Origin of the sequence: Leisingera sp. McT4-56, from assembly GCF_020514995.1 — a bacterium.
Taxonomy (GTDB): Bacteria; Pseudomonadota; Alphaproteobacteria; order Rhodobacterales; family Rhodobacteraceae; genus Leisingera; species Leisingera aquaemixtae_A.
The window spans coordinates 107,028-218,349 of sequence record NZ_JAJALF010000002.1 but is presented as its reverse complement, the minus strand read 5'-3'; the positions used below and the strand labels follow the sequence as shown (position 1 = coordinate 218,349).

General features: G+C 63.0%; 107 protein-coding genes and 1 pseudogene (1 of these 108 running past the window's edge). 47 read left to right on the top strand and 61 right to left on the bottom strand.

Going from position 1 to position 111,322, the window contains the following annotated elements:
- Nucleotides 1–100, bottom strand: partial view of an EamA family transporter gene (locus LHL23_RS04505; RefSeq protein WP_226428958.1) — the beginning only. 770 nt of this gene lie to the left of the window's left edge; the window shows 100 of its 870 coding nt (coding positions 1–100); the start codon lies at nt 98–100; its stop codon lies off the left edge, out of view.
- Nucleotides 101–175: 75 nt separating this feature from the next.
- Between LHL23_RS04505 and LHL23_RS04500 the strand changes: the two genes are divergently transcribed.
- Complete coding sequence (locus tag LHL23_RS04500; RefSeq protein ID WP_226428957.1) at nt 176–661, top strand: MarR family winged helix-turn-helix transcriptional regulator; 486 nt, start codon at nt 176–178, stop codon at nt 659–661.
- Between the two features lie 132 nt (nt 662–793).
- Here LHL23_RS04500 and LHL23_RS04495 read toward each other — a convergent pair whose 3' ends face one another.
- Complete coding sequence (locus LHL23_RS04495) at nt 794–1,786, bottom strand: adenosine kinase (RefSeq protein ID WP_222479121.1); 993 nt, start codon at nt 1,784–1,786, stop codon at nt 794–796.
- 101 nt (nt 1,787–1,887) lie between these two features.
- Nucleotides 1,888–2,532 carry an endonuclease III gene (nth, locus tag LHL23_RS04490; RefSeq protein WP_222479123.1) on the bottom strand — a complete coding sequence of 215 codons (645 nt, stop codon included), beginning with the start codon at nt 2,530–2,532 and terminating at the stop codon, nt 1,888–1,890.
- Between the two features lie 164 nt (nt 2,533–2,696).
- Here nth and LHL23_RS04485 point away from each other — a divergent pair, with 164 nt between their 5' ends.
- The 5 genes from LHL23_RS04485 (at nt 2,697) to LHL23_RS04465 (ending at nt 6,898) form a co-directional block, all read left to right on the top strand.
- Nucleotides 2,697–3,566, top strand: coding sequence for a methylated-DNA--[protein]-cysteine S-methyltransferase (locus LHL23_RS04485; protein WP_226428956.1), 870 nt, complete (start codon nt 2,697–2,699; stop codon nt 3,564–3,566).
- A gap of 270 nt (nt 3,567–3,836) precedes the next feature.
- Complete coding sequence (locus tag LHL23_RS04480; protein ID WP_222479127.1) at nt 3,837–4,526, top strand: helix-turn-helix transcriptional regulator; 690 nt, start codon at nt 3,837–3,839, stop codon at nt 4,524–4,526.
- A gap of 140 nt (nt 4,527–4,666) precedes the next feature.
- The gene (locus LHL23_RS04475; RefSeq protein ID WP_222479129.1) at nt 4,667–5,323 is read left to right on the top strand and encodes an OmpA family protein; all 657 of its coding nucleotides are present in this window, start codon (nt 4,667–4,669) and stop codon (nt 5,321–5,323) included.
- A gap of 174 nt (nt 5,324–5,497) precedes the next feature.
- Entirely contained in the window at nt 5,498–6,040 is a 543-nt protein-coding gene (locus tag LHL23_RS04470; protein WP_222479131.1) for an NADPH-dependent FMN reductase, read from the top strand.
- 36 nt (nt 6,041–6,076) lie between these two features.
- The gene (locus tag LHL23_RS04465) at nt 6,077–6,898 is read left to right on the top strand and encodes an acyl dehydratase (protein ID WP_226428955.1); all 822 of its coding nucleotides are present in this window, start codon (nt 6,077–6,079) and stop codon (nt 6,896–6,898) included.
- A 119-nt stretch (nt 6,899–7,017) separates the two neighbouring features.
- On the opposite strand, the gene LHL23_RS04460 is transcribed toward LHL23_RS04465, so the two are convergent.
- The gene (locus LHL23_RS04460) at nt 7,018–8,058 is read right to left on the bottom strand and encodes an NAD(P)/FAD-dependent oxidoreductase (protein WP_226428954.1); all 1,041 of its coding nucleotides are present in this window, start codon (nt 8,056–8,058) and stop codon (nt 7,018–7,020) included.
- Nucleotides 8,059–8,116: 58 nt separating this feature from the next.
- Between LHL23_RS04460 and mnmD the strand changes: the two genes are divergently transcribed.
- Nucleotides 8,117–8,785 carry a tRNA (5-methylaminomethyl-2-thiouridine)(34)-methyltransferase MnmD gene (gene mnmD, locus LHL23_RS04455; protein WP_226428953.1) on the top strand — a complete coding sequence of 223 codons (669 nt, stop codon included), beginning with the start codon at nt 8,117–8,119 and terminating at the stop codon, nt 8,783–8,785.
- Nucleotides 8,782–9,690: a DMT family transporter gene (locus LHL23_RS04450; RefSeq protein WP_226428952.1), complete on the top strand. Its 909-nt coding sequence runs from the start codon at nt 8,782–8,784 to the stop codon at nt 9,688–9,690. Before mnmD ends, LHL23_RS04450 begins: the two co-directional genes overlap by 4 nt.
- On the opposite strand, the gene LHL23_RS04445 is transcribed toward LHL23_RS04450, so the two are convergent.
- Nucleotides 9,664–11,622, bottom strand: a complete 1,959-nt coding sequence (locus tag LHL23_RS04445; RefSeq protein ID WP_226428951.1) for a lytic transglycosylase domain-containing protein — start codon at nt 11,620–11,622, stop codon at nt 9,664–9,666. The genes LHL23_RS04450 and LHL23_RS04445 overlap by 27 nt on opposite strands.
- 139 nt (nt 11,623–11,761) lie before the next feature.
- Between LHL23_RS04445 and dapA the strand changes: the two genes are divergently transcribed.
- Entirely contained in the window at nt 11,762–12,634 is an 873-nt protein-coding gene (dapA, locus tag LHL23_RS04440) for a 4-hydroxy-tetrahydrodipicolinate synthase (RefSeq protein WP_226428950.1), read from the top strand.
- 121 nt (nt 12,635–12,755) lie between these two features.
- On the opposite strand, the gene LHL23_RS04435 is transcribed toward dapA, so the two are convergent.
- The 9 genes from LHL23_RS04435 to pdxR all read right to left on the bottom strand — a co-directional run bounded on the left by LHL23_RS04435 (nt 12,756) and on the right by pdxR (nt 24,076).
- The gene (locus tag LHL23_RS04435; RefSeq protein WP_226428949.1) at nt 12,756–13,637 is read right to left on the bottom strand and encodes a sigma-70 family RNA polymerase sigma factor; all 882 of its coding nucleotides are present in this window, start codon (nt 13,635–13,637) and stop codon (nt 12,756–12,758) included.
- Nucleotides 13,634–14,095: a carboxymuconolactone decarboxylase family protein gene (locus tag LHL23_RS04430; protein ID WP_226428948.1), complete on the bottom strand. Its 462-nt coding sequence runs from the start codon at nt 14,093–14,095 to the stop codon at nt 13,634–13,636. The genes LHL23_RS04435 and LHL23_RS04430 overlap by 4 nt, the downstream gene beginning before the upstream one ends.
- A gap of 117 nt (nt 14,096–14,212) precedes the next feature.
- Nucleotides 14,213–15,100, bottom strand: a complete 888-nt coding sequence (locus LHL23_RS04425) for a dimethyl sulfoxide reductase anchor subunit family protein (protein WP_226428947.1) — start codon at nt 15,098–15,100, stop codon at nt 14,213–14,215.
- Complete coding sequence (locus LHL23_RS04420; RefSeq protein ID WP_226428946.1) at nt 15,100–15,864, bottom strand: 4Fe-4S dicluster domain-containing protein; 765 nt, start codon at nt 15,862–15,864, stop codon at nt 15,100–15,102. The genes LHL23_RS04425 and LHL23_RS04420 overlap by 1 nt, the downstream gene beginning before the upstream one ends.
- A complete protein-coding gene (locus tag LHL23_RS04415; RefSeq protein ID WP_226428945.1) occupies nt 15,861–18,683 on the bottom strand; it encodes a molybdopterin oxidoreductase family protein in 2,823 nt (940 codons plus the stop codon). The genes LHL23_RS04420 and LHL23_RS04415 overlap by 4 nt, the downstream gene beginning before the upstream one ends.
- Before the next feature lie 75 nt (nt 18,684–18,758).
- Complete coding sequence (gene pta / locus LHL23_RS04410; RefSeq protein WP_226428944.1) at nt 18,759–19,787, bottom strand: phosphate acetyltransferase; 1,029 nt, start codon at nt 19,785–19,787, stop codon at nt 18,759–18,761.
- A gap of 43 nt (nt 19,788–19,830) precedes the next feature.
- Entirely contained in the window at nt 19,831–20,577 is a 747-nt protein-coding gene (locus LHL23_RS04405; protein ID WP_226428943.1) for a sulfite exporter TauE/SafE family protein, read from the bottom strand.
- Nucleotides 20,578–20,582: 5 nt separating this feature from the next.
- The gene (xsc, locus tag LHL23_RS04400) at nt 20,583–22,355 is read right to left on the bottom strand and encodes a sulfoacetaldehyde acetyltransferase (protein WP_226428942.1); all 1,773 of its coding nucleotides are present in this window, start codon (nt 22,353–22,355) and stop codon (nt 20,583–20,585) included.
- A 260-nt stretch (nt 22,356–22,615) separates the two neighbouring features.
- Nucleotides 22,616–24,076 (bottom strand): MocR-like pyridoxine biosynthesis transcription factor PdxR, encoded by a 1,461-nt coding sequence (gene pdxR, locus LHL23_RS04395; RefSeq protein WP_222479160.1) that lies wholly within the window; start codon nt 24,074–24,076, stop codon nt 22,616–22,618.
- A gap of 218 nt (nt 24,077–24,294) precedes the next feature.
- Here pdxR and LHL23_RS04390 point away from each other — a divergent pair, with 218 nt between their 5' ends.
- Nucleotides 24,295–25,050 (top strand): SDR family oxidoreductase, encoded by a 756-nt coding sequence (locus tag LHL23_RS04390; RefSeq protein ID WP_222479162.1) that lies wholly within the window; start codon nt 24,295–24,297, stop codon nt 25,048–25,050.
- Between the two features lie 76 nt (nt 25,051–25,126).
- Here the strand turns inward: LHL23_RS04390 and LHL23_RS04385 are convergent, their stop codons facing one another.
- A complete protein-coding gene (locus LHL23_RS04385; protein ID WP_226428941.1) occupies nt 25,127–26,524 on the bottom strand; it encodes an aminotransferase family protein in 1,398 nt (465 codons plus the stop codon).
- Between the two features lie 294 nt (nt 26,525–26,818).
- Between LHL23_RS04385 and LHL23_RS04380 the strand changes: the two genes are divergently transcribed.
- Both LHL23_RS04380 and LHL23_RS04375 read left to right on the top strand, forming a co-directional pair.
- The gene (locus LHL23_RS04380) at nt 26,819–27,595 is read left to right on the top strand and encodes a 3-keto-5-aminohexanoate cleavage protein (protein WP_226428940.1); all 777 of its coding nucleotides are present in this window, start codon (nt 26,819–26,821) and stop codon (nt 27,593–27,595) included.
- Nucleotides 27,596–27,597: 2 nt separating this feature from the next.
- On the top strand, nt 27,598–28,923 hold the full coding sequence (locus LHL23_RS04375) for an aspartate aminotransferase family protein (protein ID WP_226428939.1): 1,326 nt from the start codon (nt 27,598–27,600) through the stop codon (nt 28,921–28,923).
- Between the two features lie 48 nt (nt 28,924–28,971).
- On the opposite strand, the pseudogene LHL23_RS04370 reads toward LHL23_RS04375, so the two are convergent.
- Nucleotides 28,972–29,640, bottom strand: a pseudogene (locus LHL23_RS04370) (DsbA family oxidoreductase).
- A gap of 197 nt (nt 29,641–29,837) precedes the next feature.
- Between LHL23_RS04370 and LHL23_RS04365 the strand changes: the two are divergent.
- Nucleotides 29,838–30,869: a D-cysteine desulfhydrase family protein gene (locus tag LHL23_RS04365; protein ID WP_226428938.1), complete on the top strand. Its 1,032-nt coding sequence runs from the start codon at nt 29,838–29,840 to the stop codon at nt 30,867–30,869.
- Between the two features lie 43 nt (nt 30,870–30,912).
- Here LHL23_RS04365 and eda read toward each other — a convergent pair whose 3' ends face one another.
- From eda to zwf, 3 genes are read right to left on the bottom strand one after another with little or no spacing between them, the layout of a single operon-like run.
- Nucleotides 30,913–31,563, bottom strand: coding sequence for a bifunctional 4-hydroxy-2-oxoglutarate aldolase/2-dehydro-3-deoxy-phosphogluconate aldolase (gene eda / locus LHL23_RS04360; RefSeq protein ID WP_226428937.1), 651 nt, complete (start codon nt 31,561–31,563; stop codon nt 30,913–30,915).
- A gap of 3 nt (nt 31,564–31,566) precedes the next feature.
- Nucleotides 31,567–33,375 (bottom strand): phosphogluconate dehydratase, encoded by a 1,809-nt coding sequence (gene edd / locus LHL23_RS04355; RefSeq protein WP_222479175.1) that lies wholly within the window; start codon nt 33,373–33,375, stop codon nt 31,567–31,569.
- A 48-nt stretch (nt 33,376–33,423) separates the two neighbouring features.
- Nucleotides 33,424–34,872, bottom strand: coding sequence for a glucose-6-phosphate dehydrogenase (zwf, locus tag LHL23_RS04350; RefSeq protein WP_222479177.1), 1,449 nt, complete (start codon nt 34,870–34,872; stop codon nt 33,424–33,426).
- 449 nt (nt 34,873–35,321) lie between these two features.
- Here zwf and LHL23_RS04345 point away from each other — a divergent pair, with 449 nt between their 5' ends.
- The 5 genes from LHL23_RS04345 (at nt 35,322) to LHL23_RS04325 (ending at nt 41,127) form a co-directional block, all read left to right on the top strand.
- Nucleotides 35,322–37,307 (top strand): CocE/NonD family hydrolase, encoded by a 1,986-nt coding sequence (locus LHL23_RS04345; RefSeq protein WP_226428936.1) that lies wholly within the window; start codon nt 35,322–35,324, stop codon nt 37,305–37,307.
- A 210-nt stretch (nt 37,308–37,517) separates the two neighbouring features.
- Nucleotides 37,518–38,498 carry a glycosyltransferase family 2 protein gene (locus LHL23_RS04340; protein WP_226428935.1) on the top strand — a complete coding sequence of 327 codons (981 nt, stop codon included), beginning with the start codon at nt 37,518–37,520 and terminating at the stop codon, nt 38,496–38,498.
- A 2-nt stretch (nt 38,499–38,500) separates the two neighbouring features.
- Nucleotides 38,501–38,881, top strand: coding sequence for a GtrA family protein (locus LHL23_RS04335; RefSeq protein ID WP_226429042.1), 381 nt, complete (start codon nt 38,501–38,503; stop codon nt 38,879–38,881).
- Between the two features lie 18 nt (nt 38,882–38,899).
- Nucleotides 38,900–39,661: a class I SAM-dependent methyltransferase gene (locus tag LHL23_RS04330; RefSeq protein WP_226428934.1), complete on the top strand. Its 762-nt coding sequence runs from the start codon at nt 38,900–38,902 to the stop codon at nt 39,659–39,661.
- A complete protein-coding gene (locus LHL23_RS04325; protein ID WP_226428933.1) occupies nt 39,658–41,127 on the top strand; it encodes a hypothetical protein in 1,470 nt (489 codons plus the stop codon). The genes LHL23_RS04330 and LHL23_RS04325 overlap by 4 nt, the downstream gene beginning before the upstream one ends.
- 15 nt (nt 41,128–41,142) lie before the next feature.
- Here the strand turns inward: LHL23_RS04325 and nadC are convergent, their stop codons facing one another.
- From nadC to nadA, 3 genes are read right to left on the bottom strand one after another with little or no spacing between them, the layout of a single operon-like run.
- Nucleotides 41,143–41,997, bottom strand: a complete 855-nt coding sequence (gene nadC / locus LHL23_RS04320) for a carboxylating nicotinate-nucleotide diphosphorylase (protein ID WP_226428932.1) — start codon at nt 41,995–41,997, stop codon at nt 41,143–41,145.
- Nucleotides 41,994–43,550, bottom strand: a complete 1,557-nt coding sequence (locus LHL23_RS04315; RefSeq protein WP_226428931.1) for an L-aspartate oxidase — start codon at nt 43,548–43,550, stop codon at nt 41,994–41,996. Before LHL23_RS04315 ends, nadC begins: the two co-directional genes overlap by 4 nt.
- Before the next feature lie 3 nt (nt 43,551–43,553).
- Nucleotides 43,554–44,606 (bottom strand): quinolinate synthase NadA, encoded by a 1,053-nt coding sequence (gene nadA / locus LHL23_RS04310; protein WP_226428930.1) that lies wholly within the window; start codon nt 44,604–44,606, stop codon nt 43,554–43,556.
- A 289-nt stretch (nt 44,607–44,895) separates the two neighbouring features.
- On the opposite strand from nadA, the gene LHL23_RS04305 reads away from it, so the two are divergent.
- From LHL23_RS04305 to LHL23_RS04295, 3 genes are read left to right on the top strand one after another with little or no spacing between them, the layout of a single operon-like run.
- Nucleotides 44,896–45,600: an ABC transporter permease gene (locus LHL23_RS04305; RefSeq protein WP_222479193.1), complete on the top strand. Its 705-nt coding sequence runs from the start codon at nt 44,896–44,898 to the stop codon at nt 45,598–45,600.
- Entirely contained in the window at nt 45,600–46,310 is a 711-nt protein-coding gene (locus LHL23_RS04300; protein WP_226428929.1) for an ATP-binding cassette domain-containing protein, read from the top strand. Before LHL23_RS04305 ends, LHL23_RS04300 begins: the two co-directional genes overlap by 1 nt.
- Nucleotides 46,307–47,110, top strand: coding sequence for a substrate-binding domain-containing protein (locus tag LHL23_RS04295; RefSeq protein ID WP_226428928.1), 804 nt, complete (start codon nt 46,307–46,309; stop codon nt 47,108–47,110). Before LHL23_RS04300 ends, LHL23_RS04295 begins: the two co-directional genes overlap by 4 nt.
- A 72-nt stretch (nt 47,111–47,182) precedes the next feature.
- Here the strand turns inward: LHL23_RS04295 and phnF are convergent, their stop codons facing one another.
- Nucleotides 47,183–47,896, bottom strand: coding sequence for a phosphonate metabolism transcriptional regulator PhnF (gene phnF, locus LHL23_RS04290; protein WP_226428927.1), 714 nt, complete (start codon nt 47,894–47,896; stop codon nt 47,183–47,185).
- A 107-nt stretch (nt 47,897–48,003) separates the two neighbouring features.
- Between phnF and phnG the strand changes: the two genes are divergently transcribed.
- The 9 genes from phnG to phnN are packed head-to-tail and all read left to right on the top strand — an operon-like array spanning nt 48,004 to nt 54,276.
- The gene (gene phnG, locus LHL23_RS04285) at nt 48,004–48,456 is read left to right on the top strand and encodes a phosphonate C-P lyase system protein PhnG (RefSeq protein ID WP_226428926.1); all 453 of its coding nucleotides are present in this window, start codon (nt 48,004–48,006) and stop codon (nt 48,454–48,456) included.
- The gene (gene phnH / locus LHL23_RS04280) at nt 48,456–49,040 is read left to right on the top strand and encodes a phosphonate C-P lyase system protein PhnH (RefSeq protein ID WP_226428925.1); all 585 of its coding nucleotides are present in this window, start codon (nt 48,456–48,458) and stop codon (nt 49,038–49,040) included. Before phnG ends, phnH begins: the two co-directional genes overlap by 1 nt.
- 4 nt (nt 49,041–49,044) lie before the next feature.
- Nucleotides 49,045–50,145: a carbon-phosphorus lyase complex subunit PhnI gene (locus LHL23_RS04275; protein WP_226428924.1), complete on the top strand. Its 1,101-nt coding sequence runs from the start codon at nt 49,045–49,047 to the stop codon at nt 50,143–50,145.
- The gene (locus tag LHL23_RS04270) at nt 50,142–50,987 is read left to right on the top strand and encodes a DMT family transporter (RefSeq protein ID WP_226428923.1); all 846 of its coding nucleotides are present in this window, start codon (nt 50,142–50,144) and stop codon (nt 50,985–50,987) included. The genes LHL23_RS04275 and LHL23_RS04270 overlap by 4 nt, the downstream gene beginning before the upstream one ends.
- 4 nt (nt 50,988–50,991) lie before the next feature.
- Nucleotides 50,992–51,849, top strand: coding sequence for an alpha-D-ribose 1-methylphosphonate 5-phosphate C-P-lyase PhnJ (locus LHL23_RS04265; protein WP_226428922.1), 858 nt, complete (start codon nt 50,992–50,994; stop codon nt 51,847–51,849).
- The gene (locus LHL23_RS04260) at nt 51,846–52,244 is read left to right on the top strand and encodes a VOC family protein (protein ID WP_226428921.1); all 399 of its coding nucleotides are present in this window, start codon (nt 51,846–51,848) and stop codon (nt 52,242–52,244) included. Before LHL23_RS04265 ends, LHL23_RS04260 begins: the two co-directional genes overlap by 4 nt.
- On the top strand, nt 52,231–53,025 hold the full coding sequence (phnK, locus tag LHL23_RS04255; RefSeq protein WP_226428920.1) for a phosphonate C-P lyase system protein PhnK: 795 nt from the start codon (nt 52,231–52,233) through the stop codon (nt 53,023–53,025). Before LHL23_RS04260 ends, phnK begins: the two co-directional genes overlap by 14 nt.
- Nucleotides 53,026–53,035: 10 nt before the next feature.
- On the top strand, nt 53,036–53,719 hold the full coding sequence (gene phnL, locus LHL23_RS04250; RefSeq protein ID WP_226428919.1) for a phosphonate C-P lyase system protein PhnL: 684 nt from the start codon (nt 53,036–53,038) through the stop codon (nt 53,717–53,719).
- Nucleotides 53,716–54,276 carry a phosphonate metabolism protein/1,5-bisphosphokinase (PRPP-forming) PhnN gene (gene phnN / locus LHL23_RS04245; RefSeq protein WP_226428918.1) on the top strand — a complete coding sequence of 187 codons (561 nt, stop codon included), beginning with the start codon at nt 53,716–53,718 and terminating at the stop codon, nt 54,274–54,276. The genes phnL and phnN overlap by 4 nt, the downstream gene beginning before the upstream one ends.
- Here phnN and LHL23_RS04240 read toward each other — a convergent pair.
- Nucleotides 54,258–54,941, bottom strand: a complete 684-nt coding sequence (locus tag LHL23_RS04240; protein WP_226428917.1) for a DUF1045 domain-containing protein — start codon at nt 54,939–54,941, stop codon at nt 54,258–54,260. The two genes, phnN and LHL23_RS04240, sit on opposite strands and share 19 nt — an antisense overlap.
- A 50-nt stretch (nt 54,942–54,991) precedes the next feature.
- On the opposite strand from LHL23_RS04240, the gene LHL23_RS04235 reads away from it, so the two are divergent.
- Complete coding sequence (locus LHL23_RS04235) at nt 54,992–56,134, top strand: alpha-D-ribose 1-methylphosphonate 5-triphosphate diphosphatase (RefSeq protein ID WP_226428916.1); 1,143 nt, start codon at nt 54,992–54,994, stop codon at nt 56,132–56,134.
- Between the two features lie 83 nt (nt 56,135–56,217).
- Here LHL23_RS04235 and LHL23_RS04230 read toward each other — a convergent pair whose 3' ends face one another.
- From LHL23_RS04230 to LHL23_RS04200, 7 genes are read right to left on the bottom strand one after another with little or no spacing between them, the layout of a single operon-like run.
- A complete protein-coding gene (locus LHL23_RS04230; protein WP_226428915.1) occupies nt 56,218–56,697 on the bottom strand; it encodes a class I SAM-dependent methyltransferase in 480 nt (159 codons plus the stop codon).
- Entirely contained in the window at nt 56,698–57,456 is a 759-nt protein-coding gene (locus tag LHL23_RS04225) for a polysaccharide deacetylase family protein (protein ID WP_226428914.1), read from the bottom strand.
- Nucleotides 57,453–58,589 carry a glycosyltransferase family protein gene (locus tag LHL23_RS04220; RefSeq protein ID WP_226428913.1) on the bottom strand — a complete coding sequence of 379 codons (1,137 nt, stop codon included), beginning with the start codon at nt 58,587–58,589 and terminating at the stop codon, nt 57,453–57,455. Before LHL23_RS04220 ends, LHL23_RS04225 begins: the two co-directional genes overlap by 4 nt.
- Complete coding sequence (locus tag LHL23_RS04215) at nt 58,586–59,173, bottom strand: histidine phosphatase family protein (RefSeq protein ID WP_222479233.1); 588 nt, start codon at nt 59,171–59,173, stop codon at nt 58,586–58,588. Before LHL23_RS04215 ends, LHL23_RS04220 begins: the two co-directional genes overlap by 4 nt.
- On the bottom strand, nt 59,170–60,258 hold the full coding sequence (locus tag LHL23_RS04210; protein WP_222479235.1) for a glycosyltransferase family 4 protein: 1,089 nt from the start codon (nt 60,256–60,258) through the stop codon (nt 59,170–59,172). The genes LHL23_RS04215 and LHL23_RS04210 overlap by 4 nt, the downstream gene beginning before the upstream one ends.
- Before the next feature lie 5 nt (nt 60,259–60,263).
- Nucleotides 60,264–61,508, bottom strand: a complete 1,245-nt coding sequence (locus LHL23_RS04205) for a glycosyltransferase family 4 protein (RefSeq protein WP_226428912.1) — start codon at nt 61,506–61,508, stop codon at nt 60,264–60,266.
- Nucleotides 61,505–62,731 carry a glycosyltransferase family protein gene (locus LHL23_RS04200; protein ID WP_226428911.1) on the bottom strand — a complete coding sequence of 409 codons (1,227 nt, stop codon included), beginning with the start codon at nt 62,729–62,731 and terminating at the stop codon, nt 61,505–61,507. The genes LHL23_RS04205 and LHL23_RS04200 overlap by 4 nt, the downstream gene beginning before the upstream one ends.
- A gap of 394 nt (nt 62,732–63,125) precedes the next feature.
- On the opposite strand from LHL23_RS04200, the gene LHL23_RS04195 reads away from it, so the two are divergent.
- Nucleotides 63,126–65,513, top strand: coding sequence for a mechanosensitive ion channel family protein (locus tag LHL23_RS04195; protein WP_226428910.1), 2,388 nt, complete (start codon nt 63,126–63,128; stop codon nt 65,511–65,513).
- 205 nt (nt 65,514–65,718) lie between these two features.
- On the opposite strand, the gene LHL23_RS04190 is transcribed toward LHL23_RS04195, so the two are convergent.
- From LHL23_RS04190 to LHL23_RS04170, 5 genes are read right to left on the bottom strand one after another with little or no spacing between them, the layout of a single operon-like run.
- Complete coding sequence (locus LHL23_RS04190; protein ID WP_226428909.1) at nt 65,719–67,065, bottom strand: CoA transferase; 1,347 nt, start codon at nt 67,063–67,065, stop codon at nt 65,719–65,721.
- Nucleotides 67,062–68,216, bottom strand: coding sequence for an ABC transporter permease (locus LHL23_RS04185; RefSeq protein ID WP_226428908.1), 1,155 nt, complete (start codon nt 68,214–68,216; stop codon nt 67,062–67,064). Before LHL23_RS04185 ends, LHL23_RS04190 begins: the two co-directional genes overlap by 4 nt.
- Nucleotides 68,213–69,241, bottom strand: a complete 1,029-nt coding sequence (locus LHL23_RS04180; RefSeq protein WP_222479246.1) for an ABC transporter permease — start codon at nt 69,239–69,241, stop codon at nt 68,213–68,215. The genes LHL23_RS04185 and LHL23_RS04180 overlap by 4 nt, the downstream gene beginning before the upstream one ends.
- A complete protein-coding gene (locus LHL23_RS04175; RefSeq protein WP_226428907.1) occupies nt 69,241–71,154 on the bottom strand; it encodes an ABC transporter substrate-binding protein in 1,914 nt (637 codons plus the stop codon). Before LHL23_RS04175 ends, LHL23_RS04180 begins: the two co-directional genes overlap by 1 nt.
- Nucleotides 71,147–72,928 carry an ABC transporter ATP-binding protein gene (locus LHL23_RS04170; RefSeq protein ID WP_226428906.1) on the bottom strand — a complete coding sequence of 594 codons (1,782 nt, stop codon included), beginning with the start codon at nt 72,926–72,928 and terminating at the stop codon, nt 71,147–71,149. The genes LHL23_RS04175 and LHL23_RS04170 overlap by 8 nt, the downstream gene beginning before the upstream one ends.
- Nucleotides 72,929–73,353: 425 nt before the next feature.
- Between LHL23_RS04170 and LHL23_RS04165 the strand changes: the two genes are divergently transcribed.
- Nucleotides 73,354–74,019 carry a TetR/AcrR family transcriptional regulator gene (locus LHL23_RS04165; RefSeq protein WP_226428905.1) on the top strand — a complete coding sequence of 222 codons (666 nt, stop codon included), beginning with the start codon at nt 73,354–73,356 and terminating at the stop codon, nt 74,017–74,019.
- Nucleotides 74,020–74,049: 30 nt separating this feature from the next.
- Here the strand turns inward: LHL23_RS04165 and LHL23_RS04160 are convergent, their stop codons facing one another.
- On the bottom strand, nt 74,050–77,472 hold the full coding sequence (locus LHL23_RS04160) for an indolepyruvate ferredoxin oxidoreductase family protein (protein ID WP_226428904.1): 3,423 nt from the start codon (nt 77,470–77,472) through the stop codon (nt 74,050–74,052).
- A gap of 146 nt (nt 77,473–77,618) precedes the next feature.
- On the opposite strand from LHL23_RS04160, the gene LHL23_RS04155 reads away from it, so the two are divergent.
- Nucleotides 77,619–78,077, top strand: coding sequence for an Lrp/AsnC family transcriptional regulator (locus LHL23_RS04155; protein WP_226428903.1), 459 nt, complete (start codon nt 77,619–77,621; stop codon nt 78,075–78,077).
- A 19-nt stretch (nt 78,078–78,096) separates the two neighbouring features.
- Here LHL23_RS04155 and LHL23_RS04150 read toward each other — a convergent pair whose 3' ends face one another.
- The gene (locus tag LHL23_RS04150; protein ID WP_222479747.1) at nt 78,097–78,489 is read right to left on the bottom strand and encodes a DUF3307 domain-containing protein; all 393 of its coding nucleotides are present in this window, start codon (nt 78,487–78,489) and stop codon (nt 78,097–78,099) included.
- A gap of 233 nt (nt 78,490–78,722) precedes the next feature.
- On the opposite strand from LHL23_RS04150, the gene LHL23_RS04145 reads away from it, so the two are divergent.
- A complete protein-coding gene (locus LHL23_RS04145; RefSeq protein ID WP_226429041.1) occupies nt 78,723–81,680 on the top strand; it encodes an ABC transporter transmembrane domain-containing protein in 2,958 nt (985 codons plus the stop codon).
- Between the two features lie 27 nt (nt 81,681–81,707).
- Nucleotides 81,708–82,559, top strand: coding sequence for a fumarylacetoacetate hydrolase family protein (locus LHL23_RS04140; RefSeq protein WP_226428902.1), 852 nt, complete (start codon nt 81,708–81,710; stop codon nt 82,557–82,559).
- Nucleotides 82,560–82,645: 86 nt separating this feature from the next.
- On the opposite strand, the gene LHL23_RS04135 is transcribed toward LHL23_RS04140, so the two are convergent.
- The 9 genes from LHL23_RS04135 to LHL23_RS04095 all read right to left on the bottom strand — a co-directional run bounded on the left by LHL23_RS04135 (nt 82,646) and on the right by LHL23_RS04095 (nt 91,166).
- Nucleotides 82,646–82,930: an ArsR/SmtB family transcription factor gene (locus LHL23_RS04135; RefSeq protein ID WP_222479260.1), complete on the bottom strand. Its 285-nt coding sequence runs from the start codon at nt 82,928–82,930 to the stop codon at nt 82,646–82,648.
- Nucleotides 82,931–83,292: 362 nt separating this feature from the next.
- Nucleotides 83,293–84,399, bottom strand: a complete 1,107-nt coding sequence (locus LHL23_RS04130; protein WP_222479262.1) for a Zn-dependent alcohol dehydrogenase — start codon at nt 84,397–84,399, stop codon at nt 83,293–83,295.
- Between the two features lie 124 nt (nt 84,400–84,523).
- Complete coding sequence (locus LHL23_RS04125) at nt 84,524–85,861, bottom strand: lyase family protein (RefSeq protein ID WP_226428901.1); 1,338 nt, start codon at nt 85,859–85,861, stop codon at nt 84,524–84,526.
- The gene (locus LHL23_RS04120; RefSeq protein ID WP_226428900.1) at nt 85,861–86,571 is read right to left on the bottom strand and encodes an alpha/beta fold hydrolase; all 711 of its coding nucleotides are present in this window, start codon (nt 86,569–86,571) and stop codon (nt 85,861–85,863) included. The genes LHL23_RS04125 and LHL23_RS04120 overlap by 1 nt, the downstream gene beginning before the upstream one ends.
- Nucleotides 86,564–87,355: a 3-oxoadipate enol-lactonase gene (gene pcaD, locus LHL23_RS04115; RefSeq protein ID WP_222479268.1), complete on the bottom strand. Its 792-nt coding sequence runs from the start codon at nt 87,353–87,355 to the stop codon at nt 86,564–86,566. The genes LHL23_RS04120 and pcaD overlap by 8 nt, the downstream gene beginning before the upstream one ends.
- Before the next feature lie 70 nt (nt 87,356–87,425).
- Complete coding sequence (locus tag LHL23_RS04110; protein WP_226428899.1) at nt 87,426–88,622, bottom strand: endonuclease/exonuclease/phosphatase family protein; 1,197 nt, start codon at nt 88,620–88,622, stop codon at nt 87,426–87,428.
- Nucleotides 88,623–88,667: 45 nt separating this feature from the next.
- Complete coding sequence (locus tag LHL23_RS04105) at nt 88,668–89,645, bottom strand: threonine ammonia-lyase (RefSeq protein ID WP_226428898.1); 978 nt, start codon at nt 89,643–89,645, stop codon at nt 88,668–88,670.
- On the bottom strand, nt 89,642–90,472 hold the full coding sequence (locus LHL23_RS04100; protein ID WP_226428897.1) for an alpha/beta fold hydrolase: 831 nt from the start codon (nt 90,470–90,472) through the stop codon (nt 89,642–89,644). The genes LHL23_RS04105 and LHL23_RS04100 overlap by 4 nt, the downstream gene beginning before the upstream one ends.
- Before the next feature lie 7 nt (nt 90,473–90,479).
- Nucleotides 90,480–91,166: a haloacid dehalogenase type II gene (locus LHL23_RS04095; RefSeq protein WP_226428896.1), complete on the bottom strand. Its 687-nt coding sequence runs from the start codon at nt 91,164–91,166 to the stop codon at nt 90,480–90,482.
- Nucleotides 91,167–91,303: 137 nt separating this feature from the next.
- Between LHL23_RS04095 and LHL23_RS04090 the strand changes: the two genes are divergently transcribed.
- Entirely contained in the window at nt 91,304–91,732 is a 429-nt protein-coding gene (locus tag LHL23_RS04090) for an FKBP-type peptidyl-prolyl cis-trans isomerase (protein ID WP_222479279.1), read from the top strand.
- Between the two features lie 130 nt (nt 91,733–91,862).
- Here LHL23_RS04090 and LHL23_RS04085 read toward each other — a convergent pair whose 3' ends face one another.
- The 5 genes from LHL23_RS04085 to fabA form a co-directional block, all read right to left on the bottom strand.
- Nucleotides 91,863–92,486, bottom strand: coding sequence for a TetR/AcrR family transcriptional regulator (locus tag LHL23_RS04085; protein WP_226428895.1), 624 nt, complete (start codon nt 92,484–92,486; stop codon nt 91,863–91,865).
- Complete coding sequence (locus LHL23_RS04080; RefSeq protein ID WP_226428894.1) at nt 92,483–93,115, bottom strand: HD domain-containing protein; 633 nt, start codon at nt 93,113–93,115, stop codon at nt 92,483–92,485. The genes LHL23_RS04085 and LHL23_RS04080 overlap by 4 nt, the downstream gene beginning before the upstream one ends.
- 130 nt (nt 93,116–93,245) lie before the next feature.
- Nucleotides 93,246–94,037, bottom strand: a complete 792-nt coding sequence (locus LHL23_RS04075) for an enoyl-ACP reductase FabI (RefSeq protein WP_222479285.1) — start codon at nt 94,035–94,037, stop codon at nt 93,246–93,248.
- A gap of 6 nt (nt 94,038–94,043) precedes the next feature.
- Complete coding sequence (gene fabB / locus LHL23_RS04070; RefSeq protein ID WP_226428893.1) at nt 94,044–95,273, bottom strand: beta-ketoacyl-ACP synthase I; 1,230 nt, start codon at nt 95,271–95,273, stop codon at nt 94,044–94,046.
- Between the two features lie 45 nt (nt 95,274–95,318).
- Nucleotides 95,319–95,828 (bottom strand): bifunctional 3-hydroxydecanoyl-ACP dehydratase/trans-2-decenoyl-ACP isomerase, encoded by a 510-nt coding sequence (fabA, locus tag LHL23_RS04065; RefSeq protein ID WP_039158860.1) that lies wholly within the window; start codon nt 95,826–95,828, stop codon nt 95,319–95,321.
- A gap of 217 nt (nt 95,829–96,045) precedes the next feature.
- Here fabA and irrA point away from each other — a divergent pair, with 217 nt between their 5' ends.
- Complete coding sequence (gene irrA / locus LHL23_RS04060; protein ID WP_222479289.1) at nt 96,046–96,462, top strand: iron response transcriptional regulator IrrA; 417 nt, start codon at nt 96,046–96,048, stop codon at nt 96,460–96,462.
- On the opposite strand, the gene LHL23_RS04055 is transcribed toward irrA, so the two are convergent.
- Complete coding sequence (locus LHL23_RS04055) at nt 96,427–97,359, bottom strand: LysR family transcriptional regulator (protein WP_226428892.1); 933 nt, start codon at nt 97,357–97,359, stop codon at nt 96,427–96,429. The genes irrA and LHL23_RS04055 overlap by 36 nt on opposite strands.
- Nucleotides 97,360–97,458: 99 nt before the next feature.
- Between LHL23_RS04055 and LHL23_RS04050 the strand changes: the two genes are divergently transcribed.
- Nucleotides 97,459–98,256 (top strand): phytanoyl-CoA dioxygenase family protein, encoded by a 798-nt coding sequence (locus LHL23_RS04050; protein ID WP_222479292.1) that lies wholly within the window; start codon nt 97,459–97,461, stop codon nt 98,254–98,256.
- A gap of 79 nt (nt 98,257–98,335) precedes the next feature.
- Here the strand turns inward: LHL23_RS04050 and LHL23_RS04045 are convergent, their stop codons facing one another.
- The 3 genes from LHL23_RS04045 to LHL23_RS04035 form a co-directional block, all read right to left on the bottom strand.
- Nucleotides 98,336–99,280, bottom strand: coding sequence for a radical SAM/SPASM domain-containing protein (locus LHL23_RS04045; RefSeq protein ID WP_226428891.1), 945 nt, complete (start codon nt 99,278–99,280; stop codon nt 98,336–98,338).
- A 527-nt stretch (nt 99,281–99,807) separates the two neighbouring features.
- Nucleotides 99,808–99,981: a DUF1328 domain-containing protein gene (locus LHL23_RS04040; protein WP_226428890.1), complete on the bottom strand. Its 174-nt coding sequence runs from the start codon at nt 99,979–99,981 to the stop codon at nt 99,808–99,810.
- 36 nt (nt 99,982–100,017) lie between these two features.
- A complete protein-coding gene (locus LHL23_RS04035) occupies nt 100,018–100,437 on the bottom strand; it encodes a hypothetical protein (protein ID WP_226428889.1) in 420 nt (139 codons plus the stop codon).
- A gap of 88 nt (nt 100,438–100,525) precedes the next feature.
- Between LHL23_RS04035 and LHL23_RS04030 the strand changes: the two genes are divergently transcribed.
- The 3 genes from LHL23_RS04030 (at nt 100,526) to LHL23_RS04020 (ending at nt 102,241) form a co-directional block, all read left to right on the top strand.
- Entirely contained in the window at nt 100,526–101,257 is a 732-nt protein-coding gene (locus LHL23_RS04030) for a Crp/Fnr family transcriptional regulator (RefSeq protein WP_222479300.1), read from the top strand.
- A gap of 189 nt (nt 101,258–101,446) precedes the next feature.
- Entirely contained in the window at nt 101,447–101,617 is a 171-nt protein-coding gene (locus LHL23_RS04025; RefSeq protein ID WP_226429040.1) for a DUF1328 domain-containing protein, read from the top strand.
- A gap of 126 nt (nt 101,618–101,743) precedes the next feature.
- Complete coding sequence (locus LHL23_RS04020; RefSeq protein WP_226428888.1) at nt 101,744–102,241, top strand: Dps family protein; 498 nt, start codon at nt 101,744–101,746, stop codon at nt 102,239–102,241.
- A gap of 192 nt (nt 102,242–102,433) precedes the next feature.
- Here the strand turns inward: LHL23_RS04020 and LHL23_RS04015 are convergent, their stop codons facing one another.
- Nucleotides 102,434–103,249 carry a response regulator gene (locus LHL23_RS04015; protein WP_226428887.1) on the bottom strand — a complete coding sequence of 272 codons (816 nt, stop codon included), beginning with the start codon at nt 103,247–103,249 and terminating at the stop codon, nt 102,434–102,436.
- Nucleotides 103,250–103,278: 29 nt separating this feature from the next.
- Between LHL23_RS04015 and LHL23_RS04010 the strand changes: the two genes are divergently transcribed.
- From LHL23_RS04010 to LHL23_RS03995, 4 genes are read left to right on the top strand one after another with little or no spacing between them, the layout of a single operon-like run.
- Nucleotides 103,279–103,536 (top strand): NepR family anti-sigma factor, encoded by a 258-nt coding sequence (locus tag LHL23_RS04010; RefSeq protein ID WP_226428886.1) that lies wholly within the window; start codon nt 103,279–103,281, stop codon nt 103,534–103,536.
- The gene (locus LHL23_RS04005) at nt 103,529–104,086 is read left to right on the top strand and encodes an RNA polymerase sigma factor (protein ID WP_226428885.1); all 558 of its coding nucleotides are present in this window, start codon (nt 103,529–103,531) and stop codon (nt 104,084–104,086) included. Before LHL23_RS04010 ends, LHL23_RS04005 begins: the two co-directional genes overlap by 8 nt.
- Nucleotides 104,083–105,855 carry a sensor histidine kinase gene (locus tag LHL23_RS04000; RefSeq protein ID WP_226428884.1) on the top strand — a complete coding sequence of 591 codons (1,773 nt, stop codon included), beginning with the start codon at nt 104,083–104,085 and terminating at the stop codon, nt 105,853–105,855. The genes LHL23_RS04005 and LHL23_RS04000 overlap by 4 nt, the downstream gene beginning before the upstream one ends.
- Nucleotides 105,833–107,317, top strand: a complete 1,485-nt coding sequence (locus LHL23_RS03995; protein ID WP_226428883.1) for a phospholipase D family protein — start codon at nt 105,833–105,835, stop codon at nt 107,315–107,317. Before LHL23_RS04000 ends, LHL23_RS03995 begins: the two co-directional genes overlap by 23 nt.
- Nucleotides 107,318–107,448: 131 nt before the next feature.
- Here LHL23_RS03995 and LHL23_RS03990 read toward each other — a convergent pair whose 3' ends face one another.
- Entirely contained in the window at nt 107,449–107,580 is a 132-nt protein-coding gene (locus LHL23_RS03990) for an entericidin (RefSeq protein WP_222479310.1), read from the bottom strand.
- A 10-nt stretch (nt 107,581–107,590) separates the two neighbouring features.
- Nucleotides 107,591–108,079 (bottom strand): hypothetical protein, encoded by a 489-nt coding sequence (locus tag LHL23_RS03985; protein WP_222479312.1) that lies wholly within the window; start codon nt 108,077–108,079, stop codon nt 107,591–107,593.
- A gap of 239 nt (nt 108,080–108,318) precedes the next feature.
- On the opposite strand from LHL23_RS03985, the gene LHL23_RS03980 reads away from it, so the two are divergent.
- A complete protein-coding gene (locus tag LHL23_RS03980) occupies nt 108,319–108,876 on the top strand; it encodes an exopolysaccharide biosynthesis protein (RefSeq protein ID WP_226428882.1) in 558 nt (185 codons plus the stop codon).
- A 187-nt stretch (nt 108,877–109,063) separates the two neighbouring features.
- On the opposite strand, the gene LHL23_RS03975 is transcribed toward LHL23_RS03980, so the two are convergent.
- Both LHL23_RS03975 and LHL23_RS03970 read right to left on the bottom strand, forming a co-directional pair.
- Nucleotides 109,064–109,648, bottom strand: coding sequence for a PRC-barrel domain-containing protein (locus LHL23_RS03975; protein WP_226428881.1), 585 nt, complete (start codon nt 109,646–109,648; stop codon nt 109,064–109,066).
- A 176-nt stretch (nt 109,649–109,824) separates the two neighbouring features.
- Entirely contained in the window at nt 109,825–111,090 is a 1,266-nt protein-coding gene (locus LHL23_RS03970) for a calcium-binding protein (RefSeq protein ID WP_226428880.1), read from the bottom strand.
- Nucleotides 111,091–111,322: the final 232 nt, after the last annotated feature.

Genomic DNA, 111,322 nt, shown 5'->3' with positions numbered 1-111,322 from the left:
CCAGCGGCGAGTGGCCGGGCAGGAAAGTCGTTGTCACGATGTAGCTGGTGCCCCAGATGGCAGGGGCCAGCGCGGTCAGCAGAAGGGTCCGGATCGGCATGTGTTTCTCCTTGTCTTGATGTCGAGATAATGGGTTTTATCTTGACGTCAAGATGTAAATGCCTAAACCGGTGGCATGGACCATGTGGATTTTATCACCCAGCAATGGGGGCAGGAGCGGCCGGACCTGGATGTGACGGCCATGGGAGTGATCGGCAGAGTGGCCAGGCTGTACTTGGCCTATCAGCGCGAGATGCATAAGACATTTGCGGAATTCGGGCTGAACGCGGCCAAATTCGACGTGCTGGCCACGCTGCGCCGGTCCGGGGCGCCTTACACGCTGTCGCCGGGCGATCTGCTGAAGGCGACGATGGTGGCGTCCGGCACCATGACCAACCGCATCGACCGGCTGGAGGCGGACGGGCTGGTCAAGCGCGAGGTGAACCCGGAGGACAGCCGCAGTTTCCTGGTCGGGCTGACAGAAGAAGGCTTTGCCCTGATCGACCGGGCCGTCGCAGCCCATGTTGAAACCCAGACACGGCTGCTGAGCGGGATGAGCGCGCAGGACGTCGAGACCTTCAAAGCGCTTCTGAGCAAGGCGCAGCTTTCGGCTGACAGCTGAGGCCGGAACCGGTAAGCCCGTGTGCCTGCCGCAGGCAGGCTGCGCGGGGCGGCAAGGCCGCGCCGCGCTACGCCCAAGGGCCGGAAATGCACCGCGAGCTGCAGCTCCGGCGGGCGGGAGTGCCCGGCTGGATTAAACCAGCCCGGCTTCTTCCAGCAGGTGCCGGACGTTGGTTTCGGGGCGCGGGCCGATATGGCGGATGACTTCGCCTGCACAGATGCAGCCCATGCGGGCGCAGGTTTCCATGCTGCGGCCAGTCGCCAAGCCGTACAGGAAGCCGGCGGCAAACTGGTCGCCGGCCCCGGTCGCATCCACCGGCACGATGGTTTCGACCGGCACGTCGACGCGCGTGCCGTCATTCAGCACGGTCACGCCGTCGCCGGACCGGGTGCAGACCACCAGCGGACAGATCGCGGCGGTTTTGGCCATTGCCTCTTCCAGGTCGCTGGTTTCGAACAAGGCGCAGATTTCGTCCTGGTTGCCGATCACGAAATCCAGCTCGTTGCCGATCAGGTTCAGGAAATCGGCCCGGTGGCGCTCGACGCAGAACGGGTCGGAGATCGAGATGCCAACCTTGCCGCCGCCTTCGCGGCAGTCGCGGGCCGCTTCCAGAAAGGCGGTCTTGCCCTTGTCCTTGTCGAACAGATAGCCCTCCAGGAACATGATCTGCGCGTTGCCGGCCACGTCCTGGGGCACGTCGGCGGAACTCAGTTCCGACGAAATGCCAAGGTAGGTGTTCATTGAACGCTCACCGTCCGGCGAAACAAAGATCATCGACCGCGAGGTCGGCATCTCGCCGTCCGCAACCGGCGGGTTCACAAAGCCAACGCCCTCGTTGTTCATCGCATCCGCGTAGAAACTTCCCAGCGAGTCGTCGCGGACCCGGCCGATGAAGGCGGCCTGGAGCCCCAGCGCACCGGCGCCGGCGATGGTGTTGGCGACCGAGCCGCCCGGGGTCATGACCCGGTTACCCATGGCCGCATAGAGATCCTCGCAGCGGTCGCGCTCAATGAGCTGCATGATGCCTTTTTCGATGCCTTGCTCGGCCAGAAAACTGTCCTCGCACTGGGCGATCACATCGACGACGGCATTGCCGATTCCGACGAGCTGGTAGGTTTTGGTCATGGGCTGCCCTCCTCGGGGAGTGTTGCGCCGGGTCCGGCGGATTTGTCTAGCGATATGGAGTGACGAGGTTTAGCCAGGCTGCAGGCCGGGCGGGTAAAGCCTCAAAGGTTCTTGTCCTCATACATGCAGAGGTCGCGGATAATGCAGCTGCCGCACATCGGCTTGCGCGCCTTGCAGTGGTAGCGCCCGTGCAGGATAAGCCAGTGATGGGCGTGCTGCTGGAAGTCCGCAGGAATGTTGTCCTCAATCGCGCGCTCCACCGCATCCACATCCTTGCCCGGCGCGATGCCGGACCGGTTGCCGACGCGGAAGATATGAGTGTCCACCGCCTGAGCGGGCTGTTTCCACCACATGTTCAGGACCACATTGGCGGTCTTGCGGCCCACCCCCGGCAGGGACTGCAAGGCTGCCCGGGAGTTCGGAACTTCGCCGCCGTAGTCCTCCACCAGGATCTTCGACAGCTTGATCACATTCTTGGCCTTGTTGCGGTACAGGCCGATCGTCTTGATATGCTCGATCAGGCGCTCCTCGCCCAGGTCCAGCATTTTTTGCGGGGTGTCGGCGACCTTGAAGAGCGCGCGGGTTGCCTTGTTGACACCGGCATCAGTTGCCTGCGCCGACAGCGCGACGGCAACCACAAGCGTGTAGGCGTTGACGTGCTCCAGCTCTCCCTTGGGTTCGGGCTCGGCTGCCTGGAACCGCGTGAAGATTTCGCGGAGCGTATGATAATCGAGTTGCTTTGCCATCGCGCGCCATATGTACAGAGCGGACCTTAAAGCGCAATTGAAATTGGGCGGGAAAGCAGCGCTTCATCAGAGTTAGAGGGAGAATGCTGCAATAGCGCAAGTTCCGGGTCGCGTGCTTGGGGCGGGCGTATTAACTTGGCTGCAAGTAAAATCGGATTGGGCCAATGAATATCGAAGCGCGGGAAAACTCATACCACTACGGCGTCATGCGGCGGGCGATTGAGCTGATCGACGATGGCGGCGAGGATCTGACGCTGGAGCAGCTGGCCGCCCGTATGGACATGAGCCCGGCGCATTTTCAGCGGCTGTTCTCGGCCTGGGTCGGGGTGTCGCCAAAGCGCTACCAGCAGTATCTGCGGCTGGGCCATGCCAAGGCGTTGCTGCGCGAACGGTTCACCACGCTGGAGGCATCGCATGCGGTGGGGCTGTCCGGCTCCGGCCGGCTGCACGACCTGTTTCTTCGATGGGAGGCGATGAGCCCCGGAGAATATGCCCGCAGGGGGGATGGCCTGCGGATTTTCTGGGGCTGGTTCGACAGCCCCTTTGGACTGGCCTTGGTGATGGGGACGGAGAAAGGTATCTGCGGGCTTGGCTTTGCTGCCGAAACCGGGGCCGAGGCCGCCATGGAAGACATGCGCTCACGCTGGCCGCAAGCGGAATATGTTGAGGACGCCGAAGCGCTCCGCCCCCTAGCAGAGGCGGCCTTTGCCCAGAAGGGCGAAACTGCGCTGCACATGATCGGCGCCCCGCTGCAGATCAAGGTTTGGGAAGCGCTGCTGCGCATCCCTTCCGGCCATGTCACAACATATTCCGAACTGGCCCAGGCGATCGGCGTACCCAAGGCGGTGCGGGCGGTGGGCACGGCGGTCGGGCGCAACCCGGTCAGCTGGCTGATCCCCTGCCACCGTGCCCTGCGCAAGTCCGGCGCTCTTGGCGGTTACCACTGGGGGCTGCCGGTCAAACGCGCGATGCTTGCTTTTGAGGCCGCGCGGGAGGAGGAGGCGGCGGCCGGAGATATGCGCGCCGCCGGCTGAACAGGCGATGAAGCAGGCCGGGAAGGGCAGGGCGGGCAACCCTCTGAGCTTCGTATCGCCTGCGCGCTTCCTCGCGCTCGATTTCATGCGGGGCCAAGGGGCGCCGCTGGCTTTCCCAGCGGTCCAGTCCCAGGGTGATCAGAACGAACCAGTCATAACTCAGCATGGGTTTTCTCCTTTTTCTGAGAGGCAGAAAACCAGAGGTCTGCTGACATCCTGTTGTCAGCGGCTTGTGTTAAGGTGGCAGCAGATTGTCACTGGAGCCTGCCCATGCCCCGCACCGGACGCCTGTTCGAAATCATCCAGATCCTGCGCTCTGCCCCGGCACCGGTGCGGGCGGAAGACCTCGCGGAGAAGCTTGAGGTCTCAAAACGCACCATCTACCGCGACATTGCCGCCTTGCAGGCGATGCGCACGCCGGTCGAGGGGGAGGCGGGTATCGGTTACATGCTGCGCAAGGGCTATGATCTGCCGCCGCTTAATTTCGACGAAGAAGAGCTGGAGGCGCTGCACGTCGGACTGGCAATGCTGATGCGCACCGGCGATGGCGCCATGCAGCAGGCCGCCGCCAGGGTCAGCCGCAAGATTCGTGATGTGCATGCCTCGGCGGAATGGCTGCAGGTGGCTCCCTGGGGGGCGCCGCTGGATGACCCCGAGCAGGGCTGCGTGTCCAAGGCGCTGCTGCGCCAGGCGGTGCGCGAATGCCGCAAGCTGCAGCTGACCTACCTCAGCCCCGAACGCGGAGAAAGCCGCAGGACCCTGCGGCCGCTGGCGCTGATCTATCACATTGAATGCACCATGCTCGCCGCCTGGTGCGAATTGCGCGGCGGCTTCCGGCATTTCCGCACCGACCGTATGCTGTCGGCGGAGATCCGGGAGGACAGTTTTGCCGCCGAGGCGAAAACCCTCCGCAGGCTCTGGATGGAACAGGAAGGCTGGAACTTCGCATTTTCGCCCTGAAACCGGGTCCTTCTGCGGGTTTTGCGCGGTATTCCGCCGAACCGGATTTCCCTTCCCTTGAGAACGCCGCGCAGCATCACGATATTCGTGCCGACTGCCGGGCGCCGCCCGGACCTTAGAAAGCAGAAGGCAATTTGAAAATGCAGATGAAACTCACCACGGCTGGTATTGTCGCCGCAGCACTGGGCCTGAGCGCCTGTACCGACCCCGCAACCATCGGCACTCCGGGCAGCAACACCCAGAAGGGCGCGGTTCTGGGCGGTATCATCGGTGCCGGCGTTGGCGCGATTGCCAACGACTCCGACCGTGGGCTGGGGGCTGCGACCGGCGCGCTGGTCGGGGCCGCTGCAGGCAGCGTGATCGGCAACCAACTGGACGCGCAGGAGCGCGAGCTGCGCCAGAACCTGTCGAATGACGATATCACCATCGTCAACACCGGCGACCGGCTGATCCTGTCCTTCCCGAATGACTTGACCTTTGCCACCGACAGCGCGGCAATCTCGCCGGCGGTGCAGGGCGATCTGCGCCGCGTGGCCAACAGCCTGGTGCGCTACCCCAACAGCACCATCCAGGTGATCGGCCATACCGACAGCGATGGCGACGCGGGCTACAACCAGGGCCTGTCAGAGCGCCGCGCCAACGCAGTGGCCAGCGAAATTGCAGCCGGCGGCGTGCCTTACCACCGCATGCGCATCATCGGCCGCGGCGAGGAGCAGCCGGTGGCCTCGAACCTGACGCCGGAGGGCAAGGCCCGCAACCGCCGCGTCGAGGTGGTGGTGATCCCGCAGGCTGCCTGATCTGGCTCTGCCGGCATGAATTGCAGCCCGCCCCGCAAGGGGCGGGCTGTTTTCGTTCTGCTACAGCAGCTTTACGCAACGCTGCACATTGCTTGCGCGGGCATGGCTGTTTCATGCTGGAGGCGGCCTCTTACATGATAGGGGCAACACAGACGCGAACAGAAGGAACTCCCCATGGCTGACCCTGTCCTGCTGACCATTTCCGGCTCGCTGCGCCGTGAGGCCACCAACCGCAAGCTTCTGGCAGAAGCCGCGCGGGTGTTCGGCCCGGCCACTGTCGTGGAGGCCGATCTGAACCTGCCGCTGTATGATGGCGATGTAGAAGCAGCGGAGGGGATCCCGCCTGCCGTGCAGGTGCTAGCAGATCAGATCGCGGCTGCGGATGCGGTGGCGATCTCCACCCCGGAATACAACAAGGGGCCGTCGGGCGTGCTGAAGAATGCGCTCGACTGGGTCAGCCGCACCGAGGGCAGCCCCTGGGCGGACAAGCCGGTGGCGGTGATGTCAGCGGCGGCAGGCCGGGCCGGGGGCGAGCGCGCGCAGATGATCCTGCGCGGCTTCCTGGTGCCCTTCCAGCCGCGGCTGATCACCGGACCTGAGGTGCATCTTGCCGGATCCAGCAAGGAATTTGACGAGCGCGGACGGCTGACGAGCGACCAGTACGAGGCCACGCTGACCAAGCTGATGCAGAAGCTGCGGGAAAACATCAGCCGCTGAACTTGCCACCTGGCGGGGCGCGGCTAATGTGGCGGCATGAGTACCGACACCGCCTCCGCCCCCGCGCTGCTTGTAACGGACATGATGGACCCGGCCCGCGCAGCCGCCTTTCAGGCTGCGCTGGGGCTGACGCCGCAGGTTGCGGCAGGCAGCCGGCTGCCGCCCTTCTTTCATCAGCTTTACTTCTGGACGCCGCTGCCGCCGGGTGAACTGGGCCGCGACGGTCACCCCAAGGTCGGCGGAGCCGGGCTGATCCCGGACATGGGCCTGCCGCGGCGCATGTGGGCTGGCGGGCGGTTGCGGTTTCAGGCGCCTTTGCGGGCCGGCATCGCGGCAGAGAAAACTTCCGTGCTGGAAAAGGCGGAGCGGAAAACCGGCAGAACCGGGCCCTTGGGGATTGTAACGCTGCGCCATGAGATCCGGCAGGAGGGCGCGCTGTGCCTGACCGAATGGCATGATCTGGTCTATCGCGAGGACCCCGATCCGGCAGCGCCGAAACCTGTGCCGCCAGAAGCGCGTACCGACGAGACGGAAGCGCGGGAGGTGTCGTTCAGCTCAACCCTGCTGTTCCGTTACTCGGCGCTGACCTTCAATGGGCACCGGATCCACTATGACCTGGACTACGCCCGCGATGTTGAGGGTTACGAAGGTCTGGTGGTGCACGGACCGCTGCTGGCGCAGCACCTGATGCTGCTGGCAGAGGAACTGATGGGGCCGCTGGCGGAGTTTTCGTTCCGGGCGTCGTCGCCGCTGATGCATTCCGAAAGCGCCGTTTTGTGCCGCAACGGCCCGGACCTGTGGGTGCGCGGACCGGACGGGCGGCAGTGCATGAGCGCAACGGCAGCCCCCAAGCTATGAATCGGAGCGCTCCTGGGCCCAAGGGTGCCCTGAGCCGGGCAGATTAGCGGCTTGGGCGTAGTGCTGCTGCGCGGCGACTGGCGCCGCCCTTGGCCCGTCAAAGGGCGAAGGGGCTGGGATTAGAGGTTGTCCTCTACCCTGAAGCCTTGCGGGATGCTGTCCATGTCTTCCAGCAGCAGGTCCGCCATCACATGTGCTACCTTGGGGGCCATGCCGAAGCCGATCTTGAAGCCACCGTTAGCAATGTAATGGCCATTGCGGCCCGGCCAGGCGCCGAGCATCGGGGCACGGGACTTGGCCCGGGGGCGCACGCCGGCCCAGCGTTCGATGACCTCCGCCCCGTGCAGCACCGGCACCGCGGCGCGGGCGCGCTCAATCACGTCGTCAAGCTGGCCATCAGTGGCTCTTCCGTCGTCGAATTCCCGTTCGCTGGTGGAGCCGATCGCCAGGGTTCCGTCCGCATGCGGGATGATGTGCAGGCCGTCAGCATAGAGCTGCGGCACCTCGCCTTCGTGAAAGCGCAAGAGCGCCGCCTGGCCCTTGACGCCGCCGCCGATCGTCTTGCCGAAGTTTTCGTTCAGCTCCAAGAGGCCCGCGTAGCCCTTGGCATGCACCACCTTGCCCTGATCGGCCGCTTCCTGCTGCACCTCAACACCCATAACCGCCAGGGCGGAGACCAGCGCGGCGCAGGCGCGGCGGGGGTGCATGCGGGCGCTGAGGGTGTCGTGAATGACAAAACCGGTGGCGCTGGGCGGCACCCAGGGGCCGAGGCTGTCTGCCTGGCAGACAGTCCACTCCGCCTCATTTTTCCACAGCTCGCGGGCGGAAACTTCGCGACTGCGGGCAAGCTCTAGGGAGCGTTCATCGTTGATGGGCTGCAGGCGCCCGGTGCGGCCGTAACCGGGGGACACACCGCCGGTGGCCTCGACCTCTTCCCAGAAGCCTTCTGCCATCAGCAGGCTTTCAAGCTGGAACTGCTTCTTGGGGTTCCAGTTTTCCGGCACATGCGGGGCCAAGGCGCCGACCAGGCCGCCGCTGGAGCCTGCACCTGCCCCGAACGGGTCCACCACCTGCACCTTTGCACCGTGCCGGGCGCAGAGCCAGGCAATTGACAGGCCGAAAATGCCCGCCCCGCGCACTGTTACATCTGCCATTGCCATTTGCTGATCCTTTCGCCAGTGTCGCGCCGTTCCAGACACTCACTTAGGGGATTATAGCATGGCAGACCAGCAGGCCCGCCTCAGCTGGCGCGATGGCACTGTTCCGGTGTCGGATCAGTTCGATGATCCCTATTTCTCAATCCAGGACGGGCTGGCAGAGACGGAGCATGTGTTCCTGGCTGGAAACAGCTTGCCGGAGCGGTTTGCTCCGGGCTTTCATATTGCCGAGCTGGGCTTTGGCACCGGTCTCAACATGCTGGCGGCCTGGCGTGCCTGGGAAGCAGCAGGGCAGGAAGGGCCGCTGCGCTTCACCAGTTTCGAGGCCTTCCCGATGGCGCCTGGTGATATGGACAAGGCGCTGGAGGCGTTTCCGGCGGTTGCCCCCTGGGCGGAGCGGTTCCTGGCCAAGTGGCATGGCACAGGGGCTTGCGATCTGGGCAGCCTGCAACTGGAGGTGATCCAGGGCGACGCGCGGGTGTCGCTGCCGGAGTGGACAGGGCGGGCCGATGCTTGGTTTCTGGACGGGTTCTCTCCGGCCAAAAACCCTGAGTTGTGGGAGGAGGCGCTGATGGCGGAGGTTGCGGCGCATACCGCGCCCGGCGGCTCGGCGGCGACCTATACTGCAGCGGGCTTTGTCCGCCGCGGGCTGGAGGCAGCAGGATTTGAAGTGACCCGCATTCCCGGTTACGGGCGCAAGCGGCATATGACAAAGGCGGTATTGCGATGAGCATGGTTCCACAGGGCAAAAGCCTGCCTCAGCCCCGCGTGCAGCAGAACAACGTGCCGCTGGGTATTCTGCTGATGATCGGAGCCACCATCGTCTTTGCCCTGCAGGACGGCATTTCGCGCCATCTGGCGGGCACCTACAACACCTACATGGTGGTGATGGTGCGCTACTGGTTCTTTGCTGCCTTTGTGGTTTTCCTGGCGGCAAGGGCGCCGGGAGGGATCAAGGAGGCTGCCCGTACCGACCAGCTGTGGCTGCAGATGTTCCGCGGCGTTTTGCTGGTCGCTGAAATCTGTGTGGCGGTCTATGGCTTTACCGTGCTGGGCCTTATCGAGAGCCAGGCGGTGTTCATCTGCTATCCGCTGCTGGTCGCGGCGCTGAGCGGCCCGGTCCTGGGCGAAAGCGTTGGCTGGCGGCGCTGGGCGGCGATTGGCGTCGGCCTGATCGGGGTGCTGGTTATCCTGCAGCCTGGCATGGGCGTGTTCAACCCGGCCGCGGTGATACCGTTCATCTCGGCGCTGATGTTTGCCGTTTACGGGCTGGTGACGCGCTACGCCGCGCGCAAGGACAGCACCGCCACCAGTTTCTTCTGGACCGGGGTTGCCGGCATGGTCTTCATGACCGCAATCGGCATCTGGTTCTGGGAGCCGATGAGCCAGGGCGACTGGTTCTGGATGGCGCTGCTGTGCGTTTCGGGCGTGACCGGCCACTGGCTGCTGATCAAGTGCTACGAGATGGCCGAAGCCAGCGCAGTTCAGCCTTTCGCCTATTTCCACCTGATCTGGGCGGCGATGCTGGGCATGGCGGTGTTCGGCGAGGTGATCCGCACCAATGTGGCTGTAGGTGCGGGCATCATCATCGCCGCGGGCCTGTTCACCTTATGGCGCGAACGCGTGAAGGGTTGAGCCCTTCAGCTCCTTGGAGAACGGAACCGGCAGCGGCGCCTTGCCCAGCCGGGCCCGGTAGACCGGCAGGCTTTCGGTGACCCGCATCACGTAGTTGCGGGTCTCGTTGAAGGGGATGTGTTCGATCCAGTCAACGATATCGGGGTCGCCGTCCCGGGGATCGCCATAGCGTTCCATCCAGGCAATGGGGCGGTGCGGGCCGGCGTTGTAGCCGGCCGCCATCATCACAACGTTGCCGCGGAACTTGCCGGCCAGGCCTGCCAGGTAATTGGCCCCCAGCTTGGCGTTGTAATCCCACTCCGCTGTCAGGCGGGACGTCTTGTGGTTTGCCAGGATGCCCAGTTCCGTTGCCACCAGCTTTGCCGTTGCCGGCATCACCTGCATCAGCCCGCGTGCGCCGGCATGGCTGACGACCGCAGGATCAAATTCGCTTTCGCGCCGGGCAATGGCCAGGGTCATTTCCTCGGCCATAGGCAGCTGACGCTTGGCAACCGCGTGCAGGGGGTAGTAGGCGCCCTCCAGCTCCACCCCGCCGCGGGCAGCGCGTTTTGAGATCATCACCGCCAGATGCGGCTGGTCCAATTCCACCGCCATTTGCCCCAGCTGGCGCGCCTGGACCGGTGGCAGGGTCTCCACCAGATGGGTAAGAAAGCGCTCTGCCAGCGCCAGATCGCCGGCTTCCAGCAGCATCAGTCCGGCCTCGGCCACCGAGGATTGCATGAAAGCCGCCTTGCGCCAGTCAGGCATGGGGGCGGGTTTCACCAGCGCCGGATCAAAGGGGCGCCCAAGTTTCTCGGCGGCCAGCAGGCCGTAGAAAGACGTCTGGTATTCCGCGCCTTTGGCATAGGCCTCGTGCGCCTTGTCGGCTGCTCCCATTGCCGCATAGGCCCGGCCCAGCCAGTAGCCGCCGCGGCCGATCGAGATCGGGGTCTCGACCGAGGACAGGAACCGCTGAAAATGCACCACAGCAAGCTCGGGGTCGCGCAAATTCTGCAAGGCGATGTAGCCGGCCAGCCATTCGCAGTCGGAATAGCCATAACCGTCCTCGGGCGTTGAGAAATGATAGGCCGCAAGCTGGTAGGCGCGCTCGTGATCGCCGTCGCGCATCAATTGCCGGGCCAGATCCCGGCGGCGGTTCAGCCATTTCCCCGGCTCGCCCAGTTTCTCTGCGCTGGTGCTGCGGTCCATCATCATGTCGATGGCGCTGTCCTGCAGCCGCTTGCGGTCGCGCCAGGCAAAGCGGTCGTACGCAAGACCGGCAGAGGCTTGCAGGCTGGCGGGAACGGCTTCGATCTTGGCGTCCACGCCTGGGGCACGTTCCTGCAGAGCTATGCGGGCTTCTGCCAGTTTACGCTCAGGCTCGGGAACCAGTGGCAGCATTCGCTTGGAACTAACCAGATGATCCTCCCACAAGAGCCGGTCCAGCCGCGCGGTGTGGTGCGGCTTCAGCAGCTTGCCGAAGTCCCGCAAGTAGAGCTTCTGGATCGCGCTGCCCATCGCCATGGTGCGCCAGGCCAGCACGATCTCCGCCTCGCCGTCGCCGCGGCGCCCGGCAGCAATCAGGGCCTTGCCCAGGCTCAGCGCGCCTTCAGCAGTTTGCGGACGGTCTTCGGCATAAAAGGCCAGGATGGTCTCGCGCCCGGTGGCGGCTAAGGCGTCCTCATTCTGGCGGCGCAAGTAATCGAGCCCGGGCCAGTCCGGGCGCCGTTCCAGAAACGCCATTACATCGCCTGCTGATCCCAGCCCGGCCCGCAGCCGGTGCCATTCGATGACATCGCGCGCCACGCTTTGACGCTTGCCCGCTTCGCGCGCGGCCTGATCCCATTTCTCGGCCCGCATGAGATCAAGCGCCGTGCCCAAATCGCGGGCTTGGGCAGGTGCTCCGGGCAGGGCCGCCGCAATGAGCAGAATAAGGGCCAGGATGCGTGTCATCTCTTGCATTTTCCAACGGTCCGGGGATAGAGGCTTGAACGTTACTTATTGGCGTGCCGGTATCAACTCAAATCACTGGCATTCCGTACCTTGACGGCGGCGGATTGCCGCCTGCACCTGCAGCGAAGGGAGCGTGCCCATGTTCAAAGGCTCTATGCCAGCACTCGTTACCCCGTTTTCGAACGGCGAGCTGGATCTGGATGCGCTAAAACGCCTGGTGGAATGGCAGATTGCCGAAGGGTCGACCGGCCTGGTGCCCGTCGGGACCACCGGTGAAAGCCCGACGCTGACCCACGAGGAGCATGAGCAGGTCATCGCAGAGACGGTCAAGGCAGCGGCTGGCCGGGTGCCGGTGATTGCGGGCGCAGGCTCCAACAACACCGTCGAGATGATTCGCTTTGTCGAGTTTGCCAAGAAAGTCGGTGCCGATGCGGCGCTGGTCGTGACGCCGTATTACAACAAGCCGACACAGCGCGGTATGGTGCAGCACTTCCAGGCCGCCCATGACTGTGCCGAGATCCCGATCATCATCTACAACATCCCGGGCCGCTCGGTCGTCGACATGACGCCTGCGACCATGGGGGAGCTGGCCAAGCTGCCGCGCATCATCGGGGTGAAGGACGCCACCGGCGATCTGGCCCGCGTCAGCCAGCAGCGCGCCGCCTGCGGCAAGGATTTCGTGCAACTGTCCGGCGAGGACGCGACCGCGCTGGGCTTCAATGCCCACGGCGGCGTTGGCTGCATCTCGGTGACCGCGAACGTCGCGCCGAAGCTCTGTGCCGAATTCCAGGCCGCTACCCTGGCAGGCGACTATGCCAAGGCTCTGGAGTATCAGGACAGGCTGATGCCGCTGCACGAGGCGATCTTCATCGAGCCGGGCCTTGCAGGCGCCAAATACGGCCTGTCCAAGCTTGGCATGTGCAGCGAAGAAGTTCGCTCGCCGCTGACCACGCTGGAGGACAGCACCAAGGCTGCCATCGACGCGGCCATGGTGCACGCGGGCCTGCTGTAAACTTTATCCGCATCTGAAAAAAGCTAGGGCGGCCTCCATCCTAGTGCCGCCCTTTTTGCCTCTTGCCGGTTGGAAATACTCCGGGATGTGTTGCCCTGAAGGGGCAAGAGGGGTTGCCCCTTCAGCTCAGAGCATCCGCCAGGTGCCGGGTCTTATCCGGATTGCGGGTCACATAAATCCTTGTGATTCTGCCCACCGCGATCTCCAGCGAGGTTGCTTGCAGGATACCATCCTCGGCTAGGTTCAAAATCGCCGGCAGGCCGTTCAGGCGGCAAAACCGCCAGCGGGTCGGAACCGTATTGCCGAACTTGCGGGCAATGCCTTCCAGCAGCCGCAGCACCTTGTCCCGCCCGTAGATCGGATTGAGCGCTGCTACGGCCTTGCCGCCGCCATCCGAAATGAGCTGCACATCCTGCGCCAGAAGCTGGGTCAGGGCCGCTGTATCGCCTGTTCTGGACGCCCGGAAGAAGGCTTCGGTCAAATCCCGCCCCTGATCCGGGTCGGCCGGGGCCCGCGGCCGCAGCTTCTGGACCTTGCGCCGGGCGCGGGCAGCCAATTGGCGGCAAGCCTCGGGAGAGCGGTTCAGCGCGGAAGAAATGTCGTCATAGGAGCTGTCGAAAATGTCATGCAGCAGGAAAGCGGCGCGTTCCAGCGGCGACAAGGCTTCCAGCGCCAACAGCAGGGCAACCGAGACGTCATGGTCCAGCTGTTCGGTTGCGTCCTCGGTCAGAAGCGGCTCCGGCAGCCATTCGCCGGGATACGTCTCGCGCCGCACACGGGCCGATTTCAGCTGGTCCAGGCACAGCCGGGTAGTGATCCGCATCAGGTAGCCTGTCGGGTCCCGTACCTCAGCCTTGTCCGCTGTCTGCCAGCGCAGGAACGCATCCTGCAGGATGTCCTCGGCGTCGCTAACCGTGCCCAGCATCCGGTAGGCGGCCGCAAACAATCGCGGCCGCGCTGTCAGGAACGCATCGGTTCCGTCATTTTTGTGTTGAGCTGTCACGCGGCATTGGCCTCCTCAGCGGCAGGATGCGAGGTGCGGAAACCGATTGCAATGCGGTTCCAGGCATTGATGGCGCTGATCAGAAGCGTCAGCACCACCTGCTCGCGCGGGGAGAACAGCCGGGTCATTTCCTCATAGTCTGTATCAGGCGCGCCGGTCTTTTCCACCCGCGTCAGCGCTTCGCACCAGGCCAGCGCGGCACGCTCCCGCTTGGTGTAAAGCGAGGATTCACACCAGGCATTCAGCAGCTGCATCCGGTCCTCGCTTTCACCATGAGCGCGCAGGTCGTGGCTGTGCATGTGGATGCAGAAGGCACAGCCGTTGATCTGTGAAGCCCGCAGCTTCACCAGCTCCACCAGACTGTGCTCCAGGGTGCTGTCCTTGAACAGCTTCTCCTGCTCCAGCATCGGCTGAAACAGGTCGGGGGTGATGGCGAAATAGTCGAGGCGTTGGGACATTTGTCTGTTCCTTTTTGGTGGCTTCAGGAACAGGACGAGGCAGCCAGGACGTTTGTGACATGGCTGGTTAAAATACTCAAAATAGATCGGGGCGCCGCATTGGGCGCCCCGGGAATGTCAGCGTTTGCCGTAGTAGAGGCCGATCACATGTTCGGCCTGGGCAAAGAACAGCCAGCGCGAGGTGGCGATGCCTGCGAGATGCGACAGCACCGCGAGGGCAGCAAACACATGCTTGATCACGATGCCCTGAACCGGGGTCAGGATCAGCAGCAGCGGCAGGGCAAAGCCGAGGATAAAGGCAATCATCCGCAGCTTCTGCGCGTGCTTGCGGCCGACCACATGAACGAACTCGCGCAAGAGGTAGTTAGAGCCGGTGTGCGGCGGTTCAAAGGCGCGGACCGCGCCGCGGTCGCCAAGGCCGGTGGCAGTGCCCAGATTGGTGCCGGAGTTCTCCAGCGCCTTGTCGCCCTTGGCCCAATAGGCCAGCTGCACCGCGCCGGCGATGGCCAGCAGCCAGGGCGCCACCGACTCGGCTCCGGCCAGCAGCGCGCCGCCTGCCAGGCTGAAAGACAGGAACATCGCAGGCGTCAGTTCCATGTTCCAGCGCGGGATGGTCTTCAATTGGGTGTAGATCATCGAGGTGGTGAAGACTGTGGCGAGGCTGAGTGCCGCGCCGATCCAGCCCAGCAGTGTCCAATGGCTGTCCATGAAAACCGCGCCAAGCGCGTAGAGGCCCATGACAATCAACGCCCCGACGGCGCAGACGCCCTCGCGGCTGAGCCAGCTCGTTTTCCACTGGGTCAGGGCGCGCCAGGCGCGCTCCGGGCGGCCCAGGTGGAAGGTAGATGCCAACAGGCCGCCGCAGGCCAAGCCGAAGGCTATGGCGTAGAACACAAAGGCCACTTTCCCGGTCACGGCGGGCTGGCTGAGGCCGAGGAAGAACAAGAGGCCAAAGCCGAGGCCGGAGAGCGTGGTGAAGATGATGACGGATGGTGCGGGATGCATCAGTTCGCTCCTCCCGGAAGTTTGTCGAGGGCCTTGTCCAGCCAGCCCATGAAGCCTTGCGGCTCCTCAGCGACCGGTGCCAGCAGCGGGGCGAGAATGTCGATCTGCTCCTCGATCTGGTCCTTGGGACGGGGTGGCAGGTACTTGTTCACCGGCTTGGTGCCCATTTCCGGCATCAGATCCATGCCGCCGCGCTCTGCCACCAGTTTGGAAACGTCGCTGTCCGGATCGCCCAGATCGCCGAAATGGCGGGCGCCTGCGGGGCAGGTCCGCACGCAGGAGGGGATGCGGTCCACTTCCGGCAGGTTCTCGTTGTAAATCCGGTCAACGCAGAGGGTGCATTTTTTCATCACTCCTTCTGCCAGGTCCAATTCCCGCGCCCCGTAGGGGCAGGACCAGGCGCAGAGGCCGCAGCCGATGCAGTAGTCCTCGTTCACCAGCACGATGCCGTCCTCAGCGCGCTTATAGCTGGCGCCGGTGGGGCAGACGGTGACGCAAGGCGCGTCCTCGCAGTGCAGGCAGGACTTGGGGAAATGGATCAGCTGCGCATGGCCGTCCGCAGGCTGCACCTCGTAGGAGTGCACCCGGTTCAGGAAGGTGCCCGACGGGTCGCCGCCGTAGGGGTTCTGGTCTGACAAAGGGGCGCCGTAGTTTTCGGTATTCCAGCCCTTGCAGGAGATCACGCAGGCATGGCAGCCGACACAAGTGTCCAGGTCGATGACCAGGCCCATCTTGCGGTCTGTGGAGTTGGGGAGCTCGGTCATTTGCCTACTTTCCACTTCAGTTCTTTCGGGCCGGTGCCAACCGGGGATTCCTGCGCCGGGAAGGCCGGCTGGCTTTCCTGCAGATCCTCCGGCGCGGCGGCTTTTTCGATTTTGACCTTCAGGTCGAACCAGGCCGCCTGGCCGGTGATCGGGTCCGAGTTGGCCCACCGCATGCCATCGCCCTTCGCGGGCAGAAGCTCGTGGATCAGGTGGTTCAAGAGGAAGCCCTTGGTGGCCTCCGGCGCGTCCTTCTCCAGCGCCCAGGCTCCCTTGCGCTTGCCGATGGCGTTCCAGGTCCAGACGGTGTTGTCATTCAGCGCGGCCATCTCCATCACCGGCACGGTAATTTCACCGTGCGGCGAGGTGACCTTGGCCCAGTCGCCGTCCTGCAGCCCGTGCTCGCGCATCAGCTTGGTTGGGACATACAGCGGATTGCGTCCATGCAGCTGCCGCAGCCAGGCGTTTTGGGTTCCCCAGGAGTGGTACATCGCCATCGGGCGCTGGGTCAGCGCGTTGACTGTAAAACCCTCGTTGCCTTGCTGGTCGGTCTCGTACCAGATCGGCAGCGGGTCCATGACGTCCTTCACCCGCTGGCGCAGATGCTCGGGGGGCTGGCGTTCGCCATGGCCCTCTGCAGCCAGCTGGAACTTGCGCATCGGCTCCACATAAAGCTGGAACAGATAGGGCTGCGGGCTGTCATAGATGCCCATGCCCACCGCCCAGTCCTGATAGGCGGTGTTCCAGGGTTTGTAGTAGTCCGCGCCGTCCGGGATGTGGGCGACGTAGAAACCGCCGTTTTCGATGTATTTGTCCAGCTGCTCAGGGTTCACCTCGCCGCGGCCTTCCTTGTCGCCGTTTTCACCGCGGAAGCCTGCCAGCGGGCCGATACCCGGCTTGCGCTCGTGGTTGACGATGTAGTCGGCGTAGTTCTTCCACTTGGGGGTGCGGTCCTCATTGGTGAAATTCGGTAGCTTCATCCGGTTGGCCAGCTGGATCAGCACCGTCTGGAAGCCGCGCACATTCCGGTCCGGCTCGATCACCGGCCAGCGGATCGCATCTGCCGCTGCATCCGCCTCGCAGATCGGGCGGTCCAGCAGCGAGATGCAGTCGTGGCGCTCCAGATAGGTGGTGTCGGGCAGGATCAGGTCGGCAAAGGCCACCATCTCGGAGGAATAGGCATCCGAGTAGATGATATGCGGGATCTTGTAGTCGCCGTTTTCATCCTTGCCGGTCAGCATCTCCATCACACCCTTGGTGTTCATGGAGGAGTTCCACGACATGTTGGCCATGTACATGAACAGCGTGTCGATCTTGTAGGGATCGCCGGCATAGGCGTTGGAGATCACCATGTGCATAAGACCATGCGCCGACATCGGGTTTTCCCAGGTGAAGGCCTTGTCGATCCGCGCCGGGCTGCCGTCTTCCTTCAGCGCCAGATGCTCCGGGCCACGGACAAAGCCCAGATGCGGGCCGTCCAGCGGGGTGTCAGGCGTGGATTTGCAGTGCGGTGTCGGATGCGCCTCCACCGGCTTGGGGTAGGGCGGTTTGAAGCGGAAGCCGCCGGGAACCTCGACAGTGCCCAGCAGGATCTGCAGCACATGCAGCGCGCGGCAGGTCTGGAAGCCGTTCGCATGCGCCGAAACCCCGCGCATTGAGTGCATCGAGACCGGGCGGCCCACCATCTTGGTGTGCTTCTCGCCGCGGAAGTCGGTCCATTCGACATCCAGCTCGAAGGCCTCGTCAAAGGCGACGCGGGCCAGTTCGCCGGCAATGGCGCGAATGCGTTGGGCCGGGATGCCGCATTTTTCTGCGATTGCCTCCGGCGCGTACTCATCAGCCAGGTAACGCTCTGCCATCAGGTGGAAGACGGGGCGGTGGGTGACGCCGTCTTTCTCATGGACGGCGCTCAGGTCAGGGCGCACGCCTGGCTGGTCAAACGGGGTCAGCTTGCCGGTGTTGCGGTCGATCACCAGCATCTTGCCGTCACCGTCGCGCAGGAACAGGCCCTTTTCTGGCCCTTCCTCGGCGTTGATCAGCACCGGCGCATTGGTGTAGCGGCTGAGGTAGTCGAGGTCGATCTTGCCAGCCTTCATCAGCACATGGATCAGGGACAGGATGAACAGTCCGTCGGTGCCGGGGGTAATGCCGACCCAGTCGTCAGCCACTGCGTTGTAGCCGGAGCGGATCGGATTGACGCCGATCACCCGCGCACCGCGCTTTTTGATCTTGCCGATGCCCATTTTGATCGGGTTGGAGTCGTGGTCCTCGGCCACGCCGAACAGCATGAACAGCTTGGTGTGCTCCCAGTCGGGCTGGCCGAATTCCCAGAACGCACCACCCATGGTGTAGATGCCCGCGGTCGCCATGTTGACCGAGCAAAAACCGCCATGCGCCGCATAGTTGGGGGTGCCGAAGCTTTGCGCCCAAAAGCTGGTGAAGCTTTGCGATTGATCGCGGCCGGTGAAGAAGGCCAACTGCTCGGGTGCCTCGTGCCGGACAGGCTCCAGCCAGCCCACCGCAATCGCAAGCGCCTCGTCCCAGGAGATTTCCTTGAACTGGCCGGAGCCGCGCGGGCCGGTGCGGATCATCGGCGCCTTCAGCCGTGAAGGCGCGTTCACCTGCATGATCCCCGCCGAGCCCTTGGCGCAGAGCACGCCCTTGTTCACCGGGTGGTCGCGGTTGCCCTCGATATAGGCGACCTTGCCGTCCTTCATGTGCACGTTGATGCCGCAGCGGCAGGCGCACATGTAGCAGGTGGTCTTGCGGATTTCGTCCGAGACCTTGGGCGAGGTGTTCAGGATTGGCTGCTGATGGGTCATGGGCGGGTCCTGTTGGGTGTTTCGGGCGACCGTATGACGGAAAGCCTTCTTTTGGGAATAGTGTTCTGTTTCGGCTCAGACGGATGGGCCATTTGTTCCTGATGCCTGAAGGATTGTAACGGCAATGATCTGAGTAACATCTTCGGCGCTGCAGCCGCGGGAAAGGTCGTTGGCCGGTTTCGCCAGTCCCTGCAGCACCGGGCCGATGGCGGAATAGCCGCCCAGCCGCTGCGTAATCTTGTAGCCGATATTGCCGGCGTCCAGGTTGGGGAAGATCATCACGTTGGCCTGGCCCGCGACACTGGATCCTGGCGATTTGCGTTCGCCGACCGAGGGGACAAATGCGGCGTCGAACTGCAGTTCTCCATCCGCTTGCAGGTCAGGATAGGCATCATGAAAAAGGCTCAAGGCCTCTGCCGCTTTGTCTACAGCCGGGTGTTTGGCGCTGCCCTTTGTCGAAAAGCTGAGGAACGCAAGCTTCGGCTCTACCCGCAGCAGCGCGCGGGCCGATTGAGCCGAGGCGGCGGCGATCGAGACCATTTCGGCAGGATTGGGGTCGATCACCAGCCCGCAGTCCGAATAAAGCATCGCACGGGCGCCTTCCGCGGCGTTTTCCGGCGGGTACATCAGGAAGAAAGAAGAGACCATGCCGGCTCCCGGCGCCATGCCGATGACCTGAATGGCGCTGCGCACTACGTCGCCGGTGGTGTGCACTGCACCGCCAACTGTGCCGGTGGCATGCCCCAGGCGCACCAGCATGGCAGCATAGACCAGTGGAGTCTCGGCCGCCTCGCGGGCCTTGGCTTGATCAACACCCTTATGTTTGCGGAGTTCGTAGTATTCGGCGGCAAAAGAAGCTGTCAGCTCTGAGCTGACCGGGTCGTGGACCGCCACGCCGTTCCCGGCGCTGGCGCCTTCGGCTTGCAGGGCTGCTTCGACCTCTGCCTGCGGGCCGATCAGGATCACATCGGCGATGCCTGCCTGGTGCGCCGCCAATGCACCTGCCACCACGCGGGGATCTGTACCTTCGCTCAGCGCGACAACAGGGCGGGCGGCCGGGGCTTCGGCCTTCAGCAGTTCGAGCGGGGACAAGGTCTGGGTCACGGGCGTGCGTCCTGTAACAGCGGTTTCGGGGCGGGGCTGGCAGTCAGAACGCCAGCCGCGCGATATTGATCAGCGAAAGCGCGGTGAGCATCAGCACCACCGCGCGGCGGAACAGCGGCTGTGAAACCGCCTTGAAACTGTGGGAGCCGGCCCATATGCCGAGGCCCAGAATGGGAAAGGCCAGCAGGATGCCGGTCAGGGTTTCCGGTCCGACCAGCCCGTTCGCGGCCATCACCGGCAGCGCCATCACGTCGATGCCCGTCAGGAACACGATCATCGTGGCGCGAAACACCGCAGGCGGCACAGGCTGCGCAGTCAGGAAGGCCGCCACCGGCAGACCGCCTACGCCGGCGCTGTTGGCGATGCCTGCTATGGCACCCACACCCACATTCCCGTTTCGCCCCACCGGACGTTCCAGCTGCCAGCCGCTGAGCAAAACGAGGCTCAGCACCAGGAACAGGCTTGAGATCGCCAGCCGCGCCTCCTGTTCGCCCAGCCGCGCCATGATGGCGATGGCGGGAACGGTTGCGACGGCGGCTCCTGCCAGCAGGGCAATGGCCCGGCGCCAATCAATATGCGGGCGGATGTCCCGCGCCTGAAAGGCGGTCATGGCGATTTCGCAGGAAAACACCACTGGGATCAGCGGCAGCGGATTGGTGGTTAGCGCCGCAAGGATGATGAAAATGGCGGAGAAGCCGAAGCCGGAAAAGCCCCGGATCAAGGCCGCCGCGAATAACGCGGCGGCCAGATAGAGCCCCTGGCCCAAAGAGAGGTCAAAGGGCAGGGGCATCAGGTTCAGACTTTCTGCGGACGCATGTCGTCCTTGCTGATGCCGGCAACCTGTACCGGTTTTTTCATCGCGTCGCGGCGGAAGGGTTCACCAAGTTCCTGGTTGATCATGGCTTCGATCAGGGTGGTGATGCCCTTCTTCTGGTCTTCGCAGGCCTGGCGCAGCGCCTCGGTCAGCTCGTCCTGGGTACGGGCCACGACACCTTTCAGGCCGCAGGCCTGGGCGATACCGGCATAAGACACCTGGGTGTCGAGCTCGGTGCCGACAAAGTTGTCGTCGAACCACAGGGTGGAGTTCCGCTTCTCAGCGCCCCACTGGTAGTTGCGGAAGACAACCTGGGTGATCGCGGGCCATTCCTCGCGGCCGATTGCGGTCAGCTCGGTCACCGCGATGCCGAAGGCACCGTCGCCGGAAAAGCCGACAACCGGAACGTCCGGGCAGCCGATCTTCGCGCCGACAACCGCCGGCAGGCCGTAGCCGCAGGGGCCGAACAGGCCGGGTGCCAGGTATTTGCGGCCTTCCTCGAAAGACGGGTAGGCGTTGCCGATGGCGCAGTTGTTGCCGATGTCGGAGGAGATGATCGCATCCTTCGGCAGGCCAGCCTGGATTGCACGCCATGCGCGGCGCGGGCTGAGCCAGTCAGGCTTGGCGGCACGGGCGCGCTCGTTCCAGGTGGTGCCGGGATCGTCCTGCTCGTGATCCATCGACGACAGTTCCTGCGCCCAGGAGGACTTGGTGTGCGCGATCAGCGCCTTGCGCTCGCCGCGGCCCTCGTCGCCTGCAGTGGCGGAGAGTTTTTCAAGGATGGTGTCGGCAACCTGCTTGGCGTCGCCGACGATGCCGACGGTGACTTTCTTTGTCAGGCCGATGCGGTCCGGATTGATGTCAACCTGGATGATTTTCGCGTCGGTCGGCCAGTAGTCGATGCCGTAGCCCGGCAGGGTCGAGAACGGGTTCAGGCGGGTGCCCAGGGCCAGGACGACGTCCGCCTTGGAGATCAGTTCCATGCCGGCCTTGGAGCCGTTGTAGCCCAGCGGGCCGGCGAACAGCGGGTGCGAGCCCGGGAAAGCGTCGTTGTGCTGGTAGCCAACGCAGACTGGAGCGTCCAGGCGCTCGGCCAGAGCGATGGACGACGGGATTGCGCCGCCGATGACAACGCCGGCGCCGTTCAGGATGACCGGGAATTTTGCGTTCGACAGCAGCTCAGCCGCTTCGTTCACCGCTTCGGTGCCGCCTGCGGGGCGTTCAAAGTCAACAACCGCGGGCAGCTCAATGTCGACGACCTGGGTGAAGTAGTCGCGCGGCACGTTGATCTGGGCTGGAGCGGAGTTGCGCTTGGCCTGCATGATCACGCGGTTCAGAACCTCGGCCATGCGGGACGGATCGCGGACTTCTTCCTGGTAGCAGACGCAATCCGCAAACATGCGCATCTGTTCCATTTCCTGGAAGCCGCCCTGGCCCATGGTCTTGTTCGCGGCCTGCGGGGTCACCAGCAGCAGCGGGGTGTGGTTCCAGTAGGCGGTTTTGACAGCGGTCACAAAGTTGGTGATGCCAGGGCCGTTCTGGGCGATCATCATCGACATCTTGCCGGTGGCGCGGGTGTAGCCATCTGCCATCATGCCGCCGGATCCCTCGTGGGCGCAATCCCAGAAGGTGATGCCCGCCGGCTCGAAGATGTCGGAAATCGGCATCATGGCAGAGCCAATGATGCCAAAGGCATGCTCGATGCCATGCATCTGAAGCACTTTGACAAAGGCTTCTTCGGTGGTCATTTTCATGGGTCTTGCTCCTGAGTGAGACGCATATTCCGCCCGGGCTTGAATGCCGGGAATTGACTCTGGTTTAGGGGGCGGAAGGAGGTCGGGTTAGGGCCAGTTGTTCGGCTGGGATAGGTCCAAAACTGGACCCATTCAAATGGCCAGGCGGTTTTTTCGCATAAGATTCAGCCGGTCATGCCCGGCAGGCAATCGAGATTCTTGGGTATACTTTTGATACTTTTTGTATCAATTTTCACAGCCCGGTGCGCCGGAAGTACTGCTCAGCGCTGTTTCAGCGCCTCGGCCAGCAAGGCCAGGCCTGGTTCGATTCTGGTTGCAGGAATCGAGGAATAACCAAGCCTGTAATAGTTCTGCTTGCGGTGCTCAGCCGCAAAGAAAGGCGCGCCGGGTTCGATGATCACGCTTTTCTCCCGAAGCCGCTCTGCCACTGCAGTTGCATCGACATCCTCGGGTGCTTCCATCCACAGGGCTGAACCGCCAAAACTGCCGACACCTGCAATGTTCAGCCCGTGTTTGCGGATGGCATCCTCGATCACTGCGCGCCGGTCGTGCAGGACCTTGGCAATCCGCCGGATCTGGGCGTCGTAGTGGCCAAGCGACAGGAAATAGGCCACCGTGCGCTGAACATGCCCCGGCGGATGCCGCAGCACGCTGGCGCGCAGCGCCCGGGCCTGGCGGATGAACGGCTCTGAACCGACCAGATAACCCAGCCGCAGCCCGGGAAACAGAGATTTCGAGAAGCTGCCGGCATAGATCACCCGCCCTTCGGAATCCAGCGACTTGAGAGAGGGAGAGGGGGCGCCGAGAAAGGACATCTCGAACTCGTAGTCGTCCTCGACAATGACCGCGTCGATTTCGCTGGCGCGCCGCAGCAGCTCCTTGCGCCGCTCCATCGGCATCGTGAATGTGGTCGGGCTTTGATGGCTGGGGGTGCAGAAGATGACGTTGGTGTCATCGGGAATGTCACCGGGCGGCAGGCCGCGCTCATCAACCGGAATGCAATCGACCTGGCAGCGGGTCTGCATCACCTGGTCGCGCAAGGTGTAATATGCTGGGTCCTCCACCGCCGCCCGCCGCCCGCGGTTCAGCAGCAGCTGGCAGGTGATCCAAAGGGCGTTCTGTGCCCCCAGCGTAATCAGGATCTCCTGCGGCCGCGCGGTGATGCCGCGCCGCGGCAGGGTGTGGCGGGCGATGTATTCGATCAAGAGCGGGTCGTCCTGATCGAAATAGTCGTTGGCCAGCGCAGAGAAGTCCTTTTGCCCCAGTGCCCGCAGCGCGCACAGCCGCCAGTTGGCGTGGTCGAACAGCGAGGCATCCGCCTGCCCGTAAATGAACGGGTAGCGGTAGTCGCGCCAGTCCTGAGGTTTGCGCGGGGTGTCGCCGCCTGTAAAGCTGCGTGCCAGTGTCTTGCCCCAGTCCACGGCATCGCCGGATTTCTGCTGCGGCGTGTAGGAGGGCGGCACCGGCGCGTTGTCCGAGACAAAATACCCCGACCGCCCGCGCGAGGTGAGGTAGTCGTTGGCCAGCAGCTCGGTATAGGCCAGGGTGACAGTGATCCGGCTGATGCCCAGGTGCGCTGCCAGTTTGCGTGAGGACGGCAGCTTTTCCCCGACCCGGAACCGGCCAGACAGAATACCCTCGGCAATCATTTCCTGGATCTGCGCCTGCAGGGTGCCCTGGGCGTCCGGGTTCAGGAAAAAGGTGTCAACTGAGATGGCCATGCGCGCCACCTTAGGGTGGACTTAAGCGCGGTGCAATCTGGCCTTAGGGCCAGTTTGGAGAAAACTTCGGGCCGCTCTGGCCCGCGAGACATATCAGGTTGAACGGTGACCCGATTCTTGCGGTTTCAAGACGGAGCCGGGAATAGCCGCAAGTATCGGGTCGCCGATGGTCCGGCCGGCTCCTTAGTCATGTCTGCACAGCCAACAAGGAGACGGACATGGAGCTGAGAAACAAGACAGTAATCATCACTGGTGCGAGCAGCGGGATCGGCGAAGCGGCAGCTATTCTGTTTGCAGCCGAAGGAGCCAATGTGGTGCTGGGGGCCCGCCGGCAGGGGGAGCTTGAACGGATCGCCACACAAGTGACCAAAGACGGAGGAAATGCAGCCTTTCTCGCAGGTGATGTCACCGACGAAACCTACGCGATTGCCCTGACCGCACTTGCACAAGAGGAATTTGGCGGGCTGGACGGCGCTTTCAACAATGCGGGCGTAATGGGTGAGATGGGACCCGTGGACAAGATGGATGCTAGAAATTGGAACGCTGTTATAGCAGCCAACCTCACCGGTGCCTTCTTCTCGGCCAAGGCGCAGGTCCCGGCGCTGAAGGCGCGCGGAGGCGGCTCGCTTGTCTTTACCGGATCCTTTGTCGGGGTCAGCAATGGCGGCATGCCGGGCATGGGGGCCTATGCCGCGTCAAAGGCAGGACTGGTCGGCCTGGTTCAATCATTGGCCTCTGATCTTGCGGCGGAAGGCATACGGGTGAATGCGCTGCTGCCTGGCGGGACCAGGACTGCGATGGCTGGCGATGATCCTGGGACTCACAGCTTTATCGCGGGGCTGCATCCGATGAAGCGGATGGCAGCACCGGCCGAGATTGCACAAGCGGCGTTGTTTCTCCTGTCAGACCGCGCCAGCTTCATGACCGGAGCGCCAATGGCGGTTGACGGCGGGATTGGCGTGCGGCTGGTTTAGGTTCTGTAACGACCCAAAACGAAAGAGCGCCCCGGCGGTACCGGGGCGCAGTTTGATCGTCCAACAGGGAGAGATGTCAGCCGAAGACCTTGGTCAGTGCCTTGTCGACCGCGTCGCAGATCTGGTCGATGTCGTCCGCGGTGGCGATCAGCGCCGGGCTGAAGCACAGGGTGTTATTGCGGCCCGGCAGTGAGCGGTTGGTGACGCCGATGATCACGCCCTGCGCGCCGCATTCCGCGACAACCTGCTGGGCCAGTTTCTCGTCCACCGGCTCCTTGGTCTCGCGGTCCTGAACCAGTTCGGCGCCCAGGAACAGGCCCTTGCCGCGCACGTCGCCGATCACGGCGTGCTTCTCCTGCAGCGCGCGCAGGTTGTTCAGCATCCGCTCACCCATGGCAGCGCAGTTGTCCAGCAGGCTCTCGTCCTCGATGATCTGCATGTTGACCAGCGCCGCGGCGGGGCCTGCGGTGCAGCCTCCGAAGGTGGAGATGTCGCGGAAGTAGTTCAGCGGATCGCCCGCGTCGTCCTTGAACATGGCAAAGACTTCTTCGGTGGTCACCATGCAGGCAATTGCCGCATAGCCGGAGGCAACGCCCTTGGCCATGGTCACGAAGTCCGGCTTGATGCCGTACTGCTGGTAGCCGAACCACTTGCCGGTGCGCCCGACACCGCAGACCACCTCGTCGATGTGCAGCAGGATGTCGTACTTCTTGCAGATTTCCTGCACGCGCTCCCAGTAGCCCTCGGGGGCTTCGATCACGCCGCCGCCTGCGGTCACCGGTTCCAGGCACAGCGCGCCCACGGTCTCCGGGCCTTCGCGCAAGATCACTTTCTCGATCTTGTCTGCCGCGGCGATGCCGAACTCGCGGCCGGACAAGTGCTCCAGGCCCAGCTCATGCTTGCGGTATTCCATGCAGTGCGGAACGCGGACGAAATCCGGCGCAAAGGGGCCGTACTGCGCGTTGCGCTCGTCCTGGCCGCCGGCCGACATGGTGGCCAGAGTGGAGCCGTGGTAGTCGCGGTCGCGGTACAGGATCTTGGTTTTCTTGCCGCCGTACTTCTTGTGGGCGATCTGGCGGACCATTTTGAAGGCCTTCTCGTTGGCCTCGGATCCGGAGTTGGTATAGTAGACGCGGGTCATGCCCGGCATCTTGGAGATCAGCTTTTCGGCAAACAGCGCACCGGGGATGGAGCCCGCGGAGTTGGCGAAATAGCAGACTTTCATCAGCTGATCATAAACAGCCTTGCAGATGTTCTCGCGGCCATAGCCGACGTTGACGGTCCAGACACCGCCGGAAACAGCATCCAGGAATTCCTTCCCGTTCTGATCCCACACGCGCATGCCCTTGCCCTCGACGATGATGCGCGGGTCGGAGCTTTCCAGCGCCTTGTGCTGGAACAGGTGGTGCCACATGTGGGCCTTGTCGGCCTCGACAACACGGGAGAGATCGTTTTCGTTGAACGTGCCGTCCATGACATGTCCTTTCGGCGTTAGAAGTGAATCAGGCTGCCCGGCACCCTACACGGGCTATGAGGCGCATTATGTACCAGAAACGTCAGATTTGCGGAATTCGTTAGGGCCAAATCGGTTGCTGACCTAAGTCCAGAAGGGGTTGGCCGGTCCAGGCGGCACAAAGCTGCTCAGGCTGGCGGCGGCAGAACAGATGTTTTGAAGTTTCTGGATTGAGATCGCATGTGCCGCGCATGCAGACTGCACCTGCAGCCCGGGTGCGAGCCGGGCCGGAGAAACCTGCGCAGGAGACCGCCGATGGTAGAATACAGGTTAATGGTGGCGCCCAATGGTGCCCGGCGCGGACGCGGGGATCACCCGGCGCTTCCTGTGACGCCGCAGCAGACGGCGGAAGCTGCGGCAGCCTGTTTTGCGGCCGGGGCGCACGCGCTGCATCTGCATGTGCGAGACGACGAGGGGCGCCATTCATTGGATGCCGGACGCTACGGCGAAGCCCAGGCAGCGGTGCAGGAGCGCGTGCCGGGGATGGCTGTGCAGATTACCACCGAAAGCGCCGGGATCTATGACGTAGCGGCCCAGCTTGCCTGTCTGGAGGCGCTGCGTCCGGCGGCGGCCTCTGTCTCAGTGCGGGAAATGGCGCGGGACCCAGGGCTGGCTGCGCGCGCTTATGCGGTGTGCCAGGAAGCAGGCACCCAGGTGCAACATATCCTTTATGGCCTCAGCTGCATCGCGCAGCTGCGCCGCTGGTATCGGGACGGTGTCATTCCGGAAACCATGCGTGACGCGATCTTTGTTCTGGGCAAGTACAGCCCGCCGGTTCTGGCCCGCCCCGAAGGGCTGGCCGTCTTCCGTGACGCAACCGCAGACCTGCGCCTTAACTGGGCTGTCTGCGCCTTTGGCCGGTATGAGCAAGCCTGCCTGCTTGCAGCGGTTGCAGCAGGCGGGGATGCGCGAATCGGATTTGAGAATAACATTGAAACACCCGAAGGCGGGCTGCTGGCCGACAACGCAGCCTCGGTTGCCGCCTTTGTTCAGGCCGCGCGGGACGCGGGCCATAGCCTCAAGGAGTGCTGATCATGAGTCACGTTTTTCCCCGCCACACCAAGGCTGATCTGCCCACTGCGGTATCCGGTGACGGCTGCTATCTGATCGACGCGGACGGCAAGCGCTATTTCGACGGATCCGGCGGTGCCGCGGTGTCCTGCCTTGGCCATTCCGATGCGGATGTCATCAAGGCCGTTCAGGACCAGGTCGGAAAACTGGCCTTTGCCCACACCGGCTTCCTGACTTCAGAACCGGCTGAGGAACTGGCAGACCTGCTGGTGGCCAACGCGCCGGGCGACATCGACCGGGTCTATTTCGTGTCCGGCGGCTCTGAGGCCACCGAGGCGGCGATCAAACTGGCCCGCCAGTACCACCTGGAGTGCGGCGAGCCGCAGCGCCGCCACATCATCGCCCGCAAGCAAAGCTATCACGGCAACACCCTTGGCGCGCTGGCGGCGGGCGGCAATGAATGGCGCCGGACCCAGTTCGCGCCGCTGCTGATCGACATCTCCCACATTTCGCCCTGCTATGAATATGTGGGCCGGGCCGACGGCGAGAGCAGCTATGACTACGGCCAGCGCGTGGCCAACGAGCTGGAGGCGGAGATCCTGCGCCTTGGGCCTGAAACCGTCATGGCCTTCATGGCGGAACCGGTGGTTGGTGCCACCTCCGGCGCGGTGCCCGCGGTAGAGGGTTACTTCAAGCGCATCCGCGAGATCTGCGACACATACGGCGTGCTGCTGATCCTGGACGAGGTTATGTGCGGCATGGGCCGGACCGGGCATCTGTTTGCCTGCCAGGCAGATGGCGTCGCGCCGGATATTCTGTGCATCGCCAAGGGGTTGGGTGCAGGCTACCAGCCGATCGGCGCGATGCTTTGCACCAAGCAGATTTATGAAGCCATCAAAAATGGCTCCGGCTTCTTCCAGCACGGCCACACCTATATCGGCCATCCGGTGGCGACCGCTGCGGGCCTTGCCGTGGTCAAGGCGATGCTGGACCGGGGCCTGGTGCAGCGCTGTGCGGAAATGGGAGAGAAGCTGCAAGCCGCGCTGGAGGACCGTTTCGGCCAGCATCCAAACGTCGGCGACATCCGCGGCCGCGGGCTGTTCCGCGGGATCGAACTGGTCACTGACCGTGAAGCCAAGGCCCCGTTCGACCCCGCGCTCGGACTGGCCGGCAAGATCAAGAAAGCGGCGTTTCAGGCCGGGCTTATCTGCTATCCGATGTCGGGCACCCGCGATGGCCGGAACGGCGACCATATCCTGCTGGCACCGCCGTTCATAATCACCGAGGAACAGATCGCGGAGGTGGTGGAAAAGCTGGAAACAGCCATCACCCAGTGTTTGCCGCAGTAGAAACCCGGAACAACGAGAAGCCGCCCGGCCGCTGGCCGGGCGCCGCGATCAGGCGAAGGTGCTTCCGGTGTATCCGAGCTGTTCAAGAATGCTGGCGTAAGTATCGACGCCTTGTGCACCGGTGACCAGATGGCGGCCGCTGAACACCATGGCTGGAACGCCGCGGATACCCTGGCTTACCCAAAACGTCTCGCGCTGGCGCACGCTGTCAGCATGTGTGCCGTTTTCCAGCGCTGCGCGGGCTTCTCGGCCGTCAAGGCCAAGGCGATCTGCGGCTTCTACCAGCACATCAATATCCGAGACATTCTTGCGGTCAGTGAAATAGGCTTTCAGCAGCGCCTGTTTCATCTCATGGCCCTTGCGGCGCACTTCTGCCCATTCTATCAGCTGATGCGCCTGGAACGTGTTTTAGATCCGCATGCCGTCAAAGAAGCGAAAGGTGAAACCCAGGGGTTCACCCAGTTCGGTAAGCTGTGCCCGCACCTGTGCCGATTGCTCTGCCGTGCTGCCGTATTTCGCCGCCAGATGCTCCCGCAGGTCCTCGCCCTCAGGCGCCATACCGGGGTTCAGTTCAAACGGCTGCCAGTGAATGTCCAGGGTCACCCCGGCGCGGCGGGCGGCAAAGGCGAGCTGGCTGTAGCCCACGGCGCACCACGGGCACACGACGTCTGAGACTATATCGACGCGAAGGGCAGGGCGGGGTTCACTGGCGGGCATGAGACTGGTCCTTGGCGTTTCAGTGCATTCAGGACACATGGGGGCCGCAGCGCTGTAAAGCAACCGCCGGCGCCGCCAACGCGGCCCGTGGCCAAGCCTCAATCCCCATTGCGGGTGGAGGCGTTTATTATTGACGGCGCGCGATACGGCCGCACAGTTGAGGGCATCCGCCCTGGCTGCCACTGGAGAAAACCGTCATGATCCTGAACCCTGATTGCCTGCCGGATTTTCCCCGCGCCAGACTGATGACGCAGCCCACTCCGCTGGAGCGGCTGGAGCGGCTGTCCAAGGAGTTGGAAATAGATCTTTGGATCAAACGGGACGATCTGACGGGGCTCAGTTTTGGCGGCAACAAGACCCGGCAGCTGGAATTCTACCTGGGGGCAGCGATTGCGGAACAGGCGGATACCATTCTGATTACCGGTGCGGTGCAGTCGAATTTTGCCCGCACCGCCGCTGTGGCCGCGTCGAAACTGGGGATGCAGGCCATTCTCCAGCGTGAAGAGCGGGTTCCGGGGATGGACCCTCTCTACTACAGCTCGGGCAATATCTTCCTGTCGGACATTCTGGGCGCAGAAGTCATGGGCTACCCGGAGGGCGAGGATGAAGCCGGGGCTGACGCGGCGCTGGAGGCGCGGGCAGAGGAGCTGCGGGCGGCTGGCCGTACCCCCTATATTATTCCGCTTGGCCTGGGGCATCAGCCTTTGGGCGCTCTGGGCTATGTGCTGGGCGCCGCGGAACTGGCGGCTCAGATCGGCGGCTTTGATGCGGCTGTGGTTCCTTCTGGCAGCGGGGCGACACACGGCGGCTTCCTGACTGGCGTCCGCCGCGCGGGCATCACTGCACCTGTTTATGGGATCTGCGTCCGCCGGGATGCGCGGCAGCAACAAACGCGTCTGGACCGGGTAACAGCGGATCTGGCGGATCTGATGGAGTGCCAACGGCCGTTTGGGAATGCGGACATCCTTACTTGGGATGGGGCGCTGGCGCCGGGATACGGGCGCACCGGTGCAGCGGTCCGGAAGGCTCTCCAGTACATGGCACGGGCGGAGGGAGTCCTGCTGGATCCGGTTTATTCAGCCAAAACCTTTGCCGGCCTTCTGGGCCTGCTGGCCGAGGGCGTCATCAGCAAAGGGCAGAAGGTGCTGTTGTTGCATACCGGAGGGCTGCCAGCACTGTTCGCTTATCAAAACGAACTGGGCTTCGGAGGCAGTGAAGGGGCCTCCTGACGCCGCCCTGCAACGCCTCTTGCAAGGCCGGTAGATTTGAAATTCAGCCTTTGCCCAGTTCACTTGCTTCCCGTGCAAGGTCTTCAATTTCGCTCCAGTTTCCGGCCTGGACCAGATCCTTGGGCGCGACCCAGCTGCCGCCGGCGCAGACCACATTGCCTAAGCTCAGGTAGCTTTCGGCATTGGCGGGTGTGATGCCGCCAGTGGGGCAGAAGGAGATCTGCGGCAAGGGTGCACCGATGGCCTTGAGCGCCGGTGCGCCGCCGGAGGCTTCTGCCGGGAAGAATTTCAGCATGCCGTAGCCGCGGGCCAGCAGCCGCATCGCCTCAGTGGCGGTCGCCGCACCCGGCAAGAGCGCCAGGCCGATGGACTCACAGGCGTCCAGAAGGTAATCCGTGGCGCCCGGCGAGACGCCGAACTGGGCGCCGGCCTCCTTGGCGGCTTCGGCGTCCTTGGGGGTGATCAGCGTGCCGGCCCCGACAACGCCGCCCTTCACCTGCGCCATCTCGCGGATCACGTCCAGCGCGGCGCCGGTGCGGAGGGTGACTTCCAAAGCGGGCAGCCCGCCTGCCACCAGTGCTTCGGCAAGGGGGCGGGCATGGGCCGCGTCCTCCACCACCAGCACCGGCATCACCGGTGCCAGGGCGCAAATTTCGCAGGTGCGCAGGCTGGCGTCCTGAGGGGTAATCCGCATCTTTCAAACTCCAAATACGCTGGCGCCTTCGTCGGCTGAGGCAACCGAGCGGCGGAACAGGGAAAACAGCTCGCGGCCGGTGCCGTGCTGATAGGCGCTGAGGTCGGCGGTGGCGGCTTCGCGCTCGAGCGCGCCTTCCGTCAAGATTTCCAATGTGCCCTTCACCGCATCGAGCCGCAGCAAATCGCCGTCCCGGATCCGGGCAATCGGGCCGCCGTCCAGGGCTTCAGGGACCACATGGATCGCCGCCGGGATTTTGCCGGAGGCGCCGGACATCCGCCCGTCGGTGACCAGCGCCACCTTCTGGCCGCGGCCCTGAAGGATGCCGAGGAACGGCGTCAGACTGTGCAGTTCCGGCATGCCGTTGGCCTTGGGGCCCTGGAAGCGCACCACCACGATCACGTCGCTGGTCAGTTCGCCTGCCTTGAAGGCGGCCTTGGCTTCTTCCTGATCGTGAAAGACCCGGGCGGGGGCTTCGACCACTTGGTGCTCTTTTGCGACCGCCGAGACCTTGATCACCGCGGTGCCCAGATTGCCGGTCAGCCGCTTTAGCCCGCCGGTCTTCTGGAACGGTGCATCCGCAGGGCGTAGCACCGCGTCATTCAGGCTTTGCCCCGGGCCGGGGCGGAAGGTGAGCCCGTCCTCCGACAGAAATGGCTCCTGCGTATAGGTCTCCAGCCCTTCACCCGCGACTGTCCGGGTGTCCGGGTGCAGAAGCCCCGCTTTCAGCAGCTCGCCAATCATGTAGCCCAGCCCGCCTGCGGCGTGGAAATGGTTCACGTCGGCCAAGCCATTGGGATAAACTTTCGCCAGCAGCGGCACAGCCTCCGAGAGTTCCGCAAAATCCTGCCAGTCGAGGAGAATGCCGCCCGCCCGCGCCATGGCAATGAGGTGGATCAGCAGGTTGGTGGAGCCGCCGGTGGCCATCAGCCCAACGATGCCGTTGGCATAGGCTTTCTCGTCCAGCACGTCGCAGACCGGGGTGTAGTTGTTGCCCAGAGCGCTGAGCGACAGCGCTCGCTTGGCACCCTCAACCGTCAACGCCTCGCGCAGGGGCGTGCCGGGATTGACGAAAGAGGACCCGGGCAGATGCAGCCCCATGAACTCCATCAGCATCTGGTTGGTGTTGGCAGTGCCGTAGAAGGTGCAGGTGCCGGGGCCGTGGTAGGCGGCCATTTCTGCCTTCAGCAGCTCCTCGCGGGTGACTTCCCCGGCGGCAAATTTCTGGCGGATATGCGCCTTTTCGTCATTGGCCAAGCCGCTGGTCATCGGTCCTGCGGGCAGGAACACCGCCGGGATATGGCCAAAGGCCTGGGCGCCGATCACCAGTCCGGGCACGATCTTGTCGCAGACACCGAGGAACACCGCGGCATCGAACACATTGTGGCTGAGCGCGACGCCCGTCGCCATGGCGATGGTGTCGCGGGAGAACAGGCTCAGCTCCATGCCGGCCTCGCCCTGGGTGACGCCGTCGCACATCGCAGGCACCCCGCCCGCTACCTGCGCTGTGCCGCCCGCCTTGCGAACGGCATCGCGGATCAATGCGGGGTAGGTCTCAAACGGCTGATGCGCCGACAGCATGTCGTTGTAGGCGGTGACGATCCCCAGATGCCCCTTGCTGCCAGCCGCCAGCGTTTGCTGGTCTGCACCGGTGGCGGCATAGGCGTGGGCCTGGCCGGAGCAGCTGAGATGCGCCCGGGCCGGGCCCTTGCCCTTTGCGGCGCGCATCCGATCCAAGTAGGCGGCGCGGGTCGCCTCGCTGCGGAGGATGATGCGCTCCGTGACTGCGGCCAGTGTGGAATTCAGAGTCATGTCGTGCCTTTGCTGCAAATTGCGAGGGCGTAGGGGAGGGCTGCCATCTTAGGCTCCAATGCTGCGCCAGCGGCGGCCGTCGCGGTGGATCAGCAGCAGGGAATCGTCGGGACCGGAACTGCCGCTGTCATAGGGTTGCGGTGTGTCGCCCGCGTCCTGCCAGCCGGCGATGATCGGATCGGCCCAGGCCCAGGCAGCCTCAACCTCGTCGCCGCGCATGAACAGGGTCTGGTTCCCGCGGATGACATCCATGATCAGACGCTCATAGGCGTCCTGCGGGCGCCCTGATTCCGGCAGCTCGTCGGCGAAGGTCATGTCCAGATTGGCGCCGGTGAGGCGCATGCCGCCGGGGCCAGGGTCCTTGATTGTGGTTTTCAGCGTGATGCCTTCATCGGGCTGCAGCCGGATCACCAGCACATTGCCATGCACAGGCCCCGAGCCTTCGAAGATGTTGTGCGGTGGGTCGCGGAAGTAGACGGCGATCTCGCTCACCCGCTCGCGCAGGCACTTGCCGGTGCGCAGGTAGAACGGAGTGCCGGCCCAGCGCCAGTTCGCCACCTCCACCTTGAGCGCGATGTAGCTTTCGGTGCGGCTGGCGGCATTGCCCGCGTGATCGCGGTAGCCACTGCCGCCCTTGCCGCGGTACTGGCCGCGGGCAATGCTTGCTTGCGCCACCGGGCGCAGTGCCTCGATCACTTTGACCTTCTCGTCCCGCACCGCGTTGGGGGTGAACTGCGCCGGCGGCTCCATCGCGGTCAGGCATAGAAGCTGCATCAGGTGGTTCTGCACCATGTCCCGCATGGCGCCTGATTTATCGTAGTATTCACCGCGGCCCTCGACACCGATGCTTTCGGCCACAGTGATCTGCACATGGTCGATGTGGGAAGAATTCCAGAGCGGCTCGAACAGCGAGTTTGCAAAGCGCAGCGCCATCAGGTTCTGCACCGTCTCCTTGCCCAGATAATGGTCGATCCGGTAGATCTGCTGTTCTTCAAAATGCTCACGCAGCGCTGCGTTCAGCGCCTGGGCAGAGGCGAGGTCGTGGCCGAAGGGTTTTTCCAGCACAATGCGGCTGTCTGGCGTGGTGATGCCGGTTTCACTGAGGCGGCGGGCGATGTCCGTGAACAATGACGGGCCGACCGATAGGTAAAATGCACGCACGGCGTCGTCACGCAGTTTTCCGCGGATCTCATCCCAGCCTGCGTCTCCGCGGGCATCGACCGCGGCGTAGTCCAGAAGCGCGGTGAAGGCAGCGATCTCTTCCGGGGTGGTTTCAACATCCTGGCCGAACTCGCGGACGGCCTCTGCGGTTTGGCTGCGGAACTCTTCTGCTGTCAACTCGCTGCGCGAAGTGCCGATGATCCGGCAGTCACTGCTGAACTGGCCGATTTGAAACCGGTGGAACAAGGCGGGCAGGATCTTGCGGCGGGCAAGGTCGCCAGTCGCGCCGAACAGCACGAGGTCAAAGGGATCGACAGGAATGACGCGGGAAACCATTGATTTTACATCGCTGTTCCTTGGGGGCTGCAGAGCCAGGCTATTGTGCCGCCTGGGGAGGGGGAATTCAATTGCTCCTGCTGGCACGCGGCCGGTGAAAATTCCGTTATCGATAACATGAGGTTTCCTGCAGGGCTACAGGAAGTTTTCCTTTTGCTTCGCCGGGTGAAAAAAAGTCCGACACGCTGCCGGTTGCTTTGCTGCAATTCGAAATCTGCGGAACGCATAAGCGTTTTGGGCGCCCATATTTTTTCACATTGAGTAGGGCGTGCGGCATCGGCTGTTAGCTTGCCCGGATAATCAAACCGGGTCGAGACAGCCTTTCGCGATTTAGCTGCGGGTTCGCGTACATTCGCTTACATCTGCGTAAAGGCGCACACTTCCCGTGGCCGTGGATTTGGGGAATGAATGTGGCAAGGCAGAAACCAAAATCAATTAGGACATCCTCAATGCCCGGCGCTTACAGCATCATCGAAAACACTTGGATCACCTTGCCGGACGGACGCAGGCTGGCCGCGCGGATGTGGCTGCCTGAAAGCGGGGGGCCTTTTCCTGCGATCCTGGAATACCTGCCCTACCGCAAGCGTGACGGCACCGCCCCGCGGGATGAAACCACGCATACAGTTTTCGCCGCTGAGGGGTATGCCTGTATCCGGGTCGACATCGCGGGCACTGGCGACAGTGAAGGCGTATTTGATGACGAGTATTCCGAGCAGGAGCTGAGTGACGGTGAAGCGGTCTTGGAATGGATTGCCTCGCAGGGCTGGTGCGACGGGAATATAGGCATGATCGGCATCAGCTGGGGCGGTTTCAACGGGCTGCAGCTGGCCTTCCGGCGTCCGCCGGCATTGAAGGCAGTGGTTTCTGTGGCCTCCACCGTGGACCGCTATGCCGATGACATCCATTACATGGGCGGCTGCTTGTTGAGCGATAACATCAACTGGGGCAGCCAAATGTTTGCCTACCAGTCGCGTCCTGCCGACCCGGAGCTGCGCCCGGACTGGCGCGAGGATTGGATCAAGCGGATCGAGGGAATGCCTTTCATGGCCGCCGATTGGCTGCGGCGGCAGGTGCGGGGCGCGTTCTGGAAACACGGTTCGGTCTGCGAAGACTGGACAGCGATCCAGGCGCCGGTGCTGGCCATAACCGGCTGGGCCGATGCCTATGTGAACGCGCCGCCTGCGCTGGCCGCCAACCTGACCGTGCCTGCCAAGGCGATGATCGGCCCGTGGGAGCACCGCTATGCCCATATCGCCAAACTGGACCCGGCGGATTTTCACGGCGAGGTTCTGCGCTGGTTTGGCAAATGGCTGAAAGGGGAGGACACCGGCGCGGAGGACCTGCCGGACTACCGCGTTTTCATGCAGGAGCATTTCGATCCCACCATGCAAAACAAGCCGCGCCAGGGCCGCTGGGTTGCGGAGGCGGAATGGCCTTCGCCCAATGTGCGGGATCGGGTGATGTATCTGGGGCAGGGGAGCTTGGCGGATACACCCGGGCAAGGAACGCTTGCAGTCAGCAACCCTTCCACAGTGGGACAGGCGTCCGGCTATTTCTGCCCGGGGATGCGGTTTGATAACGAGCTGGCGGGCGATCAGGCAGTTGATGATGCGCTATCGGTCTGTTTCGACACCACGCCACTGGCAGAGCCGCTGGAGCTGCTGGGGCGGGCGCGGGTGAAGGTGGCCTTCAGCGTTGACAAGCCAGTGGCGCAGCTGGTGGCGCGGCTGTGCGATGTGTCACCCGAGGGCGTGTCGCAGAGAATAACCTTTCGGCCGCTGAACCTCGGCTGCCGCAACGGGTTCGAAACCCCGGAGAAGCTGGCTCCGGGGGAGCGTTATGAAGCTGAGATCGAGCTCAACGAATGTGCGCATCATCTGAGAGCCGGCCATGTGCTGCGGCTTGCCCTGTCAACGTCCTACTGGCCGATTGTCTGGCCCGCGCCCGAGGCCGCAGAGGTTACCCTGCACTTAGAAGGCTGTGCTTTGGTATTGCCGGAGCGCCAGGTTTCGGAAGAGGTTGCGCCTCAGAACCCAGGTGAACCAAGGGGCTATCCGGTGCTTCAGGCAAAGCAGCTGCGGGCAGCCGGCGGTACCTCCAAGACCTGGTCGCGCGAGGACGGCACGCTGGTGCTGGATACCTTCGATGATTACGGCAAGTCAGTGGATCCCTATCACGGCATGTGTGCCGGCAGCCATGTCACGATGCATTACGAGGTGCATCCGGATGATCCGGCCACAGCAGCCTTTGCCAGCGACTGGCGTTTTGAGTTCGAGCGCGATGGCTGGCAGGTGGCGGTCGATACGGAAAACAAGGTGACGTGCGATCGGGAGAATTTCCATCTCTGGCGCAAGGTGACGGCATATGAGGGTGAGAGCAAGGAAGTAGTCCTGACCAAGGAGTGGCAGGAAACGATTCCGAGGGGTGTCTTATAATCCGCTAATCCGCGGCAGTATGCGGGCGGATTTTCGGCAATTCGTCCGCAATTGCCTTGGTTTTGCCATAGTGCGTTACGGAAAGCACACAGGCTCTTAACCATTTGATCGCAAATGTAGGTCCCAGCGGGCTGCCGTTGCCTTGGCCGTGCCAGATCGGCCATTATCATGGTTAACGAGCGGTTAACAAACAGACTTGAGGGCGAGAAAGTGCAGCTTTCCGTTGTTGTGCCCTGCTACAATGAAGAAGAGTCGGTCCCCTTGCTGGTGGAGCGGCTGGTGCAGGCCATTGAAACATGGGCGCAGGACGCCGAGATCATCCTGGCGGATGACGGATCCAGCGATCAAACCTGGGCTGCGATCGAAGCCGCCCATCGAAAATACCCTGTAGTGAGGGGCATACGCCTGTCAGCCAATCGCGGCCATCAGGTGGCGCTGACCGCAGGGCTGGAGGCCGCGCGGGGCGACCGTATCTTCATGCTGGATGCCGATCTTCAGGATCCGCCGGAAATCCTGCCGGACATGATGCTGATGATGGATCGTGGCTATGATGTGGTCTATGGGCGGCGGGCGGTGCGGCAGGGGGAGACCCTGTTCAAGAAGGCAACCGCCTTTCTATTCTATCGTTTCCTGAATGCGCTTTCGGATGTCGACATTCCAAAGGACACCGGCGACTTCCGTCTGGTTAGCCGCCGCGCGCTGGATGCTGTGCTGGCGATGCCTGAGCGGGCGCGTTTCATCCGCGGCATGTTTGCCTGGGCGGGGTTCAAGCAGATCGGGCTGGAGTATGTGCGTGACGCGCGGGTGGCTGGGGTTACCAAATACCCGCTGCGGGCAATGCTGCGTTTTGCGGCGGATGCGCTGACAGGGTTTTCCACCAAGCCGCTCAAAATGGCGACGCGACTGGCCTTCCTGAGCCTTTATGTGACGTTCCTGATGGCGGTTTACGTGTTCCTGTCGCTGATCCTCTACAACACCGCTCCCGGCTGGGCTTCGATGCTGCTGGCGATTTCCTTCTTCTCTGGCATCCAACTGCTCACTCTTGGGATCATGGGGGAATACATCGGGCGTCTCTACATGGAGAGCAAGCAGCGGCCGATGTATTTCCTGTCGGAGGAAACCGGCAGGGCAGAGGATTTGGCTGACCCATTGAAGGCCGCACCAGCGACCCTGCGCCGGGAAGCCTCGTGACGATGGGGCAGGCGTCCCAGATCTTTCGGTTTTCTGTCGTCGGTGCAACAGTGGCCGGGCTGTATGTGCTGGGCTATACCGCGCTGCTGGCAGCTGGGCTGCCGCAGGCGTCGGCAAATGCGCTGGCCTTTGCAGCCGCTGTTGCGGTTCAATACATTCTGCAAACCTGGTGGACTTTCCGCCGCCCGCTGGGGCTGCCCGACCAGATGGCAAGGTTTGCGTGCACCATTGCCGCGGGTTTTGCCGTCTCGGCGCTGATCACAGGTATGATCGGCCCAATGCTGGGCTGGGCGGATTGGCTGTCCGCCGCCGCCGTGACGGTAATCCTGCCGGTTCAAAATTTCATCATCTTCCGCCTCTGGGTGTACGCCGCGGAGAGCTGAGCGTCGATTGGAGCAATCATGTCCCATATCTATTCCAACGAGTTTTACGACTATATCGATCAGGGTGCGCGCTCCTCGGCTCAGGCGATGATCTCTGTTGTGCAGCCGCAGCTGCAGGCAGGCAGCGTACTGGATCTCGGCAGCGGCCGCGGGGTTTGGCTGAGTGAATGGATAAAGGCAGGTGTCACCGATGTGGCCGGAGTTGATGGCGACTATGTCGACCGCGACCGGCTGGCGATTCCGCGTGATCAGTTTCATGCGGCGGACCTTACCAAACCGTTTGACCTGGGCCGCAAGTTCGACCTCGCGCAGAGCCTGGAAGTGGGTGAACATCTGCCTGAAGCCGCCTCGGAGATGCTGGTCGATAGCCTGACACGCCACGCTGACCGGGTGCTGTTTTCGGCCGCCGTGCCGGGGCAAGGCGGTGAGTTCCACATCAATGAAAAGCCGCTGTTCTTCTGGCAGGAACTGTTTGCCGCACGCGGCTTTGCGGCATTCGATTTTGCCCGGCCGCGGCTGAAAGACATGGAACGGGTTGAACCATGGTACCGCTACAACACCATTCTTTACACCAATGACGCAGGCCGCGAAGGCTTGCCGCAGGAGGTGTTGGCGGCCGCAGTGCCGGAAGGTCAAAAGGTGCCGCTGGCAGGCAGTCTGACTTGGCGGATGCGGCGCGGGATCGTTTCGCTGATGCCGCGCCCGGTTGTCACAAAAATCGCCCAGGGCCGCGCAGCCGTTCTGGCCAGGCGGGCGCGCCGGAAGCAGGAGCCAGCATGACAGTTCTTGCGAGTTCCGCTGCAAGTGTCTCTGACAGGCGTTCTGATCCGAAATTGGCGCTGACGGTCACAGCCGTCTTTGCATTGCTGATGCTGACGGCGCTGTTCCAACTGCCGGACCCGATGATCCGGCATGACGATTACCCCGCACTGCTGGCAGATCCGACACTGTTTTACTCCAAGACCCTGACGGAGGGGCGCTGGGTAAATTACCTGTGGCACCTGCGCGGGGTGGTGACGCCTGCCTGGCTCAATTTCGCCGTCTATCAGCTGCTTTGGGCGGTTTACCTTGGGTGCATGGTGCATAATGCCCTGGGCCGCGAAGCTGATGTCTGGCAGCAGGTGATGGTGGCGCTGATTGCCGGCCTGTGCCTGCCTTGGGTGCTGATCTCGCTGTGGTTCAACACCTTGATCCCCGGGCTGGCAATCGTCGCGCTTTATGCCTGGCTGGCTACAAAGCTGAGCGAGCGCGCCAGCCGCTGGCTGATGCTGGTGTTTGTCCCGGTCTCACTGATGGCCTACACGACCTATCCGTTCCTGGTCCTGGCTATGTGCCTGACGCGTTCGAGCGCCCGGCGCTCAGGCCGTGACCTGGCTGGTCTGCTTGCGCTTTTCGCCGCCAGTTTCGCCCTTGGGATGCTGGCAATCTATTCACTGAACTATGCCGCGCACGGCGTCTTCGGGGTGCCGATGGCGGAGTGGCGCAATCCCAGACCCGCGACCGATCTGGCGACGGCTCTGGAGAATGCCAAGCTGGCCGCGGCTTTCCTGGTGAACCTGGGGCTTAAGGGCGGCTACAACGTGCCGGGTTTGGCGGTGCTGCAGGGCGTGCTGCTTGCCTGCGCTGTTTGGTCCGTGCTGCGTCATGATAAATGGCGAGCGCTGTACATGCTGTCCGGCGCGGGGCTGGGGCTGGCGCTGATATGCCTTCAGGTCATCCGCAGCGGCATTGACATGCCGGTACGGTCGGGTGGCTTCCTCTGGATTTTCGGAGCAGTCTTTCTCGGCTTGTTTGTGCTGTCCCTGCGTGACGCCGGACGGGTCCGGCTTAGCCGCAATCTGCTGTTTGTGGTCACGGCTGCGTATGTCGTTTTTGCCGGTATGACTCATTACTACTACACGGACTGGCACCGGCTGAGCCGGGTCATGGCTGCGGAACTGACCGGGGGGCAAGGGCCGGTCTACGTCACCGGAACCTATCTTTCTCTGGAGGCCGCCCGCAACTCGGATCTGCAGAAATGGCATTCCGTGGAGTTCCGGCTGAAGCATCTGACAGGCCGGGAGATCGTAATGTGCGAAAGCAAGCCCGAAGCCTGCTCAGGCCTTCTGGCTGAGCTGCGCGCCGGGTTGCAAGGCACCGGCTTCGCGGTGCGCCAAATCGAGGGCGGCACCGTGCTGATGCTTTCGCCGGAAGCGCTGCGCGAAGATAAACTGGAGGCAGCCCGCAAGCGCCGGGCGGTGCACTGAGGCGCGCTGTTGCGATCAGAAATCGAGGCCGAGGTCCAGCGTGCGGGCAGAGTGCGTGAGCGCTCCAGAGGAGATATAGTCCACACCGGTGGCTGACACTTCGGCAATCCGCTCCAGGCGCATGTTGCCGGAAGCTTCGGTCACCACGTGGCCCTTGGCCATCTCCACGGCCTGGGTCAGCGTTGGCGTGTCCATGTTGTCAAGCAGGACCACATCGGCGCCGCCGGTGGCAATCACTTCGGAGAGCTGGGCCAGCGTATCGACCTCTATTTCGACTTTCATCATGTGGCTGACGCTGGCCTTGGCAGCTTCCAGCACCGCTTTTACTCCGCCGGCAGCCGCGATGTGGTTGTCCTTGATCAGGATCGCGTCCGACAGTCCGAAACGGTGGTTGTAGCCGCCGCCGTGCAGCACCGCTTGCTTTTCGGCAATGCGCAGACCCGGGGTGGTCTTGCGGGTGCAGGTGATGCGCGTGCAGGTGCCTTTGGTTTCTGCGGCAAAGGCTGCGGTCAGGGTGGCAATGCCGGTCAGACGCCCGGCAAAGTTCAGCGCCACACGTTCGCCCGACAGGATCGAGGCCGCGGAGCCTTCGATTGTCATCAGCGTGTCGCCCTTCTTGCAAGGGCTGCCATCAGGCAGGAGGGTGTCCACCTTCAGCCCGGCATCCACCAGGTGAAAGGCGATGCGGGCGATTTGCATACCCGAGACCACACCGTCCTCCCGCGCGTTCAGCCGGGCAGAGTAGGTGGCGGAAGCGGGGATCACTGCACGGGTGGTGATGTCACCGTTCTGTCCCAGATCCTCCATCAGCGCAGCGCGCACCATCGGTTCCAGGATCAGGTCGGGAAGGGTGGCGAATTGGGTGCTCATGTCAGTTCCTTCACGGCCTTGGCGCGGATGTCCAGGGCCTCCTCCAGGGTGATGCGGGTGCGATGGGCCTGCGCGGGGTCGGCCGCCGGGAAGTCATCGCGGAAATGACCGCCGCGGCTTTCCTTACGCTTTAAAGCTGCTGCGGCGATCAGCGTTGCGGTGGCGCACATGTTGACGAAGTTCTCGTCATCAGCCTGTTCGGCTTCGAGGCGGGCAATCTCTGCAAGCGCTTGGCGAAGACCGCTGGCGGTGCGGCGGACCCCGGCATGGGCGGTCATCGTCTCCCGCAGGGATATAACCGCCGTGTCCTCGAGTTCCTTGCCTCCGGCGGGGAAGCTGGGGCGGACCACTTCCATGCCTTCAGAGGTTTCCAGCGCAGACATGTCCTGTGCTGCGTTGCGGGCATATACCAGCGCCTCAAGCAGCCCGTTGGACGCCAGCCGGTTGGCGCCGTGCAGCCCGGTTGAGGAAGCTTCGCCGCAGACCCAGAGGTTGGAAAGGCTGGTGCGGCCCTGCAGGTCGGCGTCAACACCGCCCATGTGGTAGTGGGCGGCGACAGCGACGGGGATCGGCTCTTGCACCGGATTGATGTCAGCGCGGGCGCAGGTTTCGGCGACTGTCGGAAAGCGGGTCAGCACTTCGGCGCCAAGAGCCTCGCGGGTGTCGAGCATCGGGCGGCGGCCTGCCTGCGTTTCGGCAAAGATGGCGCGGGCGACGATGTCGCGCGGGGCCAGTTCGGCATCCGGGTGCGCCTCAACCATGAAGCGTTCGCCGTCTGAGTTGATCAGCACCGCACCTTCACCGCGCAGGGCTTCGGTTGCCAGCGGTGCCGGGTCCTCGCCGATGTCAAAGGCGGTAGGGTGGAATTGCACGAATTCCGGATCCGCAATGCAAGCGCCGGCCCGGGCGGCAAAACCGATCACCTGGCCGCGGATGCGGGGCGGGTTAGTGGTATGGGCAAAAAGCCCGCCGGAGCCGCCGCCGGCCAGCAGCACGCCGGGCGCCTTGATCAGCACCGGGGCAGAGGGCGCGTCGGCGCGGGTGATCCAGATGCCGGTGACAGTTGCGTCCTCAGTCTCGAGCCGCACAGCCTGGGAGTTTTCCAGAACTTGCACAGACGGGGCTGCGCGAACGGCGGCAATCAGCGTCTGCATGATCTGATCGCCGGCCTGGTCACCCTTCACCCGCACCACGCGGGCGGCGGAGTGGGCGGCCTCGCGGCTCATCACGTAGTTTCCCTTCGCGTCGCGGTCGAAGGGTGTGCCGAGTTCGGTCAGGTCGAGGATGTGCTCGCGCGCAACCCGGGTCACCATTGCGGCGACCTCCGGATCGACGGTGCCGGCCCCTGCCTGCAAGGTGTCGGCGGCATGCGCCTCGGGCGTGTCATGATTGGCCATGGCAGCTGCGACACCGCCCTGGGCCCAGGCTGAGCTTGCGCCTTCGCCCAGCCGTTCAGGAGAGATCACCAGAACCGGCCGCGGTGCCAGCTCAAGCGCGGCATAAAGCGCACCAAGACCTGCGCCGGCAATGACGATACGGCCGGTTTCGATCACGGATCAGATGCCCAGCTTTTGTGAAAGGTCGATCATACGCTGAACTGCGACGCGGGCCTTTTCGGCGACTTCAGGGTCCACCTCGACCGGCTCGGTCAAGGTGTGCAGCGACCACAGGACTTTCTCCAGGGTGATCTTCTTCATGTAGGGGCACATGTTGCAGGGGCCGACAAACTCAACTTCGGGCAGCTGGTCAGCAATATTCGAGGCCATCGAGCATTCGGTGATCAGCAGCGCCTTTTCCGGCTTCTCGTCGGTCACGTATTTGACGATGCCGCTGGTGGAGCCGGAGAAATCTGCCTCTGCCACCACATCCGGCGGGCATTCCGGGTGGGCGATCAGCCGTGTGCCCGGGTTCCATTCACGGAAGTCGCGCAGGTCCTTGGCGGTGTACTGCTCATGCACAATGCAGGAGCCCTCCCACCAGACGATGTTCTTTTCCGGAACCTGCTGGGCAATGTTCTGGGCCAGGTACTGGTCCGGCGTCATGATGATGGTGTCTTCTTCCATCGCCGCAACGATCTGCGCAGCGTTGGAGGAGGTGCAGCAGATGTCCGAGGCGGCTTTCACCTCGGCAGTGGTGTTCACATAGGTGACCACCGGCGCACCCGGATAGCGGCGGCGCATTTCCGCGACACCTTCGGCGGTGATGCTTTCTGCCAGCGAGCAGCCTGCCTCCATATCCGGGATCAGCACGGTCTTGTCCGGGCTGAGGATCTTGGAGGTCTCGGCCATGAAATGCACACCGCATTGCACGATCACGTCAGCCTCGACCCGGGTCGCTTCGATTGCCAATTGAAGGCTGTCACCGACCACGTCCGAGATGCCGTGATAGATTTCGGGCGTCATGTAGTTATGTGCCAGAATCACCGCGTTGCGTTGTTTCTTCAGCTCAAGAATCGCCGCAACATAAGGTGCATGAGTGGCCCATTCGATTGGGTTCACCACGCGGTCCATGCGGGCGTAGACATCTGCCATCTGTTCGGCCAAGGCCGGGTTGGGGGCCAGATCGTAATGGTTGGCGAGCTGATCCCGCATGGATTGCAGGTCGAACATGGCGTATCCTCAAGGTTGCGTCAGGGGTGACACTTTGGGCGGGGGTTGTTTCATGTTCATATCATCCGCGCAAGCGCGTGTGAGCGGAAACGGAGCCAAATGCGGTGATTTGGCGCTAACAGGCGGCATCTCGGGGAAGCCGTTGTTTCTCAGATGGGTATTGGCAGCATGATTTTCCAGCCGGTTTGCCGTTTTTGGCTGTCCCGGCGTCCTCTCCTGTGATTTGGAGCCGCGCAAAGCCATGTTAGACCGGGCTGGTATGTGGCCCCTGGGAGAGTGACCGGACGCAATGAATGATCTGTGGGCAGGACTGAGCCAGGCCTTTTGGCTGTTGGTGACGCTGGACGCGGATCTGGTGGAGATAACCTTGCGTTCCTTGCGGGTCACATTGACCGCGCTGGTGATAGCCTGCGCCATTGCGCTGCCGCTGGCAGCCTTTCTGGCGGTGCGCAGGTTCCGGATGCGGCGCGCCACGATTGCGGTGTTGAACGCGTTGATGGGCCTACCGCCTGTTGTGGTTGGGCTGGTGGTCTATGTGTTCCTGTCCCGCGCCGGGCCATTCGGGGTCTTTGGGCTGCTGTTTACGCCAACGGCGATGATCATTGCGCAGGTGATTATCGTAGTGCCATTGGTGGCCTCGGTTGCGCATCAGAGCTTGCGCGAGCTGTGGAGCGACTACCACGACCTGCTGATTTCGATGAACGCTACCCAGTTCCAGCGCATCCAGGCGCTGTTGTGGGACGGGCGCCGGGCGCTGCTGACCGCGGCCCTGGCAGGCTTTGGCCGCGCGATCGGCGAAGTGGGCGCGATCATGGTGGTCGGCGGCAATATTGACCACGCAACGCGGGTGCTGACCACGGCGATTGCGCTGGAAACCGGTAAGGGCGAGTTTGCAATGGCGCTGGGCCTGGGCTTCGTGCTGATTGCGCTGGCGATTGCGGTCAACCTGGCGATCCACTGGCTGGGCCGCACTGAGAGTGAAGGGCGCTGGTGATGCAGATGTTCCCGCTGAAGGCCACAGGCGCCCAGGTGCGCCGCCGCGGCAAGGTGCTGGTCGGCCCGGTCGACCTGACGCTGGGCGGGCAGGGCACCTCGATCATCATTGGTCCGAATGGGGCGGGCAAGACCACGCTGCTGAAGATGCTGCATGGTATCGTGCGGATGAATGGCGGCAGCCTGGACTGGGCCTGCCCGCTGGAGGAGGCGCAGAAGCATCAGGCCTTTGTGTTCCAGACACCGGTGATGATGCGGCGTTCGGTAATCGACAACATCGCTTATCCGCTGCGGCTGACGGGCTTGAGCCGCCGCCAGGCCCGCTCGCGGGCTGCAGATTGGGCGGCCCGTGTCGGCTTGGGTGAAATTCTGGAACGTCAAGCCACCATGCTGTCAGGCGGAGAACGGCAGAAGCTGGCGCTGGCCCGTGCACTGGTTCGTGAGCCACAAGTGCTGTTTCTGGATGAGCCCTGTGCGGCGCTGGACGGCAGGGCCACGCGCGAGATCGAGGAAATTCTGGCACATGCCGCCGGCAGCGGCACCCGGCTGATCATGTCCACCCATAACATGGGCCAAGCCCGGCGGCTGGCGGATGAAGTGATTTTTGTCTTGCAGGGCCGCATCCACGAATTCAGCCCGGCAGCAGAGTTTTTCGCCGGGCCTGAAACAGCGCATGCGCGCGCATTTCTGAATGGAGATATTGTCGAATGAAACGTCTGATTTTGGGCGCCGTTGCCTCTTTGGTCTGGGCTGCGGCGGCGCTGGCGGAAGAGATGAAGATGGCGGTGACCACCTCTTTCCACAATTCCGGGCTGGCTGAGATCCTTCTGCCGGAGATCAAGAAGGACCTGGGGCTGGATGTGCAGCTGCTGGTCGTCGGCACCGGCCAGGCGATCCGCCTGGGGGAGGCGGGCGACGTCGACGCGATTCTGGTGCATTCAAAGAAGGCCGAGGAGAAATTCCTGAAGGGCGGCAACGGCACCCACCGCCGCGAGATCATGTACAATGATTTTGTTTTCATCGGGCCTGAAGGCGATGCAGCAGGGATCACTGGCGCCGAAAATGCAGCCGGTGCTTTGCAAAGGATTGCCGGGACGGAGGCGGCTTTTGTCAGCCGCGGCGACGACAGCGGCACGCACAAGAAGGAGCTGAGCCTCTGGAAGGCCGCAGGGCTGGAGCCCGAAGGTTTCGGTGAGTGGTATCGTGCTGTTGGCGCTGGCATGGGGGCAGCGCTGAACACCGCTGCAGGCATGGACGCCTATATCATGTCGGACCGCGCCAGCTGGCTGAATTTCGGCAACAAGGCGGGGCTGAGCCTGCTGTTCGCCGGTGACCCGGTGCTGTTCAACCAGTACGCCTATATCCCGGTGAACCCGGCGAAGCATGGCCATGTGAAGAATGGCCTGGCAATGCAACTGGAGGAATGGCTGGTCTCGGACAAGGCCAGGGAGCTGATCAACGGCTACCAGATCAATGGGGAAACGCTGTTCGTCTTTAACGCCCAGCAGTGACTTGATCTGATCTGGATAAACGGAGCCCCTGCCTTTGGCGGGGGCTTTTCTTGGTGCTGATGGAAAGCGCCCTCAGCTTTCGCCGCCTACCGTAAGCGTCACCCGGTCGCCGGCAAACCAGGTGCGGCCGAACTCGACAGGCCGCCCCTGCGGATCCGCATTGACGCCTGTTGTGCGCAGGATCGGGCTGCCTTCGGCGATCCTGAGGTGCAGCGCCTGGGTGGCCGTGGCAAGCTTGGCGGTGATCCGGGTCTCGATCCGGGTGTAATCCTCAACCCCGAATTTCTGCAGCGCTGCGGTGACCGAACGCTGCTCCTGAAGGGCTTCGAAAATGCCGGGAAAGCGGTCTGCGGGAAAGATGCTTTGGAACAGGGCAATGGGCTGACCGTCCGCCAGTGACAATCCGTCATAGACATGCACCTCGGCGCCCGGGTCCAGTTGCAGCGCCTTGGCCTCGCGGGCAGATGCCGCGCGGGTTTCCAGCGTTAGGATCTGCTTGGCAGGGCTGCGGCCCTCGCGTGTCAGGTTCTGGTGGAACCGCACCCGCCTGCCGATCGGGTAATCGGTCGGCTTTGCCGCCACGAACACACCAGCGCCGCGGCGGGAATGCACCAGGCCCTGTTCGCTCATCTCCGCCAGCGCCCGGCGAACCGTATGGCGGTTCACGCCGAACCGGGTTGCAAGCTGCGCCTCGGCAGGCAGCTTGCCGCCGGTCTCATAACGGCCCTGCGCAATGTCGTCGGTCAGGGCAATGGCGATGGATTTCCAAACAGGGGTGCGGGCCATGTCACGGAACTTTCACAACTCTTCGATTGCGCCGTTAAGCGCGACTCGGTTAGTATTTGTCTAGTTGTATAGAGTTAATAGACAACATGGCCAAGAGGCTTAGACAGATGAACACCACTTTTTTCGCAGAGGACCGCAAAGGCTGGATGAGCCTGCTGGCCTCCGCTGACGAGGCCCGGCTGACTGAACTGTGGCACGGCTTCGGGGCGGACCCTGCTTGCGAATTCCTGCGTGCCCCTGAGGCGGGCGGCGTCATGGTGCGCGGCCGCATGGGCGGCACCGGGGCTTCCTTCAATCTGGGTGAAATGACTGTCACCCGCTGCGCGCTGGCGCTGACCGATGGCACTGTCGGCCACGGCTATATTCAGGGCCGCAGCAAGGCCAAGGCCGAAATCGCGGCCAAGGTTGATGCGCTGATGCAGACCGGTGCCGCGGAGGCCCTGCATGCCGCGGTTCTGGCGCCGCTGGCTGAAGAACGGCAGGCGCAAAAAGACACGCGCGCGGCCAAGGCAGCGGCAACCAAGGTCGAGTTTTTTACCATGGTGCGGGGAGAGGGCTGATGAGCCTGCAAACTTGCACTGCCGTCTATGCAGGCGGTTTCAGCAATCCCCCGGTGACGGCTGCGCACGCCTTTCGCGCGGCAATGAATGCAATGGCGCGCCCGGGCCAGATCCAGAACATCTCCGGCGCCATTCCGCCTGCGGGGGTGTCGGTGGCTGCGGGCACCCTGCTGCTGACGTTGTGTGATCCGGAAACTGGCGTCTATCTGGCTCCAGGCTTGGACAGCGACGCGTTGCGCGGCTGGCTGACGTTTCACACCGGCGCTCCGGTTGTTGAGGCCGGGCAGGCCGACTTTGCTCTGGGCACTTGGGACGCGCTGCTGCCGCTGGCCCGGTTCCGCGCCGGGACCGCCGAATATCCCGACCGTTCCGCAACACTGATTGTCGAGGTGCCTGGCTTCGGCCCGCCGAATGCGGTGCTGAAGGGACCGGGAATTAAGGGCACCGCCCAAATGCAGCTGCCCGAAATTTCTGCCTTCCGGAACAACGCAGTGCTGTACCCGCTGGGTGTGGATTTTTTCTTCACCGCGGGGGCGCAGGTCGCTGCGCTGCCGCGGTCAACCCAGGTCACGGCGGAGGCATAAGCGCATGTATGTTGCAGTCAAAGGCGGCGAGCGCGCCATTGAAAATGCCCATGCCTGGCTTGCCGAGGAGCGCCGCGGCAGCAAGGAGGTGTCAGAGCTGAGCCTCGCCCAGATCCGCGAGCAGCTGAGCCTGGCTGTGAACCGGGTGATGGCGGAGGGGTCGCTCTATGACCCGGACCTCGCTGCGCTGGCCATCAAGCAGTCGCGCGGCGATCTGATCGAGGCGATCTTCCTCATTCGCGCTTATCGAACCACCCTGCCGCGGTTCGGCTGCTCAAAGCCGGTGGAGACCGGCAAAATGGCTTGCGACAGGCGTATTTCGGCGACCTTCAAGGATGCGCCGGGCGGGCAGGTGCTGGGGCCGACTTTCGACTACACCCACCGGCTGCTGGATTTCAAACTGGCCGCTGACGGCGAGGTGCCCGAAGCGGCAGTTGCCGAGCCGCGGCGGGAGGCCACGCCGCATATCACCGAATTCCTGCAGGGTGAGGATATCATCGAGCGCGAGCCGTTCTCGGATGCGGAGCCGGGCGATCTGACCCGCGAACCGATGTCTTTTCCGGCGGGCAGGGCGGTGCGCCTGCAGTCGCTCGCGCGCGGGGATGAGGGCTTCATCCTCGGCATGGCGTATTCGACCCAGCGCGGCTATGCGCGCAACCACGCCTTTGTCGGTGAGCTGCGCATCGGGTGTGTGCCGGTGGAGATGGAAATCCCCGAACTGGGTTTTGCCATCGAAATCGGCGAGGTGGAGCTGACCGAATGCGAGACCGTGAACCAGTTCAAGGGTTCCAAGACTGTGCCGCCGCAGTTCACCCGCGGCTACGGGCTGGTTTTCGGCCAGTCGGAGCGCAAGTCCATCGCCATGGCGCTGGTGGATCGCGCGCTGCGCTGGGAGGAACTGGGCGAGGATAACGTGGGGGCTGCGGCGCAGGACGAGGAGTTTGTCCTGAGCCACGCCGACAACATCCAGGCAACCGGTTTCCTGGAGCACATCAAGCTGCCGCACTATGTGGACTTCCAGTCCGAGCTGGAACTGGTTCGCAAACTGCGCCGGGAGGCAGAGGAACTGGCGGAGGCGCTGGCTGCACGGGAGGCCGCGGAATGAGCGGGACCGTATTTGCCGTCGTGCTGCTGGCCGCCGCCCTGCATGCAACTTGGAATGCGCTGGTCAAAGGCGGTGCTGACAAGACAGCTTCGATGACGGCGGTTGTTCTGGGGCAGGGGGCGGCAGGACTGCTGCTGCTGCCCATCGCACCGCCTCTGGATTGGGCGTGCTGGCCCTATTTGCTGGCGGGCATTGCGCTGCATCTGGGCTATCAGCTGTTCCTGATCCAGTCCTACAAGCTGGGCGATCTCACGCAGGTCTACCCGATAGCCCGTGGAGCCTCTCCGCTCTTGGTGGCTGCGGGGACTGCCATGTTCCTCGGCGCTGCTTTCAGCCAGGCGGAGTTGCTGGCGCTGCTGATGATATCGGCCGGTATCCTGTCGATTGCGCTGGTGCGCAGGCAGGATGGCACCTTCAGCATGAAAGCCGGTGCACTGGCGCTGGTGACGGGTATGTTCATTGCCTCCTATTCCATCGTCGACGGCCAGGGCGCACGGGTTGCCGGCACTGCGCTTGGCTTTTTCGGCACATTGACTGCCGCCAATGCGCTTGCCTTCGGAGCAATCATCGGGGTGTCCCGTCCGGAGATGCTGCGGGGGCTGCAGGCCTTGTGGAGGCTGGCGGTTTTCGGCGGCGGTGCCTCCTTCACGGCATATGTCCTGGTGGTGTGGGCCTTCACGCAGGCGCCCATCGCGCTGGTCACTGCGCTGCGCGAGACCTCGATCATCTTTGCCCTCCTGCTGGGGGTCGGTTTCCTAGGCGAGAAACTGGATCTCAGGAAAGTGTTTTCAACCGCGCTGACCCTCGCCGGGGCGGTGCTGCTCAGACTGAACCGGAGCTGACCCGATGAGTGACTACAACTTCGCCTATCTGGACGAACAGACCAAGCGGATGATCCGCCGGGCGATCCTCAAGGGCCTCGCAGTGCCCGGCTATCAGGTGCCCTTTGCCAGCCGCGAGATGCCGATGCCCTATGGCTGGGGTACTGGTGGCGTGCAGGTCTCTGCCGCAACACTGACCCCGGATGACACGCTGAAAGTGATCGATCAGGGCGCAGACGATACCACCAATGCGGTCTCCATCCGCAAGTTCTTTGAAAAGACCGCGGGGGTATCGACCACTGAGGTAACGGAGAAGGCCAGCGTCATCCAGACACGCCACCGGATCCCGGAGGCGGCCTTATCGGAGGACCAGATCCTGGTCTATCAGGTGCCGATCCCGGAGCCGCTGCGCTTTCTGGAGCCGCGGGAGACCGAAACCCGCAAGATGCATGCGCTGCAGGAATACGGGCTGATGCATGTGAAGCTTTACGAGGACATTTCGCAGCACGGTGCGATTGCCACCGCCTATGCCTACCCGGTGAAGGTGGAGGGGCGCTATGTGATGGATCCGTCGCCGATCCCGAAATTCGACAACCCCAAGATGGAGATGGCGGCCATCCAGCTGTTCGGCGCAGGCCGGGAGCAGCGCATCTATGCACTTCCGCCCTATACCAAAGTGGTTTCTCTGGATTTCGAGGATTACCCGTTTGAGGCCAGCAAGGCGGATCATCCCTGCGACTTGTGCGGGGCAGAGGACAGCTATCTGGATGAGGTGATCCTGGATGATGCGGGCAACCGGATGTTTGTTTGTTCGGACACTGATTATTGCCGCTTGCGGCGCGATGCCGGCCACATCGGCCGAATGGGAGAACTGGCAGCATGAGCACGGAAGTATTGGGCATCGATCACCTGGGTCTGACCGTTGGAGATCTGGAGGCCAGCCTTGGCTTTTTCATAGGCTGCCTAGGGTGGGAGAAATTCGGCGGCAATCCGGAATACCCCTCTGTCTACGTGACCAACGGGCACGCTAAGATCACGCTCTGGCAACGGGTGGAAGAAGGAGCAGGCTTTGACCGCAAGGCCAACATAGGCCTGCACCATACCGCGCTGAAGGTCGCGGACGAGAACGCGCTTTTGCGGTTGTTTCAACAGATAAAAGCCTGGCCCGGAGTGACAGTCGAATTTGCGCCGGAGCTGTCCGGCAGCGGCCCCAAGAAGCATTTCATGATCCTGGAACCGGGCGGCACCCGGCTGGAGTTTTCCTATGACCCGAGATGACGGCAACCTGGCAGTCCCGCTGCTGCAAGTGAGGAATGTCAGCAAACTTTATGGCGCGCGGATCGGCTGCTCCGATGTGAGCTTTGATCTGTACCCCGGCGAAGTCATGGGGATCGTCGGCGAGAGCGGTTCCGGAAAGTCGACCCTGTTGAACAGCCTTGCGGGCCATCTGGTCCCGGACCGGGGCGAAGTGATCTTTGACACCCGCGCGGAGGGGCCGGTGGATACCGTCACCATGTCAGAACCCGAACGGCGGATGCTGAGCCGCACTGACTGGGCCTTCGTGCATCAGCACGCCCGCGACGGATTGCGGATGTCCGTCAGCGCGGGCGGCAATATCGGGGAACGGCTGATGGCCGTGGGCGATCGCCACTATGGTTCGATCCGCGAGCGTGCCGCTGATTGGCTGGGCCGGGTCGAGATCAGCGAATGCCGGATTGATGACCGCCCCTCGGCCTTTTCCGGCGGCATGCAGCAGCGGCTGCAGATTGCCCGCAACCTGGTGACCGGCCCGCGGCTGGTGTTCATGGATGAACCCACCGGAGGTCTGGACGTGTCTGTTCAGGCCAAGCTGCTGGACCTGCTGCGCGGGCTGGTGCGGGAAATGGGGCTGAGCGCGATCATTGTGACCCACGACCTGGCGGTAGTGCGGTTGCTGGCCGACCGGCTGATGGTGATGAAGGACGGCCATGTGGTTGAAACCGGACTGACGGATCAAGTGCTGGACGATCCCCAGCACGCCTACACACAGCTGCTGGTTTCCAGCGTGCTGCAAGTCTGAGGGCAAGGCGATGATTGAACTGAACGGTGTGAGCAAGAGCTTCACCCTGCACAACCAGGGCAGTGCGGTGATACCGGTGATGGAAAACGCCTCGCTAAGTGTGAAACCTGGCGAGTGTGTTGGTCTGACCGGGGATTCGGGGGCTGGCAAGTCCACCCTGATGCGGGTGATCTACGGCAACTATCTGGCGGCTTCCGGCAGCGTGGTGGTTGGCGGCATCGATGTCGCCAAGGCAGAGCCGCGCGAAATTCTGGCGCTGCGCCGCGAAACGCTGGGCTATGTCAGCCAGTTCCTGCGGGTGGTTCCAAGGGTGTCGGCGCTGGACGTGGTGGCCGAGCCGCTGCTTGCTGCCGGCACGCCGGCGGAAGCCGCGCGCGACAAGGCGGCCTCTCTGCTGGCGCGGCTCAATATCCCCGAACGTCTGTGGAGCCTCAGCCCGACGACATTTTCAGGCGGTGAGCAGCAGCGGGTGAATATTGCCCGCGGCTTTGCCTATGCCTATCCTGCGATGCTGCTGGACGAGCCGACGGCGAGCCTGGATGCCCAGAACCGCGCAACAGTTCTGGAACTGATCGAAGACGCCAAGGCGCGCGGGGCCGCGATCATCGGGATTTTCCACGACGCAGCGGCGCGCGAACGAGTCTGCGACCGGTTTGTGGATGTCTCCAGCTTCTCTCGCGGAGCCGCGGCATGAGTGCGGCACCTGTGAAAGGGCCGGTTATTGCCGTGGTCGGGCCTTCCGGGGTCGGCAAGGACAGCCTGATGTCGGCGCTGGCGGTATGCTGCCCGCAGCTGCGGCTGATGCGCCGTGTGATTACCCGTGCCCCAGAAGCTGGCGGTGAGAACTATCAGGCCGTCACTGAGGCCGAGTTTTCCGCCCTGGCCGAGACTGGTGTCTTTGCCCTGCACTGGCAGGCGCATGGGCTTCACTACGGTATTCCGCAAGACATCGACACGCTGCGGCATGGATCTGCCGGCGTGCTGGTGAACCTTTCGCGTGCCGTGCTGCTGCAAGCGCAAGAGGTTTTCGAGGATCTCATCGTCCTGTCGGTCACCGCGCGGCCGGACGTTCTGGCGGAACGGCTTGCGGCCCGGGGCCGGGAGAACACCGAAGGTGTCCGGCGCCGTCTCGAACGGGCCGGAAACCCGCTGCCGGAGGGACTGGCCCGTGTCCACCAAATTGACAACAGCGGGGCGCTTAGCGCAGCAGTGAACGACGCGCTGACCGCGCTTCAGCCTGAGAGGGCGTAGCGGTGGATCAGGTGGAAGTTTCCATCCGGCGCCTCTCCCATCAGCGCCAGGTCCCGGATTACAAGTGGCGCAGGCAGCAGCGGCATCAGATGCGTGCTGAGCGCGTCTTCAACCGCAGGCAATTCCGGCTTGGGCAGCTTGCCGCTGAGCGTGATGTGAAAGCGGAACTGCTCGAGCACGTAGGGGTAGCCCCAACGGCTGAGGTTGTGATCCTGCGGTGGCGTCAGCCCGGCGGTCCGGCGGCGATCCAGCTCAGCTTCGGACGCGGGTGCGCGGAACCTGTCGAGCTCTGTCACGCAGGCTGCGGCAAGCGCGTTCAGGGCGGTTTCGTCTCCAGTGGGGCGCAAAGCCAGAAAGCGGCCGAGACGGGCCAGGTGAAGGCCTTCCAGAACAACAGGCTTCTGCGCCGCGGCCAGCTCTGCGCAGGCAGCCTCCAGCGCGGCCTGGGTCTGCCCTTCGGCAAGGCGCATCGGCGGCTTCAGCGTCGCGTGCAGCCCGTATTTGCGCGGCACGGCGGTGATTGCCGCGACATCCAGCTCCGCAATGTCAGGGTGGGGCAAGCTGCGCCCCGTCTCCAGGTCCCAACCCAGCCAGCTGGCGCCGAAGCAGCTCCAGGCCTCATCGGCGGGGGGGGCATAATAGATCGCGTATCGCGTGAATGTCACATTGGCCTCCTAGGTGTGGCCTTCCATAGCTTGAAAGATGTGAAGTTCAGATGACAGATGAATTGATCCTTGCCAATGCCACGCTGGTGCTGCCGGGCGAGACCCGGAGCGGCAGTGTGAAGATCGCGGGCGGCGCGATTGCAGACATCGCAGATGGCGGCACCGTTCCGGCAGGCGCGGTGGATTGCGGCGGAGATTATGTCTGCCCGGGGCTGGTGGAGCTGCACACCGACAATCTGGAACGCCACATCCAGCCGCGCCCCAGGGTCGATTGGCCTCATGCCAGCGCCATAATCGCGCATGACGCCGAACTGGCCGGAACCGGGATCACCACCGTGTTTGATGCCATGCGCGTCGGCTCGATCAGCCGTAAAGAAAGCCGGTATGGCGCGTATGCCCGCAGGCTGGCCGGCGAACTGCTGGAACTTCAGGCTGCAGAGGCTTTGAAAATTTCTCACTTCCTGCATTTACGGGCGGAAGTCTGTTCAGACTCACTGGTCGCGGAACTTGACGCCTTTGGAGAGGCAGACCGGGTCGGGCTGGTCTCCCTGATGGACCACACACCGGGGCAGCGGCAGTTTCGCGACATCTCAAAGCTGGAAGCTTATGTGAAAGGCAAGCACGGGTTTGATGATTCTGGTTTCCAGGCGCATATCTCGCACCTGAGGGAGCTGCGGGAGGCCTATGGAGATCTGCATGAGGCGGAGGCGGTAAAGGCTGCGAAGCGGTTCGGCGCGGTCCTGGCGAGCCATGATGATACGACCGCGGGGCAGGTAGCAGTTTCCGCAGGCCACGGCATTCGCCTGGCGGAATTCCCGACGACCGTGGAGGCCGCAAGGGCCTGCCACTCCCACGGCATCAAGGTGATGATGGGTGCGCCCAACCTGATCCGCGGCGGCTCGCACTCCGGCAATGTGGCGGCGCAGGAACTGGCGGACCTGGAACTGCTGGATATCCTGTCGTCAGATTACGTCCCGGCGGCACTGTTGATGGCCGCGGTCAAGCTCGGCAGGCTGTGGGGCGACATGGCGCGGGGGCTGGGCACCGTGACTCATGCCCCGGCCGATGCGGTAGGGCTGCATGACCGGGGGCGGCTGGCAACCGGCAAACGCGCCGACCTGATCCGCTTTGGCATCAAGGCAGGCACGCCCGCTTTGCGAGGGGTCTGGTCGCGCGGGGTGCGGGTGGCCTGACAGCGAGGTCTGGGTGAAAGGCGCCCGCTGTCTTGCAGTCCAAGCGTGCACTGCCCGGCCGCAGGGGCCGGGCGGGTCCGGGATCAGCCGGCCCGGTAGAACATGTAGCGTCCCAGGGGTATGCCCGCGGGGCCGTCCAGTTCCTCGAACCCGGCCAGCGGCTGGCCGGACACAATGATGCCGCCAGGAGCCATAACCTGGGCAATAGCGGGGGAGAGAGCAGCCGCTTCTGCAACGTCCCTTTCCTTGACTCCAAAGCCGAAATCATAATGGGCCAGGGCGATCCTGTGGCCTTCCGCGGCCAGCTTTTCAAGCATCGGCTGGGCTTCGCCTTGCAGGAAGTCCTGCTCCGGCGGCACGCAAGCGGGGTGGCATTGCAGAACCCGGTCGATCACCCAGATCCGGCGGTCTGCCAGGACTTCGCGCAGGTGGTCGTAGGTGCGCCCGTTGCCAAGCCCCATGTCCAGAACATCACCGTCCATCGTGCTGATCTGTTCTGCGGCCCAGTTCAGCCCGTCGCGCTGAGCAGTCAAGCGGCGCAGCATGGAGTCGAGGCGGCTCATTCAGGACATCCTTTCATCATAAATCCAAGCTTCACCCGGGCCATCCAGCAAGCGTTTGGCCAGCGCACTGATGAAGGACCAGATTGCCTCGTCATGCACCAGATGGTGGGTCAGCAGCCCGTAGGGCTCAGCGTTGTCCGCCTCGCCCAGGCGACGGTCGCGCAGCTGGCGCGCAACTTGTGCGATCAGCTGTTCCGGAGGCAGCAGGCTGTGGCCGCCCTTCCAGTCTATCGGGTCCAGATGGGTGTTCACGCGCAGCAGGCCGGAGGCAGGCTTGGCCGCCTTGCGCGGGGCAAATGTGGAAACTGCAGTGAAGCCGGCACCGGCCAGCCAGGTCAGCATTTCCGGCGAGATCCGGTTCCAGGGCGGCACGAACATCGGCCGAAGGCTGCTGCCGAACAGCTTTTTCAAGGCGGTCAAGCCATGTTCAGCGTCTTCCAGCAACTCCTCCAGCGGGCGGTGCGCACCGAACTCTGCCTTTTTTTCCCCTGCCGGGGCGTGGTTCTGATGCGCCCAGCCATGGACCACGGGGATCAACTGCGGATTGTCGGCGGCAAAACGGGCCAGATCGGCGGTAGCGCCCTGCGGGATCACGGCCAGGTGCACCGGCAGGTCAAGCTTCGCTGAGAGGTCTGCCAATCGCTCCAATTCGGCGGACTGGGACATAGCGTCGTCGTCCCGCCACCACAACGGCAGGGTCAGGTTTCCCTTCTGCCAATGGGCCAACTCCCTGTCCAGCGCGCTCCAGTCTGGTGTCATCCCCGCCCTCCCGCAAGTTCTGCGGCAATCTCCACACTCCGGGAGGCGCCGTCAAACCTGAAACCGCCTGCAACCCGCGGCGGTGCACGCAAAACCGCTTTGACCGCAGCGCATAGCGTTTCGGGGGTCAGGTCGGCAGTTCTGACCACTTCGATGCCGTTCAGAGGGGCGAGACTGGCGGCGCGAAGCCCCTGTTCTTTCTCGTTTCCGGCGTCAAAAGGGATCAGAACCGAGGGCGTCCCTGCTTGCAACAGGTCCAGCGCGGTATTGTAGCCGCACATGCTGATGGAGGCCGCGGCGTGCGAGAGCATCTGGCGGAAGTCTTTGCGGGCAGGCTCCAGCAGCGCGGGAGAGCCAGTCTTGGAAAAGTCTGCAATCCGCGCTTTGGCATCCGTACCGCCGACCAGAAGCCGCCAGGGGGTACCCGGCATCAGCCTGGCTGCGTCCAGTGCGCATTGATAAAGCGGTGTGCCGACACTGCCGCCGCCTGCGCTGACCAGGACTTCTCCGCTGCCTGCCTGATGCGGGTGGGGGCCTGCCGCCGGCGGTGCAACATAGCCGGTGTAGCGCAGCTTTCCCGCAAGCAATTCTGAGACTGGCCAGCTGGCCTCAAGCCGGGTGGCGGCGGGGTCGGAGTGCACCAGCACCGCGTCATAGTACCCAGCGATGACTGCATCGGCCTTCTCAGCCTTCTCCGGTTTGGACGGCGGCGCGAGGATGTCGCGGATGGAGGACAGGATCACCGGCCGCCGGGGCAGCGCATGGGCCGTTTGCAGCAGTGTCAGAAACTCCTTGCGCAGGGAGCGGCGGCCGAACGGGTAGAGCTCGGTGATCAGCACGTCTGGCTGCATATCCTCAAGAGCTTGGCATAGGGCGGTCTGACGTCGGGCCAGATAGGCTTCTCCCGCCAGGGAGCCGTCCTCTGCCAGCAGCCGGGTGAAGTCTACCCCGTCGGAGCGCAGCGGGGGCAACTGCAGCAGGCCGATCCCGTCTGCATGGAGCTGCGGCGCCGGAAAACCGCCGGATGCGACCTGCACGGTGTGACCAGCCTTAATAAAGCCCCTCGCCAGCGTCAGAGCGCGGGACAGATGGCCGGTGCCAAGCAGGTGGGTAACGGCGATCATAACCTTCATGAGGGACCCCTGCGGAGCAACCGGACCGGCTCCGCCCATGGAGTTAGGTCTAGCCCGTCAACTTCGACGACAAACAGTCGGTTGCGCTTGATGCGGAAGGGAGCGGGGCCGTTGAAGCCCCAGCCAAAGGCGCGGGCCAGGATCATACGCATGATGCCGATATGGCAAACCGCCACTGCGTCCCGCTCCAAACTGGCCAGCCAGAGTTCAATGCGGGACCAGACCTCAGCAGGGGTCTCGCCGCCGGGCGGGCGGTAGTCCCATCCCCACTCTTCGATATCGCGGAAACCGCTGCCGGGGTCTGCTTTCAGGTCCAGCCCGTGCAGTCCTTCCCACGCGCCCCAGTTCATCTCGATGAGTTCGGGTGCCGCTCGCGGCGCGCGGTCAGCGACCAGTTCCGCAGTTTCCACCGCACGCATTAACGGACTGGACCAAAGTTCCGCCTGTTGCCAGTCCGCGGGCAGGAAGCAACCGCCAAGCTCCACCCGGGCCTGGTCGTCCAGGGGGATGTCGCTGCGGCCCTGGATGCGGCCGGCGCGGTTCCAAGCGGTATGCCCGTGGCGCAAAAGGGCTAGGCGGATCATGCGGATGGCTCCATCAGCGGCAAAACGGTTTCCCAGAACTGCCGGGCAGCGGCCGGGGCGAGGTGTTGGTTCGATATGAAGTCCCGGGCATCCCGGGCAGTTTTGGCGCGGAGCGATCGGTTTGCAAGCAGGCGACTGGCAAAGGATGCAAGCGCCTGTGCGCCATCTTCCGGTGCCGGGTACGGCCGGGGCAGCAGAACGTCCCGAACGCCGGGGCGGTCCTGAGCCGCAATCGGCAGGCCGTGGGCCTGTGCTTCCAGGTAGACCATGCCAAAGGCTTCATTCACGCCGGGCCACAGGAACAGGCTGGCTTTGGCATAGGCCGCAGCCAGTTCCTCGCGCGTCAGCTGGCCTAGGAAGCGGACCTTGTCACCGAATGGCGCCATCAGCGTCTCAACGTCGGCACGGGCCGGACCGTCTCCGGCGATTTCGAGGCGCCAATCGCCGGGCAGCAGGGCAAGCGTATCCGCGATGATGCTGTAAGACGTGAATTTGTCGCCCGCGCGCATCATGCCTGCGGTCAGCATCGGGCCGTCCAGGGTGGATGCGGCAGGCAAATCCTCAAGCGTGAGGAAGGGTGGCAGGTGGGCTATCTTCTGGTTGCCGAAGCGGTCACGCTGCAGCGCAAAGCGGTCATGCCGGGTGAAGTAAAATATCGCAGACGCGTGGTCGGCGGCGGCGTGTGCCGCTTTTGCGAACTCTCCCCAAGGCCCAGCCAGCCGCTTCTTGGCGCGGGTGGATTCAATCTGCACATAGGGGATGCCCCGGGCCAAGGCCACGGCAGGGCCTATCAGATCCGGAGCTTTGTAGTAATTGTGGTAGGTGACCCAGAGGTCCGCGTCCGGCATCTGCGCGATCAGCCGGGCGGCCTCTGCATCAGCCGCCTTGCGCAGTGCGGTTTGCAAGGCCGGGTCGCCGCGTTTGTCATAAATTCTGAGATCGGAAACCAGTTGCACACCGGTCCCGCTCGTGCGGAGCAGGTCCATCAGGTTGCGGGCAATTTCGCGATCGCCGGAGGGCACCGGGTGATGCGGCGGCTTCATCGGCGCGTAGAAGGCAACCCGCATTCCGGCTCTCGGCTGCATGGCCGTCAGCCGCCGTGCAGCATTGCGCTCAGCCGCTTCGAGAGCCGGGCAATGCCGGGATCCATGCCGAAATCCATGCGAAGACGGTCAAGCGCGGCCTCGGCCATTGCGGCCAGTTGCTGCGGCTGCCGGGCGGCGAAAAGCAGGGTTTCGGCCAGCGCTTCGGGGCTGTCCTCGCTCAGCAGGCCATGGATGCCGTGGGTAATGAATTCCGGAATAGCGGACACAGGCGTCGACAGGATGGGCAGGCGCTGCGAAGCAGCCTCCATTAGCACGTTGGGCAGCCCGTCGCGGTCGCCGTCCGAAGCCACCCGGCTGGGCAGCACAAACAGGTCAGAGGAGCGCATTTCCTCGATTACTTCCGGCTGGTCGCAGGCCCCTCGCCAGGTGATGCGGCGGGCAATGCCTGCATCTTCGGCCATGCCTTGCAGAAGGTCTCCCAGACCGCCGCCGCCGATATGGGTCCAATGCCAGTCAAGACCCGCAGGCAGCAGCGTGAGAGCAGCGATCAGCCGGTCAAAGCCTTTTTTCTCGACCAGGCGGCCAACCGACATGAAATGTATCGGATCCTGAGCGAGACGCTGCTGCCGCACAGGCGGGGCGGGGAAGCGGGACAGGTCGAGACCGTGGTAAACCAGATCGACCCGGTCTGGCGTGTCGGCCAGCTGTTGCAGGTGCTTTGCCCCGAACCCGGTGCAGGTGGCGCCGAAAGCCGCACCGTGATGAGCCGCGGAAAGCTTTTCCTGAAGTTCCCAGCCGGGTGAGGTCCAGATATCCTTGGCGTGCGCCGAAAAACTCCAGGGCAGGCCACGCATGATCGCGGCATATCGGGCCACCGAGGAGGGGGTATGTAGGAAATGCGCATAAAGCCCCAGCACCTCCGCGGGCATTTCGGCAGCCAAAACACAGGCCTGCCCGAAACGGCGGATGCGGTTAGGGGTCAGATCGCGGCGCAGATCGGCGCGCCAGATGCGGTAGGCCTCGGCGTAGCCGGGAAGCTGCTGAGCCTGCGCGCGTGCACGCCAAACCCGCTCGGGTTCCTGATAAAGGTATTCGGGCAGGTAGTTTACCTTGGCCTGCAGCCGCGCGTGCAAGGGGTGCCGTTTGACGTCCGTTGGGTGCCGCAATGACCAGATCTCAAAAGTGTGGCCAGCAGCCTCCAGCGCGACCAGTTCCTGGGCGATGAAGGTCTCGGAGAGCCGGGGCCAGCCTTTTACTACAACTGCCAGAGGCGGACGGGCAGAGGTCATTCCGCGGCCTCTTTGCGCACGTCCTGCAAAAGCGCCGCTACCCGGCGGGTAACGTAGTCGAGCCCATCGAGCAGCCCTTCGGAACCTGCCGCAGACGGCGGCGGCTGGGTGGCCAAAGCCCTGATCGCCCTGACCAGAGAAGGCGCAGTCCATCCGTCGCGGGTTTCATCCAGCATGGACGTGAGGCCGATCTCTTCGGCCCGGCTGGCCCGGATCCACTGCTCCAGCCTGGGGGTGGTGCGGGGCACGATCACTGCCGGTTTGTCAAAGGAAAGGACTTCGCAGAAAGTATTGTAGCCGCCCATGCAGACGACGCCCTGGGCGCCGGCAAACAGGGTCTCGATTTGCGATTCAAAACCAACGGCGGTGACACGGCCATCCAGCAGGGCAACGCGCTCTTCAAAGTCTTCACGGGTTTCGCCGGACAGAAACGGACCATAAACCAGCACTGCTCGGGGCGACAGGTCCGGATCCGCTTCATAGGCAGACAGCACCAGATCCACCATCATCTCGCCATCGCCGCCGCCGCCGGGGGTAACCAGCAGGTAGGGCTGCTCAGGCGGCTCGCCCACTTGGCCAAGGTCGCGGCGCAGATAGCCGGTCCAATGGATCCGGGCCTGCATCTCGGGCGTGAAGGGCAGCCCGGCGGTGGGGTCATAAACCGAGCGAGGCCCATAGACCCAGATTTCGTCATAGAAGTCGCGGGTGGCCTCGACCGCGTGTTTGCGCTCCCATTCTGCTGCCAGCACCTCCGGGTCATCCAGCACGTCGCGCAAGCCCAGCACTGTCTTGCATCGTCCACGCGACTTCAGAAGATCAAGCGCTGGCATCAGCTCGCCGCGAAAGCCGGTGGGTTCCTTGTCAGCGATGAGAACGTCAGGGTCATACTGCTCAACGGTTGAGCGGATCAGGGCCGCGCGCAGGTCTGCGGTTTCCTCTATGCTCATCCCCATCGTGCGCGAGGCATAGGAACCGTCCGACCGTTTGATAACGCCGGGCAGACGCACATGGTCAACCCGGGACGGGAAGGAGAACCTGCCAGCCACGGGGGAGCCTGTTAGGATCAGCGCAGAAGCATCGGGATTGTCAGCCGTGATTGCCCCAGCCAGCGCCCGCGACCGGCGCAAGTGCCCCAGCCCGAAGGTGTCATGGCTGTAGAACATGATCCGGGGACCGCGTCTGGCGGTTTCCGCTGTGCGGTGGGTGATGCCTGTGTCCGTCATTGGATCGCCTGGTTGGATTTCCGGCCTGTGCCTGGCTGCAAGCAGGCCGCGGCGGCACCAGAAGCAGGCCAGCCTGCGCTGCCGCTCGTCTCCGGGCGCGTGCTGCTATGCTCCGCCATCTTCCGCCTCAGTTTGCGTGCCCGTTGTCCGTAGGCGGCAGGGGCACGGTCAGTATTTGCTTTCGCCGCTTCCGGTCCTGACTGGTTGCAGGCAGGCCGCAGCATCACGGGTTTCCGCCCGAAGGGCTGATATCTGAATTTGTATAACTTGGACCCCTTGCGCATGCAATCATGCGGCCCTGTTGCAAGGTGCACAGTAAATTGCGCGCGCGCTATTTGCGCAACGCCCCGGCAGGTGGTTAATTTGGCTCAAGTTTCCATAAGGATAGCCCGACATGCTGCACTCACTGTTTCGGATTCTCTTCTGTCTGCTGCTGGGCTTCGGGCTGACGGCTCACGCCAGTGCGCAGGAAAGTGACGCAAGCGGCGCGGAGGCGCTCTCCCAGGCTATTGAGCAAGCCGCCGAAAGCGGTGTCAGCGTGCTGGTTGTCGACAGCAGCGGCCGGTTGCTGAATGCGCCGCCGGAGACAGGGCGGCAGGAAGGCCCGTCCGCCTCCGGCGCAATGGAGCAGCCGTCAGCGCTGATGAAGGCCCAGTCCAGGGTCGCAGCCTTCCGGGCAGAACTGAACAGTCGGCTGGAGGCGCTGCCGTATTCAGTCTTTGAGATGCAATACATCCTGCGCCAGACCAGTCCGGACGGGCGCATCATGACCTACGTCGAGGTGCTGGGCTGGAGTGTCCTGTTCCTGCTTATCGGGCGCTGGCTGTCTGTGGAAATCTACGGCAAGCGTTTCGCGAAAGGGTTTGTGGTCGCTCGGATCCGGGAAACTCCCGAAGGTTATCAGGAAAAGATGCCTTTTCTGGTCTTCCGCTTCCTGATGGGGATCGGGGCCACGATCTTTGCGATGATCTTTGCAGCCTTGATTTCGTATCTGATTTTCGGTGCGTCGGGCGATCCCTCCATCGAGTTTACCGTCACGGCGATCTACACCGCCTACTTCCTGGCACGGACCGTATCGGACCTGTGGCGGATGGTGCTGTCACCTTTCCTGGCGCAATACCGTATCCCGGTATTTTCCGACCGGGATGCCAAGCGTCTCTATATCTGGGCGTCCTTGCTGGCGACTTACGACATTTCCTCAACGCTGTTTGCAACCTGGGTCGGGGATTTCGGTCTTAACTACAACGTCTATGCACTGGTCTACGGCGTTCTGGCACTGGTCGGGACGCTGGGGAATCTGCTGATGGTACTGGTCAACGGCCGGGCAATTTCCAATGCCATCCGTGCTGGCCGCCCGCCCGAAGACTGTTCGTGGCTGGTGCGGTTCCTCGCGGTCGCCTGGGCACCGGTGCTGATGGTCTACATGGTTTTCGGCTGGCTCAAGCTGGCCTTCGATCTTGTGCTTGAGCACGAGGTGTCGATCCCTCTGATGGCGGGCAGCTACTTCGTTCTGACCACGATCCTGGTGGTTTATGGGGCGATCAATTATGTGATCGAGCGGTATTTCCGCCGCAGCCTTGCTGTTCAAACCTCTTCAGCCGCGCAAGATGCTGCACCGGAAGCGGGCGGGGCGGGCGCTGACACTGAGACAGCGCAGCCGGACGGCGCTTCTTTGGAAGCGGAGGAAGAGGAGGGTGAGGAAGCCGCCCTCCCCAAGGTAAAACACCCGATCGGCACTTACGAAGATCTCGCCCGCAGGGTTGCCGGTATCCTGGCCTTTGTCGTCGGAGCCTATTCTCTGGTTATAGTCTGGAACCCGGACGCCAGCTGGCTCAAGACCACTGCTGCAGAGCGGGTGGTGGATGTGACTGTCATCCTGTTTATCGGCTATATCGTCTATCACCTGTTCCGGATCTGGATCGACAGCAAGATCGACGAAGAAGTGGGCGATGTTCCGGAGGCCGAGCTGGGCGATGAGGGCGGTGCCGGCGGGGCCAGTCGGCTGGCGACCCTGCTGCCGCTGTTCCGCGGTGCAATCCTGGCGGTGGTGCTGGTGTCGATCGTCCTGATCCTGCTGCTGGAGCTGGGCATCAATGTCAGCCCGCTCTTTGCCGGTGCCGGCGTGGTTGGCCTGGCCGTGGGCTTTGGTTCGCAGACGCTGGTGCGGGACATCTTCTCGGGCGCATTCTTCCTGATTGATGATGCGTTCCGCAAAGGCGAATACATCGACATCGGCGATGTGAAGGGCACAGTCGAAAAGATCTCAGTCCGCTCCTTCCAGCTGCGCCATCATTTGGGCGCGCTGCACACCATTCCCTTTGGCGAGATCAAGGTGCTGACCAATTACTCCCGCGACTGGGTGATGATGAAATTGCCGTTGCGGGTGACCTATGACACAGACGTGGAGAAGGTCAGAAAGCTGATTAAGAAGCTGGGTCAAAAGCTGATGGACGATCCGGTTGTCGGACATACCTTCATCCAGCCGTTGAAGTCGCAAGGTGTGATCGAGATGCAGGACTCGGCAATGATCATCCGGGTGAAGTTCATGACCAAGCCGGGTGATCAGTGGATCGTCCGCAAGCGGGTGTATCAGGAAATCCGCGAGCTGTTCGCGCGCGAAGGTGTCAAATTCGCCCACCGCGAGGTCACGGTGCGCCTGGCCCCGGACCAGGAGGAAGAGGTGACACCGAAACAGAAGGAGGCCGCATTGGGAGCTGTGCAGGCAGCCATTGACGAAGATATGCTGGAAGACATGGGCGGACCAGGCGGCGACGACCGCTGAGCGGGCTTGGCAGCGGGCGCCCTCCCGCCCCCGCGCTTGACCGCCGACGCGTTCAGCTTGGGGTTGGGTCTTGCGCCGCGCTATCGCGCGGAGCGGTCTTGTACGGATAGCCGCGCAATACGCCGGGAAACTGGTGGGCGCAACTTTCCAGGTTTGTTTTTTGGGGCAGATTGCCTGGGGGCAGGGGCGGCTCGCGTGCCGCCGGTTAATCGGGCCAGGCGGCAGCGGCGCTGCCGCAGCGGGTGGCAGGCAATTCCCAGTGCATTGCCGTGCCGTTCATGGTGAGTGGCGCAGCAAGCCGACGGCCAGGCCCCCAGCCGCTCGTCTCAAGGCGCGGTGACCAGTCGCTGTCTTCCGGCCCGGTGATGTCCTGGCCTTCGGCAGACTTGCTCATCCCGGCCAGCAATTCCGCCGTGCGCGCCAGCGAGAGGCGGGCCGTCGAAACTGCCTCTCCATGCGCCGCAGCAGTGAGTGCCGACAGCACAGCGGCGGCCATCAGATATCCGGTTGCATGATCCAGCGCCTGTACCGGCAGGGGGTGCGGCCTGCCGGTACAGGCCCAGTCCCGGCCTGCATCTGCAATGCCAGCACTCATCTGCACCAGGCTGTCGAACCCGCGCCGTGTGGCCCAGGGGCCGGTCCAACCAAAGGCGTCCAGCGTCACCTCAATCGCGTTTGGCGCAAGCTGCCGCCGGGTGCCTGCGTCATACCCCAGCCCGTCCAGTGCGCCGGGCCTGTAGCCGTACACCAGCACATCGGCCTGAGTAAGCAAGGTTTCGAATACCAGCCGGTCTTCGCCTTTGGTCAGGTCGAGCGCTGCCATGCGCTTGCCCAGCGAGATGTCTGTGATCACCCCCGGCTCATCCCAGCCGGGCGGGTCGATGCGCAGCACGTCGGCGCCAAAACCGGCCAGTGTGCGGGTGGAGACAGGCCCAGCCAGGACGCGGGTCAGATCAAGCACCCGCAACCCAGCCAGCGGGCGCTCTGCCGTCGCTTCAGATCTCTCCCGCAGCCACAGAGGCGCAGGCGCAATCCAGTGGATCAGCGGTTCTGATGCCACTGCACGGCCTTGGGGGTGCGCCAGCCAGTCCGCACGGCTGCGCATGGCGGCCGCCACTCCGCCAGCGGCTACGGTTTCGCTTTCCAGGCGGTCGGCCTGCCAGTGCTTTACCTCGGCAGCCACGGCCTCCCGCGTGGCGGCGCAGCCGAGCACTTGCAGTGCGGCCCGGCGGTGATGCGGAAGATTGGTATGCAGGCGGATCCAGCCTTCCTGCGTTTCATAGACGCCAGCGATTTCATCCCACAGGCTGGGCAGCTCCCAGCCTTCCGGGCGGAAACTGTAGCCGAACCAGAGCGAGGCCAGCCGCTGATCCACGGCGACGTCAGGCGCGGCCGGCGAGAGGTTCAGCGCTTTGATCAGCCGTGCCAGCTCCAGACCAACTGCTCCTATGGAAGCATTGGCAAGTTCGGTGACAGCAAAGGCGCTGCGCCATTGTCCGCTGCCGGTCAGGTGGAATTGACCCGCGGCGGGCAGGGATGTGAGCAGGGTCATTGCTGATAGGGATCCAGACTGTCGCGCAGCCCGTCGCCAAGGAAGTTGAAGGCGAGCACGACAATGACAATCGGCAGCATCGGAATGGCCAGCCAGGGATAGATTTCCACCGAAGTCAGGTTCTGCGCGTCATTCAGCATCACCCCCCAGCTGACCGCAGGTGCGCGCAGGCCGAGGCCGAGGAAGGACAGCGCGGTTTCCCCGAGGATCATTGCCGGGATTGACAGCGTGGCTGAGGCAATCAAGTGCGACATGAAGTTGGGCAAAAGATGTTTGCGGATCACCCGTCCGGACGTCGCGCCCATCATTTCTGCGGCCCGGACGTATTCTTCCTCCCGCAAGGACAGGAACTTGGCGCGGACCGAGCGGGCAAGGCCGGGCCAGTCGAGAATGCCGAGAATGATCGAGATGATGAAGAACACCGCAACCGGAGACCAGTTCGAGGGCACGGCAGCGGACAGGGCGAGCCACAGGGGCAGCTCTGGCAATGATCGCAGGATCTCGATCACGCGGTTCACCATCCAGTCGACCCGGCCGCCGAAATAGCCGGCGACACTGCCGAAGAAAATGCCAAGCACAAAGGAGACCGTGATGCCGATCAGGCCAACAGTCAGAGACAGCTGTGCACCGTAGGAAACGCGGCTGAAGATGTCGCGGCCCAGACGGTCGGAGCCCAAGATGAAGATCGTGGCTTCCTCGCTGGCGCAGAACAGGTGCCGGTTGCTTTCGATGAAACCCGCGAGGTTGTAGGTGCTGCCTTCACAGAAAAACTTGAGCTTGAGCGGGCGCGAGGTGTCCGGTTTGAACTCCCACTGGAAGGTCTCCAGGTTGGCTTCGGAGGTCATCGGGTAGACGAAGGGGCCGACAAACTCGCCTTCATGAAACAGCTTGACCGACTGGGGCGGCGAGTAGAGATGCTCGGAAAACCGCTGGTTGGGCCCGTAGGGGGCAATGAAACCGGCAAACGGGATCAGGCCGTAGGCAATCAGCAGGAAGATACCTGAGACAAGGCCCAGTCTGTGGGTCTTGAACTTGCGCCAGACCAGCAGCCAATTCGGGGCGTCGAGGTCCTTGCGCTCCAGTTCCAGCAGCGAGGCCTGCGGATCAAATGGTTCATCGTCGACATAGCGTCCGTCGGGCAGATGGGTCATGCGTCACGCCCCTCGTAGCGGATTCTGGGGTCAAGCAGCACCAGCAGCACATCCGAAATCATGGTGCCGATCAGGGTAAGAAGGGCAACGAACATCAATACAAAACCTGACAGGAACATGTCCTGTGTCTTGAGCGCTGTCAGCAGGGTCGGGCCGATGGTTTGCAGGCCCAGCACCACCGACACAAGGACAGAGCCGGAAATCATCGAGGGCAGCAGGTTGCCAATATCTGCAACAAAGGGGTTGAAGGCCACCCGCAGCGGGTACTTTGCCAGCATGCGGGACGGCGCCATGCCCTTGGCGATGGCGGTCTCCACATAGGGTTTGCCCAGTTCATCCAGCATGTTGGCCCGCAGCCGCTGCATCATCGCCGAGGCGCCGGCAGTACCGATCACGAAGGTTGGAACAATGAGGTGCACCAGGATGGATTTCACCTTGTCCCAATTCATCGGCACACCTTCGAATTCAGGTGCCATCAGCCCTCCGATCGGCAGGTCAAACCACCGGTGGCCGTAGTAGAACAGGATCAGCGCCAGCAGGAAGTTCGGCGTGGCAAGCCCCAGGTAGCCGACAAAAGCGGTGGTGTAGTCGACCCAGGTGCGCGCGCGGGCTGCCGCCAGAACGCCCAAAGGCAGGGCGACGGCATAGACAAAGATCACGGCGGCCAGGTTCACGAGCACCGTCAGCCACAGGCTGTCGCCGACAATATCGGCCACCGGGCTGTCAAACTCGAATGACCAGCCGAAATTACCCTGGATCATGCCGGAAAACCCGTGCGGCCCCGGCATGAAACCCATCCAGATCATGTATTGCTGCCAAAGCGGCTTATCGAGCGCGTATTCCTTGCGCAGAAATTCCGCCTTGGCCACGCCTGCGGACTGTCCGGTTGCCTGCAGTTCGGCAATCTGGTTCGACAGGTAGTCGCCGGGCGGCAGGTTGATGATGACGAAAATCAGCACCGACACCACCAGCAGTGTCATCAGCATGGTGCCAAAGCGGTAGATGGCGTATCGCAGAATCTCCATCAGTCCAGGCCGTCCTCAAAGAAGAATTCATCCGGCCGGTAAACGCCGAAATGCGCACCGGGGTCCCAGGCCCAGATCGCCTGTTCCGGCACGTTGCGCAGCCGGGTGCTGACGACAACAGGCTGCGGCGCGGCGGCCACAACGCCAATCGCATAGACCTGCTCGGCATGGATCTGCAGCATGGCGCGCCAGGCTGCGATGCGCTCGGCCTTTGTCGTGGCCATGTCCCAGTCCTGCAGAAGCGTAAGCAGCTGCTGAGCGGGTGCCATATCCGGCGGTTCGCCTGCATTGCCGCCGGTCTGATAGAACTGGCCCCATTTCGGCCAGGACAGAAAGACTTGGTCGGTGGGGGCCAGGTAAACCGGGGATGTATAAGACTGAGGCAAGCCATTGTCCCAGCCAAACCAGGCCGATGCCATGGTGCTGCCGGAAAAGACCCGGTTTCTCAGGATGTCGCGGTCCAGCGGGCGCATGATCAGCTTGACGCCGACATCGCGCCAGTCATCGGAGATGATCTGCAGGGCGTTTTCCACTTCCTGCCGTTCGCCTGCGGTTTCCACAATCAGTTCCATCAGACGTCCGTCTGGCAGGTAGCGGATGCCGTAGCCGTCCTTTTCCGTCAGCCCGGCTTCGTCCAGCAGGCGGTTTGCCTGTTCGGGGTCAAACTGCGCCCAGGCGTCGCGCAGGGCTGGATCAAACAGCTCGCTTTGTTCCAGCACCGTCATGGCGCCGGGTTTTGCAAGGTTGAAATAGAGCGCCCGGTTGATGGCGCGGCGGTTGATAGCCAGCGACAAGGCGCGCCGCACCCGCACATCGCGCAGGATCTCCCGCCACACCGGATCCTGGGTATTCAGGTTCGGGTAAATGGCAATTTGCGATGCAGCGCCATTGCCCCAAAGGTAGGTCTTGTAGCCGGAGTTATCCTTTTCGCCCTTGCGCAGGATCGGAATGTCGCGGAAATCCAGCCCGCGGGCCTGCAGATCCGCTTCCCCTGCATTCGACTTTGCGGCGACCAGCCCGGCGGTCACGATTTCCATCTCAACTGTGTCAATATAAGGCAGCTGAACGCCGCGGCTGTCGATCCGGTGGTAATAGGGGTTGCGCACGAACTGATGGCGGATCTTCTTGCCAGGCGAGGCATTGATCCAGGGCTGCAGCGTCGGAAGCTCGTGGTTATCGAACTTGTACATGTTGTCATATTTGTTGTGCAGCGCGGCCCAGCTTTTGACGCGGGCGTAATCGACCTCTTCTTCCAAAACCTCGGGGTCGGCGTAATCAGCGTGAAACTGCTTCAGGTATTTGGCGGGCCGGTAGATGAAGGGCGGGCGGGCTTGGGCCAGCATGTGAAGGAAACTGGGGTTCGGGTCGTCCCATTCATAAACCACCGTGGTTTCGTCCGGGAAGCTGACCCGCGGCAGCTTTCCCATCACTCGCAGAAAATCCGGCGGGCCGGCCGGGCTCAGCAGTTCGTTGTTGGCAACATCGTTCCACCAGTACCGGAAGTCGTCAGAGGTGAACGGATCGCCGTTGGACCATTTGTGCCCGGGACGCAGCTTCAGCGTGTAGCGGCGGTTCGCCTCGTTTTCGTACCCTAGAAGAATGTCAGGCCTTAGCTGATACTTCTCATCGTAGCCGGCCAGACGCGCGTATCCATAGACCACCATCTGCCGGATGTCCTTGGAGCGCGTGACCATGGTATTGAGTGTTCCGCCCTGAAGGCCGAACTCCCGGCCCTTGGCGGCCAGATCAACCACCAGCGGCACTTCAGGAAGGCGTTTGGCGGCAGGCGGCAAGTAGCCCGCCTTGACCTCGGACTTCCAGAAACTGCTTTCCTGCACCGTTATTTCTGCAATGGCAGGCAAAGCGGCAAGACAGAGGGCGGCTGCGAGTATGGATTTCAGGGCATCAAGCATGGCAGCGCACCTTGTGGCCGGGTTCCAGGTGTTTCAAATTCACCAGGGGCGGGGCATCGACGCCATTGAACCGGAACGCCTCGGGCCAGCGCTCGGGCGCGCCTGCGCCCTGGGCCACCAGTTTCAGGTCGATGGGGCGGTCTATGTCAGGTTCCGGCTGGGCGGCAATCAGCGCCTTGGTGTAAGGATGCTGGGGATTATAGAATAATGTTTCCGGCGGCGCCTGCTCGACGATCAGGCCGCGCCGCATCACCGCAACCTCATCGGCGATCCGGGCCACCACGGCAAGGTCGTGGCTGATGAACAGGTAGGACAGGTTGTGCTGGTCGCGGATGTCCTCCAGCAGCCGCAGGATCTGTTCCTGCACCGAGACATCCAGCGCAGAGGTCGGTTCGTCGCAGACAATCAGCGCCGGGTCCAGCATCAGGGCGCGCGCAATTGACAGGCGCTGCCGCTGGCCGCCGGAAAAAGCGTGCGGGTAACGCTTCAGCATATCAGGCGACAAGCCCACCAGACGCAACATTTCCGCGGCCTTGTCGCGGCGCTCCGCGCGGGTGCCGATGCGATGGATATCCAGCGGCTCCATCAGCGTGTCCTGAATGCGCATTCGCGGCGACAGTGAAGAGTAAGGGTCCTGAAACACCATCTGGGCCTGCCGCTGAAAGGCTGTACGCGTTTCCCTATCCATATCGTGGACTGTAACCGGGGGCTGGCTGGCTTCGGACCGGAACAGCACCTCGCCGCCGGGATCGGGCGGCTCTGCTCCCAGCGCGATGCGGGCCGCGGTGGTCTTGCCCGATCCGCTTTCGCCGACAATTGCCAATGTCTCCCCGCGGGTCACCCGCAGGTCGATCTCGCGGCAGGCGTGGATCAGCGTGGGGGCTTGCCAGCCCTTGCCGGCCCGCAGCGTGTAAGTCTTGGAGACAGATTTCATCTCCATGATCAGGTCTTCGCGCGAAGGCGGAATCGCAACCACTGCCTCATCCGGGATTTCCGGTGCGGCGTCGAACAGCGCCTTGGTATAAGGATGTGCAGGCGCGCGCAGCATCGGTTCGGCGCGCCCCGACTCCATAACCCGGCCCTTGTGCATCACCACCACCTGCTCGGCCATGTTGGCAACCACGCCCAGATCATGGGTCACCAGGATCATTGCCATCCCGGTTTCCCGCTGCAGGTCTTTCATTAGCCCCAGCACCTGCGCCTGGGTGGTCACGTCAAGCGCCGTGGTCGGCTCGTCGGCAATCAGCAGGTCCGGCTTGGCCACCATCGCCATCGCGATCATCGCCCGCTGGCGCATTCCGCCGGACAATTCAAACGGGTAGGAGCGGTAGGTGCGCTCCGGTTCTGGAAATCCAACCCGCTCAAAACACTCCAGAACCACATCGCGCGCCTCGCGTTCGGATTTGCGTCCATGCAGCCACAGAACCTCGGACACCTGGTTGCCGATCCGGTGCAGCGGCGAAAGCGAGCGCATCGGCTCCTGGAAAATCATCGAGATGGTGTTGCCGCGCACATCCCGCATCAAGCGTTCGTCCAGCGAGGCCAAGTCCAGCTTCTTGCCGCGGGTCTCCAGCAGGATGCGACCGGACCGCAACTGAGCCACTTTTGGCAGAATGCGCAGAACTGCCCGGCAGGAAACCGTCTTGCCCGAGCCGCTTTCCCCGACCAGGGCAAGCGTTTCCCCCGGTTGGACGGCAAAGCTCACGTCCTTGACGACAGAGTCTCCTTTGCCAAAACCGATGCTGAGGTTTTCGACGGACAGCAGCGGACGCATTCAGCTTTTCCCGCCCAGCTGGTTCAAGGCGCTCATGAGATCGTGTTTTCCCCTGTTTTTTTCATCACCTTCGCGCGCCGGAGGCCGTTTAGTCAAACCCCATTTGGCCAGATGCCGGCTTTGCAAGGGAAAATTGGCCAGGCGGCCGAAGGCGGCCTTGGGCGGGGAATGCCATGCAGCCAGCCTTTAAAGTATTTGCGAGGACGTCCAGCCGGGTGCGCCAGCACACGGAAGCAAGAGGTCACAATGACGTCAGGGTAGGCTTTTGCTGCCTGAACAGACGGATCGCCGGGCCGCATTTGCGGTGTGTCGCTGTAGCCACTCAGTTCCAACCGCAAATCATGGCGGACAGGAATGACAGGTTGGCGCGCGCGGCAGCCGCGGCATAGGATGGCCCGGAACGAGATCGCTCAGAAAGGCCGCAAATGGCGCAAAAACCTGTTCTGCACCGGGATGATCCAGAGGCCGAGCCGCTGGTCGGCAATATCAAAGTCACCCGCAACGACTGGCTGAACGTGGCGATGGACGTGCTGATCTCTGACGGGGTGGAACAGGTTAAGGTGCTGGCGCTGGCAGAGCGGATGCAGGTTTCGAGATCCTCGTTCTACTGGTACTTCAAGTCGCGCCAGGACCTGTTGGACGCGCTTCTGAAAACCTGGGAGCAGACCAACACCGCGGGCATGGTGCGTCAGGCCGAGGCGCCGGCCGAAACCATTACCGGGGCGGTTCTGAACGTCTTTCACTGCATCACCAATCCCAACCTGTTCAACACCGCCCTGGATTTTGCGGTGCGGGACTGGTCGCGCCGCTCTGGCAAGGTGCGCAGCCTGCTGGACCGCTCCGACCGGCGCCGGGTTGAGGCGCTGACAGCGATGTTTGCCCGCTATGGCTACCCTGAGCGAGAGGCCATGACGCGCGCCAAGGTGCTGTATTACATGCAGCTGGGCTATGACATGGCGGACCCGAACGAAAGCCACGCCCACCGCCTGGAAGTGACGCCCGAATACCTCAAGGTGTTCACCGGGCGCGAGCCGCTGGCTGAGGAGATCGAGGCCTTCACCGAATTCACGCGCCAGCACTGGGACATCTGATACCCCAGTGCCGGCTTGTGATGGCTGGTTTTACAGGCTGAGCAGCGCCTCATCCGCTGCATTTCGGACTTTCCTGGCGGCTTCCAGGCGCACCGGGCCGTAACCGCGGATTTCCATCGGCGCTTGCAGGATTTCCATGCAGGCGTCATGGGTGCCAGGCGTGTAGCGCTGGGCAACCTTGCTGAGCGCGGCCCCGTACCACGTCAGCAGATCGCGGTGCAGGCGGGCTTCCTCGTGGTAGCCAAAGACGTTGAAGGCGGTGCCGCGCAGGCGGCGTGCCTTGACCAGCAGGTTCAGAGCCGGGCGCAGCCAAGGGCCAAATGAGCGTTTCAGCGGCCGGCCGCGGCTATCCTTTTTGCGGCTCAGCAGCGGCGGAGCGAGGTGGTATTTGACCGTGTAATCACCCTCGAATTCGTCCTCGATCTGGTGGCGGAATTTTTCACTGGTCAGCAGCCGGGCAACCTCGAATTCGTCCTTGTAGGCCATCAGCTTGAACAGCGACCGGGCCGCCGCAGCGGTCAGCTGCTCCTGTGCCTCAGCAGGCAGGGCGTCGCGGAACCGTGCCAGCGTTTCCTGATACCGCGATGCATATTCGGTATCCTGGTATCCGGTCAGGAAGGTTGCTCGCCGCTGAACCAGCTCTTGCAGCGTTTCGCCCTCGTCGGGAGTTTCCTTGTAGATGTCCTCGACCAGCCTCGGGTCTGCTGCCATGGCGCGGCCGACGGCAAAGGCGAGCCGGTTTTTTTCGATCGCAACACCGTTCAGTTCGATCGCTTGGTCCAATGCGCCGGCGCTGACCGGCACCAGCCCTTTTTGCCAGGCAAAACCCAGCATCATGACATTGGCGAGGACTGCGTCACCCAGCATTGTTTCGGCAGCCTCGTTGGCGTTGAAGCCGGACAGGTTGGCCGGACCAACAGCGTCGGCGATGGTCCGTTCTCGCACCCCTGCCATCAGGTCGGCATCGCGGCGCAGAACCAGATCGCCGGTGGGCATTTCCGCCCGGTTCAGCACCACCTTGGTGCCGGGGCGGTAGTGAACCGATGCCTTGGGCGCCGAGCTCACGACAACATCGCAGCCGATGACAGCATCTGCGCCGCCCTGGTCGATCCGCACCTGGTTCAGCGTCTCCGGGGACTTAGACAGCCTGATGTAGCTCAGCACTGTGCCGAACTTTTGGGCAAAACCGGTGAAGTCCAGAACGCTCGATCCCTTGCCCTCCAGATGCGCGGCCATGGTGATCAGCGCCCCGACGGTGACAACGCCGGTGCCGCCCACCCCGGTGACGAGCAGGTCAAACGGCTCTGCCAGGGAGGGAAGGACCGGGGCGGGCAGCTGGGCTGCCAGTTTGGCGGCGTCCAGCCCGGCTGGCTTCTTCTTGCGCCGGGTTGCGCCCTCGACGGTGACGAAGCTGGGGCAGAAGCCGTTGAGGCAGGAGAAGTCCTTGTTGCAGGTGGAGAGGTTGATCTTGCGTTTGCGACCGAACGGCGTTTCCTTCGGCTCCACGCTCAGGCAGTTGGATTCAACCGAGCAATCGCCGCAGCCCTCGCAGACCAGATCGTTGATGAAGGCAAACCGCTTGGGGTCCTCCATCTTGCCGCGCTTGCGGCGGCGGCGTTTTTCGGTGGCGCAGGTCTGCTCGTAGATCAGCACGGTGACGCCGGGGATCTCGCGCAGTTCACGCTGGACCGTGTCCAGTTCCGCGCGGTCATGGAAGGTGGTGCCGCTCGGGAAATCCCCATGGCTGAACTTGCCGATGTTGTCTGAGATCAGGGCAATACGCTGCACGCCTTCGGCGCGGCACGTCTGGGCGATGCCATGGACTGAGACCGGCCCGTCCACCGGCTGGCCGCCGGTCATCGCCACCGCGTCGTTATACAGGATCTTGTAGGTGATGTTGGTGCCGGCCGCGACCGCCTGGCGGATCGCCAGCGAACCGGAGTGATACCAGGTGCCTTCGCCGAGGTTCTGAAACACATGCTTGTTTCCATTGAACTGCGAGGCAACGGTCCACGGCACGCCTTCACCGCCCATCTGGGCATAGCCGGCGGTTTCACGGTCCATCCAGCTGGCCATCACATGGCAGCCGATGCCGGAAAACGCCTTGGAGCCTTCCGGCAGCTTGGTAGACGTGTTGTGCGGGCAGCCGGAGCAGAAGTAAGGCGTGCGGGTGGCGCCGGGCACGTTCAGCACTTTCGGCGGTTCAGCCGTCAGCGCAGCGGCCTTGGCCGGCAAGTTTTCTTCCGGGAAAAACTTGTCCAGCCGCGCCGCCACGATGGGCGCCAGCAGCAGCGGGCTCAGCTCACCGGTCCACGGGATCAGCGGCTCGCCCTGGCTGTCGTATTTGCCGACCATTTTCTCCGGCTTGCTGCCGGGCCAGTCATAGAAGTTCTCTTTGAACTGGCTTTCGATGATGCCCCGCTTTTCTTCGACAACCAGCACTTCCTGCTTGCCCTTCACGAACTTCAGCGCATCGGTGCGGTCCAGCGGCCAGACCATCCCAACCTTGTAGATGTCGATGCCCAGACGGCGGCAGGCGGCCTCGTCGAGTCCTAGCAGCCGCAGAGCCTCCATCAGGTCCAGATGCCCCTTGCCGGTGGAGACAAAGCCGAAGCGGGCGTCCTTGATGTCATAGATCCGCTTGTCGATCGGGTTTGCCTCGGCAAAGGCGCGCACCGCGTCCAGCTTGGCGTGGATGCGGGTTTCGATCTCGGGCGAGGGCAGGTCGGCGCGGCGGATATGCAGCCCGCCGGGGTAATCCGGCAGCTCCGGGTAAATGAACTGACGGTCCGGCTGCAGCTCCACCGAGCGCGCGCTTTCCACGGTTTCCGACACTGCTTTGAAGCCGACCCAAGTGCCTGAGTAGCGGGACAGGGCAAAGCCGTATTCGCCGAAGGTCAGGTATTCGGACACATCCGCCGGGTTCAGAACCGGCATGAACCAGGACATGAAGGCCACATCCGACTGGTGCGGCATCGACGAGCTGACACAGCCGTGGTCGTCGCCGGCAACAACAAGGACACCGCCCTTGGCTGACGATCCGTAGGCGTTGCCATGCTTCAAGGCATCGCCGGAGCGGTCAACCCCGGGCCCCTTGCCGTACCACATGGAGAACACGCCCTCGACCTCGCAGTGCGGGTCCAGGATGGCCTGTTGGGCACCCAAAACCGCGGTGGCGCCCAGGTCTTCGTTCACGGCGGGCATGAACTTGATGCGGTTTGCCTGCATCCGTTCCTTTGCGCGCCAGAACTCCAGGTCGACCCCGCCCAGCGGCGAGCCGCGGTAGCCGGAGACAAAACCCGCGGTGTTCAGGCCTGCTTCCTTGTCGCGGCGGGCCTGGTCCAGCATCACGCGGGCCAGCGCCTGCGTGCCAGTCAGGAACACCCGGCCCTTGGTCATGTCATAACGGTCGTCCAGCTTGTAGCTGCGGAAATCGTGGCTCAGCTTGGTCATCGCGGCGGAATCCTTGCGCGGAATATGTGTTTTCCGGAAAAGTAATCCAGGAAGGCTGAAAAGATTTGCCTGATTTACTTCTTTTGCAGCGAGTTGTGGCTGTGTTATCCAGAAGTGCCTGACTTTTCGGAAAAAATGACCGGGAAATGAAAATAGACGACCGCGACCGCCGGATTTTGACGCTGCTGCAGGAGGATTCCCGCATTTCCAACGCCGATTTGGCTGAAGCTGTGGGCATGTCTCCGTCTGCTCTTTGGCGCAGGGTGCGGGCGCTGGAGGATGCGGGCATCATTGAACGCTACGGCGCCGTGGTGAACGCACCGGCAATGGGGCTGGGGTTTCAAGCCATCGTGCATGTGCATCTGACACGCCATGATCCGGACAAGCTGGTGGAGTTCATCCGCGCCGTTGAAACCAGCCCGCTGGTGCAGGAGTGCTATGCCACCACCGGGCAGGCCGATTACCACCTGCGGGTTCTGGCGCCGGACCTGGAGGCCTACAACAGGTTCCTGGAAAATTTCCTGTTCCGGCTTCCTGCTGTTGCGAGTGCCCAAACCAATGTGGTGCTGCGCACGATCAAGCGGGACAAACCTGTAGTTCCATGAAAACTCGCATGCAGGGGGCTTAGGCAGCTGCGTATTTTACCCAGGCCCAGGCCATGGCTATGTAGGTAAGCTGGTGCAGCGCCTGGTCCGAGCCCATCGCCTGCCAGAACATTGCCTGCTGCGGATTCAGTTTTTTGCGTTCTGAAAACCGGGCTTTACCGAAATCAATGTGGAAATGCACAATCCATTCCAGCACGGCCAGCACCAGGATGAATGTCAACGATGCCCCGAACAGAAGGAAAATAAGAGCGGAACCGGCAATATGCACGCCGGCGTGCTGCGCCCGGCCCATATGCGCATAGGCGCAGCGGCCCGACAGCATCTTCGGGGTTTGAAGGAAGAAGTCGGCAAACAAGTGCTTGACCTGCAAAGCGCAGAGCAGCAGCAGAACGGATCCGACGTATTCCGGCAAACCAATAAGTCTCCTGAAAGCATACTTGGCTGGAACCTTACGGATTTTTTGCCGTCTGGCAAATGCTGTGACGGCAGAGTGCCGCAACGGGACGGGGCGGGCTTCTGCCCATTGCCTGTGCTGGCCAAACCGCGCTACCCATAGGGTATCTTGTCCGTAGCTGCCATTTATGGAGCATTCCCATAGAACGCTCTCTGTTCCGTTTCATCTGGAAATACTCGAAACGCGATCAGCTGGTGCTGCTGGTTGTCACTGCTTGTCTGTTCCCGCTGCTGTATCTGACGCTGGAGCTGCCCAAGCGGATTATCAACGATGCAATTGGTGCCGAGAGCTCGACGATTACGGTGCTGGGGCAGAGTTTTGACCAGCTGACGTTCCTGTGGATCCTTTGCGGGGCTTTCCTTCTGTCGGTGCTGTGCCACGGTCTGCTGAAAATGCGGATCAACACCATGAAGGGGGTGCTGGCGGAGCGGATGCTGCGCCGGTTCCGCTACCAGCTGATCGCCCGCGTCCTGCGCTTCCCGCAGCCCTATTTCGAGCGGGTCAGCCAGGGTGAGCTGGTGTCGATGGTCACTTCGGAATCCGAACCGATGGGCGGGCTGATGGGCGACGCGGTCAGCCAGCCGGTGCTGCAGGCTGGGCAGATGCTGACTATCCTGTTCTTTCTGTTTCTGCAGAACTTCTGGTTCGGGATGGCGGCGATTGCCCTGATTCCGCTGCAGGGCTGGCTTATCCCGATGCTGCAACGGCAGATCAACCAGCTGAACAAGAAACGCATCAAGCAGGTGCGGGCGCTGGCGACAGAAATCGGGGAAAGCGCCGCCGGCGCTTCGACGCTGCGGATCAATGGCGGCTGGCGTTACCGGATGGCGATCATCACCGCCCGGCTGGGGCGGCTTTATGAAATCCGCTTCCTGATCTACCAGAAAAAGTTTTTCATGAAGTTTCTTAATAACTTCATCACCCAGCTGACTCCTTTCTTCTTTTATGCAGTCGGCGGGTATCTGGTGCTGCAGGGCAAGGTCTCGCTGGGCGCGCTTGTGGCAGCCCTGGCCGCTTACAAGGATCTGGCATCGCCCTGGAAGGAGCTGCTGGCATATTACAACCAGACCCAGGACATGAGCCTGCGCTGGGATGTGATCCTGGAGCGCTTTGCGCCGCAGGGGATGGTGGATGAAGAGCTGCTAAGCGGTGAACCGGAGGAGCTGCAGCATCTCTCCGGCGATGTGGTGCTTGATTCCGTCACCGTGCGGGACTCCGACGGCAATCTGGTGCTCGAGGAATTGAGCGCAACCTTTCCGGTCGGGCAGGTGATCGGGATCGCAGCGCCATCCGAAGAAGACCGCAGGGCGCTGGCGGAGCTGCTGACGCGGGAAATCCTGCCTTCCTCGGGAACTGTGACCGTGGCAGAGCAGGACATGAGCGGGCTGCATCAGGCAGTAGTGGCAGCGCGGATTGGCTATGCCACGTCGCGGCCGGTGCTGTTTCAGGGGTCCTTTGGCGACAACGTGATGATGCCGATGCGGATGCGCCCGCAGGGAGATGCGCGGGATCTGGAACAGCTGGAGGTCGCCATTCAGGCGGGCAACAGCCCGGACCCGTTTGATGCGCCGTGGCTGGATCCCAAGCTGGCCGGGTTTTCCAGCGAGGCCGAATTGCGCGGCTGGTGGCTGAAAGTGGTGGAGGGGATCGGCTCTGACACTGCGCTGTTCCGGCGCGGTATCGAGCAGCGGTTCGAGGAGGCCGCGCATCAGGAACTGGCTGAGCAACTGGTCAAGCTGCGTCCAACGGTGCGCGAGGCGATCGAAAAGGCCGGGCTGGATGTGCATGTGCACTTCCTGGAGCCCGGGAGCTACAACCCGGCCCTCCCAGTTGCCGAGAACCTTTTGTTTGCGGCCTCTCAGGAGGCCCTGACCGGCGAGATGCTGAACCAGCAAAAGGATTTCCTTGACCAGCTGAAGCAACTTGGCCTTGACGAAAGCCTGGTAGCGCTGACCCGAGATGTGGTTGAAATGCTGCGGCAGATCTTTGGCGTGGATGGAACTGGCCACCCGCTTTTCCGTAAGCTAGGTCTGGACGTTGCGGCCTACGAGGCTGCGCTGGCGCTAGTTGACCGCTCCGGCACCGCTGATGCGGCGGCGCTGAGCCGGGAAGAACTGGCGCAGCTGCTGATCGTGCCCTTCACCATCTCCGCAGAGCAAATTGGGCCTGCATTTGAAGATGACATGAAGGAGCGCATTCTCGGCTTCCGGCGCAGTAATGGGGACGCCCTTTTGAAGACGCTGGGCACAGGTTTTGCGCCTTTCCAGGAAGACGCAATTACCCCCAGCCTCACGGTTCTGGAAAACGCTCTCTTCGGCAAGATATCCGATGCCGCAGGTGCCAAAGGTGATGAGGTGCGCAAACTGGTCTCCGACCTCATGGTGCGCGAAGGCTTGCGCGATCAAGTGGTGGAACTGATTTTTGACATGCCGATTGCAGTGGGCGGGCAGGGGCTGGCGGCCAGTTTCGCGGAACCGCTGGCCTTCTGCCGCGCCACGATCAAGCGTCCGGATATCCTGATCCTGGATTCCGCGATGGCGAGCTATGACCTGGAAACCCGCGTTGCGGTGCACAAGAACCTGCGCAAGCTGCTGCCCGACACGACGCTGATCTATCTGGCGCCCGGATTTCAGAACCCGGACGTATTTGATGTGTTCTTTGAATTGCGCCAGGGCCGGCTGGTCAGCGATGAGGCGCAGGCTGTGTCCGCGGAAGAAGGTGCAGCCAGCCAGGATCTGGCCCGCAAGCTGCGGGCGCTGGAGCAGACCGAGCTGTTTTCCGGTCTCAACCGGCGCCAGCTGCGCCTCCTGGCTTTCGGCGCGCGCTGGTACGAGGCCAAGGCGGGCGAAGTGGTTTTCCTCAAGGACGACGAGGCCACGGACGGCGCCTACATGATTTTGTCGGGCGAGGCGGATCTTCTGCTGCCGCAAGAAGGGGCGGAGGACCGGTTGATTGCCCAGGTCGGCCCAGGCCGGCTAGTCGGAGAACTGGGGCTTATCCGGCAGGAGCCGCGCGCGCTCAGCATGGTTGCAGCAAGCGATCTGCGATGCCTGCGGATCGGCGAGGAAGAGTTCCTGGCGGTTGTGGAGAACGACGCGTCGACCGCTTTCAAGCTGCTGCAGGTGGTGGCAGGCTACGTTTCCAACTGATCACAAAACCGAACGGGAGAAAACGACATGAAACTGCTGCGGTACCGCACGGGCACCGAGGTGCGCCCGGGAATGCTGGACAGCGCGGGCGCAGTCAGGGATCTGTCGGCCCATGTGCCGGACATCACCGGCGCGGTCCTGGGTGATGAAACCCTGGCCCGGCTGTCGGCCTTGGACCCCAAGACGCTGCCGCTGGCGGCGGGGGCACCAAGCCTTGCGCCTTGTGTCGGGCAGCCCGGCAAGTTCCTTGGCATCGGCCTGAACTACACCGATCATGCTGAGGAAATGGGGATGGCCCTGCCGGAGCATCCGATTCTGTTCCTCAAGGCCACGTCGTCGATCTGCGGGCCGGACGATGACGTCGTTCTGCCCCGCGGCTCAGTTTCCTCGGATTGGGAAGTGGAGCTGGGCGTGGTTATCGGCAAGGCCGCCAAATACGTGTCCGAGGCCGAAGCGCTGGATTATGTCGCGGGCTATTGCGTGATCAACGACGTGTCAGAACGGGATTTTCAGACCAAGCTGACCGGGCAATGGACCAAGGGCAAAAGCTGCGACACCTTCGGGCCTCTTGGACCCTGGCTGGTGACCAGGGATGAAGTGCCGGATCCGCAGAACCTGTGGCTGACGTGCGATGTGAATGGCGCCCGGCGCCAGACCGGCAATACCAGCAGGATGGTGTTCACCGTGGCCCAGATTGTTTCGCATCTTAGCCAGCTGATGACACTGCATCCTGGAGATGTGATTGCAACCGGAACGCCGCCTGGTGTGGGCATGGGCGCCAAGCCGGAGCCTGTGTATCTGAAGTCCGGCGATGTGATGCGGCTGGAGATCGAGGGATTGGGGGTGCAGACCCAAAAAGTGCGGGCGGACGAGGAATAACCGGCTAGCCCAGTGTCCCTGCCTGCAATGGCATTGGAACGGTTGTCAGGCCGCTGCCAGCAAGCGTTGGTCACAGAAACGGGAACTCAGCTGACACCGCAAAACTGCTTGTAGAGAAGGGCAATCATCTCTTCCGTGTTGCTGTCCTTGAGAGAATAGAAAACCGTCTTGCCGTCGCGCCGGGTCGCAACCAACCCCTCTTCACGCAGCCGGGCCAGCATCTGGCTTACCGCTGCCTGGCGCATGTTCAATAGAGCTTCCAATTCGCTAACCGAACGTTCCCCCGCGCACAGATGGCAGAGGATCATCAGGCGGCCTTCATGCGCAAGCGTTTTCAGGAATGCAGCAGCCTCGGCCGCACTCTCCTGCATGTCCGCTTCCGGCGGGCTGTCGTCACTTCTTGACGGGGGCACTGCTCAATGTCCTGTTTTCGTTTTTCTGCAGCTTGCCTGCTTCCTGCAACCAAGTCACCTCGCAGTTGCAATGCGCCTTTGAATCGGCGGAGAGCCACCGGTTGCCATAGCCAATGGCACAGCAGAAGAGGGTTCCGGTAAGATCTGACGCAGGTTACGAAACGGGGGCAATTGTTTTGAACATCCGCATTAGACAAAGGCGGCGGCCGCCCGCACCAGTGGCCTGGCGTTTGCCGTGAGCCAGGCGTGGCGGCAAAGCCCAGGTGGAGCGGCGGTGGGAACATCCCGGGTTGGAGGTGCTCCGTTATCCCTAAGCGAGGTTATTCCACTGTACTGGCACGGTTGAAGACAATCACGTTCCGCTTGGCGCTGCCAGTCTTGGTGTCGGCAATCGCTTCATTGATCTGCTCCAGAGACCAGCGGCCAGAGATCAGTTCATCCAGTTTCAGGCGGCCTTGCTGATACAGATCCACCATCCACGGAATGTCGCGCTGGATCACAGCATCCCCCATCTTGGAACCGATCAATCCCTGACCCACTGCGGCCAGAACAACGGGTTCGTAGGCGGCCTTGGCACCGGAATGCGGCATGCCGATCAGCACCGCCTTGCCGCCGCGGGCCAAATACCGCGGCGCCTGATCATAGGCGGGAATGGCTCCGACGGTTACCAGCACCGCATCGGCGCCGCGTCCTCCAAGTGCCTTATGGGCGGCTTTCCATGGCTTGTCTTCAGTGGCAAGCACCCCGTGGGTGGCACCGAACTCCTTGGCGGTTTCCAGTTTGTCAGGATTCATGTCGACGGCGACGATGCGGCGGGCGCCAGCAATACGGGCGCCCTGAATGGCGTTGAGGCCTACGCCGCCTGCGCCGATGACCACCACGTCCTGGCCTGCACGCAGCCGGGCCGCGTTGACTGCCGCCCCCACACCGGTGATCACCCCGCAGGAGATCAGCGCCGCCGCGTCCTTGCCGATTTCTGCGGGGATCTTCACGATCTGACGCTGGTCCACCACCACCTTCTCGGCAAAGGCGCCGCAAGCCATCGCCTGGTCCAGCGGTTCGCCGCTGGCCGTCTTCAACGGACCGTTGACTGTGTCATAGGGCGTTTCGCAAATCACCGGCCTGCCGCCTGCGCATGACGGGCAGGTGCCGCAGCTGCGGATCAGTGTGACCACAACGGAATCGCCAGCGCTGAAACCCTGCACACCTGTGCCGACCCCGGTGATCACCCCGGCGGCCTCGTGGCCGTAAACCGCAGGCAGATGCCCGCCCCAGGCGCCTTCGGCAAAGGAAATGTCGCTGTGGCAGATTGCAACTGCGTCCAGCGTGACCTCGACTTCACCCGTGCCGGGCGGCGCCAGCTGCACGTCCTCGATGACCAGCGGGGCGCCGAATTCATGGCAGACAGCGGCTTTGATGGTTTGCATGATTATCCTCCCCGTTTGCAGTCAGGGTGACGCGCCGGGGTGGTTGCATCAAGCGGGAATGCGCAGGGCGGGACGCGTTGTAACGTCACGGAAGACACCCTGCGCGCTGCCGGGCGCAATCCTGTCAGGGATTGCGCAGGCTGTCGGATTTCTTGCTGAACTGAAGGGCCTCCCATGGGGCATGGCCCATCTGCCTGGCGGGGTCAAACAAGGCATCCGTATCCAGGTCCGGATAGTCCCGCGCCACTAGATCCCGCAGCGGGGTTTGCGAGGCCTGAGCCTCCTGACACAAGGCTTTGACCGCCGCCTGGGCATCGGGCCGCGGCATCTGTGCCGCCAGGGAAAAGCTCAGCGCTTCGGCGTGGATCAGGCCCAGCCCGGACGACAGCGCAGCCGCCATGGCCTCAGCGCACGGTGCAATGCTCGCGCAGAGCTCCTTGCCTGTTCTTGCGGCAGCTGCCGCGCCCAGAACGATCTGCGGCAGGCACATCCATTCGGTGAACCAGGCCGCACCGTCGCGCTGATGCTGCTGCATTGAGGCGCCCTGAAGGACAGAGAACAAGCCGCTGCCCTGCCGGGCCAGCGCCGCCAGCACCGAGGGGGACACCGGGTTCTGCTTTTGCGGCATGGTGGAAGAGGCGCCGGCTCCACCGAGCGAAATCTCCTGGACCCCGCTTTGCGCCAGCGCAGTGCAGTCTTCGCCGATTTTGCCAAAGGCAAGGATCACGCGGAGCATCCAGTCCGCGATGCGCAGCACCGGTGTGCGGTCGGTGTGCCAGCTGCGCCCCGGATCCTGCAAGGCCAGCCCCCTTGCCATGGCGGCGCGTACCTCTGCAGCCTTCATTCCCAGCGCGCTGGACGTGCCCGCCGCGCCGGACAGGGACACCATCAGGCAGGAGTGCCGCAAGCCGGGCAGTTCTTCCAGCAGGTTCAGCAGCGGGGTGCCCCAAGCCGCCGCCACCGCGCCGAAGCTGGTAGGCGTTGCGTGCTGCCCATAGGTGCGGGCGGCCATCGGCAGCTCCGCATGCGCCCTGGCCAGTCCGCCAAGCGATAGCACCGCGGCTTTCACATCCGCCTCAACCAGCGCCAGCGCCTGGCGCAGCCGCAGCATCAGCGCGCTGTCCATGATGTCCTGCGAGGTCGCACCCCAATGCACATATTGCGCATGTTCGGGCGCCTTCATTTCTTCGCGGAATGCGGCCACCAGCCCCGGAACCGGCACACCGTTCTGCCCCGCGGGCCGTTTCAGAACACCCGGGTCGACGGCGATCTCGACCACGGCCCGCCCGATCGCAGACGCGCTTTCCTGAGGGATCACACCTGCTTCGCCTTGCGCCTTGGCCAGCGCGCCCTCCACCAGCAGCATGGCGCGCACTTCGGCGCTGTCCGAGAACAGGCGGCTGGCCTCGCCGCTGCTGAATAGGCCGCCATAGATTTGGCTGTCAAAGACAGAACCTGCCATCAGAAGTCCTTTGCAATCTGCCCCATCAGCTCTGCCAGACCTTCCGGGTCGGCGAAGAAGGGCGAATGGGATGTGTTCATATCATGTGCCCGCCCTGGCGGCAGGCGGGCCGCCATCTGAGCCTGGTATTCCGGCGGAATGACCCGGTCTTCGGTGCAGCGGATGTAGGCCTTGGGAACGCCCTCGAACCGTTCGCTCAGGTGGACCGGCGTGTCCTGCGGCAGGATTGGCTGTGCACAGAGGTTTTCCATGGCAAAGCGCACCGCTTCAGCCGGGCAGTCGTGATAGAACAGGTCCGGCGTGGTCTCCGGCACCAGACTGTATGCGGTGCCTGCCTCGTTCTTCCGGGTTGCGCCTTCCAGGGTCTGCCGGGGGCCTGCCTTGCGCATGCCGATAAGGGACATGCCGCTGACCGGCAGATAGGCGCAAAGGTAGATCAGCCCGCTCAATCGCTCTGGATGCGCCTCTGCGGCTGCAGAAATGGGAAAACCGCCCCAGGAATGCCCGACGATCAGGGTGTTCGGGGTTGAAGCCGCGGCAACTGCCTCCGCCGTTTCGGCCAGTGTGACCCACGCCGGATCGCGCCCGTCGGCATGGCCGGGCAGGGTGATGGTGCGGGCCGTGTGGCCGCGGGCCTCCAGCGCCGAGACCGTGTCGCGCCAGCACCATGGGCCGTGGCAGGAACCGTTAACAAGAAGAAACTCAGCCAATGTGCCCGGTCTCCCTCAGGAAGGCCGTCAGGCGCTCAGTGTATACATCCGGCTGCTCGACACAGGGAATGTGGCCCGCGCGCCGGATCAGGTGGAACTGGCTGCCTGGGATCAGGTCCACTGTCTCACGCACCAGGTCGGGCGGGGTAGAGCCGTCCTCGGATCCTGCGATGCCCAGGCAAGGCAGCCGCAGCCCGCTGGTGGGGGTATAGAAATCAGTGCCCGCAATCGCAGCGCAGCAGCCTGCGTAACCATCGCGCGATTGCTGCACCAGCATGTTGCGCCACAGCTGCAGCTCCGGCGCTGACCGGAAGCCGCGGGCAAACCAGCGCTCCATCACCGCATCGGCCAGTGCCTCAATGCCGTCGCTTTGAACGGTCCGGACCCGTTCTTTCCACATTTCGGCGGTGCCGATCTTGGCGGCGGTGTTCGACAGCACCAGCGCACGGATCTGGTCCAGCCGCTTTACTGCCAGCCCCTGTGCGATCATGCCGCCGATCGACAGGCCCACGAACATACAGTCGCGCACGTCCAGGTGGTCCAGCAGCCGCTCCGCATCCCGCACAAGCGCACCCATCGAATAGGGGGCAGGCGGGCAGGAGGACAGCCCATGCCCGCGCTTGTCGTAGCGGATGATGCGCAATCCTGCGGGCAGCCTTTCCACCACAGCATCCCAGACTCTCAGATCCGTGCCGAGCGAGTTGGCAAACACGATGGGGGCGCCGCCTGCGTCACCGTCAACGCGGTAGTGAAGCTGGACATCGCCCAGATCTGCAATTTGCATGGGATACCTCGTTTCTGCTCCGCCGCAGTCTACCTGTGCCGGGGCAGGGAGGTAAAGCAATCGGCAGGGCTCAGCCGTGCAGTTCCATATGGGCCATGATCTGGCCATGGTCCGAGGCAAGCTTGTTGAACGGCGCCTCCGGGTGGCTGCCATCGGTCAGATGGTCGTTGAAGACGCTGTAATAGTGCATCTTGCCGACCGCTCCGTGCCAGTCAGGGTCGAAGTGGCGCGACATGTAGATCTGGTCGATGCTCTCGTGAACTCCGCCAAAGGCCGTGGTGTAGACCACGTCGCGCAGGGATTTCCGCAGGAACATCTTTTCCGCCGAGCGCAGCCGCACCCGGTCTACAGCCTCGCGGATCTGCGCGTCCTCGGCCTCGCTGTAGCGGTCGCCCGGGTGCTGTGCATCGTGGCGGAGCATCCAGGTATAGTTCTTGAACGGCACCTCGCCGGAGATGATCTCGCTGCTGACCGCGTGTTCACCGTCGTTGAAGTCTCCCAGCACCATCACCGGCCGGCCCTGTTCCAGCTCGTCCAGTACCGCGCGGCGCAGCACCCAGGCCTCGCCCATCCGCCTGAGCGCCGCGCGCAGCGACCCCATCGCCCTGCCTGCAGCATCATAGGCCGGCAGCACGGTCTCGGGCGGGTAGGGGGCGCCCTGCGGCTTGATGTATTCGCCAAGTTTCGATTTCAGGTGGCAGTTGAACACGCTGATCACCTGATCCCCGACCGGGACCTGCACCTTGAGGATCGGGCGCGACAGACGGCGGAGCGTGTAAAATCCCGCGTCTTCCTCCTCACCCAAGCAAGCCATCGGAATATCCAGCGGCTGGGCAAGGTCCTGGATCACTTCCGGGTCTCCCTCAAAGCCGAAACGCGACAGCACCGCCAGCCCGGGCCGCCGCTTGCCCGGCTCGCTGGTGTCATTGAGGTTAGGGGCAAAAGCCAGCTCTGCCTCGGCATAGGAGCCGTAGGCCAGTTTCTGGAATATTGCCTTGCGGTGATAGCGTTTGGCAGGATCGGGGATGCTGGCAGCATTGGCCAGTGCGCCGCGCCGGTCGGCTTCGGCGATCACCTGCCGCAGCGGTGCTTCCTCAAAGACTTCCTGGAAGCCGACGATATCCGCATTCAGCGTCAGCAGCTGGTCGGCCATCCAGTCAGCCTTCCACGCGTACTCCTCCGGCGTGTAGCTTTCAAAGCGGTAGAATTCCCGCTCCGGGCCGATCAGGTTTTTGACGTTGAACGAGGCGATGGTGAAACGTGTCATGACGTGTCCCCCTGGCTGCCGCGCGGACCATCGCGCGGCCAGGTCTCAAGCATAACGCGAGAGCGCCTCCCGGAACAGCTCTGCATCCACATTGCCGCCGGTTGCCACTGCGATCACAGCCTCGCCTTGGATCTGTTCCGGGTGGAAAAGGGCCGCCGCCAGAGAGGCCGCGCCTCCGGGCTCCAGCACGATCTTCAGCCGCAAGAACGCCAGCGCCATTGCCCGAAGCGCCTCTTCCTCGGTGATGACCAGCCCCGGACCGCACAGGCGGCTGAGGATCGGAAATGTGATATCCCCCGGCTGCGGTGTCAGGATGGCATCGCAGATGCAGCCCGACTGGCTGGGATTCTGCCGGATTTCGCCTGCCGCCAGCGACCGGGTCACGTCGTCGAAACCTTCCGGCTCCACCGGCCGCACCCGCAGTCCTGGCGCGCGGGCTTCCAGCGCCAGCGCAATGCCAGAAGACAGCCCGCCGCCGCCGCAGTTGACCAGCACCTCTGCTGTGCTGACACCTTCCGCTGCGGCCTGCTCAGCAATCTCCAGCCCGCAGGTGCCCTGGCCGGCAATCACCAGCGGCTCGTCATAGGGCTTGATCAGCGTCAGCCCGCGGTCTTCCGCGTATTGCGCTCCCACTGCCTCGCGGCTTTCACCGCCGGCACGGTCATACAGCACCACCTCGGCACCCAGATCACGGGTGTTCTGGATCTTAAGCTGCGGGGCGTCTGCCGGCATCACGATCACCGCAGGCGCGCCGTGTGCCTTGGCTGCGGCCGCCACCCCCTGCGCATGGTTGCCGCTGGAATAGGCGATCACCCCGCGCTTGCGGTCCTGTTCCGGCAGCGCGGAGACCGCCGACCAGCCGCCGCGGAACTTGAACGACCCGGTATGCTGCAGGCATTCCGCCTTCACCAGCAGGCGCCGCCCGGCAATCTCGTCGAGAAACGGCGAGGAAAGCAGCGGGGTTACGCGGGCATGGCCCTTCAGCCGCTCCGCCGCGGCTTCGATCATTGCAATTGAGGTCATTTGATCCGGTCCAGAACTGAATGGATGAGGGCGAGCGCTTCCGGCTCGTCCAAAAAGGGAACATGGCCGCGGCTGGCAATTTCCGCTGCCTGCAAGGCGGGCAGGCGGTGTTGCATCTCCTCAAAGGTTTCTGCGCTCAAAATGTCGGAATTCGCGCCGCGGATCACGCCGCAGGGCAGGCCGTCCAGCGCCAGGAACAGCGGCCACAGATCCGGCGGCGGGCCTGCATCAGCTTGCGCCATCAGCGCGTCGCGCAGGCGCGGGTCATAGCGCAGGGAAAGCCCGTCCGGGGTTTGATCGTAGAAAGTTTCAACCTCCTCGCGCCACCGGCCCGCCGGCACGTCCGGAAAGGCAGGAGCCATAAGATGCTCCAGCGTTTCCGCAGCCTGCGCATGAGATTTGGCTGCCGGGCGGCGGCCCACATATTCCATTATCCGGGCGATGCCGCCGGGCGGGATCTCCGGGCCGACGTCGTTCAGGATCACCGCCGACAGCCTGTCCTTAGACATCGCCGCCAGTGTCATCGCCACCAGCCCGCCGCGCGAGGTGCCGAGGATGGCGGTCCGACTGACACCCAGATAATCCACCAGCTCCAGCACATCCTGCGCCTCACGCAGGACATTGTAGTTCATGAAGTCCGGGTCGTGCTCCGACTGCCCGCGTCCACGGGCATCCAGGGTAATCATCCGGTACCGCGTGGCATGCGGTGCAAAATAGCGGAAGTCCCGGCCGTCCCGTGTCAGGCCCGCCAGGCACAAAAGCGGCAGGCCTTCGCCGGTGTCTGTGTAATGCAGGCGCAGCCCGTCCGAAGTGTCAAAGAAAGGCATCTGCGGTTCAGCCCTTGGAAAGGTCTGGGATGGTGGTCAAATCCGGCAGGATGTGCGCCGGTTTCCAGGGAAGCCGGTCAACCGGCTCGCCTGCGCGGTTCACCCAAGCGGTCACAAAGCCATAGCCCGCGGCCCCTGCCGCGTCCCAGCCGTTGGAGGAGACAAACAGCACCTCTTCCTTGGCGCAGCCGAACCGTTTGCCAACCAGATCATAGACGCGGGCATCGGGTTTGAAGATGCCGACGCTTTCCACCGACAGAACATCATCCAGCACATCGCCCAGCCCGGCCGACTGCACGGCGCCATCCAGCATAGCAGGGGAACCATTCGACAGGATCGCGGTATTCATGCCCGCGTCTTTCAATTCCCGCAGCATCGCGGGCACTTCCGGATAGGCCTGCAGCTCCCAGTAGAGATCCAGCAGCCGCTGGCGCAGCGCCACGTCGCCGGACAGTCCGGCCGCCTCCATCGCCCAGTCGAGCCCGTCCTGAGTCACGTCCCAGAAATCAGCGTGAGCATTGGTGATAGCGCGCAGCCAGGTATATTGCAGCTGTTTCAGCCGCCAGTGGCTGGCAAGCTCTGCCCAATTGTCCTGCAGGTGCGGAAACGCGGGTTCACTTGCGGCCTGCCGGGCGGCGGCGGCGACATCGAACAGCGTTCCATAGGCGTCGAAGATACAGGTGGTGATCGGCATTCTGTCCTCCCCTGCGGCGAGATTGGCACGAAGGCAGAGAGCGGGCAAAGAAGGAAATTGTACCCATACGGGTTTACATCGCGTCTGCGGCCGTTAGGCTGCCCCACTTGATCAACCCGCAACCGATTGGAGGTCTCATGACCGGGGTAAAGAACGGCGACACCGTGCGCATCCACTACACAGGCAAGCTGACAGACGGCACCGTCTTTGACAGCTCGGAGGGCCGGGATCCGCTGGAATTCACCGTAGGCGCGGGCCACGTGATCGCGGGAATGGATGCAGGTCTAGAAGGCATGGCGGTAGGGGACAAGAAAGTCCTCGAGATCCCCTGCACCGAGGCTTACGGCCCGATCAATCCCGCTGCCCGTCAGGAAATCCCGCGCGAGGGTATCCCTGCGGACATCCCGCTGGACCTTGGCACCCAGTTGCAGATGCAAAGCCCCGATGGCCAGGTGCTGCCGGTGACCGTCGTGGAAGTCAGCGACGAAACCGTGACCCTGGACGCCAACCATTTCCTCGCGGGCAAGGATCTGGTGTTCGACATCGAGCTGGTTTCCGTCAATTGAGCTGAACTGCGCTGCGGGCGGGGGTCTCCCGCCCATTGCGATGCAATCTGCTGATTGCATCCTCACCGGTAGGGCCCGGCGCCGCTTGCGGCGCAGGGCCGCCTGCTGCGGCATGGTGCGCTGCGCGGGCTCAGTCGGGGCTTTGTTTTCCGGAAGAGCGGGTAATAAGCGCCTCGATACCACGCGCGGCGTTTGCGGCAAACTCTTCCAAGGCGGGCCGCGGAACACCGGACCGGGCGCGCAGGCCGATGGAGTGCAGCGTGGCCGCAGCAAGCGCTGCCGCCACGTCCAGGCTTTGCGGTGCTGCCGTTTGCGCGTGGCGCTGAAGCAGGTTCCGGAATTGAACGTCGCTTCGCTCAAGCTGTTCCTGAAGCTTGTCTCGGATTTCCGGGTGCGCGGGTGCTTCTGCTGTTGCGGTTGAAAAGACCAGGCAGCCCCGGCCGCCTTCGTCTGTCTGGTAAAGATCCAGCATCGCCAGAAATACGGCTTGCAAGGCTGCGGCCGGGGATGCCTCTGAAGGCACTTTGTCAGTCAGATAGCCCCTTGTTCTGGCAGCAAAATCGTCCATCGCTGCCAGAAACATATCCTCTTTGCCGCCAAAGGCCGCATAAAGGCTGGGCCGCACCAGTCCGGTCGCCTTGGCCAGGTCGTCAAGCGAGGTCGCGGTATAGCCCTTGGCCCAGAAGCAGCGCATGATGGCCTGCCGCACTTCACCCTCGTCGAACTTGCGCGGGCGCCCGCGGCCCCGGCTCATTCCGGGAAATCCGCGCCGTGCAGCATGTCGCAGAAATGCGGCTGGTGGAAACCCGGGACATTCCGGCGGGCCACATCTGCCCCGAAGTTGTGCATCGCCGTCATCGGTTTCTCCGCATAGATCCGGGCCAGGGCCTGTTCCATGGCCTGTTTGAAGCCGAGGCGGGGGTAGGCGTCAAGCACCTGTTCCATCACCTCCGGAGTGATCTTGTCATGCGGGATCACGCCGACGTCGATGCCGGCACCGATTTGCACCAGGGCTGCTTCCGGCGATTTCTTTTGCGGGATGGAAAACGTGGTGTGCAGCGCAATGGCGTCCCAAACCCGGTCGATGCGGGATTGCTCCACATTCTGCGCCGCAAGAAAGCGCGCGGCGGCATCCGCGGCATCCACTTCAAACCGGTCATCGCCCTTGTAGGCCTCTGTCAGGCCCAAATCATGCAGCATGGCGGCGATGTAGAACAGCTCCGGGTCGTAGGTCATACCCATCTTCCGAGCCATCAGCGCGCCGAACGCATGGGAGCGGCTCACGTGGTTGTAGAGGAAAGGCTCGCTGGCCATGCGGGCCATTTCTGCGGCAGCTGCGCAGAGTGCGGTATCCGGCGCGGGAACGAGGTTTGACAGCGGCATCTGAGTTCTCCTGTGTCTGCGTTGTTTTCTATTATTATGCGATTCGGTATAAAAATATAGAAACCAAAGTGCAGACAAAAGAAAAGGCGCCGCAAGGGCGCCTCAACTTTCTGAAATTACAAGCAGCTGATCACAGGTGATCCGGCTGCGGCATTCCCAGGATGTGGAACCCGCCATCGACCCGGATGATTTCGCCGGTGGTGCAGGCGCCGGCATCCGATGCCAGGTAAACTGCAGTGCCGCCGACCGCTTCCAGCGTCGCGTTGTCGCGCAGCGGCGCATTCTGTGCGGTGTGTTTGAAGGTCTTGCGCGCGCCGCCGATTGCGGCCCCGGCCAGGGTCTTCATCGGGCCGGGAGAGATCGCGTTCACGCGGATGCCTTCCGGGCCCAGATCATTGGCCAGATAGCGGGTCGCGGATTCCAGCGCCGCCTTGGCCACACCCATTACGTTGTAGTTCGGAACCACCTGGTTCGAACCCTGGTACGTCAGGGTCAGCAGGGTGCCGCCGTTCTCCTTCATCAGCGGGTGGGCACGGCGCGCCACTTCGATGAAGGAATAGGCTGAAATATCCAGCGAGTTCTTGAAGTTCGCCCGCGTGGTATCCAGGAAGCGCCCGGTCAACTCGTTCTTGTCCGAATAGGCAATTGCATGGACCACAAAGTCAATCGCGGGCCAGCGGCCTGCCAGCTGCTCGAAAGCTGCGTCCAGCGACGCATCGTCGGTCACATCGACGTCGACCATGAAATCCGAACCGACGCTCTGCGCCAGCGGCTCCAGCCGCTTGCCAAAGGCTTCACCCTGGTAGGTAAAGGCCAGTTCGGCCCCGGCTTCCGCCATGGCCTTGGCAATACCCCAGGCGATGGATCGGTCATTGGCCACGCCCATAATCAGGCCGCGTTTGCCTGTCAGCAGTCCCGCCATCGTCACTTATCCCTTGTACTTGCTCAGAACCATCGAGCCGTTGGTGCCGCCAAAGCCGAAGCTGTTGGTCATCACCGAGTCGAGGCCGGCGTTTTCCACCAGGCTGGTGGCAATCTCACCCGGCAGGATGCCTTCGGCGAGGGTGTCGACATTGATCGACGGGGTAATAAAGTCGTTGTCCAGCATCAGGAGGCAGAAGATTGCCTCCAGCGCACCGGCAGCACCCTGGGCGTGGCCGGTCATCGATTTGGTCGAAGAGATCGGCGGCACGTTGCCCTCGCCAAACACCCGGCGGGCGGCTTCGACTTCGCCGACGTCGCCGACCGGGGTCGAGGTGCCGTGTGCGTTGATGTAATCCACCTTGCGCCCTTCGGGCAGGGTCGACAGCGCCAGGCGCATTGCCCTCTCGCCGCCTTCGCCGGACGGGGCCACCATGTCGTGGCCGTCGGAAGTTGCGGCAAAGCCTGTTACTTCGGCATAGATCTTGGCGCCGCGGGCCAGCGCGTGCTCCAGCTCTTCCAGCACCACGATGCCGCCGCCGCCGGAGATCACGAACCCGTCGCGGTCCTGGTCGAACGCGCGCGAGGCTTTCTCCGGCTCGTCGTTCTTCTTGGAGGACATCGCGCCCATGGCGTCGAACAGGCAGCTGAGGGTCCAGTCCAGCTCCTCGCCGCCGCCGGCGAACATCACGTCCTGCTTGCCCATCATGATCTGTTCAGCAGCATTGCCGATGCAGTGCAGCGAGGTCGAGCAGGCGGAGGTGATCGAGTAGTTGATGCCCTTGATCTTGAACGCGGTCGCCAGGTTCGCGGAGATCGTCGAGGACATGCACTTCGGCACCGCAAAGGGGCCGATGCGCTTGGTGGCGCCGGTTTTCAGCACCGTCTGATGCGCAGTCAGCATGGCCGAGGTCGACGGGCCGCCGGAGCCTGCCACCAGGCCGGTGCGCTCGTTCACCACCAGATCTTCGGACAGGCCCGCGTCGGCAATCGCCTGGCTCATGGCGATATGGGCATAGGCCGCACCGGGGCCCATGAAACGCAAAGTGCGCTTGTCCACATGCTCGGCGACGTCGATCTTCAGCGTGCCGGCCACCTGGCTGCGGAAGCCGTGCTCAGCCATTTCCGGGCTGGCAACGATGCCGGATTTCCCGGCCTTCAAAGAAGCGGTGACCTCTTCGGCATTGTTCCCGATGGAGGAGACAATCCCCAAACCGGTGACGACGACGCGGCGCATGTGCGTACTCCTGTTCCTGTGACTTTTGTCCTGCCGGAAAGCGTATCAGCTTTCGGACAGGGCCACTTTCATATCCTTGACCTGATAGATCACTTCACCGTCTGCTTCCACGATGCCATCGGCAACGCCCATGGTCAGGCGGCGGGTCTGCACCGCCTTGGTGAAGTTGACGCGGTAGGTCAGCATCTTGCGGTCCGGGCGCACCATGCCGGTGAGCTTCACCTCACCCACACCCAGCGCATAGCCGCGGCCCTGCCAGCCGCGCCAGCCCAGGTTGAAGCCGGTCAGCTGCCACAGGCCGTCAAGGCCCAGGCAGCCGGGCATAATCGGGTTGCCGGGGAAGTGGCAGTCAAAGAACCACAGGTCCGGGGTGATGTCGAATTCTGCAATCACATGGCCCTTGCCATGTTCGCCGCCGTCACCGGAAATCTCGGTGATACGGTCCATCATCAGCATCGGCGGCGCCGGCAGCTGTGCATTGCCGGGCCCGAACAGCTCGCCCCGCGCGCATTTCAGCAAATCGTCCTTGTCAAAGCTGCTGGGGTAATCGGCCATCCGGGCGCATCTCCTGCCTGAGGTTCGTGTATATATACATCTGGCTCCCTGTAGCACCCGGCCAAAGGGTCCTGCAAGGGTACCCCGCGTCACTTCCTGCGCTGATTGTGCCACAGGCGCACCGGAAACGGCCTGCCAGCTGCGAATGAATTTCATTTGAAAAACCCCGGGTGTTGCTCCTATATATACGGTCAGCAACGCGAAGCAGGACCTGCTCATGACGCCAAACAGCGAAGAAGTGGCCACACGCTGGCTGACAGATGCCGGGCTGAGACCCACCCGGCAGCGGGTTGCGCTTGCCGAATTGCTGGTGGGCGATGGTAAGCACCGCCATATCACGGCGGAAAGCCTGTTCGAGTCGGCCAAGAAAAAGGGGGCCGCGGTTTCGCTGGCCACCGTGTACAACACGCTGCGCGCCTTCTGCGATGCAGGCGTGCTGCAGGAGATCCCGCTGGACGGCTCCAAAAGCTATTTCGACACCAACACCCACGACCACCCCCATTTCTTCTGGGAGGATGAGGGCCGCGTCAGCGATGCGCCTGCACAGGAACTAGTGATTCACAAGCTGCCGGAAGCGCCCGAGGGGATGGAGATCGCCTCAGTCGACGTGGTGATCCGACTGCGCAAGGTCTGACCCGGCGGCGCCCAGTTCCCTTTGCAGAATGCGGTAGGCCTGATGGGCTGCAGAGGTCTCTGGCAGCTCTGCATGTGCTGCCAGAATCACCGGTTCCTCTGCCCCCGGATCGGTCACCCGGACCGTGCACAAAGGTTTGCCGTCATAGCTCATGCCGCCGGGCGGCAGGCTGTAGCTGATGCCAACTCCCTCGCCATTGGCTGCCAGGCTGCGCAGGAGCTCCAGCGAATCTGCCCTGTGAGCGATCCGCGGCACCAGCCCGTGCGCCTTGAACAGTCCCAGAATATGCTGCACCGACAGCCCCTCCTGCGACAGCACCAGCGGGTGCTGTGCCAGCTCAGCCAGAGATATGCCGCCGCGGCCGGCCAGCGGATGGTCCGGCGGCACCAGCGCATGCGGCGACAACCGGTCCAGCTGTGCCCGGCTGAAGCCCGCGTCCAGCCCCAAATCATAGGTGACCGCAAAATCAGCCTCGCCCTCTGACAGGGCAGTGATCAGAGGCTCAAAACCGCAGGCCCGGTGGCTGATCTCCACCTCTGGCATGGCCAGACGCAATGCTTTCAGGGCAGGCGCCAGCAGGAAAGGGGCAAGGTCGGAAAAGCAGACCAGCACCAGCCTCTTTTGCCCGGCGCCCGCAGCCTTGGGATCCTCCAGAAGGGCAGCTTGTTCCAGCAGCGCTTGGGCTTTTTCTGCAAACAGCCTGCCCTGCGGCGTCATTGCCAGCGCCGCCCCGCGGCGGCGCAGGAAAAGGGTGTGGCCCAGATGATCTTCAATCCGGCTTAATGCAGCGGAGAGCGCGGGCTGGCTTACATGAACGGCATCAGCCGCGGCTGACAGGCTGCCGTGCCGGGCCACAGCGCAGATATATTCGTAGTGGCGCAGGGTGAGATATAACATGTGTGGAAGGGTATATTAATAAGATATGATTTGAAACTATGCCCGGGCCGCGGCAGGAATGGCGCATCAGAATTGCATCATTCAGCAGCGGAGGCAGCAATGGTCCACCCCCTCATCACCCCGGAGCATGTCGAACAATACCAGCGCGACGGCGTGGTCCTGATCCGCGGGCTGTTCGCGGACCAGGTTGAGCTGCTGCGTGCAGGCGTTGCTGCGAATATGGAAAACCCCGGGCCGTATGCCTCGAACAATGAAAAAGCGGGCCAGACCGGGCGGTTCTTCGACGACTACTGCAACTGGACCCGCATTCCTGAGTTCCAGCAGGCGATTGAAGACTCCCCAGTCGCCGAAGTCGCCGCCGACTTGATGAAATCCACTTCGGTGCAGATGTTCCATGACCATGTGCTGGTCAAGGAGCCGGGCACCTCGATGCCGACCCCCTGGCATCAGGACGGCCCCTACTATTTTGTCGAAGGCGAACAGACCATCAGCTTCTGGTCGCCGCTGGATGAGGTGAAGGAAGCCACCCTGCGCTGTGTGGCCGGCTCGCACAAATGGGAGAAGGAAGTGCTGCCGACCCGCTGGGTATCTGAGGAGGACTTCTTCCCGGATGAAGGCCAGTACATGCCGGTCCCGGACCCGGATGCCGAAGGCATGACCGTGCTGGAGTATCCGATGCAACCGGGCGACGCGGTGGCCTTTAACTACAAGATCCTGCACGGCGCCCGCGGTAATACCTCCGCCGCGCGCCGGCGCGCCTTTTCGCTGCGTCTGGTGGGGGATGATGCGCGTTATGTGGAACGCCCCGGCCGCACCTCGCCGCCGTTCCCGGGCCATGAGATGCAGCCCGGCCAGCGCCTGCGCGAGGATTGGTTCCCGATCCTGCTGCAGCGGTAAAGGGGAGGGGGCGTTGCCCCCTCAGGCCTTTGGCCTTCACCCCCCAGAGCATTTTTGCAAAGAAGTAGGGCCGGGCAGGCTATGCCTTCAGGTCGCGCCGGATGCCCATATTTTCGGCGTTTGAGAAGGAGCAGGTCTTGCAGATGCCGAATTGCTTGAGGAAGCCGCGCTTGCGGGCGCGGGCGGCCTCGTCTGAGCGGTAGGCGGCGAGGAAACCGTCCTTCTCAACGTTGGGCAGCTGGATTACCTGGTCGTAGTCGATGCAGCACAGGCCCAGATCGCCGTTCCAGAACACCACCGACTGGAACAGCGGCACCGTGCACAGCGCGTGGCTGGTGTGCCGCGGGTGGCGGCGGAGCTTTTTCTGGCGCGGCAGGAAATGGGCGAACTCGCGCTTCTGATCGGCGGAGGTGTAGGAGCCGATCGAGAAGGTCTTGAACCGCACCCTGTCAAAACCCGCCTCGCGCGCCCAGGCTTCCATCTCATCCATCTGCGGTTCGGAATAGCTGGTCAGCAGCGTCTGCAGCACCGTGACAGGGGTTTTGAAACCCAGCTCCTTCTTGATGTTCAGGAACTCCTCGATGCTGGCTTTGACCTTGCCGAAGTCGGAGTTGACCCGGTAAATCTCCTGCGCCTCCTTGGAGAACCCGTCCATGCAGAGATTGACACGCGCCAGTCCGGAGCGGACCAGCCGTTCGCTCATCTCAGGGGTCAGGCGGGTGGCATTGGTCGACAGGTAAGTGTCGTGGCCGTTCTCATGCGCATAAGCGATGAAATCGGGCAGGTCCTTGTGCAGCGTCGGCTCACCCGAAAAACTGAAGTAGATCGCCGGTTTCTCCGGCTGGTCTTTGAAATCGTCGATGATCTTGCGGAACACAGCTGGCTTCATCATGCCGCGCTTGCGCTGCATCGCAAATGTCACCGGGCAAACCGGGCAGCGCAAGTTGCAGCTGTTGGTGGCGTCGATGATGATGATCTTCGGCGGGCGCCGGAAGAAAGACAGCGGCAGCAGCCGCGCCAGCATGTGTAGCGCCCGTTCGTGCAGACCCGGAGGATTTGCAGGAAGATCAGGCTGCGCAGACTCCGGTTTCAGATCAGGGGCTGGGGCGAGATCCTGCATTTGGCTGTCTCCGTGTGGTGCTTGCACCGTCAACCTTAATCGCTAACGGCTGGCTGGCAAGCATTTGACCGGTCACAGCCCGTTAGTTGTGCGTGATCGCCGGCCGGCCAAAGCGTGGGGGGGCGCTGCAAGGGATCATTGCCGGGTGGATTTCCTGCGCCGGCAAGGCCTGGCCGTTTGCCGGGCTTGCGCGTCAGTCTTGTCCCCCCTTGCGATACTCGGACAGCGCGGCCGGCGCAGCGCATGGTGTTTCAGGAAGCTTTCCGCCTTCTCAAAGCATGACTGCCGCGGGAAACACGCACTGCCGCAATAGCGGATAACAGCGCGCGCAACCCAGAAACGCCGGATGGCGGCCTTCCCCCCGGACCGGCCGCCATCCGGTACCGCATTCCCAAGCCGGCAGGCCGGCTGAACGCGGTACGTGCGCCGCCTTAGACCGGCGGCTTACCTTTCATCGCACGCGCAACCATCGCGATGACAAACAGGACCAGGAAGATAACAAAGAGGATCTTCGCAATCCCTGCAGAGGCGCCGGCGATGCCGCCAAACCCGAGCAGCGCTGCAACCAGAGCGATTACCAGAAACGTAAGTGCCCAACCAAGCATGTCTTTCTCCTTTGACAGGGCTGCCAGAAACAGCAGTCAGGAAACCAACCCGGGAAAACCTGTTTGGTTCCCTGCGCCATGGTTGCGAGGGGGCAGATGGGCCAGGATCATCCGGGTGGAAACCGGCCTGGCAAGCACCGGCCAGCGCAGCCGCGGCGACCGCGCGTCCAGTTCATTTTCGGCCATGCTCCCCATCAGAACGAGCCTGCCGCCCCGGCTCTGGACCCTCCTGTCGATCTTCAGGCGCGCCACAAGTTCCGTACCTGCTTCCACGAAGGCCACGGCTATACGCTGGTAGCCGGCAAGAACTGACAGCGCGACCTTGTGGCCCTGTTGCACACTGATCTCAGCGGACGGGTCGTAATCGATAATCGCATCGCAAATATCGCATGTGACCAGATAGTCCCTGGAGGCGATCAGGTAGATATGCGCGCTTCCGCGGTCGGACGTATCCATTGAACATGCTCCCCCTGCACCCCGGTATTTTGGAACTTTTCCGGTCCTCATGCATTAAACTGCGACATAGCCGAGGAGGGGGAAGATCATGTCTGCGACCGCCTGTCAGAACTGCCCGTTGCGCAAACGGGCCATTTTCACGCCAATGTCGCGCGAGGAAGTCGGCTTTACCCAGGAATTCAAGACCGGAGAAATGGTTGTAGATGCCGGAACCACGATCCTCCTTGAGGGATCCAACAGCCCGCAGCTCTTCACGGTTCTGAAGGGGATGGGAACGCGCTACAAAACACTGGAAAACGGGCGGCGGCAGGTAATCAATTTCCTGTTCCCGGGCGATTTCGCCGGGCTTCAGGCCGGGCTGATGGGCGAAATGAAACATTCCGTCGAAGCCACCACCAGCATGACATTGTGCGTGTTCCGCAGGGCGGCGCTGTTCGAACTGTTCGAGCGGCACCCGGAGCGGGCGTACGACCTGACCTGGATTGCTGCCGTCGAGGAGCATTTCCTCGGTGAAACCATCGCCTCGCTGGGGCAGCGCGATGCCCGGCAGCGCATTGCGTGGGCCTTGGTGCGGATGTATCAGCGGCTGCAGGCCGTCGGCATGGAGGTCAAGAACGCTGTGCCGCTGCCCTACCGTCAGCAGGACCTTGCGGATGCTCTGGGCCTGTCGCTGGTGCACACCAACAAGATGCTGAAAATCCTTCGCAGCAGCAAACTGGCGGAATGGACCAATGGCATGCTGAAAATCAGGAATTTGCCGGCGCTTGCCGAAATGGCCTTGGTGGACCTGGATGCTCCCGATTTGCGGCCGCTGATCTGACGGGCGGCCAGCCCAATCCTTGTGCCTGCGGGTGCTGCAAGTGCACCTGCGAAACCATTGGCCCAAGCCGCTCGCCGGGATGCGGCAGCGAGCCCCCTGGCAAGTGAGGGGCAAGGCAGTCCACAGCCATGGAACATTTTCCGGGGGTGCGGGTTGAATACATACACCACGCAACTGAAAGGATACGCCATGCTTTACTGGGCACTCGTTTTCCTGGCCGTTGCTGTCATCGCCGGCGCCTTCGGGTTCGGCGGCATTGCCTCGGCCTCCGCAGGAATCGCACAAATCCTGTTCTTCATTTTCCTGCTGCTGTTCGCGGCAGTTCTGATTGCGCGCCTCCTGCGCAAAGGCACTTCCTGACACCCAGGCCGCCGGGGGCGCGGGCGCGCGGCTCCCTGCAAGCCCGGCGGAGGCGAAGCGGAACTTTCTTCCCGCTCATGGGTTTACTCCCAGTCATCAAACTATGGACCAGAAAAGGAGTTTCCCATGACTGGCGCGCTTTCCGCCGTTCCAAGCCCCGACAAAGTTGAAACCGGTGTGAAGGACACCGGCGCAATTGCCGAGGGCTTGGCGGATGTGCTTGCAGATACATACCGGCTTGTTTTCAAAACCCACGCCTGCCACTGGAATGTGGAAGGCCCGGCGTTCTACTCGATGCACAAGCTGACAGAGGAGCAGTACGAGAACATGTTCACGGCGGCCGATCTGCTGGCCGAGCGTATCCGCGCGCTGGGGCATCTGGCCCCGTCACGGATGGACGAGGTGCTGAACCGCTCGAAAATCGAGGACCCGGACGGTGATCTCAACGCCGGGCAGATGGCCCAGGATTTGGCTGCAAGCCACGAGCGTATTGCCCACAGGCTGCACGCCCTTGCGGAGGTCGCCGGCCGCCGCCGCGATATCGTTACCGAGGATCTGGCAACCGCGCGCTCGGCCTTCCACGAGCAGGCGGCATGGATGCTGCGGGCAATCGCCAAGTCGTGACGCCCCAAGCCGGCTGTCTTCCTGCCCGGGCTCCCGGCTGTCAGGAAGACAGCCAGGCGCTTGGAGGGACGTCAGCCAAAACTTCGCCTTATTTGCATTGGGTGTGCAATCGTTCAGCACGCCGTAGAACGGAAAAAGCCCGGGCCGCAGATGCAGCCCGGGCTGTGCAAACAGGTCTCACCCGATCAGCCGTCAGGCCTTCAGTGTTTCGGTTGAGGAAAAAAACATTGCCTGGCTTACGGCGGAACGAACCTGCTCTTCGGTGTAGGGTTTGGAGATCAGGAAGGCAGGCTCTGGCCCTTCGCCGGTCAGCAGGCGCTCAGGATAGGCTGTAATGAAGATCACCGGGCGGTCGCCGTGTTCGGCAAGAATGCCGTTCACCGCATCGATGCCGCTGGAATTGTCGGCCAGCTGGATGTCCGACAGTATCAAATCGGCCGGCGCATCAGCTGCAAGATCCTTGGCGCGGGCTTCGGTGCGGGCGATGCCGGTCACGCTGTGGCCCATTCCGGTGACAATAGCCTCCAGGTCCATCGCGATGATGGCCTCGTCCTCGATGATCATGATGTTGCCCGCGGTCGAACGTGACATTTCATCATAAGCGATTGAAATCAGCTCGGAAGCCTCGCCCTCGCTTACTTCCATGATGGTGCCGGTGTCGGCTGCGCTGAAATCTTCAATGGTGTGCAGAAGCAACGCCTCACGGGTGTTCGGCGTCAGTTGCCGCAGGTGCTTCTGCGCCTTGGCCGCAAGCCCGGTATCCGTCTCATAGTCACCTGCCGGTCCGCCCGACGAGGCCCAAATCGCGTGGAAAACCCGGAACAGTGCCACTTTGGGCGACAGGCTGCTGTCATATTCGGCTTCGCCCGCCAGGATTGCCTCCAGCGCTGCCAGGGCATATTTGTCGCCGCTGCTTTGGCTGCCTGTCAGCGCCCGCGCGTACCGGCGCAGATAGGGCAGGTTGGCTCCAATCTGGCTGGCGATCAATTCTCCCGGTTGAGAGGTCATTTTGCGACGTTCCTTTTTTTGCAATATACATGGAACTATACGCGCCCCGGGACGTTTGGTTCCAGAAACTGCGCAAAAAAATGATGGATTGCATGACACAGCCCCCACGTGCCCGGCCGCGCAAGGAGCAGGCCGACCGCGAAATCGATGAGAACCTGAAGCGGGCGTTCAATGAGGTAGCCAGCCAGCAGGTGCCGGACCGGTTTACCGAACTGCTTGAGCAGTTGAGAAAGCAGGAAACGCAAAAACCGTCCGGGCAGTCTGAGGAGGCCGCCTCCGATGACTGATGTTCAGGCCGACCCGAGAGACGACTTGGTCAATCACCTTGGCGCTCTGCGCGCTTTTGCGGTCAGCCTGACACGCAACAGCGCCACGGCGGACGATCTGGTGCAGGACACCTTGGTCAAGGCATGGACCAACATCGATAAATTCGAGCCCGGCTCCAACATGCGCGCTTGGCTGTTCACGATATTGCGCAACACCTTCTACTCGCTGCGCCGCAAGCGCAAGCGCGAGGTCGAGGATGCGGACGGTGTCCTCTCCGAGAAACTGGCGCAGAAACCCGAGCACGACGGGCGGCTTCACATGCGGGATTTCGCCTCTGCGTTTGCGCAGCTGAACGATGAGCAGCGCGAGGCGCTGGTGCTGGTTGGGGCGGGCGGATTTTCCTATGAGGAGGCGGCAGAGATGTGCGGCGTGAAGACCGGCACAATCAAAAGCCGGGTCAACCGCGCGCGTGCCCGCCTGACAGAACTGATGGATCTGGACGAGCAGAGCCAGATGGAACTGACAGACAGCGTTACTGCTGGGATCGTTGCCCAGCAAGGCGCTGCATGATCGCAATGCCGCGGCGGCTGGCAGGCGGGTTGTTTCTGCGTCTTGCGGCGCTGATGACCTTTGCCCTGCTGCCGCTTGGCCTGATTGCGCTCTACCAGACAAATGCCGTCGTCGACGAAGCCACCCGGCTGTCGCATGCATCTCTGCTGGACCGCACCGAACGGGCTGCGGCGCGGGAAAGGAAACTGCTGCAGCGGGCAGGCGGGGCAACCGAGGGGCTGGCGGCGGCCATTCTGCCGGTGGCCGAAGACAGCCGCGGCTGCAGCGCGCTGCTCAGAGCCTTCACCGAGGGCCCGAACCCCTTTACTTTCGCCGCCTTCGTCACCCCGAATGGCCAGGTGGATTGCGCTTCAGACGGCCAGGCCCGGGACATGTCCGGCAACTGGCTGTACCTGAAGGTCCGGCAGACGTCGCAGCTGTCCTTCGCCCTGGGGCGCGATCTCCTGGGAGAAGACCGCTCCTATCTGTTGGCTGCCAGCCCGGTCCAGCGCGATGGGATACTGCTGGGCTACATTGCGATCGCGATTCCGCACAAGGTTACGCCAATTCAGCCGGGCACAGACATCCGGGGCGAAGGCATTGAATTCGTCACGGTTGATGCGCAGGGGGAAATTCTTTCCGCCACATTACCCGGTCCCGAAGCGCCGGAGGTGCTGCCGGTGTCGGTGCCGCGTCGGGATCTGGTGAACCGCGTAGGGGATACGTTTTTCGAGGACGCCCGCTCCGGCAGCGAGCGCTTTTTTGCAGTGACCGAAATCCTTCCCGGTCAGGTGGTTGTCGTCGGGAGCTGGCCGGTGGAGGATGCCATTCTGGCGGCCAGAAATCCGGCGTCCCTGATGACTGTGGCTTTTCCTGTCCTGATGTGGCTGGCGGGCGTCTGTGTTGCGATCCTCGGCCTTCAGCAGTTGGTGATCCGGCCCCTTAGTGCACTGCGCAAGGCCATGCGGCGCTACGCGCTGGGAGAGCGGGAAGACCCGAAGCTGGAATTGAAGAACCCCCCGCGCGAGTTCGAGGAAGCGCAGCAGTCCTTCAACCGGATGGTCGCCATCCTCAGCGAAGCTGAGCGGCGGCGCGAACTGGATCTGGAAGAAAAGACCATTCTGCTGCGCGAGGTTCATCACCGGGTCAAAAACAACCTGCAGCTTGTGGCATCGATCATGAACATGCAGGCCCGCGGCGCCCACACGCCCGAAGCCCGGCGGATGCTGTCGCAGCTGCAGCGGCGGGTGCGCGGCCTGGCCACGATCCACCGCCATTTGAACACCAACCCCGACATCACCACCGTGGACAGCCGCGAGCTCATCCGCGAACTGATCTCCGAAATCGGTGCAATGAACGTCAGGGCGGGGCAGGAAGTGGCAATCCAGACCGATCTGGCGGAAATCCCGCTGTCCCAGGATCAGGGCGTTACCCTGTCGATGCTGGTGTCCGAGGCGATGACAAACGCGGTCAAGCATCTCGGCATCCCGGAGGGCGGGCGCCCTGAGATACAGGTCAACCTGCGCGAAACAGCTGAAAACTGGCTTGAGCTTGAAATCATAAATACCAGGGGCCGGCCCTTGCAGCATCCGGAAGAGCATATTGCGGGAGGCGGGATCGGCGCACGGCTGATGATGGCTTTTGCTGCCCAGCTCGAAGGGGACGCCAGGACGGTGGAGACCGAGGACAGCTTTGTCTACCGGCTGGGCTTCCCTGCCGTTGCGGGAGCTGTGCCGCCGGACGAAACCCAGAAAGAACAGGACGAGGATGCAGCAGAACCCGCAGCGTGACGACCATGGCTGCCCGGAGTTTGCAGTTCTGGTTACGGCCGAGCAGGCCTGGCCAGCCTTTGAACGTGCGGTTCTGCAGGCCAGGACGGAGATTACAGCGAGCTTCCGCCTCTTTGACTTGTCCACCGGCCTGCTCAGCGCTGAGGCGCGCGAAACCGGTGACACCTGGGCGGATCTGATTGCCGCCGCCTTGCGCAGCGGCGTGAATGTCCGTCTGGTGGTGAGCGACTTCGACCCGGTGATGGCCGCGCCTCTGCACGCTGCCGCGCAAAGAACGTTGGATCAGGCCCGGGAAATCCGTGACGGGCTTGCGCCTGAGGAAGCCGCGCGGCTTTCCGTAACTGCTGCGCTTCATCCGGCCCGGGCCGGGATCCTGCCGCGGCTGGCATTTTCGCCCTTTGTGCTGCGCAAGCTGCGGAAGCTGCCGCGGCGGTTGCGGCCCTCAGCCGCGGAAACCGGGCTGCCGCAGCTTTATCCCGTGTCGCATCACCAGAAGGTCGCGGTGGTTGACCGCGAAACCCTGTATATCGGCGGGCTGGATCAGAACCGCCGCCGGTACGACACCCCGGACCATGATCAGCCGGCGTTCAAGACATGGGCGGATGTGCAACTGCTGCTGCGCGGCCCCGAGGCCGAGGAAGCCGCCGCGCACCTGGATTGCTTCCTCGAGGACGTGGCGCAGCGCAGAACGCCGCCCGAAGGCCGCCACATCCGCCGCACCCTGTCTGTTCCGCGCCGTGCCGGTTTCTGGGCGCTGTCGCCAAAAACAGTCCTGCGCGAGATTGAAGAGGATCACCTGGCTGCCTTTGCAAGTGCCAAACGCCTGATTTATCTGGAAACCCAGTTTCTGCGCTCCAGCGTCATCGCCCGCGGTCTGGCCGACGCAGCCCGGCGCAATCCGGACCTGTCGCTGATCCTGATCCTGCCTGCCTTGCCAGAGGACGTCGCCTTTGACGGCAATCAGGAGCTGGATGCCCGCTATGGCATGGCGCTGCAGGCGGAAGCGCTGGAGACTGTGAACGCGGCCTTCGGCTCCCGTGCCTGCATTGCCAGCCCGGTGCAGCGGCGCATGGCAGCCCGGGATGCGCCTTCGACGCTGGCTGGCTCACCGATGATCTACCTGCACAGCAAGGCGCTGATCACGGACCGGGACTTTGCCCTGGTCGGTTCGGCCAATTTGAACGGCCGGTCGATGCGCTGGGATACGGAGGCGGCCTTGCGGATCACCCGGCAGGACCGGATCGCACGGCTGTGGCAGGCGCTTGCCCGGCATTGGTGGCAGGAGGACCTGCCAGCGGAAGCGCTGGAGCTGGAGAATGCAGCCGACTGGTGGCAGCAGGAAATCCAGCGCAACCAGGTGCGCCGTCCGGAAGCCCGCCGCGGACTGCTGGTGCCGCATGACCCGGACCGGATGGCTGAGCTGCAGCAGCCCCTTCCCGGAGCGACCGAAGACATCGTCTGACCTGCCGCCCGGGGGCGATGCCGGGGGCAGCCTGGCGATCCGGTCCTGCGTGAAGCTTCCTTGTGCGCAAAAAAACGATGGTCCGGGGCAAGCGGCCGCCGGACCATTCAGAATTCAATTGGCAACGCAGGTTATTGTTGCGCTTCCTGGGATTCTTCGGTGATTTCATTGCCGAGGTTCGACACGTCTCTGCCAAAACCTTCAGCTGTTTCACAGGCGGCCGTCAGGCCGGCCAGGGCCAGAACTGCAAGAAAGATACGCATAGCCGCCTCCTTATTTCAGTTTCGACGCGACATTGCCTGCAAAGGCATCAATGATGGCGTTGTAGAACAGCTCGCTGTCCACGGTCACAAGCGCAGGATCGGTGCCCTGGGGGTAGTACGCATTCACCTGGTCCGCGGAGACGGTGAGGTCGTAGCGCATGTCCTGGGACGCGTCCGGCATGTCGATGTCAACGTCGCCCTTCAGAACCCATTCGCCAACGCCCAGGGCCTGCTCAAAGTTGCTGGCCAGTGCGACGGAGTCGATCTCGACATTGATTTCGGCTGTCTCCGATGCGCCTGCCTCGGCGATCTGGCCGATCAGCTGCTGGGCAAGGGCTGTTTCAAGGTCGGTTTCCAGGCTCGTCCAGACTTTGGCCGCCTGGTAATTTTCAATGGCGCTCAGGTCCGCCGTCACGTCAATTTCGGAAACCATCGGGCCTGCTGCGGCCGCCGTGGCCATGGCCGCGGCAAGAGCGGTGGTGCGGATCAGATGAGTCATTGTTGATGCTCCTTTTCATTGATGTCCCTCGCTGGGATGCACGGTGAGAACGCATGTGCGGGAACAAAGGTTCCTGCGCCGGCGGGAAAATCGGCCTGCCTGCACACTGTCGGCGGAAAACGCCTTGAACGGATAGCGCCGGCGGCGGGAACCTGCCGCCGGGCAGGGGCGTTGGCCCGCCGTAAGCAAGCAGCCGGTCAAGGAACGAAATGGATTCTGCAAAACATCCTGTCGAAAATGTGCTCAAGAATACCAGCGCCATTGCACGCCGCCACCGCACGGCCATAACCGTCGGCAAGATGGCAGAGGAGCTTGGGCAAAACTCGCTTCCGGCTGTGCTCGCCCTTCCGGTGCTGGCAGCGGTTACCCCGCTCAGCGGCATTCCGATGTTCTCTTCCGCTTGCGGTGTCATGATCTGCCTGATCTGCGGGCAGATGCTGCTCGGCCGGACGCACATCTGGCTTCCGCGCTGGCTGGGCCGCCGCAGGATCAGGGCCAGGTCTGTGCGCAAGGCGGCCGCGGTGCTGCGCCGCACCGTGCGCTGGCTCGTCCGGCACTCGCGAAAACGGCTGCCGGTTCTTTTCCGCCCGCCGTTCCTCTCCGCAATCCGCCTGGTCTGCCTGATCTGCGGCACCCTGATGCCGCTGCTGGAAATCGTGCCCATTACCTCGTCGCTGCTGGGCGCCGCCGTCGGCCTGCTGGCTGTTGCCATGCTGACCCGTGACGGGCTGATTGCGCTTTTGACGCTTGGCGGCATTGGCACCGCCGCGGCAGCGCTGTCAGCGGGCCTGATTTAGCGGCCTGCTGCCAATTAATGTTCCAAGCGCCTGAATAGAAGAAGACCGGGTCCCGATCGGGAACCCGGTCTTGCGCCGCTTGGCCGGGATGCCAGTCCGGTACACCGCTGCGAGGCAGGCAGCCGGAAAAGGGCGAGGTGCTCGGGCGGCGGATGCAGGGCTATCAAGCCCCCGGAAATCCGGCGCATCAGTTGGGCAGATAATCCGGCAGCGCCTCCAGCTGTTCGCGGGTCAGATGGGTGACGATCCGCAGGTCGCCGTTCACTTGCATGATCTGGATGTCGCCCATGGTCAGCTCGACCGGTTTTTCACCGATGCCCAGGAAGCCGCCCACGTCAATGATCACGGCTTCGACACCTCCATTGGTGTTCACGATAATCTGCGAAAGCTCTCCGATATGGTCGTCTTTGGCGTCATAGGCCGGAGCACCTGTCAGGGCTTCTGCCGTCACCTCGTTCATGTCCAGCGGCGCCATCGCGGGCGCGTCGGCGTCCGGAAGAATTGCCGTAAGGCCGCCCTCAGAGGCGGTGCCGGCGCTCAGCGGGCTTTTTCCGGTTTCCGCAGGCTGATCAGCGGCTTCGGTGGCCGGCTGCAGCGGAGTGCTTTCTGCCTTTGCTTCGCCCATGGTGCCAGCGCCGGCGGATGCATCCGCTGCAGGGGTTTCAAGCTGAACCCCTGCCTCTGCGCTGCCAGACCCCTCTGTTTCCGAGCCCGCGATGGCCGGCACCGCGGCGGCAACGATCAGCGAAGTCGAGAGCATGAGGTGTTTCATAGGATGATCTCCTGCAATTTTTTCAGCGTGCCCGAGGCACAGCCAATCAACCCGCCGCGGCAGTGAAAGTTCCTGTTCAGCTGATAATTTTGCAGAGCCTGCCGGCGGGGGAATAGCGGTCTCCTGCCCCTGCAGCGCAGTGAATTGCCTGGTATGCTCCTGCCGGTGCGGGGCGCTCAGAACAGGAAGTCGTTCCTGCTGAGGTCATCAATGCTAACCCCAGCCAGTGTGATCACCATCCCGGCGCCGTCATCAATGACGGCGTTGCCGTCAATTTCCGAGATGTGATTGTCCATCAGATCGCGATAGCCTTCGATTCTCGAGACCCTGGAGAGGTCGATTTTCTCGCCCCGCGTGCCGACGCTGAAATCTGTGATGACGTCGCTGCCGCTGTCTCCATCAGAGCCAAAGAGGTCATCGCCGGTTTCGAAGAATTCGAAAATGTCCGCGCCGCCGCCGCCGGTCAGCGTGTCGTTTCCGGTGTTTCCCGTCAGAGTGTCAGCGCCGCTGCCGCCAAACAGCTGGTCGTCTCCATCTTCCCCGTAAACAAGGTCGTTGCCGCGGCCGCCATGCACCCAGTCGTTACCTGATAAGCCGGAGAGCAAATCTTGATCCGCGCCGCCATAGAGCGTGTCCTCACCATCGCCGCCACCGATATTGTCCGATCCCTTGCCTCCACGGATCAGGTTGTTGCCGGAATATCCGTTCAATGCATCGTCGCCGGTGCCCCCGTGCAGGGTATCATCGCCGAAAAAGCCTATGAGCCAATCATTACCGCTGCCGCCATAGATCAGATCGGATTGGAAAGACCCATTGACAGTGTCGTCGCCTGCCCTCAGACGGATCGCCCCCAGGGTCTGGCTGGCGACGTCCAGGCTTACAAAATCATTCGCAGATGACCCGAAAATCGAGAAGCCGTTGAAGTCCAGCACCTCAATGCCGATTTCGAAACGCCCTATCAGCCGGATGTCCTCTTCCAGCCGGATTGTGTCGTTTCCCGCCCCGCCGTGGACTTCGGAACTGTAGGCTGCGGTCAAGGAGGCAACCCGGCCGGACAGAAGGATCAAATCATCGCCGTCGCCCCCGAGGACTATCTGCGGGGAAGAGGTGTCGTGGCCTGAATGACCTGCGATGATCGTGTCATTGCCAGCGCCGCCTTCGAACAAGCCGCCTTGGCCTGAGCTGTCCAGAAGATCATTACCGGCACCGCCGGAGAGGAAATTCTCCTGACCTGCGCCTGCGATAAGAGTGTCGTTACCCTCACTGCCGATCAGCGTGTCGCTGCCGCCGCCGCCGGTGATATGATCGTCCCCGCTGCCACCGGACAGAGAGTCGTCTCCGCCGGTTCCGGTGAGCACCAGCCCGTTAGCGCCTTCGGACGCTGCGTTCTGCAATCTGGCTGCTATGAGATATTGAGCCAGCGGTCCATTTGAATTGGGCATTGGAAAATCCTTGAATCTGTTCGGCGGTTTGAAAATTGGCTCCGCGTGGCGCTTAATAGAGGCTCTGAAACTGTTGTTAGTCTATTCATGTTTGTGTTCAGAGTGTGTCCGGGCTTGCCCCGTTTTGCGTCCGGACCAGAGGAAGCGCCGTTCTGCGGCAACTTGCCTCTGGCGGGACTGGCAGCGCAGGCATAGGTGGCGGTTTGCCCCTCGCGGTGCGGAATCGGCCTCA

Coding starts and splice junctions, on each gene's coding strand:
- LHL23_RS04500 (WP_226428957.1), top strand. CDS start 176: ATGGACCATGTGGATTTTATCACCCAGCAATGGGGGCAGGAGCGGCCG.
- LHL23_RS04495 (WP_222479121.1), bottom strand. CDS start 1,786: ATGACCAAAACCTACCAGCTCGTCGGAATCGGCAATGCCGTCGTCGAT.
- nth (WP_222479123.1), bottom strand. CDS start 2,532: ATGGCAAAGCAACTCGATTATCATACGCTCCGCGAAATCTTCACGCGG.
- LHL23_RS04485 (WP_226428956.1), top strand. CDS start 2,697: ATGAATATCGAAGCGCGGGAAAACTCATACCACTACGGCGTCATGCGG.
- LHL23_RS04480 (WP_222479127.1), top strand. CDS start 3,837: ATGCCCCGCACCGGACGCCTGTTCGAAATCATCCAGATCCTGCGCTCT.
- LHL23_RS04475 (WP_222479129.1), top strand. CDS start 4,667: ATGCAGATGAAACTCACCACGGCTGGTATTGTCGCCGCAGCACTGGGC.
- LHL23_RS04470 (WP_222479131.1), top strand. CDS start 5,498: ATGGCTGACCCTGTCCTGCTGACCATTTCCGGCTCGCTGCGCCGTGAG.
- LHL23_RS04465 (WP_226428955.1), top strand. CDS start 6,077: ATGAGTACCGACACCGCCTCCGCCCCCGCGCTGCTTGTAACGGACATG.
- LHL23_RS04460 (WP_226428954.1), bottom strand. CDS start 8,058: ATGGCAATGGCAGATGTAACAGTGCGCGGGGCGGGCATTTTCGGCCTG.
- mnmD (WP_226428953.1), top strand. CDS start 8,117: ATGGCAGACCAGCAGGCCCGCCTCAGCTGGCGCGATGGCACTGTTCCG.
- LHL23_RS04450 (WP_226428952.1), top strand. CDS start 8,782: ATGAGCATGGTTCCACAGGGCAAAAGCCTGCCTCAGCCCCGCGTGCAG.
- LHL23_RS04445 (WP_226428951.1), bottom strand. CDS start 11,622: ATGACACGCATCCTGGCCCTTATTCTGCTCATTGCGGCGGCCCTGCCC.
- dapA (WP_226428950.1), top strand. CDS start 11,762: ATGTTCAAAGGCTCTATGCCAGCACTCGTTACCCCGTTTTCGAACGGC.
- LHL23_RS04430 (WP_226428948.1), bottom strand. CDS start 14,095: ATGTCCCAACGCCTCGACTATTTCGCCATCACCCCCGACCTGTTTCAG.
- LHL23_RS04425 (WP_226428947.1), bottom strand. CDS start 15,100: ATGCATCCCGCACCATCCGTCATCATCTTCACCACGCTCTCCGGCCTC.
- LHL23_RS04420 (WP_226428946.1), bottom strand. CDS start 15,864: ATGACCGAGCTCCCCAACTCCACAGACCGCAAGATGGGCCTGGTCATC.
- LHL23_RS04415 (WP_226428945.1), bottom strand. CDS start 18,683: ATGACCCATCAGCAGCCAATCCTGAACACCTCGCCCAAGGTCTCGGAC.
- LHL23_RS04405 (WP_226428943.1), bottom strand. CDS start 20,577: ATGCCCCTGCCCTTTGACCTCTCTTTGGGCCAGGGGCTCTATCTGGCC.
- xsc (WP_226428942.1), bottom strand. CDS start 22,355: ATGAAAATGACCACCGAAGAAGCCTTTGTCAAAGTGCTTCAGATGCAT.
- pdxR (WP_222479160.1), bottom strand. CDS start 24,076: ATGGCCATCTCAGTTGACACCTTTTTCCTGAACCCGGACGCCCAGGGC.
- LHL23_RS04390 (WP_222479162.1), top strand. CDS start 24,295: ATGGAGCTGAGAAACAAGACAGTAATCATCACTGGTGCGAGCAGCGGG.
- LHL23_RS04385 (WP_226428941.1), bottom strand. CDS start 26,524: ATGGACGGCACGTTCAACGAAAACGATCTCTCCCGTGTTGTCGAGGCC.
- LHL23_RS04380 (WP_226428940.1), top strand. CDS start 26,819: ATGGTAGAATACAGGTTAATGGTGGCGCCCAATGGTGCCCGGCGCGGA.
- LHL23_RS04375 (WP_226428939.1), top strand. CDS start 27,598: ATGAGTCACGTTTTTCCCCGCCACACCAAGGCTGATCTGCCCACTGCG.
- LHL23_RS04365 (WP_226428938.1), top strand. CDS start 29,838: ATGATCCTGAACCCTGATTGCCTGCCGGATTTTCCCCGCGCCAGACTG.
- eda (WP_226428937.1), bottom strand. CDS start 31,563: ATGCGGATTACCCCTCAGGACGCCAGCCTGCGCACCTGCGAAATTTGC.
- edd (WP_222479175.1), bottom strand. CDS start 33,375: ATGACTCTGAATTCCACACTGGCCGCAGTCACGGAGCGCATCATCCTC.
- zwf (WP_222479177.1), bottom strand. CDS start 34,872: ATGGTTTCCCGCGTCATTCCTGTCGATCCCTTTGACCTCGTGCTGTTC.
- LHL23_RS04345 (WP_226428936.1), top strand. CDS start 35,322: ATGCCCGGCGCTTACAGCATCATCGAAAACACTTGGATCACCTTGCCG.
- LHL23_RS04335 (WP_226429042.1), top strand. CDS start 38,501: ATGGGGCAGGCGTCCCAGATCTTTCGGTTTTCTGTCGTCGGTGCAACA.
- LHL23_RS04330 (WP_226428934.1), top strand. CDS start 38,900: ATGTCCCATATCTATTCCAACGAGTTTTACGACTATATCGATCAGGGT.
- LHL23_RS04325 (WP_226428933.1), top strand. CDS start 39,658: ATGACAGTTCTTGCGAGTTCCGCTGCAAGTGTCTCTGACAGGCGTTCT.
- nadC (WP_226428932.1), bottom strand. CDS start 41,997: ATGAGCACCCAATTCGCCACCCTTCCCGACCTGATCCTGGAACCGATG.
- nadA (WP_226428930.1), bottom strand. CDS start 44,606: ATGTTCGACCTGCAATCCATGCGGGATCAGCTCGCCAACCATTACGAT.
- LHL23_RS04305 (WP_222479193.1), top strand. CDS start 44,896: ATGAATGATCTGTGGGCAGGACTGAGCCAGGCCTTTTGGCTGTTGGTG.
- LHL23_RS04300 (WP_226428929.1), top strand. CDS start 45,600: ATGCAGATGTTCCCGCTGAAGGCCACAGGCGCCCAGGTGCGCCGCCGC.
- LHL23_RS04295 (WP_226428928.1), top strand. CDS start 46,307: ATGAAACGTCTGATTTTGGGCGCCGTTGCCTCTTTGGTCTGGGCTGCG.
- phnF (WP_226428927.1), bottom strand. CDS start 47,896: ATGGCCCGCACCCCTGTTTGGAAATCCATCGCCATTGCCCTGACCGAC.
- phnG (WP_226428926.1), top strand. CDS start 48,004: ATGAACACCACTTTTTTCGCAGAGGACCGCAAAGGCTGGATGAGCCTG.
- phnH (WP_226428925.1), top strand. CDS start 48,456: ATGAGCCTGCAAACTTGCACTGCCGTCTATGCAGGCGGTTTCAGCAAT.
- LHL23_RS04275 (WP_226428924.1), top strand. CDS start 49,045: ATGTATGTTGCAGTCAAAGGCGGCGAGCGCGCCATTGAAAATGCCCAT.
- LHL23_RS04270 (WP_226428923.1), top strand. CDS start 50,142: ATGAGCGGGACCGTATTTGCCGTCGTGCTGCTGGCCGCCGCCCTGCAT.
- LHL23_RS04265 (WP_226428922.1), top strand. CDS start 50,992: ATGAGTGACTACAACTTCGCCTATCTGGACGAACAGACCAAGCGGATG.
- LHL23_RS04260 (WP_226428921.1), top strand. CDS start 51,846: ATGAGCACGGAAGTATTGGGCATCGATCACCTGGGTCTGACCGTTGGA.
- phnK (WP_226428920.1), top strand. CDS start 52,231: ATGACCCGAGATGACGGCAACCTGGCAGTCCCGCTGCTGCAAGTGAGG.
- phnL (WP_226428919.1), top strand. CDS start 53,036: ATGATTGAACTGAACGGTGTGAGCAAGAGCTTCACCCTGCACAACCAG.
- phnN (WP_226428918.1), top strand. CDS start 53,716: ATGAGTGCGGCACCTGTGAAAGGGCCGGTTATTGCCGTGGTCGGGCCT.
- LHL23_RS04235 (WP_226428916.1), top strand. CDS start 54,992: ATGACAGATGAATTGATCCTTGCCAATGCCACGCTGGTGCTGCCGGGC.
- LHL23_RS04230 (WP_226428915.1), bottom strand. CDS start 56,697: ATGAGCCGCCTCGACTCCATGCTGCGCCGCTTGACTGCTCAGCGCGAC.
- LHL23_RS04225 (WP_226428914.1), bottom strand. CDS start 57,456: ATGACACCAGACTGGAGCGCGCTGGACAGGGAGTTGGCCCATTGGCAG.
- LHL23_RS04220 (WP_226428913.1), bottom strand. CDS start 58,589: ATGAAGGTTATGATCGCCGTTACCCACCTGCTTGGCACCGGCCATCTG.
- LHL23_RS04215 (WP_222479233.1), bottom strand. CDS start 59,173: ATGATCCGCCTAGCCCTTTTGCGCCACGGGCATACCGCTTGGAACCGC.
- LHL23_RS04210 (WP_222479235.1), bottom strand. CDS start 60,258: ATGCAGCCGAGAGCCGGAATGCGGGTTGCCTTCTACGCGCCGATGAAG.
- LHL23_RS04205 (WP_226428912.1), bottom strand. CDS start 61,508: ATGACCTCTGCCCGTCCGCCTCTGGCAGTTGTAGTAAAAGGCTGGCCC.
- LHL23_RS04200 (WP_226428911.1), bottom strand. CDS start 62,731: ATGACGGACACAGGCATCACCCACCGCACAGCGGAAACCGCCAGACGC.
- LHL23_RS04195 (WP_226428910.1), top strand. CDS start 63,126: ATGCTGCACTCACTGTTTCGGATTCTCTTCTGTCTGCTGCTGGGCTTC.
- LHL23_RS04190 (WP_226428909.1), bottom strand. CDS start 67,065: ATGACCCTGCTCACATCCCTGCCCGCCGCGGGTCAATTCCACCTGACC.
- LHL23_RS04185 (WP_226428908.1), bottom strand. CDS start 68,216: ATGACCCATCTGCCCGACGGACGCTATGTCGACGATGAACCATTTGAT.
- LHL23_RS04180 (WP_222479246.1), bottom strand. CDS start 69,241: ATGGAGATTCTGCGATACGCCATCTACCGCTTTGGCACCATGCTGATG.
- LHL23_RS04175 (WP_226428907.1), bottom strand. CDS start 71,154: ATGCTTGATGCCCTGAAATCCATACTCGCAGCCGCCCTCTGTCTTGCC.
- LHL23_RS04170 (WP_226428906.1), bottom strand. CDS start 72,928: ATGCGTCCGCTGCTGTCCGTCGAAAACCTCAGCATCGGTTTTGGCAAA.
- LHL23_RS04165 (WP_226428905.1), top strand. CDS start 73,354: ATGGCGCAAAAACCTGTTCTGCACCGGGATGATCCAGAGGCCGAGCCG.
- LHL23_RS04160 (WP_226428904.1), bottom strand. CDS start 77,472: ATGACCAAGCTGAGCCACGATTTCCGCAGCTACAAGCTGGACGACCGT.
- LHL23_RS04155 (WP_226428903.1), top strand. CDS start 77,619: ATGAAAATAGACGACCGCGACCGCCGGATTTTGACGCTGCTGCAGGAG.
- LHL23_RS04140 (WP_226428902.1), top strand. CDS start 81,708: ATGAAACTGCTGCGGTACCGCACGGGCACCGAGGTGCGCCCGGGAATG.
- LHL23_RS04135 (WP_222479260.1), bottom strand. CDS start 82,930: ATGCAGGAGAGTGCGGCCGAGGCTGCTGCATTCCTGAAAACGCTTGCG.
- LHL23_RS04130 (WP_222479262.1), bottom strand. CDS start 84,399: ATGCAAACCATCAAAGCCGCTGTCTGCCATGAATTCGGCGCCCCGCTG.
- LHL23_RS04125 (WP_226428901.1), bottom strand. CDS start 85,861: ATGGCAGGTTCTGTCTTTGACAGCCAAATCTATGGCGGCCTATTCAGC.
- pcaD (WP_222479268.1), bottom strand. CDS start 87,355: ATGCAAATTGCAGATCTGGGCGATGTCCAGCTTCACTACCGCGTTGAC.
- LHL23_RS04110 (WP_226428899.1), bottom strand. CDS start 88,622: ATGACACGTTTCACCATCGCCTCGTTCAACGTCAAAAACCTGATCGGC.
- LHL23_RS04105 (WP_226428898.1), bottom strand. CDS start 89,645: ATGACCTCAATTGCAATGATCGAAGCCGCGGCGGAGCGGCTGAAGGGC.
- LHL23_RS04100 (WP_226428897.1), bottom strand. CDS start 90,472: ATGCCTTTCTTTGACACTTCGGACGGGCTGCGCCTGCATTACACAGAC.
- LHL23_RS04095 (WP_226428896.1), bottom strand. CDS start 91,166: ATGCCGATCACCACCTGTATCTTCGACGCCTATGGAACGCTGTTCGAT.
- LHL23_RS04090 (WP_222479279.1), top strand. CDS start 91,304: ATGACCGGGGTAAAGAACGGCGACACCGTGCGCATCCACTACACAGGC.
- LHL23_RS04085 (WP_226428895.1), bottom strand. CDS start 92,486: ATGAGCCGGGGCCGCGGGCGCCCGCGCAAGTTCGACGAGGGTGAAGTG.
- LHL23_RS04080 (WP_226428894.1), bottom strand. CDS start 93,115: ATGCCGCTGTCAAACCTCGTTCCCGCGCCGGATACCGCACTCTGCGCA.
- LHL23_RS04075 (WP_222479285.1), bottom strand. CDS start 94,037: ATGGCGGGACTGCTGACAGGCAAACGCGGCCTGATTATGGGCGTGGCC.
- fabB (WP_226428893.1), bottom strand. CDS start 95,273: ATGCGCCGCGTCGTCGTCACCGGTTTGGGGATTGTCTCCTCCATCGGG.
- fabA (WP_039158860.1), bottom strand. CDS start 95,828: ATGGCCGATTACCCCAGCAGCTTTGACAAGGACGATTTGCTGAAATGC.
- irrA (WP_222479289.1), top strand. CDS start 96,046: ATGACGCCAAACAGCGAAGAAGTGGCCACACGCTGGCTGACAGATGCC.
- LHL23_RS04055 (WP_226428892.1), bottom strand. CDS start 97,359: ATGTTATATCTCACCCTGCGCCACTACGAATATATCTGCGCTGTGGCC.
- LHL23_RS04050 (WP_222479292.1), top strand. CDS start 97,459: ATGGTCCACCCCCTCATCACCCCGGAGCATGTCGAACAATACCAGCGC.
- LHL23_RS04045 (WP_226428891.1), bottom strand. CDS start 99,280: ATGCTGGCGCGGCTGCTGCCGCTGTCTTTCTTCCGGCGCCCGCCGAAG.
- LHL23_RS04040 (WP_226428890.1), bottom strand. CDS start 99,981: ATGCTTGGTTGGGCACTTACGTTTCTGGTAATCGCTCTGGTTGCAGCG.
- LHL23_RS04035 (WP_226428889.1), bottom strand. CDS start 100,437: ATGGATACGTCCGACCGCGGAAGCGCGCATATCTACCTGATCGCCTCC.
- LHL23_RS04030 (WP_222479300.1), top strand. CDS start 100,526: ATGTCTGCGACCGCCTGTCAGAACTGCCCGTTGCGCAAACGGGCCATT.
- LHL23_RS04025 (WP_226429040.1), top strand. CDS start 101,447: ATGCTTTACTGGGCACTCGTTTTCCTGGCCGTTGCTGTCATCGCCGGC.
- LHL23_RS04020 (WP_226428888.1), top strand. CDS start 101,744: ATGACTGGCGCGCTTTCCGCCGTTCCAAGCCCCGACAAAGTTGAAACC.
- LHL23_RS04015 (WP_226428887.1), bottom strand. CDS start 103,249: ATGACCTCTCAACCGGGAGAATTGATCGCCAGCCAGATTGGAGCCAAC.
- LHL23_RS04010 (WP_226428886.1), top strand. CDS start 103,279: ATGGAACTATACGCGCCCCGGGACGTTTGGTTCCAGAAACTGCGCAAA.
- LHL23_RS04005 (WP_226428885.1), top strand. CDS start 103,529: ATGACTGATGTTCAGGCCGACCCGAGAGACGACTTGGTCAATCACCTT.
- LHL23_RS04000 (WP_226428884.1), top strand. CDS start 104,083: ATGATCGCAATGCCGCGGCGGCTGGCAGGCGGGTTGTTTCTGCGTCTT.
- LHL23_RS03995 (WP_226428883.1), top strand. CDS start 105,833: ATGCAGCAGAACCCGCAGCGTGACGACCATGGCTGCCCGGAGTTTGCA.
- LHL23_RS03990 (WP_222479310.1), bottom strand. CDS start 107,580: ATGCGTATCTTTCTTGCAGTTCTGGCCCTGGCCGGCCTGACGGCCGCC.
- LHL23_RS03985 (WP_222479312.1), bottom strand. CDS start 108,079: ATGACTCATCTGATCCGCACCACCGCTCTTGCCGCGGCCATGGCCACG.
- LHL23_RS03975 (WP_226428881.1), bottom strand. CDS start 109,648: ATGAAACACCTCATGCTCTCGACTTCGCTGATCGTTGCCGCCGCGGTG.
- LHL23_RS03970 (WP_226428880.1), bottom strand. CDS start 111,090: ATGCCCAATTCAAATGGACCGCTGGCTCAATATCTCATAGCAGCCAGA.